The organism is Nocardioides daphniae (assembly GCF_004777465.1).
GTDB lineage: Bacteria > Actinomycetota > Actinomycetes > Propionibacteriales > Nocardioidaceae > Nocardioides > Nocardioides daphniae.
Window position 1 is genome coordinate 555,559 of sequence record NZ_CP038462.1, and the last position, 110,909, is coordinate 666,467.

General features: G+C 70.5%; 112 protein-coding genes and 9 pseudogenes (2 of these 121 only partly in view). 78 read left to right on the top strand and 43 right to left on the bottom strand.

Annotated features, from left to right (window positions below; translation table 11 throughout):
- Nucleotides 1-258: the 5' portion of a sensor histidine kinase gene (locus E2C04_RS02685; protein ID WP_135831438.1), read on the bottom strand. Its footprint begins 1,230 nt before the window's first position; only the first 258 of its 1,488 coding nucleotides appear in the window; its start codon is at nt 256-258; its stop codon lies off the left edge, out of view.
- A gap of 342 nt (nt 259-600) precedes the next feature.
- Between E2C04_RS02685 and E2C04_RS21195 the strand changes: the two genes are divergently transcribed.
- From E2C04_RS21195 to E2C04_RS02700, 4 genes are all read left to right on the top strand, one after another.
- Entirely contained in the window at nt 601-1,203 is a 603-nt protein-coding gene (locus E2C04_RS21195; RefSeq protein WP_338088798.1) for an alpha/beta fold hydrolase, read from the top strand.
- Complete coding sequence (locus E2C04_RS21200) at nt 1,092-1,718, top strand: homoserine O-acetyltransferase family protein (protein WP_338088799.1); 627 nt, start codon at nt 1,092-1,094, stop codon at nt 1,716-1,718. The genes E2C04_RS21195 and E2C04_RS21200 overlap by 112 nt, the downstream gene beginning before the upstream one ends.
- Nucleotides 1,719-2,066: 348 nt before the next feature.
- Nucleotides 2,067-2,429, top strand: coding sequence for a hypothetical protein (locus tag E2C04_RS02695; RefSeq protein WP_135831439.1), 363 nt, complete (start codon nt 2,067-2,069; stop codon nt 2,427-2,429).
- The gene (locus E2C04_RS02700; protein WP_135831440.1) at nt 2,333-3,325 is read left to right on the top strand and encodes a glycerophosphodiester phosphodiesterase; all 993 of its coding nucleotides are present in this window, start codon (nt 2,333-2,335) and stop codon (nt 3,323-3,325) included. Before E2C04_RS02695 ends, E2C04_RS02700 begins: the two co-directional genes overlap by 97 nt.
- 51 nt (nt 3,326-3,376) lie before the next feature.
- On the opposite strand, the gene E2C04_RS17580 is transcribed toward E2C04_RS02700, so the two are convergent.
- Nucleotides 3,377-3,547, bottom strand: a complete 171-nt coding sequence (locus E2C04_RS17580; RefSeq protein ID WP_158630566.1) for a hypothetical protein — start codon at nt 3,545-3,547, stop codon at nt 3,377-3,379.
- A gap of 257 nt (nt 3,548-3,804) precedes the next feature.
- Here E2C04_RS17580 and E2C04_RS02705 point away from each other — a divergent pair, with 257 nt between their 5' ends.
- From E2C04_RS02705 to E2C04_RS19155, 3 genes and pseudogenes are all read left to right on the top strand, one after another.
- Nucleotides 3,805-4,080 (top strand): hypothetical protein, encoded by a 276-nt coding sequence (locus tag E2C04_RS02705; RefSeq protein WP_135831441.1) that lies wholly within the window; start codon nt 3,805-3,807, stop codon nt 4,078-4,080.
- A gap of 482 nt (nt 4,081-4,562) precedes the next feature.
- Nucleotides 4,563-5,102 (top strand): annotated as a pseudogene (locus E2C04_RS21780) (alpha/beta hydrolase); the annotation flags it as partial.
- A gap of 119 nt (nt 5,103-5,221) precedes the next feature.
- Complete coding sequence (locus E2C04_RS19155; RefSeq protein ID WP_238694404.1) at nt 5,222-5,407, top strand: hypothetical protein; 186 nt, start codon at nt 5,222-5,224, stop codon at nt 5,405-5,407.
- A 4-nt stretch (nt 5,408-5,411) separates the two neighbouring features.
- Here E2C04_RS19155 and E2C04_RS19160 read toward each other — a convergent pair whose 3' ends face one another.
- On the bottom strand, nt 5,412-5,942 hold the full coding sequence (locus tag E2C04_RS19160) for a hypothetical protein (RefSeq protein ID WP_188420687.1): 531 nt from the start codon (nt 5,940-5,942) through the stop codon (nt 5,412-5,414).
- 337 nt (nt 5,943-6,279) lie between these two features.
- Nucleotides 6,280-6,795, bottom strand: a complete 516-nt coding sequence (locus E2C04_RS02715) for a hypothetical protein (RefSeq protein WP_135831443.1) — start codon at nt 6,793-6,795, stop codon at nt 6,280-6,282.
- Nucleotides 6,796-6,868: 73 nt separating this feature from the next.
- Here E2C04_RS02715 and E2C04_RS02720 point away from each other — a divergent pair, with 73 nt between their 5' ends.
- Nucleotides 6,869-7,339: a VanZ family protein gene (locus E2C04_RS02720; RefSeq protein WP_158630567.1), complete on the top strand. Its 471-nt coding sequence runs from the start codon at nt 6,869-6,871 to the stop codon at nt 7,337-7,339.
- 235 nt (nt 7,340-7,574) lie between these two features.
- On the opposite strand, the gene E2C04_RS02725 is transcribed toward E2C04_RS02720, so the two are convergent.
- Both E2C04_RS02725 and E2C04_RS02730 read right to left on the bottom strand, forming a co-directional pair.
- Nucleotides 7,575-8,240: a PIG-L deacetylase family protein gene (locus tag E2C04_RS02725; RefSeq protein ID WP_135831445.1), complete on the bottom strand. Its 666-nt coding sequence runs from the start codon at nt 8,238-8,240 to the stop codon at nt 7,575-7,577.
- Entirely contained in the window at nt 8,240-9,229 is a 990-nt protein-coding gene (locus E2C04_RS02730; RefSeq protein ID WP_158630568.1) for a methionyl-tRNA formyltransferase, read from the bottom strand. The genes E2C04_RS02725 and E2C04_RS02730 overlap by 1 nt, the downstream gene beginning before the upstream one ends.
- Nucleotides 9,230-9,303: 74 nt before the next feature.
- Between E2C04_RS02730 and E2C04_RS02735 the strand changes: the two genes are divergently transcribed.
- Genes E2C04_RS02735 through E2C04_RS02770 form a run of 8 tightly spaced genes read left to right on the top strand, consistent with a single transcriptional unit; the run spans nt 9,304 to nt 17,699 of the window.
- Nucleotides 9,304-10,068 (top strand): sugar transferase, encoded by a 765-nt coding sequence (locus E2C04_RS02735; protein ID WP_135831447.1) that lies wholly within the window; start codon nt 9,304-9,306, stop codon nt 10,066-10,068.
- Nucleotides 10,065-12,476, top strand: a complete 2,412-nt coding sequence (locus E2C04_RS20655; protein ID WP_135831448.1) for an aminotransferase class I/II-fold pyridoxal phosphate-dependent enzyme — start codon at nt 10,065-10,067, stop codon at nt 12,474-12,476. The genes E2C04_RS02735 and E2C04_RS20655 overlap by 4 nt, the downstream gene beginning before the upstream one ends.
- Nucleotides 12,473-13,123 carry a GNAT family N-acetyltransferase gene (locus tag E2C04_RS02745; protein ID WP_135831449.1) on the top strand — a complete coding sequence of 217 codons (651 nt, stop codon included), beginning with the start codon at nt 12,473-12,475 and terminating at the stop codon, nt 13,121-13,123. The genes E2C04_RS20655 and E2C04_RS02745 overlap by 4 nt, the downstream gene beginning before the upstream one ends.
- On the top strand, nt 13,120-14,163 hold the full coding sequence (locus E2C04_RS02750; RefSeq protein ID WP_268234011.1) for a polysaccharide biosynthesis protein: 1,044 nt from the start codon (nt 13,120-13,122) through the stop codon (nt 14,161-14,163). Before E2C04_RS02745 ends, E2C04_RS02750 begins: the two co-directional genes overlap by 4 nt.
- Nucleotides 14,160-15,290 carry a polysaccharide biosynthesis C-terminal domain-containing protein gene (locus E2C04_RS02755; protein ID WP_135831450.1) on the top strand — a complete coding sequence of 377 codons (1,131 nt, stop codon included), beginning with the start codon at nt 14,160-14,162 and terminating at the stop codon, nt 15,288-15,290. The genes E2C04_RS02750 and E2C04_RS02755 overlap by 4 nt, the downstream gene beginning before the upstream one ends.
- Nucleotides 15,287-16,408 carry a non-hydrolyzing UDP-N-acetylglucosamine 2-epimerase gene (wecB, locus tag E2C04_RS02760; RefSeq protein ID WP_135831451.1) on the top strand — a complete coding sequence of 374 codons (1,122 nt, stop codon included), beginning with the start codon at nt 15,287-15,289 and terminating at the stop codon, nt 16,406-16,408. The genes E2C04_RS02755 and wecB overlap by 4 nt, the downstream gene beginning before the upstream one ends.
- A complete protein-coding gene (locus E2C04_RS02765) occupies nt 16,387-17,313 on the top strand; it encodes an MATE family efflux transporter (protein ID WP_135831452.1) in 927 nt (308 codons plus the stop codon). Before wecB ends, E2C04_RS02765 begins: the two co-directional genes overlap by 22 nt.
- On the top strand, nt 17,310-17,699 hold the full coding sequence (locus E2C04_RS02770; protein ID WP_135831453.1) for a hypothetical protein: 390 nt from the start codon (nt 17,310-17,312) through the stop codon (nt 17,697-17,699). Before E2C04_RS02765 ends, E2C04_RS02770 begins: the two co-directional genes overlap by 4 nt.
- On the opposite strand, the gene E2C04_RS02775 is transcribed toward E2C04_RS02770, so the two are convergent.
- The 7 genes and pseudogenes from E2C04_RS02775 to cysC all read right to left on the bottom strand — a co-directional run bounded on the left by E2C04_RS02775 (nt 17,671) and on the right by cysC (nt 26,223).
- Nucleotides 17,671-18,654: a glycosyltransferase family 2 protein gene (locus tag E2C04_RS02775; RefSeq protein ID WP_135831454.1), complete on the bottom strand. Its 984-nt coding sequence runs from the start codon at nt 18,652-18,654 to the stop codon at nt 17,671-17,673. The genes E2C04_RS02770 and E2C04_RS02775 overlap by 29 nt on opposite strands.
- A complete protein-coding gene (locus tag E2C04_RS20660; RefSeq protein ID WP_275106552.1) occupies nt 18,651-19,685 on the bottom strand; it encodes an O-antigen ligase family protein in 1,035 nt (344 codons plus the stop codon). The genes E2C04_RS02775 and E2C04_RS20660 overlap by 4 nt, the downstream gene beginning before the upstream one ends.
- 235 nt (nt 19,686-19,920) lie before the next feature.
- Entirely contained in the window at nt 19,921-20,676 is a 756-nt protein-coding gene (locus E2C04_RS02785) for a glycosyltransferase (RefSeq protein ID WP_158630571.1), read from the bottom strand.
- Nucleotides 20,677-20,984: 308 nt separating this feature from the next.
- Nucleotides 20,985-22,282: pseudogene (locus tag E2C04_RS02790) on the bottom strand (sulfate adenylyltransferase subunit 1).
- Nucleotides 22,282-23,195: pseudogene (gene cysD / locus E2C04_RS02795) on the bottom strand (sulfate adenylyltransferase subunit CysD). Before cysD ends, E2C04_RS02790 begins: the two co-directional pseudogenes overlap by 1 nt.
- A 142-nt stretch (nt 23,196-23,337) precedes the next feature.
- Entirely contained in the window at nt 23,338-24,384 is a 1,047-nt protein-coding gene (locus E2C04_RS02800) for a sulfite exporter TauE/SafE family protein (protein ID WP_238694406.1), read from the bottom strand.
- A 6-nt stretch (nt 24,385-24,390) separates the two neighbouring features.
- Nucleotides 24,391-26,223: an adenylyl-sulfate kinase gene (cysC, locus tag E2C04_RS02805; RefSeq protein WP_371870071.1), complete on the bottom strand. Its 1,833-nt coding sequence runs from the start codon at nt 26,221-26,223 to the stop codon at nt 24,391-24,393.
- 151 nt (nt 26,224-26,374) lie between these two features.
- On the opposite strand from cysC, the gene E2C04_RS02810 reads away from it, so the two are divergent.
- The 5 genes from E2C04_RS02810 (at nt 26,375) to E2C04_RS02830 (ending at nt 30,740) form a co-directional block, all read left to right on the top strand.
- Nucleotides 26,375-26,899: a helix-turn-helix domain-containing protein gene (locus tag E2C04_RS02810; RefSeq protein ID WP_135831457.1), complete on the top strand. Its 525-nt coding sequence runs from the start codon at nt 26,375-26,377 to the stop codon at nt 26,897-26,899.
- Nucleotides 26,900-26,961: 62 nt separating this feature from the next.
- Nucleotides 26,962-27,894 carry a hypothetical protein gene (locus E2C04_RS18200; RefSeq protein WP_158630572.1) on the top strand — a complete coding sequence of 311 codons (933 nt, stop codon included), beginning with the start codon at nt 26,962-26,964 and terminating at the stop codon, nt 27,892-27,894.
- A gap of 86 nt (nt 27,895-27,980) precedes the next feature.
- The gene (locus E2C04_RS02820) at nt 27,981-28,265 is read left to right on the top strand and encodes a DUF2516 family protein (RefSeq protein WP_158630573.1); all 285 of its coding nucleotides are present in this window, start codon (nt 27,981-27,983) and stop codon (nt 28,263-28,265) included.
- Between the two features lie 160 nt (nt 28,266-28,425).
- Nucleotides 28,426-30,216 (top strand): polysaccharide biosynthesis protein, encoded by a 1,791-nt coding sequence (locus E2C04_RS02825; RefSeq protein ID WP_158630574.1) that lies wholly within the window; start codon nt 28,426-28,428, stop codon nt 30,214-30,216.
- Between the two features lie 152 nt (nt 30,217-30,368).
- Nucleotides 30,369-30,740, top strand: a complete 372-nt coding sequence (locus E2C04_RS02830) for a phosphomannose isomerase type II C-terminal cupin domain (RefSeq protein ID WP_135831460.1) — start codon at nt 30,369-30,371, stop codon at nt 30,738-30,740.
- A 24-nt stretch (nt 30,741-30,764) separates the two neighbouring features.
- Here E2C04_RS02830 and E2C04_RS02835 read toward each other — a convergent pair whose 3' ends face one another.
- From E2C04_RS02835 to E2C04_RS02845, 3 genes are read right to left on the bottom strand one after another with little or no spacing between them, the layout of a single operon-like run.
- The gene (locus E2C04_RS02835; RefSeq protein WP_135831461.1) at nt 30,765-32,168 is read right to left on the bottom strand and encodes a sugar nucleotide-binding protein; all 1,404 of its coding nucleotides are present in this window, start codon (nt 32,166-32,168) and stop codon (nt 30,765-30,767) included.
- A gap of 9 nt (nt 32,169-32,177) precedes the next feature.
- Complete coding sequence (rfbB, locus tag E2C04_RS02840; protein WP_135831462.1) at nt 32,178-33,191, bottom strand: dTDP-glucose 4,6-dehydratase; 1,014 nt, start codon at nt 33,189-33,191, stop codon at nt 32,178-32,180.
- 44 nt (nt 33,192-33,235) lie between these two features.
- Nucleotides 33,236-35,107 carry a DUF4012 domain-containing protein gene (locus E2C04_RS02845; protein WP_158630575.1) on the bottom strand — a complete coding sequence of 624 codons (1,872 nt, stop codon included), beginning with the start codon at nt 35,105-35,107 and terminating at the stop codon, nt 33,236-33,238.
- A 107-nt stretch (nt 35,108-35,214) separates the two neighbouring features.
- On the opposite strand from E2C04_RS02845, the gene rfbA reads away from it, so the two are divergent.
- The 4 genes and pseudogenes from rfbA (at nt 35,215) to E2C04_RS18420 (ending at nt 37,282) form a co-directional block, all read left to right on the top strand.
- Complete coding sequence (gene rfbA, locus E2C04_RS02850; RefSeq protein WP_135831464.1) at nt 35,215-36,075, top strand: glucose-1-phosphate thymidylyltransferase RfbA; 861 nt, start codon at nt 35,215-35,217, stop codon at nt 36,073-36,075.
- A 38-nt stretch (nt 36,076-36,113) separates the two neighbouring features.
- Nucleotides 36,114-36,365, top strand: a pseudogene (locus E2C04_RS21785) (RNA polymerase sigma factor); the annotation flags it as partial.
- A gap of 133 nt (nt 36,366-36,498) precedes the next feature.
- Nucleotides 36,499-36,573 (top strand): annotated as a pseudogene (locus tag E2C04_RS21790) (hypothetical protein); the annotation flags it as partial.
- A 103-nt stretch (nt 36,574-36,676) separates the two neighbouring features.
- Complete coding sequence (locus E2C04_RS18420) at nt 36,677-37,282, top strand: hypothetical protein (protein ID WP_188420652.1); 606 nt, start codon at nt 36,677-36,679, stop codon at nt 37,280-37,282.
- Nucleotides 37,283-37,295: 13 nt separating this feature from the next.
- Here the strand turns inward: E2C04_RS18420 and E2C04_RS02860 are convergent, their stop codons facing one another.
- Together E2C04_RS02860 and gmd are read right to left on the bottom strand one after the other, a co-directional pair.
- The gene (locus E2C04_RS02860) at nt 37,296-38,240 is read right to left on the bottom strand and encodes a GDP-mannose 4,6-dehydratase (RefSeq protein WP_229721341.1); all 945 of its coding nucleotides are present in this window, start codon (nt 38,238-38,240) and stop codon (nt 37,296-37,298) included.
- Between the two features lies 1 nt (nt 38,241).
- Nucleotides 38,242-39,243: a GDP-mannose 4,6-dehydratase gene (gene gmd / locus E2C04_RS02865; protein ID WP_135831465.1), complete on the bottom strand. Its 1,002-nt coding sequence runs from the start codon at nt 39,241-39,243 to the stop codon at nt 38,242-38,244.
- A gap of 55 nt (nt 39,244-39,298) precedes the next feature.
- Here gmd and galE point away from each other — a divergent pair, with 55 nt between their 5' ends.
- The 8 genes from galE (at nt 39,299) to E2C04_RS02905 (ending at nt 46,116) form a co-directional block, all read left to right on the top strand.
- A complete protein-coding gene (galE, locus tag E2C04_RS02870; protein WP_135831466.1) occupies nt 39,299-40,321 on the top strand; it encodes a UDP-glucose 4-epimerase GalE in 1,023 nt (340 codons plus the stop codon).
- A gap of 192 nt (nt 40,322-40,513) precedes the next feature.
- Nucleotides 40,514-41,374 carry a hypothetical protein gene (locus E2C04_RS02875; RefSeq protein WP_135831467.1) on the top strand — a complete coding sequence of 287 codons (861 nt, stop codon included), beginning with the start codon at nt 40,514-40,516 and terminating at the stop codon, nt 41,372-41,374.
- Nucleotides 41,375-41,600: 226 nt separating this feature from the next.
- Nucleotides 41,601-42,200 (top strand): hypothetical protein, encoded by a 600-nt coding sequence (locus E2C04_RS02880; RefSeq protein WP_135831468.1) that lies wholly within the window; start codon nt 41,601-41,603, stop codon nt 42,198-42,200.
- A 44-nt stretch (nt 42,201-42,244) separates the two neighbouring features.
- Nucleotides 42,245-43,030: an enoyl-CoA hydratase-related protein gene (locus E2C04_RS02885; protein WP_135831469.1), complete on the top strand. Its 786-nt coding sequence runs from the start codon at nt 42,245-42,247 to the stop codon at nt 43,028-43,030.
- Between the two features lie 20 nt (nt 43,031-43,050).
- On the top strand, nt 43,051-43,971 hold the full coding sequence (locus E2C04_RS02890; RefSeq protein WP_135831470.1) for a glucosyl-3-phosphoglycerate synthase: 921 nt from the start codon (nt 43,051-43,053) through the stop codon (nt 43,969-43,971).
- A gap of 53 nt (nt 43,972-44,024) precedes the next feature.
- Nucleotides 44,025-44,888: a dihydropteroate synthase gene (gene folP, locus E2C04_RS02895; RefSeq protein WP_229721340.1), complete on the top strand. Its 864-nt coding sequence runs from the start codon at nt 44,025-44,027 to the stop codon at nt 44,886-44,888.
- Nucleotides 44,885-45,430, top strand: coding sequence for a class III extradiol ring-cleavage dioxygenase family protein (locus E2C04_RS02900; RefSeq protein WP_229721339.1), 546 nt, complete (start codon nt 44,885-44,887; stop codon nt 45,428-45,430). Before folP ends, E2C04_RS02900 begins: the two co-directional genes overlap by 4 nt.
- Nucleotides 45,412-46,116: a dihydrofolate reductase family protein gene (locus E2C04_RS02905; protein ID WP_135831471.1), complete on the top strand. Its 705-nt coding sequence runs from the start codon at nt 45,412-45,414 to the stop codon at nt 46,114-46,116. The genes E2C04_RS02900 and E2C04_RS02905 overlap by 19 nt, the downstream gene beginning before the upstream one ends.
- A gap of 1,783 nt (nt 46,117-47,899) precedes the next feature.
- Here the strand turns inward: E2C04_RS02905 and E2C04_RS02910 are convergent.
- Nucleotides 47,900-49,591 (bottom strand): hypothetical protein, encoded by a 1,692-nt coding sequence (locus tag E2C04_RS02910; protein WP_135831472.1) that lies wholly within the window; start codon nt 49,589-49,591, stop codon nt 47,900-47,902.
- Nucleotides 49,592-49,856: 265 nt separating this feature from the next.
- Between E2C04_RS02910 and E2C04_RS02915 the strand changes: the two genes are divergently transcribed.
- From E2C04_RS02915 to E2C04_RS02930, 4 genes are all read left to right on the top strand, one after another.
- Nucleotides 49,857-50,855: a putative F420-0 ABC transporter substrate-binding protein gene (locus E2C04_RS02915; RefSeq protein WP_135831473.1), complete on the top strand. Its 999-nt coding sequence runs from the start codon at nt 49,857-49,859 to the stop codon at nt 50,853-50,855.
- Between the two features lie 4 nt (nt 50,856-50,859).
- Nucleotides 50,860-51,933 (top strand): putative F420-0 ABC transporter permease subunit, encoded by a 1,074-nt coding sequence (locus tag E2C04_RS02920; protein ID WP_135831474.1) that lies wholly within the window; start codon nt 50,860-50,862, stop codon nt 51,931-51,933.
- Nucleotides 51,930-52,760 (top strand): ABC transporter ATP-binding protein, encoded by an 831-nt coding sequence (locus E2C04_RS02925; protein ID WP_135831475.1) that lies wholly within the window; start codon nt 51,930-51,932, stop codon nt 52,758-52,760. The genes E2C04_RS02920 and E2C04_RS02925 overlap by 4 nt, the downstream gene beginning before the upstream one ends.
- Nucleotides 52,761-52,855: 95 nt before the next feature.
- Nucleotides 52,856-53,845, top strand: coding sequence for a TIGR03557 family F420-dependent LLM class oxidoreductase (locus tag E2C04_RS02930; protein ID WP_135831476.1), 990 nt, complete (start codon nt 52,856-52,858; stop codon nt 53,843-53,845).
- Nucleotides 53,846-53,928: 83 nt separating this feature from the next.
- On the opposite strand, the gene E2C04_RS02935 is transcribed toward E2C04_RS02930, so the two are convergent.
- The 3 genes from E2C04_RS02935 to E2C04_RS02945 are packed head-to-tail and all read right to left on the bottom strand — an operon-like array spanning nt 53,929 to nt 58,815.
- Nucleotides 53,929-56,139, bottom strand: a complete 2,211-nt coding sequence (locus E2C04_RS02935; RefSeq protein ID WP_135831477.1) for a YhgE/Pip domain-containing protein — start codon at nt 56,137-56,139, stop codon at nt 53,929-53,931.
- On the bottom strand, nt 56,136-56,498 hold the full coding sequence (locus tag E2C04_RS02940) for a hypothetical protein (protein WP_135831478.1): 363 nt from the start codon (nt 56,496-56,498) through the stop codon (nt 56,136-56,138). Before E2C04_RS02940 ends, E2C04_RS02935 begins: the two co-directional genes overlap by 4 nt.
- Nucleotides 56,437-58,815, bottom strand: a complete 2,379-nt coding sequence (locus E2C04_RS02945) for an MMPL family transporter (protein ID WP_158630576.1) — start codon at nt 58,813-58,815, stop codon at nt 56,437-56,439. The genes E2C04_RS02940 and E2C04_RS02945 overlap by 62 nt, the downstream gene beginning before the upstream one ends.
- 54 nt (nt 58,816-58,869) lie before the next feature.
- On the opposite strand from E2C04_RS02945, the gene E2C04_RS17595 reads away from it, so the two are divergent.
- Complete coding sequence (locus tag E2C04_RS17595) at nt 58,870-59,526, top strand: TetR/AcrR family transcriptional regulator (RefSeq protein ID WP_158630577.1); 657 nt, start codon at nt 58,870-58,872, stop codon at nt 59,524-59,526.
- 35 nt (nt 59,527-59,561) lie between these two features.
- A complete protein-coding gene (npdG, locus tag E2C04_RS02955; RefSeq protein WP_238694407.1) occupies nt 59,562-60,293 on the top strand; it encodes an NADPH-dependent F420 reductase in 732 nt (243 codons plus the stop codon).
- 64 nt (nt 60,294-60,357) lie between these two features.
- On the opposite strand, the gene fdxA is transcribed toward npdG, so the two are convergent.
- The 4 genes and pseudogenes from fdxA to E2C04_RS02975 form a co-directional block, all read right to left on the bottom strand.
- Nucleotides 60,358-60,681: a ferredoxin gene (gene fdxA, locus E2C04_RS02960; RefSeq protein WP_135831481.1), complete on the bottom strand. Its 324-nt coding sequence runs from the start codon at nt 60,679-60,681 to the stop codon at nt 60,358-60,360.
- Complete coding sequence (locus E2C04_RS02965; protein WP_135831482.1) at nt 60,678-62,141, bottom strand: MFS transporter; 1,464 nt, start codon at nt 62,139-62,141, stop codon at nt 60,678-60,680. The genes fdxA and E2C04_RS02965 overlap by 4 nt, the downstream gene beginning before the upstream one ends.
- Nucleotides 62,134-63,219, bottom strand: coding sequence for a 2-oxoacid:ferredoxin oxidoreductase subunit beta (locus tag E2C04_RS02970; RefSeq protein ID WP_135831483.1), 1,086 nt, complete (start codon nt 63,217-63,219; stop codon nt 62,134-62,136). The genes E2C04_RS02965 and E2C04_RS02970 overlap by 8 nt, the downstream gene beginning before the upstream one ends.
- Nucleotides 63,216-65,167, bottom strand: a pseudogene (locus E2C04_RS02975) (2-oxoacid:acceptor oxidoreductase subunit alpha). Before E2C04_RS02975 ends, E2C04_RS02970 begins: the two are co-directional and overlap by 4 nt.
- 202 nt (nt 65,168-65,369) lie before the next feature.
- Here E2C04_RS02975 and E2C04_RS02980 point away from each other — a divergent pair.
- The 3 genes from E2C04_RS02980 to E2C04_RS02990 all read left to right on the top strand — a co-directional run bounded on the left by E2C04_RS02980 (nt 65,370) and on the right by E2C04_RS02990 (nt 68,849).
- The gene (locus E2C04_RS02980; RefSeq protein WP_135831484.1) at nt 65,370-66,869 is read left to right on the top strand and encodes an aldehyde dehydrogenase family protein; all 1,500 of its coding nucleotides are present in this window, start codon (nt 65,370-65,372) and stop codon (nt 66,867-66,869) included.
- Between the two features lie 46 nt (nt 66,870-66,915).
- Complete coding sequence (locus E2C04_RS02985; protein WP_135831485.1) at nt 66,916-67,743, top strand: SDR family oxidoreductase; 828 nt, start codon at nt 66,916-66,918, stop codon at nt 67,741-67,743.
- Nucleotides 67,744-67,805: 62 nt separating this feature from the next.
- Nucleotides 67,806-68,849, top strand: a complete 1,044-nt coding sequence (locus E2C04_RS02990; RefSeq protein ID WP_135831486.1) for an LLM class flavin-dependent oxidoreductase — start codon at nt 67,806-67,808, stop codon at nt 68,847-68,849.
- Between the two features lie 202 nt (nt 68,850-69,051).
- Here the strand turns inward: E2C04_RS02990 and E2C04_RS19175 are convergent, their stop codons facing one another.
- On the bottom strand, nt 69,052-69,294 hold the full coding sequence (locus E2C04_RS19175; protein WP_135831487.1) for a hypothetical protein: 243 nt from the start codon (nt 69,292-69,294) through the stop codon (nt 69,052-69,054).
- Between E2C04_RS19175 and E2C04_RS21795 the strand changes: the two genes are divergently transcribed.
- On the top strand, nt 69,214-69,492 hold the full coding sequence (locus tag E2C04_RS21795) for a restriction system modified-DNA reader domain-containing protein (protein WP_371870078.1): 279 nt from the start codon (nt 69,214-69,216) through the stop codon (nt 69,490-69,492). The two genes, E2C04_RS19175 and E2C04_RS21795, sit on opposite strands and share 81 nt — an antisense overlap.
- 170 nt (nt 69,493-69,662) lie before the next feature.
- Here E2C04_RS21795 and E2C04_RS03000 read toward each other — a convergent pair.
- The 7 genes from E2C04_RS03000 to E2C04_RS03025 form a co-directional block, all read right to left on the bottom strand.
- Nucleotides 69,663-70,849, bottom strand: a protein-coding gene (locus tag E2C04_RS03000) for an IS3 family transposase (protein ID WP_135831488.1) whose coding sequence is annotated in 2 segments (ribosomal slippage) — nt 69,663-70,553 and nt 70,556-70,849 — 1,185 coding nt in all. Because the reading frame shifts where the segments join, the coding sequence is not laid out codon by codon here.
- A gap of 826 nt (nt 70,850-71,675) precedes the next feature.
- Nucleotides 71,676-71,996: a hypothetical protein gene (locus E2C04_RS03005; RefSeq protein WP_135831489.1), complete on the bottom strand. Its 321-nt coding sequence runs from the start codon at nt 71,994-71,996 to the stop codon at nt 71,676-71,678.
- 269 nt (nt 71,997-72,265) lie between these two features.
- A complete protein-coding gene (locus E2C04_RS03010; RefSeq protein ID WP_135831490.1) occupies nt 72,266-72,727 on the bottom strand; it encodes a MaoC family dehydratase in 462 nt (153 codons plus the stop codon).
- A 50-nt stretch (nt 72,728-72,777) separates the two neighbouring features.
- Complete coding sequence (locus tag E2C04_RS17605; protein ID WP_158630579.1) at nt 72,778-72,921, bottom strand: hypothetical protein; 144 nt, start codon at nt 72,919-72,921, stop codon at nt 72,778-72,780.
- Entirely contained in the window at nt 72,921-74,024 is a 1,104-nt protein-coding gene (locus E2C04_RS03015; RefSeq protein ID WP_135831491.1) for an MFS transporter, read from the bottom strand. The genes E2C04_RS17605 and E2C04_RS03015 overlap by 1 nt, the downstream gene beginning before the upstream one ends.
- Before the next feature lie 5 nt (nt 74,025-74,029).
- The gene (locus tag E2C04_RS03020; RefSeq protein WP_135831492.1) at nt 74,030-75,160 is read right to left on the bottom strand and encodes an NAD(P)/FAD-dependent oxidoreductase; all 1,131 of its coding nucleotides are present in this window, start codon (nt 75,158-75,160) and stop codon (nt 74,030-74,032) included.
- Between the two features lie 63 nt (nt 75,161-75,223).
- The gene (locus E2C04_RS03025; RefSeq protein WP_135831493.1) at nt 75,224-76,498 is read right to left on the bottom strand and encodes a cytochrome P450; all 1,275 of its coding nucleotides are present in this window, start codon (nt 76,496-76,498) and stop codon (nt 75,224-75,226) included.
- A 163-nt stretch (nt 76,499-76,661) separates the two neighbouring features.
- On the opposite strand from E2C04_RS03025, the gene E2C04_RS03030 reads away from it, so the two are divergent.
- Nucleotides 76,662-76,859, top strand: coding sequence for a ferredoxin (locus tag E2C04_RS03030; RefSeq protein ID WP_135831494.1), 198 nt, complete (start codon nt 76,662-76,664; stop codon nt 76,857-76,859).
- 7 nt (nt 76,860-76,866) lie between these two features.
- Nucleotides 76,867-78,126: an MFS transporter gene (locus E2C04_RS03035; RefSeq protein WP_135831495.1), complete on the top strand. Its 1,260-nt coding sequence runs from the start codon at nt 76,867-76,869 to the stop codon at nt 78,124-78,126.
- Here the strand turns inward: E2C04_RS03035 and E2C04_RS20665 are convergent.
- From E2C04_RS20665 to E2C04_RS20675, 3 genes and pseudogenes are all read right to left on the bottom strand, one after another.
- Nucleotides 78,116-78,256 carry an SDR family oxidoreductase gene (locus tag E2C04_RS20665; protein WP_275106553.1) on the bottom strand — a complete coding sequence of 47 codons (141 nt, stop codon included), beginning with the start codon at nt 78,254-78,256 and terminating at the stop codon, nt 78,116-78,118. The genes E2C04_RS03035 and E2C04_RS20665 overlap by 11 nt on opposite strands.
- Nucleotides 78,253-78,780, bottom strand: a pseudogene (locus tag E2C04_RS20670) (SDR family NAD(P)-dependent oxidoreductase); the annotation flags it as partial. The gene E2C04_RS20665 and the pseudogene E2C04_RS20670, both read right to left, overlap by 4 nt.
- A 21-nt stretch (nt 78,781-78,801) precedes the next feature.
- Nucleotides 78,802-78,951, bottom strand: a complete 150-nt coding sequence (locus E2C04_RS20675; protein ID WP_275106554.1) for a hypothetical protein — start codon at nt 78,949-78,951, stop codon at nt 78,802-78,804.
- Nucleotides 78,952-79,202: 251 nt separating this feature from the next.
- Between E2C04_RS20675 and E2C04_RS18425 the strand changes: the two genes are divergently transcribed.
- The 26 genes from E2C04_RS18425 to E2C04_RS03160 all read left to right on the top strand — a co-directional run bounded on the left by E2C04_RS18425 (nt 79,203) and on the right by E2C04_RS03160 (nt 101,768).
- Nucleotides 79,203-79,580 (top strand): acyl-CoA dehydrogenase family protein, encoded by a 378-nt coding sequence (locus tag E2C04_RS18425; RefSeq protein WP_202977866.1) that lies wholly within the window; start codon nt 79,203-79,205, stop codon nt 79,578-79,580.
- Entirely contained in the window at nt 79,577-80,371 is a 795-nt protein-coding gene (locus E2C04_RS03045) for an acyl-CoA dehydrogenase family protein (protein WP_202977867.1), read from the top strand. The genes E2C04_RS18425 and E2C04_RS03045 overlap by 4 nt, the downstream gene beginning before the upstream one ends.
- 10 nt (nt 80,372-80,381) lie before the next feature.
- Nucleotides 80,382-80,882, top strand: coding sequence for a nuclear transport factor 2 family protein (locus E2C04_RS03050; protein ID WP_135831496.1), 501 nt, complete (start codon nt 80,382-80,384; stop codon nt 80,880-80,882).
- 91 nt (nt 80,883-80,973) lie between these two features.
- Nucleotides 80,974-81,576: a nuclear transport factor 2 family protein gene (locus tag E2C04_RS03055; protein ID WP_135831497.1), complete on the top strand. Its 603-nt coding sequence runs from the start codon at nt 80,974-80,976 to the stop codon at nt 81,574-81,576.
- Nucleotides 81,573-83,222, top strand: coding sequence for an FAD-dependent oxidoreductase (locus E2C04_RS03060; protein WP_135831498.1), 1,650 nt, complete (start codon nt 81,573-81,575; stop codon nt 83,220-83,222). Before E2C04_RS03055 ends, E2C04_RS03060 begins: the two co-directional genes overlap by 4 nt.
- 186 nt (nt 83,223-83,408) lie before the next feature.
- Complete coding sequence (locus E2C04_RS03065; protein WP_135831499.1) at nt 83,409-83,813, top strand: nuclear transport factor 2 family protein; 405 nt, start codon at nt 83,409-83,411, stop codon at nt 83,811-83,813.
- Between the two features lie 35 nt (nt 83,814-83,848).
- On the top strand, nt 83,849-85,084 hold the full coding sequence (locus E2C04_RS03070) for an AMP-binding protein (RefSeq protein ID WP_202977868.1): 1,236 nt from the start codon (nt 83,849-83,851) through the stop codon (nt 85,082-85,084).
- Nucleotides 85,015-85,401, top strand: coding sequence for an AMP-binding enzyme (locus E2C04_RS18430; RefSeq protein ID WP_202977869.1), 387 nt, complete (start codon nt 85,015-85,017; stop codon nt 85,399-85,401). The genes E2C04_RS03070 and E2C04_RS18430 overlap by 70 nt, the downstream gene beginning before the upstream one ends.
- Nucleotides 85,394-85,870: a hypothetical protein gene (locus tag E2C04_RS03075; RefSeq protein ID WP_135831500.1), complete on the top strand. Its 477-nt coding sequence runs from the start codon at nt 85,394-85,396 to the stop codon at nt 85,868-85,870. Before E2C04_RS18430 ends, E2C04_RS03075 begins: the two co-directional genes overlap by 8 nt.
- Entirely contained in the window at nt 85,867-86,292 is a 426-nt protein-coding gene (locus E2C04_RS03080) for a MaoC family dehydratase (RefSeq protein ID WP_202977870.1), read from the top strand. Before E2C04_RS03075 ends, E2C04_RS03080 begins: the two co-directional genes overlap by 4 nt.
- A complete protein-coding gene (locus tag E2C04_RS03085; RefSeq protein ID WP_135831501.1) occupies nt 86,289-86,735 on the top strand; it encodes an acyl-CoA thioesterase in 447 nt (148 codons plus the stop codon). Before E2C04_RS03080 ends, E2C04_RS03085 begins: the two co-directional genes overlap by 4 nt.
- 1 nt (nt 86,736) lies before the next feature.
- Nucleotides 86,737-87,252, top strand: a complete 516-nt coding sequence (locus E2C04_RS03090) for a nuclear transport factor 2 family protein (RefSeq protein ID WP_202977871.1) — start codon at nt 86,737-86,739, stop codon at nt 87,250-87,252.
- Between the two features lie 78 nt (nt 87,253-87,330).
- A complete protein-coding gene (locus E2C04_RS03095; RefSeq protein WP_135831503.1) occupies nt 87,331-89,040 on the top strand; it encodes an FAD-dependent oxidoreductase in 1,710 nt (569 codons plus the stop codon).
- A 57-nt stretch (nt 89,041-89,097) separates the two neighbouring features.
- On the top strand, nt 89,098-90,270 hold the full coding sequence (locus E2C04_RS03100; RefSeq protein ID WP_135831504.1) for an ABC transporter substrate-binding protein: 1,173 nt from the start codon (nt 89,098-89,100) through the stop codon (nt 90,268-90,270).
- Between the two features lie 90 nt (nt 90,271-90,360).
- Complete coding sequence (locus E2C04_RS03105; RefSeq protein WP_135831505.1) at nt 90,361-91,245, top strand: branched-chain amino acid ABC transporter permease; 885 nt, start codon at nt 90,361-90,363, stop codon at nt 91,243-91,245.
- Complete coding sequence (locus E2C04_RS03110) at nt 91,242-92,126, top strand: branched-chain amino acid ABC transporter permease (RefSeq protein ID WP_135831506.1); 885 nt, start codon at nt 91,242-91,244, stop codon at nt 92,124-92,126. The genes E2C04_RS03105 and E2C04_RS03110 overlap by 4 nt, the downstream gene beginning before the upstream one ends.
- 5 nt (nt 92,127-92,131) lie before the next feature.
- The gene (locus tag E2C04_RS03115) at nt 92,132-92,887 is read left to right on the top strand and encodes an ABC transporter ATP-binding protein (protein ID WP_135833629.1); all 756 of its coding nucleotides are present in this window, start codon (nt 92,132-92,134) and stop codon (nt 92,885-92,887) included.
- Complete coding sequence (locus tag E2C04_RS03120; RefSeq protein ID WP_135831507.1) at nt 92,880-93,599, top strand: ABC transporter ATP-binding protein; 720 nt, start codon at nt 92,880-92,882, stop codon at nt 93,597-93,599. The genes E2C04_RS03115 and E2C04_RS03120 overlap by 8 nt, the downstream gene beginning before the upstream one ends.
- Nucleotides 93,589-94,104, top strand: coding sequence for a pyridoxamine 5'-phosphate oxidase family protein (locus E2C04_RS03125; RefSeq protein WP_135831508.1), 516 nt, complete (start codon nt 93,589-93,591; stop codon nt 94,102-94,104). The genes E2C04_RS03120 and E2C04_RS03125 overlap by 11 nt, the downstream gene beginning before the upstream one ends.
- A gap of 43 nt (nt 94,105-94,147) precedes the next feature.
- On the top strand, nt 94,148-95,752 hold the full coding sequence (locus E2C04_RS03130; RefSeq protein ID WP_135831509.1) for an AMP-binding protein: 1,605 nt from the start codon (nt 94,148-94,150) through the stop codon (nt 95,750-95,752).
- Nucleotides 95,749-96,561 (top strand): enoyl-CoA hydratase/isomerase family protein, encoded by an 813-nt coding sequence (locus tag E2C04_RS03135; RefSeq protein WP_135831510.1) that lies wholly within the window; start codon nt 95,749-95,751, stop codon nt 96,559-96,561. Before E2C04_RS03130 ends, E2C04_RS03135 begins: the two co-directional genes overlap by 4 nt.
- A gap of 90 nt (nt 96,562-96,651) precedes the next feature.
- A complete protein-coding gene (locus E2C04_RS03140) occupies nt 96,652-97,431 on the top strand; it encodes an enoyl-CoA hydratase/isomerase family protein (RefSeq protein WP_202977872.1) in 780 nt (259 codons plus the stop codon).
- Nucleotides 97,432-97,446: 15 nt separating this feature from the next.
- The gene (locus E2C04_RS03145; RefSeq protein ID WP_135831511.1) at nt 97,447-99,102 is read left to right on the top strand and encodes an AMP-binding protein; all 1,656 of its coding nucleotides are present in this window, start codon (nt 97,447-97,449) and stop codon (nt 99,100-99,102) included.
- Between the two features lie 9 nt (nt 99,103-99,111).
- Nucleotides 99,112-99,996 (top strand): HpcH/HpaI aldolase/citrate lyase family protein, encoded by an 885-nt coding sequence (locus E2C04_RS03150; RefSeq protein WP_135831512.1) that lies wholly within the window; start codon nt 99,112-99,114, stop codon nt 99,994-99,996.
- A 37-nt stretch (nt 99,997-100,033) separates the two neighbouring features.
- On the top strand, nt 100,034-100,369 hold the full coding sequence (locus E2C04_RS03155; protein ID WP_135831513.1) for a YciI family protein: 336 nt from the start codon (nt 100,034-100,036) through the stop codon (nt 100,367-100,369).
- A gap of 133 nt (nt 100,370-100,502) precedes the next feature.
- A complete protein-coding gene (locus tag E2C04_RS03160; RefSeq protein ID WP_158630580.1) occupies nt 100,503-101,768 on the top strand; it encodes an HNH endonuclease signature motif containing protein in 1,266 nt (421 codons plus the stop codon).
- A 13-nt stretch (nt 101,769-101,781) separates the two neighbouring features.
- Here the strand turns inward: E2C04_RS03160 and E2C04_RS03165 are convergent, their stop codons facing one another.
- The 6 genes and pseudogenes from E2C04_RS03165 to E2C04_RS21800 form a co-directional block, all read right to left on the bottom strand.
- Nucleotides 101,782-102,189, bottom strand: a complete 408-nt coding sequence (locus E2C04_RS03165; RefSeq protein ID WP_135831515.1) for a hypothetical protein — start codon at nt 102,187-102,189, stop codon at nt 101,782-101,784.
- A gap of 143 nt (nt 102,190-102,332) precedes the next feature.
- Nucleotides 102,333-103,771 (bottom strand): annotated as a pseudogene (locus E2C04_RS03170) (aldehyde dehydrogenase).
- Entirely contained in the window at nt 103,768-104,241 is a 474-nt protein-coding gene (locus E2C04_RS03175) for a nuclear transport factor 2 family protein (RefSeq protein ID WP_158630581.1), read from the bottom strand. Before E2C04_RS03175 ends, E2C04_RS03170 begins: the two are co-directional and overlap by 4 nt.
- Before the next feature lie 5 nt (nt 104,242-104,246).
- Nucleotides 104,247-105,368 carry an NDMA-dependent alcohol dehydrogenase gene (locus E2C04_RS03180; protein WP_135831517.1) on the bottom strand — a complete coding sequence of 374 codons (1,122 nt, stop codon included), beginning with the start codon at nt 105,366-105,368 and terminating at the stop codon, nt 104,247-104,249.
- Between the two features lie 124 nt (nt 105,369-105,492).
- Nucleotides 105,493-105,984: an acyl-CoA-like ligand-binding transcription factor gene (locus tag E2C04_RS03185; RefSeq protein WP_202977873.1), complete on the bottom strand. Its 492-nt coding sequence runs from the start codon at nt 105,982-105,984 to the stop codon at nt 105,493-105,495.
- A 32-nt stretch (nt 105,985-106,016) separates the two neighbouring features.
- Nucleotides 106,017-106,142: pseudogene (locus E2C04_RS21800) on the bottom strand (hypothetical protein); the annotation flags it as partial.
- Nucleotides 106,143-106,165: 23 nt separating this feature from the next.
- Between E2C04_RS21800 and mftA the strand changes: the two are divergent.
- From mftA to E2C04_RS03220, 7 genes are all read left to right on the top strand, one after another.
- The gene (gene mftA / locus E2C04_RS03190) at nt 106,166-106,270 is read left to right on the top strand and encodes a mycofactocin precursor MftA (RefSeq protein WP_135831518.1); all 105 of its coding nucleotides are present in this window, start codon (nt 106,166-106,168) and stop codon (nt 106,268-106,270) included.
- Nucleotides 106,270-106,545: a mycofactocin biosynthesis chaperone MftB gene (gene mftB / locus E2C04_RS03195; RefSeq protein ID WP_188420628.1), complete on the top strand. Its 276-nt coding sequence runs from the start codon at nt 106,270-106,272 to the stop codon at nt 106,543-106,545. Before mftA ends, mftB begins: the two co-directional genes overlap by 1 nt.
- Nucleotides 106,542-107,789, top strand: coding sequence for a mycofactocin radical SAM maturase (gene mftC, locus E2C04_RS03200; protein WP_135831520.1), 1,248 nt, complete (start codon nt 106,542-106,544; stop codon nt 107,787-107,789). Before mftB ends, mftC begins: the two co-directional genes overlap by 4 nt.
- A gap of 55 nt (nt 107,790-107,844) precedes the next feature.
- Nucleotides 107,845-109,131, top strand: a complete 1,287-nt coding sequence (mftD, locus tag E2C04_RS03205) for a pre-mycofactocin synthase MftD (protein ID WP_135831521.1) — start codon at nt 107,845-107,847, stop codon at nt 109,129-109,131.
- Nucleotides 109,132-109,133: 2 nt separating this feature from the next.
- Entirely contained in the window at nt 109,134-109,823 is a 690-nt protein-coding gene (gene mftE / locus E2C04_RS03210) for a mycofactocin biosynthesis peptidyl-dipeptidase MftE (protein ID WP_135831522.1), read from the top strand.
- On the top strand, nt 109,820-110,584 hold the full coding sequence (locus E2C04_RS03215; RefSeq protein WP_135831523.1) for a mycofactocin-coupled SDR family oxidoreductase: 765 nt from the start codon (nt 109,820-109,822) through the stop codon (nt 110,582-110,584). Before mftE ends, E2C04_RS03215 begins: the two co-directional genes overlap by 4 nt.
- 266 nt (nt 110,585-110,850) lie before the next feature.
- Nucleotides 110,851-110,909: the 5' portion of a glycosyltransferase gene (locus E2C04_RS03220; protein ID WP_202977874.1), read on the top strand. The gene runs 1,057 nt beyond the window's last position; the window shows 59 of its 1,116 coding nt (coding positions 1-59); the start codon lies at nt 110,851-110,853; its stop codon lies beyond the right edge, outside the window.

Genomic DNA, 110,909 nt, shown 5'->3' on the forward strand with positions numbered 1-110,909 from the left:
CCACAACGGCCCCTCGCCCTGCGGGACGACGTCGCCCAGGTAGAGGAGCTGCATCACCGTGACCAGGGCCGCGGAGGCGATGAAGGCACCCGGCCAGCCGAACTCGAAGACCAGCCACAGCAGCGGGAGCACCACCACCAGGGCGGCCGTCGGCAGCACCGGCACGATCTCGGTGCCCATCAGCACCAGGGCGACGAGGGAGACGAGGGGCAGCGAGAGCCGCCAGCGGTGCGACAGCCGGCCGTGTGCACCAGCCACTTGGTGCCCGCCAGCGCGGCGAGCAGCACCAGTCCGGCGGGGGTGCGCCACCCACGCTCGCGGGGTCGTCGAGGAGCAGCACGCCCGAGGCGACCAGCACCGCGATGACCAGGGTCGAGATCGGCCAGACCATGGTGGTGGCGCGGGAGGTGGGTGGCAGGGCCAGCAGGTTGCGGGGAGGCTGGGGGGCAGTGGGGGTCAGGCTCAGCACCTCCTCGGTGTCTGGGGAAGGGCCCGGTCGGTGTCCCAGTGTGTCGTGCCCCACCGACCTGTTCAATCCGCCGGGCCGGAGTGTCCACGCCTGCACCCTGGCGACCGGGCCGAGGGGGCGGACGTGGGACCATGGAGCGTGACCGGCCCCTTGACTACGTCGAGACGCAGCGGGTCGTCCTCTTCTCCGAGTGCGACCCGCTGCGTCTGCGTGGCGGCGGCCGTCTCGACCACGTCGAGGTGGCGTACGAGACCTACGGCGAGCTGTCGCCCGAGCGTGACAACGTCATCTTCGTCTGCCACGCGCTGACCGGTCACGCGCACGCCGCGGGCCTCCACCTCGGCGCCAAGAAGCGCGGCTGGTGGGACAACATCATCGGCCCCGGCAAGCCGCTCGACACCGACCGCTTCTTCGTCGTCGCGCCCAACATCCTGGGTGGCTGCTCCGGCACGACCGGCCCGCTGTCGACCAACCCGGCGACCGGTGAGCCCTACTACCTCGACTTCCCGCTGCTGCACATGAGCGACCTCGTCGCCGTGCACCGGCGGCTGATGGGCCACCTCGGCGTCGAGCGGCTGTACGCCGGTGTCGGCGGCTCGCTGGGCGGCATGCAGATCCTGCAGTGGGTCATCGACGCCCCGACGAGGTCGAGCGGGCTGTGCTGGTCGCGGCCTCCTCGCGGCTCTCCACGGAGAACATCGCCTTCTCGTCGGTCGCCCGCACCGCGATCATGAGCGACCCGGAGTTCCACGACGGTCGCTACGTCGAGCACGGCACGGTCCCGCGGCTGGGCCAGAAGGTCGCCCGGATGATGGCCCACATCACCTACGTCTCCGACCAGTCGCTCGACACGAAGTTCGGCCACCGCCGCGACACCGTCGGCGACGGGATGAAGCTCGAGCCCGACTTCGCCGTCGAGCACTACCTGCAGCACCAGGGCGACGTCTTCCTCGACCGCTTCGACGCGCTCAGCTACCTCTACCTGACGCGCCTGCTCGACTACTTCGACCCGTTCGCGGACAGTTGGACGGCCGAGCGCCTCGCGTCCACGCGTACGCAGTTCCAGGTCACCTCCTTCGACTCCGACTGGCGCTTCGACACCCGGCAGTCGCTGCGGATGGTCGAGCAGCTGGAGGCCTGCGGCGTGAAGGTCGACTTCGCCGAGCTCCCCTCACCCTTCGGGCACGACTCGTTCCTGCTGACGCCTCCGGGCTACCACGACCGGATCGCCGCCTTCCTGAAGGGCTGAGCCCGACACGTTGAGCCCGGCACGCTGGGCCCGGCGGGACCTTCTCGCTGGGACTTCGCGTTCCGCCACGATCGTCGGCGGCCGCTGACACAATCGCGGCTGTCGCGTCGCCGATCCAGGAGTGAGTGTGTCGTCTCGTCGTGTGTTGGCCGTAGGTGTGGCCGTCGGTCTGCTGGCCCCCGTGGCCTCCCTCTCCCGGCGAGCGCGACGGAGGCCGCGGCCCCGAAGCCGCTGACCGCGTCCGTCGGCGCGGCGGTCGCGGGGGAGCGGGTCACCTTCACCGCGAAGCGCCCGACCGCGAAGAAGTTCCGCACGCTCAAGGCCACGCAGCAGCGCAAGGCCACGATCGTGCTGCAGCGCCGTGACGGCGCCACGTGGCGCGCGGTCGGCCGCGTGAAGCTCGGCGCGAAGAAGAAGGTCACCTTCGCCTCGGCCGTGCCCACCAGCGCGAAGGGCAGCGTGCGCTACCGCGTCCGCGCGGTGCTGGGGAAGAAGACGTACGAGGCCGGGGCGCTGACCCTGAAGGTCGTCAGCGCCCCACGCAGCAGCTCACCACGCGCCCGAGCAGCAGCGACGCCGACGTCGCCACGACGTACGCGAGCACCCTCACGCCGGTGCGTGCCGGGCGCAAGCTCACGGTCGAGCGCTACGTCGACGGCACCTGGTCGACGGTCGCGGAGACCTCGGCCAAGGGGGCCAGCGCGGCCCTGACGGTGGCTGCCGCCCGCTTCCCGGCCTGGTACAGGGTGCGCGCCGCCGCCCACAACGGCATCGCCTCGGTCGCCACCGCTCCGGTGCGTACGACGCTGAACCGCCGCCCCGTCGAGATCGCGCACCGCGCCGGTGCAGCGCTGGGCCCGGAGCAGACGCTCGGCGCCATGGAGGCCTCGCTGACCGCCGGCGCGACCGCGATGGAGGTCGACGTGCAGCTGACGAAGGACGCCGTGCCGGTCATCGTGCACGACCAGACCTTCGCCCGCACGACCAACGTCGCGACCGTCTTCCCGGGGCGCGAGGACGACCCGGTCGGCACCTTCACGTGGGCCGAGGTGCAGCAGCTCGACGCCGGCAGCTGGGCGGGCCCGCAGTGGGCCGGCGAGGGCATCCCGAGCCTGGACGAGCTGCTGACCGCGCTCGGCGGCCGCGCCCACCTGGTGCTGGAGGTGAAGTTCTGGCCGTTCAACCAGGGCACGCCCGAGGAGCGTGCCGCACTGCGCGACGTGCTCGACGCCGAGCTGGTCGCGGGAAGGCTGGGCGAGCTGGCCGGGGCCGGCAAGCTGACGGTGTCGTCGTTCAACCACGAGTTCCTGCAGCCGTTCGCCGAGGCGCACCCCGACGTGCCGGTGGGGGCGCTGACCTTCTTCCCGCCGTCGGCGACGCAGGTGGCGCAGTGGGCCACCTGGGCCGAGGAGATCCACGGACAGTTCGCGCTGACCACGTGGCAGGACACCACGGCCGCTCGTGCTGCCGGCCTCACGACGAGCGTGTGGACCCTCGCGACCCCCGATCAGTACCGGGTGGCGCTCGCCTCCGGCGCGGAGGCGCTGATCACGGACAACCCGGGGCTGCTGGCCTCGGTGCTCGAGCCGCCGGCTCCGACCAGCTGAACGCGTTGACGTGAGACGCCCCCGCCGAGGAAGGGTGGGGGCGTCTCTGCGTCACGCCACGACGGTCGCGGCGGCGGTGGTGGGGCAGGGGGTGGCGTCAGCCAGCGCCTCGTCGTCGTAGGCGAAGGCGGGTGCCGTCTTCGCGATCTCGACTGCGGGCGCCGTCCACCCGTCGCTCCCGCAGGCCAGCGTCTGTCGGGTGAGGACCGACGTGGTGTCCATGGGGGCTCCTTCTCTCGGTGACGCGCGATGACCACTCGAGGGATCAGGTCGGCCAGCCGTGCGCGGAGCGGCGCACATCACGTCGCCAGCGCGACGAACGGTAGGTCTGGGACGACGAGCGGTCATTCCGGTCCAGTCCATCCCCGCTGGACGTCCCCAAGGCGCGGCCCTCCACGGCCCGGCCTTCGCGCGCCCCCCACTCGCATCGGTCTGCGCGACGCTGGCCTCCGGCGAGGCAGGCAGGCAGGGGAGGCGTGGTGGAGCGGTTCGAGCTGTGGGAGCGCGCGATGGTCGACACGGCGGCGCGGTGGCGGCACCTGGCGACGCTGCTGGAGGAGTCCCGAGAGTCGACGCGCCGGTGGTCGGGGCCGTTGGCCGTGCTGGGGGCGATCGTCGGTGACGAGCTGGGCGCACGGGCCGCTGCAGCGTCGCGGTGGGAGAGCGGCATGCGGGGGCTGGTCCACGACGTACGCGGTGTGGAGGCGCAGGTCGTCGCCGACCTGTCGCGGTTGGCGCGGCGGGTGCTGCGGTGAGCGCGGAGGCGGCGGCGCTGGCCGCCGAGCTGGCGGCGGCCGGCCACGCGTCGGGCGTGGCCGCGGTGCGGCTGGAGGAGTTTGCCCAGGAGGCGGAGCGGCGGTGGCCGCCGGGGGTGTGGCGGGGGCAGGCCTGGACGACGTACGCCGCGCAGGTCGCGACGGCGGCGAGCGAGACGCGTACGTCGGCGCGACGCTGGCGACGGGTGGCGGAGGAGCTGCTGGTGCTCGCGGAGCGAGTGACGGCCGGCGAGGTGTCGGTGGACGAGGCGGGCGAGCTGGTCGCGGGCCTGGCCGCCGGAGGCTCTTTGTCGACAAAGAGCTCGGGTGGCGGCGAGGAGGTCGACGAGGTCACGCGCCGGGACCGGGCCCACCGGGCCGCGGTCGCCCTCGACGCGGCAGCCGGGCGTACGCGGCGTGCTGACGGCCTGCTCGACCCCGACGAGGAGGTCGTCTGGCGCAACGCCCGTTCGGTCGACCGGATGCTCGACCGGACCCCGGGGGCGACCGTGTGGGCCTACGACCCCGACGCCTTCGACGGCGACGGTGCGGTCGTGGTGGGGGTCGGCGACGTGCGGGAGGCCGACCACCGCGTGGTCCTGGTGCCGGGGGTGGGCACCGACGTACGCGACGTCGGGGTCCAGGTGGAGCGGGTGGAGGCGGTGGTCGCTGCCGCGGAGCAGCACGGCCCGGCGGCCGGGTGGTTCTGGCTGGGGTACGACGCCCCGGACGCCGTGACCGACGAGGCGGCCCGCACGCAGGCCCGCGCGGAGCAGGGTGGGGAGGTGTTGGCGCGCGACGTGGCCGGGTTGCGCGCCGCACTCCCCGACGGGCCCGGCGAGGAGGCCCGGTGGACGACGCTCGGCCACAGCTACGGCGCGACCACGACGTCGTACGCCGCCACCCACGGCGCGCTCGACGCCGATGCGGTCGTCCTGGTGGGCGCGCCCGGGGCGGGGGCGGCCGAGCAGGCCTCCGACCTGGGCGTGGACGAGGTCTACGTGGGGCGTGACAGCCGCGACGTCGTCGCCACCCTCGGTGGGGAGGGGCGGGCCGGGCGTGAGGGGGTCGGCCTGGGCCTCGACCCGGCGTCGGAGCAGTTCGGTGCCGTGCGGTTCCGCGCCGAGCGCCCCGACCGGGGATGGACCCTGGGGGGGGCGAGGCCCACTCCGGCTACTTCACTCCGGGCGGTGAGTCGTTGGGCAACATCGGTGCCGTCGTGGCGGGGGAGGTTGACCGGGTGGAGCTGGCCGCGCCCGCGGGCGACCCCTGGTGGGGTCGCCCGCGGGATCCGGAGTGGCGTCGTGGGGTGGAGGGCTCGCCGTGACCGGTCAGGCCCGCAGCGTCTGCGTGGTGGGGGAGCGGTCGGGAACGGTGAAGGTGGCGGTGATGGTCCCGGTGAAGGAGCCGACGTTGACGGAGTTGTTGCTCCACGTGAGTGTGAAGACGACCGGGAACGCGGCGCCCTGCCCGGCGGCGATCGAGACGTAGCGGGTGTTGGCGGCGGTGTCCTTCGTCCACGAGGCGGTGGTCGGCCAGCCGGTGGCAGAGATGGTCAGGGCCGGCACAGCCTCGGCGCCCATGTTGCCCTGTGTGGGGTGGAAGTACGCCTCGGCCATGCGCAGGACGAGGAGCGACCCGGTCGGTGCCGAGGTGGCCGTCGTCGAGATGGTCATCGTCTTGCCCGACGTCGACACGGAGCCGCTGAGGGTGGGACTGGGGGCCAGGCCGGAGCCGGCGAAGGCCGGAGCTGCGGTGCCGACCACGATGGCCGGGGCGGTCCAGGCGGCGGTCCGCAGGACGGCGCGGCGGCTGGGGATGTACGGGGTGTGGCTCGCCGTACGGGCGCGTGCTGCAAGCATGAATGTTCCTTGAGGGAGAAGAGATGTCGGCCCGATGGGGCCCTGCTGAATGCGCGGTGGGGGTGACCGGTGCGCGCGTGCATTCGAGCAATCGAGGAAGGGGCGTCCAGGCGGAAGTGGCGTGCTTTTACGCGCGGTTGAGTGAGTTACCCAATCCGGCATAAGCAGTTCAGTTTGAACGGATTATGTCCGTCCCCAGCGCAGCATGACCCGTTGGGAGGGGGTGGCTAGACCACGGCAGCTCGGCTCCGGACAGGTCGGAGCCGAGCTGGTGGGTGGTGAGGGGTCAGGCGTTCGACAGCACGATGTTGAGCGTGGCGTCCCGGCGTTTGCCGTATCAGACCGCGTCGAGGGCCTGGGTCTCGCCCCCGTCGGCCAGCGCCGTGGTCGGCGAGAGGGCAGTGAGGCTCGACGCGGCGAGGAGGGCGGCGTACGCGAGGGTGCGGCGAGGTCCGCGGGGGTGGAGCGTTCGCCGGTGACCCGATGTGGTCACGTGCGGTCCTTCGGGTGGCGGGGGAAGGGCGCGCTGGGGGACGCGCCAGCCGTGCAATGTGTGGTCGGCCGGGGCTACGGGACGAGTGTCGACGTAGGTCGTGGTGGTGGACCAACCCGGAGTCCCGACGATGGCCATGGGCGTGGGTGCTGCCGTCGAGTAGCCGTTCGGCAGGCCGATGAGGATCTGCAGTCCGTCGGTGGCGAAGGTGTGGGAGTTGGTGACCGCGAGGGTCCCGGAGAAGTGCTTCGCCGTCGCGCCTTGCGTGATCTCGGTGGTGGGGAGCTTGCTGAAGGTGAACGCCCACGAGAAGACATGCCCAACAAAGCAGAGAGTTGCCGGCTCGTAGGTGCAAAACACTCCGATGCGTCGCTTGTCTCCACCGAGCGGCGTGCATGCTGCGCGACTTGGCCGAGTTGGACACAATCGCCCGATGCAGACTTCCGTGACGACGTACGCGCGCCTCGCGCTGGCCGTCTACGTGCTGGCCCTAGCCGTGGTGTTGTTCCAGCCGACGCCGGAGATTGCCTCGGGCACCGTCCTGAGCTTCGAGGACGTCCTGGTCCGGTTCGGGATCCCCGAGACGCTCGTCGGCTCCGGGCGCGTTGAGTTCGTGCTCAACGCGCTCATGTTCGCCCCGATCCCGTTCCTCGGGGCGTGGGTCTTCCCGTCCCTCCGCTGGACCGACTGGGTGGCCTACACCTTCCTGGCCTCGTCGGCGGTGGAACTCACCCAGGGCGTCCTCCTCAATGCCAGGACGGCCCAGTTCGTCGACATCGTGGCGAACACGCTGGGTGGAGTGCTCGGGGCGGGGGCTGCTGCGGTCTTCGCGACGCTCTTCGTCGGAGCCTCGTGGATGCCCCCATCGAGGGATGGTGCAACCGTTCGGACGTCATCACACTGAGTCCACGAGCGCAGGCTCGAGGGTTTGGAGGGGCCCTGACCACGGAAAGGTGCCCCGATGTCCTCCAGCCCCGCCGCTGCTTGACAGCCCCTGCCCCCAGACGTCGCCGACTGGATGGGCATGTGTGAGTCCTCGGAGCCCGAGGAGCGACCCGGGCTGTTCGTCTTTCCGGCGCAGCGCAGCTGGCGAGAGCGGCTGCGGGAGGCGCTGGACGAGTGATGGATCCCGTCGAGGCTCAGTCGCGCGCGCGCAGCACCACGAAGGGTTCCGCCGCCTCCACGCCGATGTGGCTGCCCCAGAAACGTGCGCGCTCTTCCAGAGCCCTCAACGATCTCGGGTGGGGGTAGTCGCGCAGCTCGGTCTCGTACTGGTCCATCGCCTCGAGCTTGCGTTCCAGGGTCTCGGACACGTCGACGTACCAGTTCGGCTGGAAGCCGCTGTCCGGCAGGGGCCAGGCCCATTCGGTCGATGACGGGGTCTCGAAGGCAAGGATGCGCTTGAGCCATGGCGTCGAGTACGGCCGGCATGCGGTCCAGGTGGCGCGCGACACGATCCCGTGGTCGGTGTTCACGTCGACGGGCGTGTGGGTGTACACGGTCTCGGGCTGGAGGTCGAAGACGAAAGGCTCGAGGGTCTGGGTGACCTCGATCAGCGGCACGGCGTCGAGGCGCTGGTCCGGCATGTCCAGGAGCCGGATCGACGCGAAGCCGATCTTCTCCGCGCTGCGTCGGGCGGAGTCGCGCAGGGTCTGCTCAGCACCCTGCTCGTAGCGCGAGGAGGCGCCCTCTGACATCACCAGCGCGTGAACCTCGTCGCCCCGGGCCACGTGCTTCGCGAGTGTGCCTCCAGCGCCGAGGATTTCGTCGTCGGGGTGGGCGGCGACGACCAGGACTACGGACATCAGCGGGTCTCCTCGGGGCGGGGGCCATGGCCCAGGGACCAGGCGACCCAGGCGTCGGAAGGTTGGTCGAGTCGCGCTCCGACGCTCAGGCCGGCGCGGGCAGCCCACTCGTGGGCGTGGAGATGGGGGTGCACGCTGGTGCCGACCTCGGTGATCAGAATCGTCCCGCTGCCGGTGGCAACGGTGAGCCCGGTACGGTCCACCGCTACGACGGTGCCAGGGGCTGCCGGGGAGTCACTCGACCCAGGCGGAGTCGAGCGCCACAACGTGAGGCGCTCACCCTCTAGATGGGTGAACGCGCCAGGGTAGGGATCCGTCTGGGCGCGGATCCAGTCGTGAATCTCCTGGGCGCTGCGGCGCCAGTCGGTGACACCCATGAGGGGCACCCGCTTGGGCAGCAGGTTCGCCCTCGACTCGTCCTGACGACGGGGCACCACCTCGCCGCGCAGGAGCGGACCGAGGTTGTCGGTCAGCATCGAGGCGCCCAGGGCCGCGACCCGCTCGTAGACAGTCGCGCAGGTGTCCTCGGGGTCGATGGGCGTGCTGCGCTGGTCGACCACACCGCCCGTGTCGACGCCGGAGTTGAGCAGCATCATCGTGTTCCCGGTCTCGCGCTCACCACGGATGATCGCCCAGTTCACCGGTGCCCGGCCGCGGTTGTGCGGCAGGAGGGAGGCGTGGAAGCCGATGCAGCCATGTGTGGGCAGCTCCAGCAGCTCGTCGTGGATCAGACGCGTCCACCCCACAACCGCCACGAGGTCAGGGGCGAGAGCGCGGATCGCCGCCACCGATTGAGGAGCGTTGACGTCCTCGACGAGGACCACAGGGATCTGGTGCTCCGACGCACGTGAGGCGATGTCCACGGTGCCGGACACCTTGGCCCCCGCTTCAGGCGTGAGGGTCACCACCCCGGCGAACTCGCACTCAGGAGAGGCGAGGATGGCATCGAAGGCGGCGAGGCACTCGTGCACCGCACCGATCAGGACCACGCGACCATGTGACACACGCGGAGCCTAGCGTCGGTGAGACCGCGGTTACGTGGTGGCCCGCTGCGTAGTGCACCATGTGTGTCGTGAATCGGCAGGGGAGGCGACACACCGTGGGGGCGTTCGAGCGACTCGTCGCGGGCGCTGGACTCGTCGTGAGTTCCCCCGCAATGGCCCTCAGTGCTGTGGCCATCAAGGCCAGCTCTCCGGGCCCCGTTCTCTTCCGCGCTGAGCGGGTGGGGCACGCCGAGGTCCCCTTCACCATGTACAAGCTGCGCACCATGCACCAGGGGGCGCAGGCTGCCGGTTCCATCACCGGAGGCCGCGATCCCCGCATCTTCCGCGCGGGTCAGGTCCTGCGCTCGCTGAAGCTCGACGAGATCCCGCAGCTGGTCAACGTGGTGCGCGGCGAGATGAGCTTCTTCGGGCCGCGGCCCGAGGCGGTGGACGTCGTCGAGAAGCACTACGCCCCGTGGATGATGGAGTCGCTGGAGGTGCCTCCGGGCATCGTAGGTCCGGGCAGCCTTGGCTACTTCCTCGAGGAGGATCAGCTGCCGGACGATCCGGCCGAGGCCGAGCGTCACTACGCAAGCGTCCTGTTGCCGCGCAAGATCGCTCGTGAGCTGGTCTACGTCCGGCGACGTACGTTGGCCTACCGCCTTGAGCTCCTGCTGCGCACCCTGCTCGGCATCGTGAAGTTGCGAGGCCTCCTCAGCGGTGCCGCCGAGCGCGAGGAGCGCGCGGCAACCGAGATCCTTTGCAGTCTCGGCGAGCTGCCGGCCGAGCCGACCACCCTGCCGGTCTCGGGTGACCGCGGTGGCGACGACCATGACCCGAGGTGAGTGACTCCGTGACCGACTTCCTGCCCTTCGCCCTGCCCGACGTGGGTGAGCCCGAGATCGAGGCGATGGTCGAGGCCGTCAGGTCCGGTTGGGTGTCGTCCGGCCCCAAGGTGAAGGAGTTCGAGGCCGCGTTCGCCGCGGCCATCGGCGACGGTGTCGAAGCGGTGGCCCTCAACTCGGCCACGGCAGGACTCCACCTGGCTCTCGAAGCCATCGGTGTCGGTCCGGGCGACGAGGTGCTCGTCCCCACGTGGACCTTCACGGCCACGGCCGAGGTGGTTCGCTACCTGGGCGCGACCCCCGTGCTCGTCGACGTCGACCCCGTGACCCTCAACATCGACCTCGCCGACGCGGCCACCAAGGTGACTCCCGCGACGCGCGCAGTCATGCCGGTGCACTTCGCCGGTCTCCCGATCGACCACGAGGCGATCACCGACTTCGCAACGACCCACCGCCTGGCCGTGGTCGAGGACGCCGCGCACGCCTTCCCCGCGTCCCACGCAGGCGTCAACGTGGGCGCCGGCCGGAGCGAGGCCACCGTCTACAGCTTCTACGCGACCAAGACGATGACGACGGGAGAGGGCGGGATGCTCGTCACCCGCGACCCGGCGCTCGCCCAACGCGTTCGGGTCATGCGTCTGCACGGGATCAACCGCGACGCGTTCGACCGCTACCGCTCCGACAAGCCGGCATGGCACTACGAGGTGGTCGCACCCGGTTACAAGTACAACCTCACCGATCCCGCGGCGGCGATGGGTCTGGTCCAGCTCGGGCGGGCCGGCCAGATGCGCGACCGTCGTGCCGAGATCGCGTCCCTCTACGACGCTGCCTTCGCCGACCTCGACCTCGAGCTCCCGTCCTGGGGCGGCGAGGGAGTGGGTCACTCCTGGCACCTCTACGTCGTACGCCTGCCGCAGGGGAGCGACCGCGACGCGTTCGTCCGCGCGATGGCCGAGCGCGGAGTCGGGACCTCGGTCCACTTCATCCCTCTGCACCTCCAGCCGTACTGGCGTGACCTCGGCGGCCATGCGCGCGACGACTTCCCCGTGGCCGCACGGGAGTTCGATCGGGTGGTGAGCCTGCCGATCTTCTCGAGCATGACGCCCGAGCAGGTGCAGAAGGTCATCGCGGCCGTGACGGCGACGCTCGGCGGGAGGCGAAGTCGGGTGAAGATCGGCCTGCTGACGCAGTGGTACGACCCCGAGCCCGGGCCTGCCGCGCTCCCGGGAGCGCTGGCGCGTGGGCTCGTCGCTCGCGGCCATGACGTCAAGGTCGTCACGGGCTTCCCTAACTACCCGACCGGTCAGGTCGCCCCCGGCTACCGGATTCGGCCGCGCATGGTCGAGGAGCTCGACGGTGTCGAGGTGACGCGGGTGGCGCTCTACCCGTCGCACGACGACTCCGTGCGCAGCCGGGTCACCAACTACGGCTCCTTCGGGGCGTCCGCGGCGCTCATGGGTGTGCGCAAGGCGTTCGCCGGGATCGACGCGCTGTGGGTCAACTACTCCCCGGTGACCGTCGCCGCGCCCATGCTCGCCCAGTCGTGGTTCCGCCGCACCCCCAGCGTGGTCCACGTCCTGGACCTGTGGCCGGACACGCTCACCGCCACCGGCTTCGCCGGCTCCGGCATCGCCTCGAGGGCAGCGGTCGTCGGTCTCAACGGCCTCTGCAACGCCATGTACCGGGCCGGGTCCAAGGTCGCCTACGTCTCGCCCGGCGTGGGTGAGAGGTTGCGCGAGCGCGGCGTGCCGGAGTCCAAGCTGGCCTACGCGCCGCTCTGGGCCAACGAGTCCCTCTTCACGCCGCGCGAGCGTCAGACCGAGCGAGGATTCGGCGTGACCGAGCATGACCGCGTCCTGCTGTACGCGGGCACCCTCGGCCGCGCCCAGGGTTTGGAGCCGCTGGTGCGTGCCGCTGCGCGGCTGCGTGACGCCGGGCTGGTGTGCCTGGTCGCGGGGTCCGGCACCGAGGAGCAGCGTCTACGTGAGGTGGCCGACGAGATGGGGGCCACCAACGTACGGTTCCTCGGACGTCTCGCACCTGAGGAGATGCCGACGCTGATGGCGGCGGCGGACGTGCACTACGTCTCCCTCAACGACGACCCCCTGGCTCGGATCACGATGCCGAGCAAGCTGCAGGCCACGTTGGCGGCAGGAGGGTCGATCATCGGCATGCTGTCGGGCGACGCGGCTGACGTGGTCGCCGACTCCGGCGCAGGCTGGGTCTGCCGGCCCGACGACGTCGAGGGTCTGGCCCGGGTACTGGCCGAGTTCGTCGCCGAGGAGCCCGCTGCCGTGGCGGCCCGGGGCGTCGCTGGCCGCGCCTATTACGAGGCCCACTTCTCCCTCGCCCGCGGGGTCGAGCGCATCGAGTCTCTGCTGACTGAGGCGGCGGGGGTGGCGTCGTGACCACGTTGCACAGACTCACGGCGGCCGACGTGCCGGCCGCGGCCGAGCTGCACCGCCGCTCCTTCCCCTCCTTCTTCCTGAGCGAGCTGGGGCCTGCCTTCCTGCGTGAGTTCTACCGGGGCTTCCTCGCAGAGGGGGCCGTGACCGTGGTCGCGCGGGACGAGACCGGACGTCTCGTCGGCGTCGTCGTGGGCCACGTCAACCCGTCCGGCTTCTTCCGCCGGCTGCTGGTGAAGCGGTGGTACGCGTTCGCCTTCGCGAGTCTCTCCCTGGTCGTGCGCCGTCCCTCGGTCGTACCGCGCCTGTTCCGGGCCCTGACTTACCGTGGGCAGGGTGGTGAGGAGCAGCCGCGCGGCGCTCTTCTCAGCTCGATCTGCGTCGAACCGGCCATGCAGGGCACCGGAACGGGACGCCTGGTCCTCGAGGCGTGGCTGCGAGAGCTGGAGTCGCAGGGCGAGACCCGTGCCTACCTGACCACCGATGCCGTCGACAATGACAGCGTCAACGCCTTCTACGTCCGATCCGGGTGGCGGCTGTTCTCCAGCTACGAGACACCTGACCAGCGCAGGATGAACTGTTACGTCTGGTCGGCGAACACGTCAGGCGACCAGAGCGATGATCCATGCACAAAGGGGAATGAACAGTGAGTTCGACCACCGAGGGCCCGATCCTCGTCACCGGAGGCACCGGCTCGTTCGGATCCACGATGGTCCGTCGCCTGCTCCAGACCGACGTCGAGGAGATCCGCATCTTCAGCCGCGACGAGGCCAAGCAGGACGCGATGCGTCGCGAGCTGGCTGACAGTCGCGTCCGCTTCTACGTGGGCGACGTCCGCGACTCCCGCGGCGTCGAGGACGCGGTGCACGGGGTGCGCCACATCTTCCACGCAGCGGCCCTCAAGCAGGTCCCGAGCTGCGAGTTCTTCCCGCAGCAGGCCGTGATGACCAACGTCCACGGCAGTGACAACGTCATCCGCGCCGCCGAGCGTGCCGGTGTGAAGTCGGTGGTGTGCCTCAGCACCGACAAGGCCGTCTACCCGGTCAACGCCATGGGCATCAGCAAGGCGATGATGGAGAAGGTCGCCCAGTCCTACGCCCGCAACTGGTCCGACACCGGCACGACCGTCTCCATCACCCGCTACGGCAACGTCATGTACAGCCGCGGTTCGGTGATCCCGGTCTTCGTGCAGCAGCTGCGTGACGGCAAGCCCTTGACGCTGACCGACCCCGACATGACCCGCTTCCTGATGTCGCTCGAGGACTCGGTCGACCTGGTCCAGTACGCCTTCGACAACGCGCGTCCCGGTGACATCTTCGTCAGGAAGGCGCCGGCCTCGACGGTCCGCGACCTGGCGCTGGCGGTGGCCTCGCTCTTCGGCAACGACAACCCGGACATCCGCGTCATCGGCACCCGTCACGGCGAGAAGCTGTACGAGTCGCTGCTGGGTCGCGAGGAGCGCCAGAAGGCGGAGGACCGCGGTGACTACTACGCGGTCCCGCTGGACGCCCGAGGCCTGGAGTACGAGCTCTTCTTCGACGAGGGCGACGCCGACCTTCCCGACGAGGACTACCACTCGCACAACGCCGAGCGCCTCGACGTCGAGGGCGTCAAGCGCCTGCTCCTGACGCTTCCGGAGATCCGGCGCGAGCTCACCGTCGCCGGCATCGACCCGGAGAACGCACTGTGACCGCTGCGCGTCGCATCGCGATCACCGGAGGCTACGGCTTCCTCGGCTGGCACACCGCTTGCCGGCTCCGGGCCCTGCACCAGGTCGAGCCCGTACGTCTGGGGCGCGACGACTTCGCCGACCCGGCCCGCCTCGTCGAGGCGCTGCGCGGCGTCGACGCAGTGATCCACATCGCGGGCGTCAACCGCGCCGACTCCGACGAGGCGGTCGAGCAGGGCAACGTCGATCTGGCGACCACGCTCGCCGCCGCCATGCGTGAGGTCGGCACTCCCTTCGACGTGGTCTTCGCCAACTCGATCCAGGCGCAGTTGGACAACCCCTACGGTCGCGGCAAGGCCGAGGCCGCGCGGATCGTCCAGGAGGCCGCCACCGAGCTGGGCGGCCACTTCGCCGACCTGCTGCTGCCCAACCTCTTCGGCGAGCACGGCCGACCGGGCTACAACTCCTTCGTGGCGACCTTCGCCCACGAGGTGGCGGCCGGCCGGGTGCCCACCGTCACCGGTGACCGCGAGATCGAGCTGCTCCACGCCCAGGACGCGGCCGCCGCGCTGATCGAGGCGCTGGGCAGCGACGTCTCCGAGGTCGTACCGGCCGAGGCCATCGGCATCGGCGAGGTGCTGCGGTTCTTCCTCGAGACGCACGAGCTGTACGCCACGCGCGGCGAGGTGCCTGACATCTCGACGCCGATGCGCCGCAACCTCTTCAACACCTACCGCGCCGCCGCCTTCCCGGACATGTGGCCCATCTCCCCGCAGGTGCACGGTGACAACCGCGGCGACCTCTACGAGACGGTCCGCGCCCACGGCGGCACGGGCATGGCGTTCATGTCGACGACGCTCCCGGGTCAGAAACGGGGTGAGCACTACCACCTGCACAAGGTGGAGCGCTTCATCGTGGTGAAGGGGGAGGCGGAGATCGAGCTGCGTCGCCTGCTGCATGACGACGTGGTGACCTTCCGCCTGAGCGGCGACAAGCCGTCGTTCGTCGACATGCCCGCCCTGTGGGTGCACAACATCCGTAACGTGGGGGACACCGAGTTGGTAACGATGTTCTGGGCAGACCAGCTGCTCGACATGGACAACCCGGACCAGTTCCCCGAGACGATTGCCCAGGAGGCAACCGCATGAAGGTCATGACCGTGGTCGGCACCCGCCCGGAGATCATCCGGCTCGCCGCCGTGATCAAGCGGCTCGACAACACCCCCGGCATCGAGCACGTCCTGGTCCACACGGGTCAGAACTACGACTACTCGCTCAACCAGGTCTTCTTCGACGACCTGGGCCTGCGGGCTCCGGACCACTACATGGGCGTCGACACCTCGAGCCTCGGCAACGTCCTGGGTGGCGTCCTCGTCGGCACCGAGAAAGTGCTGCTCGAGGAGAAGCCCGACGCCATGCTGGTCCTGGGCGACACCAACTCCTGCGTGGCCACGGTGATGGGCAAGCGGATGCGGATCCCGACCTACCACATGGAGGCCGGCAACCGCTGCTTCGACGACAACGTCCCCGAGGAGACCAACCGTCGCCTCGTCGACCACGTCGCCGACTTCAATCTGCCCTACACCGAGCACGCGCGCCGCAACCTGCTCACCGAAGGCCTGCACCCGCGCCAGATCCTGGTGACCGGGTCACCGATGCGTGAGGTGCTGGAGGAATTCCGCGACCAGATCGACGCCTCCGATGCCCTCGACCGCCTTGGTCTGACCTCGGGGGAGTACTTCCTTGTCAGCGCCCACCGGGAGGAGAACGTCGACCTCCCCGAGCGCCTGGAGAAGCTCTTGGAGTGCCTCGTGGCGGTGCGTGACCAGTTCGACAAGCGTGTCGTCGTCTCGACCCACCCCCGCACCCGCAAGAGGCTCGAGGCCCTCGACAGCGAGCTCGACCTGAGCAACATCGACTTCATGGAGCCCTTCGGCTTCCACGACTACAACAAGCTGCAGCTCGAGGCGGCGTGCGTGCTGTCGGACTCCGGCACCATCTCGGAGGAGTCGTCGATCCTGGGCTTCCCGGCCATCACGCTGCGTGACTCGATCGAGCGCCCGGAGGCCCTCGACAGCGGTTCGATCATCATGACCGGCCTGGACCGGGACGACGTCGTACGCGGCGTCGGCATCGCGATGGCCGACGGCACGGTTGTCTCGTCACACCCGGCCGGTTACGAGATCAACGACACGAGCAACCGGGTGGTGCGCTTCATATCGTCGACAGCGGGGCGTCATTCTCAATGGGCGGGGTTGCGGAAATAGCCGAGCACGCAGGAGACGGGCGCAGCGACGCCCGGCGCGTCTCCGTTTCGTTTGCCGCCAAGCTTGGCAGCGCGCCCCTAGTCGCGGGCTGCTGGTTCCTGGCCACCTATTGGGTTCTGGACACGGTGGGTGTGTCAGGGTTCGCAACGTTTTCCATCATCGCCGGTTTGGCAGCTGTGCTCCCGTTCCTCGACCTTGGTCTGGGCGTCGCGGCCATGGACGCCGCCGCGCACCAGCGGCAGGACCTTGACGACGTGGTTGGCACCACGACCGGTCTCCTTGCCAAGGTCGCCGTCGGCGTGCTGGTCGTCGCCACAGTGGGCGGGGCTGCCGGTGCTTTCCCTCCGATTCTAGGAATCGAGGGCTCCGGGTCCACGTCTCTGGCCGTCTGGCTGGCGCTCGTCGCCTTCGCGCTGTCTCTTCCGATGAACGTGGGCCCGCGATTGCTTACTGGACTGGGCCTGAATCACTGGATGGTGGGTTTCCAGACCATCTCGGTCCTCGTCATGCTGGCTCTGGTCTTCTTGGGCAGGACCGTGGGCGGCGGCCTACCGGTCTTCGCGATGGCCCCTTTTGGGGGCGTCCTCATCTCCAACTTGCTGGCCTGCGTGGTGGTCGCACCGCGGATAGGGACGTCCATCCCTGAGGTCGTCCGCAAGGTGGCCACCGGCAACTACCGTAAGGTCGCTGTCGCTGGCGTAGCCGGACCGATGTTCCTGATCACGCTAATCCTTCCGGTCGCCTACCAACTCGATCGGATCATGCTTGCCCACGTCAGTGACTCGGCGAGCGTCGCAGAGTACGGGGTGCTCTATCAGCTCTTCGGTCCAGCGCTGGGGTGGTGGGCACAGCTGCGATGGTCTTGTGGCCAATCTTCGCTGGGGCGAGGGCCTCGGGCAGGATGACATCCACCCGCTGGCAGCGCACCTTCTTCCTGTTCGCGCTGGGCGGCTTGGCCGCCAGCGGTGTCTTCGTCGTCGCCGCGCTCCCGGTCTCCAGCTTGATCTCAGGGGGTCGCGTGGACGTCGGGTGGTCGCTGGCTTGGGCCTTCGCCCTGCTCTTGCTGGTCCAGACGTTGCAGTACCCGGCTGCGATGTTTCTGACCACACCCCAGGGTCTGGTGTTCCAAGCCTGGCTGCACGTGGGCATGGTCGCGGTAAACGTGCCGCTCTCGCTGTACTTGGCTCACGTTTGGGGTGCCTCGGGTCCTGTCTGGGCTTCTGTGTTCACCGTAATACCCATTCTGACTGTCCCGATGACGGTCAGGACCTTGAGGCTTCTGAAGGGTTGAACGCGTAGTTGCGGGGGCGGCGGAAGCCGTCCGCTTCGCGGGGTACGGAACTGAGCAGGTCGCGGCGCCACAAGGTGCGGTGGAGCGCGGCATACATGCGACGCTCCTCGGGGCGGCGTCGCAGGAGCGCACGGATCCACCGCAGCCCGACCCCCAAGCGCTGGACGGCGATCAGGAGGTGACCCGTGCCAGGAAACTCCCTCTCCCAAAGCAGACGCTCGCTGGTCATTGCCTCATCGAGCGTCTGGAAGTCCAAACCGCGAGTCATGACGCCGCCGGCGTGAACGACGCGCGCCTTGAGCGCAAGTCCCACAGAGATGCCCAAGTGGCGGGCGCTTAGGGACAACGCTCGATCCTCCTCGTAAAGGAAGAAGCGCCGGTCGAGTCCGTCGAGTCGGCGCCAAGTCTCCGCGGTCATAGCGATGACGGCACCGCTCCCACCGAACTCGGGCGGGAAGGGCACGAACCGCCCGTCCTGAGCGCTGAGCTGGCTGACGAAATGGGTCTGCCTGCGGAGCCCACGCTTCCATCCCAGCCCGATCCAGCGCGCTAGCAAGGACCGGGGCGAGAAGGTCGTCAGCGCGATGTGCGGTGCTACCGGGCCATGCGGCGTCGTCAACTGCATGGGGTAGACGATGGACTCGTCACGGGCCGCCAGCGCGCTGAGCTCGGCCAGAGAACCCGACTGGTACACGACGTCGCTGTTGGAACAGACGAAGACGAACTGCTCGTCCGGCACGGAATCGAAACCTTGGTGGAGTGCCCAGGCGTAGCCGGCGTTACGAGGGGCCGCAATGTGGATCGCTCCGTGGCGCAGGCAGAGCTCCACGGCGGACTGGCCGGGGGAGGTGTCAACGACTCGGGCCTCGGCAGCGGACTCGCTAGCAATGCTCTTCAGGCATTGGTCAAGGTCGTCCAGACCGCTGTAGAACACCACGGCCACTACGGTCTTCATGACGTCACATCCTTTGACTGACTTCTGCTGGGTATCCCATGGGCCGCGAGCAGCACTGCGAAGAACACCGCCCCCACCGGCGTCTCGATCATGGGTTCGATCATGGAATGGATTGTGATCGCGACCAGCGGAGCAGCCGCCACTGTCCACCGTCGCAGCGGGCGGGGGCACAGGACGACCATCAGCACAAGGGTGCCGACGAGTCCGACCTGGATAAGCCAGGCGAGCACGAAGTTGTGCGGGTAGGCGATTGCCGTCCGTGCCAGCATGTCGCTAGTTCCGCCCCCTGGCCCAAGACCGAAGATGAGGCTGGTCTCCCACTGGTCAACTGCGAACGACCAGAGGTCCGTGCGTCCGGAGGTGTAGTCGGTGTTGACGCCGGGCTGGGTGAAGCGCCGGAACCAAAACCATTGTTGTTCGGCTGCGACGAAGACGAGCACGGTGCCTGCGAGAAGTGCCGCCAGCGGCTTCAGCGCGGCCGCCACCCCACCTTTTCTCTCCAGGAAGAAGAGCAGCGCCAAGGCAGCCACCTCACCAATAAGGGCGCCACGGGAAGCCAGCGCGAACGGGCCGCGAGCAACGGGAGAGACATGAGCAGTAGAAGCCGCGAACGCGCACGCCCGGCGCTGAAAGCGGCGACGCCCGCCGCAGCCGCGAGTCCCGCCGCGTAGTTGCTGGTGCCGATAGCGGACTCGAAGACGCGGGCCCGCGAGTAGCCGGCGGTGTCGGCCAACACGGCACCTAGCGCCTCCATCGCCCCGGGTAGCACGGTCGCGACCAAGCCGGCGGCAGCGAACACCGGTGTTGCCGTGTCGGGCCGGCCCGGCAGCATGCGCAGCAGCAGCAGGTATGCCGGAAGAGTGATAAGCGCGACTGCCGCCACCACGGCTGAGGGCTCCGTAGGCGGGATCGTGAGCCAATATCCCCCCACGAGCGCCGTAACCGTCGCCAAACCGAGGGGGAAAGTCGTCCGTCTGCGAATAGTTAGGTTGGCGAAGAACACGCCGCCCGCGAGTGCCATCCCCGTCCACACGACGCCCGGGACGCCGGCGGTGACTGTGAGGGCCTGAACCGCTGAAGCCGCGACAAAGAAGTATGTAAGGCGATGGCTGCCGGCCGCTGCGCTAAAGAAGGTGGCCAGTGTGACAAAACCCACCACCGCCGCGTCTGGGCCGAAGGAGTCCAGCAGCGGTACGCCTAACAAGAGGGGGATGAGCCCTCGGTGAGGTGAGGTCACAGTCGGTGGAGGAGCCTCGCGTGTCCCGCTCATCGTCGACCTTTTACATCAGAACGCCGCTCCCGCACCAGCTCGTCGGCCCACGTGACGCCCGCTGCAGACCAGTAGTGGTCGGTGTTGGCGCCTATTGCATCCACCGGCAGGGCCATGACCTCACACAGTGTTTCGAGCAGGGCCTCGGCCCCTACCCCACCCGCGACGAACGTGCCAGGGTCGTCGGCGAGCCACTCGGCCATCGCTGTTCGCGGATGGACGACGACCAGGGCACCACACGCGCGGGCCTCGAACGCGGGTAGACCGAAGGACTCGATCGTGCTGGTGATCACCACTGCGTGGGACGAACGGAAGAGCGCGGCCAGTTGCTCGGAGGCGAGCTGCTGGTGACTGAAGGAGTCAGAATCCAGATGGAGCCCGACAACGTGGACCTCAGTGTCGGAAAATTGGCGTCGAGCGGCGTCGACCAGATCCCGCGCAATCTCCGGATGCTTGTGCGCGTTGCTTCCGGTGAGCACGGTGATCCTGCGTTCACGGGGGCCCTCCCCGGGTTGGTGGACGCCGGAGATTCCTTGGGGAATGACGATCGAATCCGCGCCGGTAAGGCCCCTCCACAGTTCGACAGACTCGCGGGAGACGCAGACCGTGGTGTCGGCGAAGCGGTGGGTCGCCCGGATGATCCCGCGCATGACCTTGGCCCGGAAGCCGTGCATCGCGACGCCTTCCGGGTGCAGGTACAGGATGTTCTGGATTACGTTGACGACCCGTGCGCCCCGGCCGGTCCTGCCCACTCGTGCGGCACCACCACCACGTCCGCCTTGGCTCGGCGGCTCCACGAGCGCATGCGCGCGAAGTCGCGCGCCAAGCGGGCGAACCCCACCCGGGGCGCGACTTCGATGAGTCGGGAATGCTCGGGCCACGAAGCCCTGCCGTCCCATCCGGTGGGGACGACCGCCCAGAGGTCCACTCGAGGGTCGTTCTGAAGCGTCTCAACCAAGCCACTCATGAAGGTAGAGCCGCCCCCACTGGCGCGCGCGAAAGATGTGAGGAGCAGAAGGACGCGCGTGGTTGGTGCGACGTCCGGGGTTCTCACTGGTGGTCAGCCAGCGCTGTTGATCATGCCGGCGCCGACGGTCACGCCGGTCGCCTCGTCGATCAGGATGAAGGAGCCGGTGGTGCGGTTCTTCGAGTATTCGTCGACCAGCAGCGGCACGGTGGTGCGCAGCTGGATGCGGCCGATCTCGTTGAGGCCGAGCTCCTTGGTCTCCTGGTCGCGGTGCAGGGTGTTGATGTCCAGGCGGTACTGGATGTCCTTGACCAAGGCGCGGCCCGTGCGGGTGGTGTGCTTGATGGCGAGCTTCTGGCGCGGACGCATGGGCTCGTTGGTCATCCAGCAGACCATCGCGTCGATGTCCTGGCTCGGCTTCGGGGCGTTGTTGACGCGGGCGATCATGTCGCCACGGCTCACGTCGACGTCGTCCTCGAGGCGCACGGTGACCGACATGGGCGGGAATGCCTGGTCGATCTCCTTGTCGAAGAGGTCGATGCCGGCGATCTTCGAGGTCATGCCGCTGGGCAGGACGATGACCTCGTCGCCCTTCTTCAGCACGCCGCCGGCGACCTGGCCGGCGTAGCCGCGGTAGTCGTGGAACTCGTCCGACTTGGGACGCACGACGTACTGCACGGGGAAGCGGACGTCGACGAGGTCGCGGTCGCTGGCCACGTGCACGTGCTCGAGATGATGCATGAGGGTCGGACCCTCGTACCACGGCGTGTTCTCGGAGCGGTTGACGACGTTGTCACCCTGCAGCGCCGAGATCGGGATGACCTCGAGGTCGGGGATGTTGAGCTTCGTCGCGAACTGCTTGAACTCGGTGTGGATCTTGTCGTAGACCTCCTGGTCCCAGTCGACGAGATCCATCTTGTTGATCGCCAGCACCAGGTGCGGCACCCGGAGCAGGCTCAGCAGCACAGCGTGGCGACGCGACTGCTCGGTGAGACCGTTGCGGGCGTCGACCAGCACCAGGCCGAGGTCGGCGGTCGAGGCGCCGGTGACCATGTTGCGCGTGTACTGGATGTGGCCGGGGTGTCGGCGATGATGAACTTGCGCTGCGGCGTCGCGAAGTAGCGGTAGGCCACGTCGATGGTGATGCCCTGCTCGCGCTCCGAGCGGAGGCCGTCGGTCAGCAGCGAGAGGTCGACGTAGTCGTCGCCGCGGTCGGACGACGTCTTCTCCACGGCCTCGAGCTGGTCGGCGAAGATCGACTTGCTGTCGTAGAGCAGGCGACCGATGAGGGTCGACTTGCCGTCGTCCACCGAGCCGGCGGTGGCGAAGCGGAGAAGGTCCATCTGAGGCTTCTCGGTGGTGATCTCCGGGTTGAGTCCAGCGGTGGCCATCAGAAGTAGCCTTCCTTCTTGCGGTCTTCCATGGCAGCTTCGGAGAAGCGGTCGTCACCGCGGGTCGCCCCGCGCTCGGTCAGTCGCGCCACCGAGATCTCCTCGATGATCGCGTCCAGGGTGTCGGCCTCCGACTCCACGCAACCGGTCAGCGTGATGTCGCCGCAGGTGCGGAAGCGGACGGTGCGCTCGGTGACGACCTCCCCGTCGCGCAGCGGGTTGAGCGGGTCTCGCTCATCAGCATGCCGTCGCGCTCGAAGACGCGGCGCTGGTGGGAGAAGTAGATCGAGGGGATCTCGATCTCCTCGCGGCGGATGTAGTCCCAGATGTCCAGCTCGGTCCAGTTGGAGATCGGGAAGATGCGCATGTGCTCACCGGCGTGCAGGCGGCCGTTGTAGAGGCTCCACAGCTCGGGGCGCTGGTTCTTCGGGTCCCACTGGCCGAACTCGTCGCGGTGGGAGTAGACACGCTCCTTGGCGCGGGCCTTCTCCTCGTCGCGGCGACCGCCACCGAAGGCGGCGGTGAAGCCGTTCTCCTCGATCGCGTTGAGCAGCGTCGGGGTCTGCAGGCGGTTGCGCGACGTCTTGCCGTCGTCGATCACGATGCCGCGGGCGATCGCGTCGTCGATCGAGGCCACGACGAGCTTGACGCCCAGGCGCTGGACCCAGCGGTCGCGGGTCTCGCCGACCTCGTCGAAGTCGAGGCCGTTGTCGATCTGGAGGATCGGGAACGGGATCTTGGCCGGGTAGAAGGCCTTCTCCGCCAGGCGGAGCATCACGATGGAGTCCTTGCCACCGGAGAACATCAGGACCGGCTTCTCGAACTCGGCGGCGACCTCACGGAAGATGTGGATCGACTCCGCCTCGAGCTGGTCCAGCTGACTCAGCTGGTAGTCGGCGTGCGTCTGGGTCATGGTGATTCTTCGGGACCTCTCCTTGGGACAGCAGCGGCCATCGTAGCCCTGCCGTTGGATCGAGATGAAACGCGTCTTGGCGCAGGGCTAGGGGTGGTTGCCCGCGTCGCTTCCACCGTCGTGGCCGGGCTCACGGCCGACGTCACGCTGCGGTGCTGCCCCGGCGCCCGCCCCGCGGCCCCGCAGGCTCTCGGGGTGGAACTCCGGGACGTCCAGCTCCTCGACGGTCGGGGCGCCCATCATCGGCAGGCCGACCGAGCGGCGGATCACGCCCCACACCAGCGGCACGAGGACGACCATGGCGATGCCGACGTACGCGACGAGCATCGGGTTGGTCTCGTCGGCGCCGGCGCCGAGGGGAGCCCAGCCCGCCTTGTCGAGCAGCGCGATGCCCGACATCGTCAGCACCACGACGATGCCGCGGCGGGATGAACGACTGGCGGATGCGCGGCGCCAGCTTGGAGCCGAGGATCGTGCCGGGCACCGAGCCGAGCACCAGCGGGACCGTGATGCCCCAGTCGAGGCCGTGGATCGCGATGTTGGAGATGGCGGCGGCCAGGACGAGCGGCACCGCCTGCACCAGGTCGGTGCCGACCAGCTTCACCGCACTCAGGCCGGGGTAGAGCATCAGCAGGCAGATCATGATGACCGAGCCCGAGCCGACGCTGGTGATGCCGACGAGCAGGCCGCCGGCCACGCCGACCAGGAAGGTCGGGAGCGGACGGATCTTCGGGTCGTCGTCGCCCACGAACGTGCCGCGGCGCACGCGCAGCAGGTTGAGGTAGAGGCGGCCGGCGTAGGTCGCGGCAGCGAGCAGCAGCGCGAAGCCGATGCAGAGCTTGAGGGTCTTGTCGAGGTGGTCGGGGGAGTCGGTGAACCACGACACCAGGTAGGGCCCGAGCAGGGCCGTGGGCACCGAGCCGAGGATCAGCCACTTCGCCAACTGCATGTTGGGTGAGCCCTCGCGCTTGTGCACGATGGCGCCGCCGGTCTTGTAGACCGCAGCCGCGGTGAGGTCGGCAGTGACCACCGTGGCGGTGTCACCGACGCCCAGGAAGATCAGGGCGGGCGTCATCAGGGCGCCACCGCCCATGCCGGTGAGGCCGACGACGATGCCGACCACGAAGCCGGCGATCATCACGGAGAAGAACGACCAGGTGATCCAGTCGACGAGGGTGAGCGCGTCCATCGGTCCTCAGTCCCGGGTCAGCGGCGGGATGCCCGCCTGGAGGAGGGACGTGATCCGCTGGGCGGCGACCTGGGCCCGCTCGCGTCCACGCTTGTAGGGGTCTGTGATGTCGTGCTCCGGCGCCCGCGGTACGCGGTACTGCCCGGCCCACTCGATCAGCTCGCGGCCGCGCAGGTCACTGCCCTGCACCGTCTCGGCCCACTGGGCGAGGGTGAAGATCTTGCGGAAGGCGCGGGGGTGCCGCTCCACCAGGTGGTCGGCGTGGCTGGCCTCGGCGGTGAGGATGAGGTCGGCGGCGTCGACCGCGTCCTCGCTCACCGCAGCGGCCCGGAAGTGCCCGTTGGTGACGCCTTGGGGCAGGAACTCCGAGATCACGGCGTCCATCGAGCGCCCCACCTTGGCGTCGGTGCCGATCGAGGCGAACTCCACCGCGTCGCCCACGATCGACTGCGCCGTGAGCTCCATGAAGGGGGAGCGGCAGACGTTGGCGGTGCAGACGAAGATCACCGAGAGCCGGTCGGCTGCGCGGGCACCGCGCCGCGACGGCGTGGGGTCGGCGAAGAGGGACGGGGCAGCCGGTGCCGGGGCGGCAGCGACCGGGAAGGGCTCGACCCGCGACCGGCTACCCGACGTACGCACGTCCAGCAGCCCGCTCTCGGCCAGCGCGTCGATGACGTCGTCGAGGGCGTCCTCGACGGAGCGTCCGGTCGTGTCGACGACGACGCTGGCGTCGTCAGGGGCCTCGTAGGGGGAGGAGATCCCGGTGAACTCCGGGATCTCGCCACGCCGGGCCTTGGCGTAGAGGCCCTTGCGGTCGCGGCGCTCGCACTCCTCGACCGGGGTCGCGACGTGCACCAGGAAGAAGGCGCCGCCGGCCGACTCGACCATCTCGCGCACCTCGGTGCGGGTCTCGGCGAAGGGGGCGATCGGGCTGCAGACCGCCAGCCCGCCGTGGCGGGCGATCTCGGCGGCCACCCAGCCGATGCGGCGGATGTTGGTCTCGCGGTCGGCCTTGCTGAAGGAGAGGCCGGCGGAGAGGTTGCGGCGCACCACGTCGCCGTCGAGCGAGGTGACGGTGCGCTGGCCCTGCTCGAGGATCCGGTCCATCAGGGCGCGGGCCAGGGTCGACTTGCCGCTGCCGGAGAGGCCGGTGAAGAAGAGGACGAGGCCCTGCTCGGCGGGCGCGGGGCGGTCGCGCCGCACCACGGCGGCCACGCCGGCCGGGAAGTCGGTGAGGGTCGGCTCCTCCGCACGGGGCGGGATCGGCCAGACCGCGTCGCCACCGGCGTACGCAGCGACCACGCGCTCACGCAGGCGCGCGTCGGCGGCGGGGTCGCCGTGTGAGGCCAGCGGCACGGCCACCACGACGGCGTCCGGCAGCTCGGCGGCGGCCGCGAGGGTGGCGCGGACCAGGGCGACCGGCGAGAGTCTGGGCGTGCCGGCGCCGGTGAGGGCCAGCAGGACCAGGGCGCCGCGGTGGCGCAGGCGGCCGATCTCCTCGGTGGTCAGGGCGTCGTCGACCGGGATCCAGCTGCGACCCGGGTAGGACGAGCGGGCCTGGGCCGGGCTGAGGTGCAGCCGGCGGAAGGGGCCGTACTGGGCGTGGGTCAGCGCGACCAGGGAGCCGTCGGCCTCGAGCCGCGCCAGCGGCATCCCCTCGGGGTCGACCAGCTCGACGGCGCGGCCCTGCAGCTCCTCGGGGAGGTCGAGGGTGACGAGGGCGTCGGCGTCACGCGGGTCGTCGAAACGCGTACGCGGTGCCAGGGCGCCACTCAGCAGGAGCTCGAGGTCGTCGAGCTCCCTGGGCGACGGGCAGTGCTGCGGAAGAGAGGAGGACACAGGCGCCATCATCGCAAGGTCTAGCAACTCAGTGAAGCAACACCTCTTCCTTGGACGCGTCGCGTGGCTCACGCACGCTCACAGGCCCGGGGTGACCTGTCTCACCCATGAACTGCTTGCAATTGCTAGCACGTGCTAGCACCATGGAGACATGCCCAAGGAGAAGCCTGCCGACAAGCCGGAGAAGACCTCCGTGCTCGGCAAGACCGCAGCGACGGCCAAGGCCGGCGTCGCGGTCGGTGTGGGAGCCGGGGCCCAGGTGGGCGCCGGGGTCAGCAAGGTCGGTGACTTCCTCAAGGAGCAGCGCCAGGCCTCGCGGCTCTCGCTGCGTCAGCTCGCCGACCTGGCCGGGGTCTCCAACCCCTACCTCAGCCAGATCGAGCGGGGCCTGCGCAAGCCGTCGGCCGAGGTGCTCCAGCAACTCGCCAAGGCCCTGCGGATCTCCGCGGAGCAGCTCTACGTGCAGGCCGGCCTGATCACGCCCGACAGTCCGGCCGCCACCCGGACCAGCGTCGAGGTCGCCGTCCTCGCCGACCACCGACTCACCGCCAGCCAGCGCCAGTCGCTGCTGGAGATTCACGCCTCGTTCGTCGCGCTCAACGGCACCGGCGACCTCGCGGATCCCGCCTCGGAGCCCGAGCCTGTGCCCGAGCCTGAGGCCACCCCCGGCGAATGAACGCCACCCCATTCGTACGACCCGCTGGAGGGGCGGGACGTCACCCAAGGAGAGGAACCATCATGGCCACCACGACCAAGATCGACGTCAAGGCCGTCCGCGACGAGGCCGGCCGCGTGTTCTACGCCGGCGTCGGCGTCAACGACCTGGCCGTCGCCACGGTGCTCGACACCGTCAACGACGTGACCAAGAAGGCCACCGACCGCTTCACCGGCGTGCAGGGCGCAGTCGAGACCCGCGTCGCCGCCGCGAAGAAGATCGACCTGGCCCCCAAGGCGCTGTACGCCCAGGCCACCGGCCTCGTCGGCACCGTCACCAAGGACGCCAAGGCAAAGCTCGCCGGTCTCGAGACCGAGGTCAAGGGCGCGCCCACCAAGGCCAAGGGCCTGCTCGACCAGGGCGTCGGGACCTTCACCACCCAGTACGCCGAGCTCGCCAAGCGCGGTGAGGTCGTCGTCGACCGCCTGCGCAAGCAGGAGAAGGTCGCCGGCGCGGTCGGCAAGGTCTCGCTCGTCTCCGAGCGCGTGGAGAAGGTCACCGAGATCGTGACTGACCGCGTCGAGAAGGTCACCGACAGCGTCACCGACGCCGTCGAGATGATCACCGAGTCGGTCACCGAGACCGTCGCCCCCGTGCGCAAGATCGTCCGCCGCAAGGTCGCCGAGGTCGAGGAGACCCTCGAGCTCGTCGTCGACGACGTGGCGACCAACGTGGCCGAGGGTGCTGACGAGGTCAAGGCTGCCGTCACGGAGCCGAAGGCCCCGGCCGCGAAGAAGGCCCCGGTCAAGAAGCCGGTCGCCAAGCCCGCTGCCAAGCCGGCCGCGAAGAAGGCTCCGGCCACGAAGGCGCCCGCCAAGGCGGCACCGGCTGCGCCGGCCGCCACGAAGGCGCCCGCCAAGAAGGCTCCGGCCAAGAAGGCCCCGGCCGCCAAGAAGGCTCCCGCCGCTGCTCCGGCTGCCCCCGCCACCCCGGCGGCGCCGAAGACCGACGCCTGAGTCGTACGCCTGACACGCGAAGCCCCCGGTCCCGGCCGGGGGCTTCGTGCGTTCCGTGGCCGGGCCGGGTCAGTAGGCTGCAGGGCGTGGACATCTTCAGCCTCCAGAGCAACGTGCTCTTCATCGGCTTCCTGATCGTGCTCTGCTTGAAGGGCTTTGCCTTCGTCACCGCGATGACGTTTCCGGCCCCGGCCTACGAGGCGAGCTCGAAGTTCACCAAGGTGGGCTGGGGCATCATCCTCGGGCTCGGCCTCGCCGCCCAGCTGATCATCTGGAACCCGATCGGCATCGTGAACATCCTCTTCCTAGTGGCCGCCTGCGTCTTCCTGGTCGACGTGCGCCCGGCGCTGCGGCAGATCACAGGACGCTGAGAACGAGGGCGTTGACCCCTGCCGTCGGGTAGCCCGCCGCGGCGTCCGGGACTTCTGGACCCCCTCGAACTCCGGCGGTCGGCGTGAGAGGATGCTCCGCGTGCCGGGCCGCCGCACGCGGCCCTCGACAAGGGGGAGTTGGACTCCAGTGAATGACTGGATGTCGCGAATGCAGCGTCACAAGACCTTGGTGGTGACCACGTTCGACGTGGTCGTCTGGATCCTCGCCTACGTGGCGTGGACCGTGATCCGTCTCGAAGGAGAGGTGAGCGGACGCTACTTCGGAGCCGCCCTCGCCCTCGGTGTCACCGCTGCCGCCCTGCACCTCGTGCTCGGATTCCCGCTCCGGCTGCACCAGGGCCGCTCCAAGCTGGCCAGTCTCGAGGAGGCCGTGCGACTCGGCTTCGTCACCACAGCTGTCGGCCTGCTGATCTTCGTGGCCAACTTCGGTCCGCAGTGGGTGCCGAGGTCGATCCCGGCTGGCGCCGGCCTGCTCACCCTCATCACCTGCCTCTTCGGTCGAGCCCTGTGGCGCCGGATGAAGGAGCGGGCCCGCGAGCGCGAGGAGATCGAGGGCACCACCCGCGTCCTCCTCGTCGGGGCGGGGGAGTCGGCGTACGACCTCGTCATCTCGATGCTGCGCGACCCCGCCAAGCTGTGGCGCCCCGTCGGCATGCTCGACGACGACCCCGCCAAGCGCCACTACCGGGTGCGCGGTGTGCAGGTGCTCGGCACGACCGACCAGATCGCCGAGGTGGCCGAGGAGACCGGCGTCGACACCCTGGTCATCGCCATCCCGAGCGCGGACGCCGAGACCGTCGCCCGCTTCAACCTCGCCGGTGTCGAGGCGGGTCTCAACGTCAAGGTGCTGCCCGCGCCGACCGAGATCCTCGGCGAGCACGTCGGCATCCGCGACCTGCGCGACATCGACCTGAGTGACGTGCTGGGCCGCAACCAGCTCGACACCGACATCGAGTCGATTGCCGACTACATCGCCGGCAAGCGCGTGCTGGTCACCGGCGCCGGGGGGTCGATCGGCTCCGAGCTCTGCCGCCAGATCCACCGCTTCAAGCCGGCCGACCTGATGATGCTCGACCGCGACGAGTCGGCGCTGCACGCCGTGCAGCTCTCGATCCACGGCCGTGCCCTGCTCGACTCCGACGACGTGATCCTCAACGACATCCGCGACATCGACGCGCTGCGCGAGATCTTCCAGGCGCGCCGCCCGGAGGTCGTCTTCCACGCCGCGGCGCTGAAGCACCTGCCGATGCTCGAGCAGTTCCCCGCCGAGGCCGTCAAGACCAACGTGATCGGCACCCGCAACGTCCTCCAGGTCTCCCGCGAGGTCGGCGTCGAGCGCTTCGTCAACATCTCCACCGACAAGGCCGCCAACCCCGCCAGCGTGCTGGGCTACTCCAAGCGCGTCGCCGAGAAGATCACCGCCCAGGTTGCCAAGGAAGCGCTCGCCGACGGTGGCGGCGCCTACCTCTCGGTGCGTTTCGGCAACGTGCTCGGCAGCCGTGGCAGCGTACTGACCGCGTTTGCCTCGCAGATCGCTGCGGGAGGGCCCGTCACGGTCACCGACCCCGAGGTCACCCGCTACTTCATGACGATCGTCGAGGCCTGCCAGCTCGTCGTCCAGGCCGCCGCCATCGGCGAGCCCGGCGAGGCCCTGGTGCTCGACATGGGTGAGCCGGTCAAGATCCTCGACGTCGCCCGGCAGCTCATCGAGCAGTCCGGCCAGCCGATCCGCATCGAGTTCACCGGCCTGCGCGAAGGCGAGAAGATGCACGAGGAGCTCTTCGGCGACGACGAGCCGACCGACCAGCGTCCGCGCCACCAGGCCGTCTCGCACGTGCCGGTGCCCGGCGTCGACGACGACGCCGTCGACGCACTGCCGCTGGCCGGGCCTCGCCAGAAGATCATCGACGAGCTCGCCGGTCTCTGCTGACCACCCGCTGCCTCTCCCATGCGGCGGCCAGCATGCGGCCGCCCCTCCGTCGCTGTGCTCCGTAGGGCAGGATGCATCTCGCTGATGCGCCAGTAACACCGAGTTACGCTGTGGGAGTCCGCCTTTCGGGGGCGCAGGTAGAGGGAGCAGAAATGGCACTGGAGTCCGAGCAGCGACCGTGGGGGTCCTGGCACGTCATCGACGACGGCAAGGGCTACAAGGTCAAGCGCATCCACGTGAACCCGGGTGAGCGCCTCTCCTACCAGACCCACGCGCACCGCTCCGAGCACTGGGTCGTCATCTTCGGCATGGCCACCTGCACGGTCGACGGCGAGACGATCGTGGTCGGCCCCGGGCAGTCCGTCGACGTCACCGTCGGCGCCCCGCACCGCATCTCCAACATGCACGCCGAGGAGCTCGTGATCATCGAGGTCCAGCACGGCGCCTACACCGGCGAGGACGACATCTGCCGGCTCGAGGACGACTACGGTCGCGACGAGGCAGCTGCGCAGGCGGCTCGCTGACGTCCTCACAGCGCTGTGCTGCGCTCAGGCAACGGTGAGGTGACGGCGCAACGCCGTCGCCGCGTCCTCGCTGACGAAGCCGGTCGCCGCCAATCGCGACAGGTCGAGCAGGCTGCGCGACGGGCGAGGGGAGAGGTCGGTGCGGTCACCGACGTACGCCTCGGTCGTCGTGGGGGAGATCCGCTCCGGGTCCGCGCCGACGAGCGCGAAGACGTCGCGCGCCACGTCGTACCACGAATGCTGCGGGCCCGAGTTGGTGACGTTGTACGTGCCCCACGGCGCCCCGGACTCGAGCAGGTGGCGTGTCGCACGGGCCAGCTCGCCGGTGAAGGTGAGGCGACCGACCTGGTCGTCGACGACGCTCGGCTCCAGACCCTTCGCCGCCAGGCGGCTCATGGTGGCGACGAAGTTGCTGCCCTCGCCGACTACCCAGGACGTGCGGACGACGAAGTGGTGCGGGGCCGCGGCCACAGCCAGGTCGCCGGCGGCCTTGGACTGGCCGTAGACGCCGAGCGGGGAGAGCGGCGACTCCTCCGTCCAGCCGTCGGCCGGAGCGTCGTCGGCGCCGTCGAAGACGTAGTCGCTCGAGTAGTGCACGAGGGTGAAGCCGTGCTCGCGGGAGAGCTCGGCGAGACGAGCGGGAGCGACAGCGTTGGCCGCCCAGGCCACGCGACGTCCGTCAGGGGTCTCCGCCGCGTCGACGGCCGTGTAGGCCGCTGCGTTGAGCACCACGTCGTACGCCCGCCAGTCCCAGGCCGCCACTGCCTCGGCGTCGGACACGTCGAGCTCGGCACGCGTCACCACCTGGGCGTCCGGGAACTCTGCGGCGAGCGCGCGCCCCAGCTGGCCGGCGCCGCCCAGGACCAGGGTGCGCTGGCGAGGGATCGCGGTCGCCGGGTCGAGGTGTGGGTTGTGCTGGTCCTTCTCGGAGATCTCCGACTCGGAGAGCGGGATCGGCCAGTCGATCGCCACCGTCGGGTCGTCGAGCGCCAGCGCCGGGTAGGCGATGCCCGCGCGCCAGTGCTGGTTGACCAAGTAGGTGTAGGCGGTGCCGTCGGTCAGGGTCTGGTAGGAGTTGCCGACCCCCCGCGGCACGAAGGCCGCCACCGACGGGTCCATCTCGAGGGTGAACGTCGCCCCGAACGAGTCGCCCTCACGCATGTCGACCCAGGCCGCGAAGATCCGGCCGGTGGCCAGCGAGATGAACTTGTCCCACGGCTCGGTGTGGATGCCGCGGGTGACGCCCCGGTCGGTGTTGAAGGAGACGTTGTTCTGCACCGGGCCGAAGTCGGGCAGCCCTGCGGCCACCATCTTCTCGCGCTGCCAGTTCTCCTTGAAGAAGCCGCGGGCGTCGGTGCGCAGGTCGAGGCGGACGACCAGCAGCCCGGGGATCGGGGTGGTCTCGACGGCAGGGAGCGGGGTGCTCATGCGGGTGCCTCAGTGTCCCTTCGCCGCGTACGCAGCCTCGGTCGCCGCCTTCGCCGGGCGCCACCACGCCTCGTGGGCGCGGTACCAGTCGACCGTGCGGGCCAGGCCCTCGGCGAAGTCGGCGTAGCGCGGCGCCCAGCCCAGCTCGGTGCGCAGCTTGGTGGAGTCGATCGCGTAGCGCAGGTCGTGGCCCGCGCGGTCGGTGACGTGGACGAAGTCGTCGGCCGGGCGGCCGAAGGCCTCCAGCAGCATCCGCACCACGGTGAGGTTGTCGTGCTCGCCGTCGGCGCCGATCAGGTAGGTCTCGCCGACCCGGCCGGCGGTGAGGATGCGCAGCACCGCGGCGGAGTGGTCGTCGGCGTGGATCCAGTCGCGCACGTTGGCGCCGCTGCCGTAGAGGCGCGGCTGCCGGCCGTCGATCAGCTCGGTGACCTGGCGCGGAATGAACTTCTCCACGTGCTGCCAGGGGCCGTAGTTGTTGGAGCAGTTGGACAGCGTCGCCTGCACGCCGAAGCTGCGCACCCACGCCCGGACCAAGTGGTCGGAGGCGGCCTTCGACGCCGAGTAGGGGCTCGACGGGTTGTAGGGCGTCGCCTCGGTGAAGCGCTCGGGGTCATCCACGCCGGGATCGACCAGCGGGAGGTCGCCGTAGACCTCGTCGGTCGAGACGTGGTGGAAGCGGGTGCCGTGGCGGCGCACGGCCTCCAGCAGCGTGAACGTGCCGACGATGTTGGTCTGCACGAAGGGGCTCGGATCGTGCAGCGAGTTGTCGTTGTGCGACTCGGCCGCGAAGTGCACGACCGCGTCGTGCTCGGCGACCAAAGGGTCGACCGTGGCGGCGTCGGCGATGTCGCCCACCACCAGGCTCACGCGGTCGGCGGGCAGCCCTTCGATCGAGGCGCGGCTCGCGGCGTAGGTCAGCTTGTCGAGGACCGTCACCGCCACGTCGGTCTCGCGCACGAGGTGGTGCACGAAGTTGGAGCCGATGAATCCGGCGCCGCCGGTGACGAGGACTCGTTCCATGGGGCAGGAGTCTAGGGTGCGACGGCCCGAAGCTCGCCCGTGGCTCAGCGCCGGGCGGTCAGGGTCCAGGAGGTGATGCCCGGCAGTGTGGCGAGCTTCCAGCGCGAGGTGCCCTTGGCGTCCGTCCAGCCGGTCGGGAGTGAGGAGGCAGAGAAGCCCTTCGGCCAGTGCACCGTCACCTGGATGTTCTCCGGACGCACGGTCGGGTGCGGGTCGACGTCGAGGCGGTACCTCATCCGGTCGCCATCGACGACGGCGGCCTGCGGCACGTCGTACGTCAGGCGCAGCGTGACCTTCTCGTCCGAGTCGAGGACCACCTGGTGAGCCACGACGCCACGGCCGAAGTGCTTCTCGGGGTCGGCCTCCACCGACTCCTCGCCCGACGGGTCGACCGCGACGGCGTCGACCAGCTCGGCACCCTTGGGCAGGAAGGAGGCCACGGTCATGTCGAGCGTGGGGTTGGTGTAGGCGTTGTCGTCGCCCGGGGCCTGGGGCGGGTTGAAGTTGTGGACCTCTGCCTCCAGCGTCACGCGCGCCGAGCCGTCCTCGCGCAGGCGGACGTCGGAGCGCAGCGTCTTCTGCTGGAAGTAGTCGGCCTTCGAGCCGACCATGTTCTGCGTGAAGACGCCGACGTAGTCGTGGTCGGTGTCGGAGAGGGCGCCGTCGAATCCGAGCGGCGACATCGCTGCCGCAGCGTCGTCGTCGCGCAGGTAGAACGCCAGGTGGCGCCCCTTCGCCGACTCGTTGAGCGCGCGCATCGTGCCGACGAAGTCGACGCCGGAGAAGATCCGGTCCATGAAGGCGGGGATGAGGGCCTTGTTGAGCCGCTTGCGGCGACGCTGCTCGTCCTGGGCGAAGTTTCCGTAGTCGCCGGCGGTCAGCTCGACCAGGTTGTCGGACGTGACGGTGCCGACATTCTTCACCTCGAGCGGGCCGGTCACAGCGACCATCTGGGCCAGCGCCTGGACGTCGAGCACGACCAGGCCGTCGGAGTCCATCCGCGTGATGATGTCCCAGGCGCGCAGGGTCTCCTCGCCGCCCACCGGCCACGACGGCGCAATGCTGGCGTGGGTGATGCGGCGGGCGCCGTCGGCGGCCAGGGTGTTGCCCTTGACCGGCCTCCAGTGCAGCTGCTTGAAGAGGGGCCGGGCTGACAGTGAGTCGCGGACCCGGCCGCGGACCAGCTTGCCGTCGTCGAGGTCGACGTGGGAGAAGGTGAGCATCGAGCCGCCGGAGTACTTCATCTCGGCGGGGTTCATCATGGCGATCACATAGGTGCGCTTGCCGTCGCCGCCGAGCATGTCGGGCATCTGGGCGAGCAGCGGGTCGAGGCGGTCGAGCCCCTTGACCACCGGCTCGACCTTGGCCAGCGCGGTGTCACGGGCGTCGGCCGTGGTGTCGCCGACGAGGGCGTTGGTGCCCTTCACCTCGTGCAGGTGCTCCTCGGCCGACCGCATCCGGTCGCTGATCCTCTCCATGCTGGTGAGGGCGGTGTCGAGCACCTCGAGGTTGACGCTGCCGCGGTCGAGGAGCTCGGAGTCCTCGCCGGAGACCTGCGGGTAGACCTCCTCGGCCGTCTCCATCGAGGTGGTCAGGTCGTCCATCGCGGAAGCCAGGTGGCGGGCGTCGCGCACCCCCGACCCGACGACCGGCATGACGCTCCAGATCCGCGCGCCGACGCCGTCGGTCGTGTCGGTCACGTCGTCGACGTGGCCCCGGGCCTTGGCGACGTGCTTCCAGCCCTGGTCGGCGTCGCTGGCCTTCAACGCCTCGACGGCACGGGTCAGCTCGTCCTGGGCGGCACGCGCGTCGGTGGGGACGTTGCGCAGCGGCAGGGCCAGGAGGGCGAGGACGACCAGAAGGAACCCGAACGCACCGAGCGAGAACAGCAACCAGCGGCGTCGTACGTAACTCACCGAGCCATGGTGCCAGAGGACCGGTGACATCCCTCCATTCGGAAGACTGGCACAGAAGACTGGCACAGGTGCCCGCGCGTGGCAAGGAACACCCTAGGGTTGCCCTCATGCGTGGAATCATCCTGGCCGGTGGCACCGGCAGCCGACTGCACCCGCTGACGCTCGGGGTGAGCAAGCAGATGATGCCGGTCTACGACAAGCCGATGATCTACTACCCGCTCTCGACGCTGATGCTGGCTGGCATCCGCGAGGTGCTCATCATCACCACCCCGCACGACGCCGAACCGTTCCGGCGCCTCCTCGGCGACGGGTCGCAGTTCGGCGTCGAGATCACCTTCGCCACCCAGCCCAGCCCCGACGGGCTCGCGCAGGCCTTCGTGATCGGCGCCGACCACATCGGCGACGACTCCGTGGCGCTCGTGCTCGGCGACAACATCTTCTACGGCACCGGGCTGGGCACCCAGTTGCGCCGCTTCGACGGCATCGACGGTGCGGCGGTCTTCGGCTACCAGGTCGCCGACCCCACGGCGTACGGGGTCGTGGAGTTCGACGCCGACGGCCGGGCGATCTCGCTCGAGGAGAAGCCGACGCACCCGCGCAGCCGGTACGCCGTCCCCGGCCTCTACTTCTACGGCAACGACGTGGTGTCGTACGCCCGCGACCTCACCCCCAGCGCCCGCGGCGAGCTGGAGATCACCGACCTCAACCGGCGTTACCTCGAGGAGGGGCGGCTCCAGGTCGAGGTGCTGCCGCGCGGCACCGCCTGGCTCGACACCGGCACCTTCGACTCGCTCAACGACGCCAGCAACTTCGTGCGCACCATCGAGGGGCGGCAGGGCTTCAAGATCGGGGCGCCCGAGGAGGTGGCGTGGCGGATGGGCTTCATCGACGACGCCGGGCTGGCGATGCGTGCCGAGCCGCTGCGCAAGTCGGGCTACGGCGAGTACCTGCTCGGGCTGCTGGACTGACCCCGTAACGCTTTCGGGGCCGACGGCGAAGTAGGGGCATGGACACAGAACGCGCACCGACCCGCATCGGCGCAGACCCCGACGCCTTCGAGGCGTTCTACCGGGAGCACCTCGCCTACGTCAGCCGCTACGTCGCGCTGCGGACCACCGACCCGCACACCGCCGCCGACCTGACCGCCGAGATCTTCTCCCGGTCGATCGTCGCCGCGTCGAGCTATCGCCGCAGCAGCGGACCGCCGCGGGCCTGGCTCACCGGCATCGCCCGCAACGTCGTAGCCGACCACGCCCGCTCCGCGGCGCGGGAGAGCGCAGCGTACGGCCGGCTCCAGGGGCGCCGACTCCTCGACGAGGACGCCACCGAACGGATCGTCGACCGGATCAGCGCCCACGCCCGCGGCCGCGAGCTGCTCGCCCGTCGCGACCCTGCCCGCCGGGCAGCGCGACCTCGTCGAGCTCGTCGCCGTCGACCAGCTCCCCCTCGCCGAGGCCGCCCAGGTCCTCGGCATCAGCGCGGGCACCGCCCGCGTCCGCTGGCACCGCGCCCGCCGCGCCCTGCGCGACGCCGTGCCCCCCTTCCTGCTCCCGCCCTGGAGGCGTCGTCATGAACCAGCCCACCGACCGCCCGCTCGACTCCTTCGAGAGCTCACTGCTCACCGAGCTCCGCGCCCAGGTCGCGCTGCACGAGGCCGCCGACCCGTCGCCGTCGCGGCGTACGAAGCGTCGCGTGCTCGGCGTCAGCCTGGGCGGCGTCGTCGCTGCCGGTGTCGCCGCACTCGGCATCTCCACGCTCAGCACGCCGGCCTGGTCGGTCAGCGAGAGCAACGGCGAGCTGACCGTGAAGGTCAACCGGCTCGAGGGTGGGGCCAACCTGGAGCGAGAGCTCGCCAAGCACGGAGTCAGGGCCGACATCAACTTCCTGGAGCCGGGGATGAAGTGCGCCGGGGGGCGCTTCGTGCCGGCGCCTGCACGCAAGGGCACCCAGCTCTCGGTCGGGGGCGAGAAGTTCGAGGTCAAGCTGGATGCCGGCGTCGTCGACAAGGACGAGACCTTCGTGCTCTGGGCCTCGGTCCAGCAGTACGAGAATGGTGAGCGCGCCTCGGTCGAGTTCGACGTCGCGGAGGGAGCGGTCGCGCCGTGCCGCCCGGTGGCTGACTCGCGCTGGGACGACGAGGTCGACCCCGACATGGGGGCGCCGATCCCGGACTGATCCGGGAGAGGAGTCAGCCCAGGTCGGCGGCCACCATCGCCGCCACCACCTGCTCGAACGTGCGCGTCGGCGCCCACCCCAACCCCCGGCGCGCACGGCTCGCGTCACCCACCAGCTCGGTCGCGTCGGTCGGACGGAAGAACGCCGGGTCGACGCGCACGTACTGCTCCCAGGCGTCGACGCCGGCCGCAGCGAAGGCAGCCGCCACGAAGTCGCGCACCGTGTGGCTCACCCCGGTCGCGATGACGTAGTCGTCAGGCGTCTCGGCGTGGGCCGCCCGCAGCAGCGCGTCGGCGTAGTCGGGCGCCCAGCCCCAGTCGCGGCGAGCATCGAGGTTGCCCAGCACCAGCTCGGTCTCCCTGCCCCGGGCGATCGCCGCCACGCCGGCGGTGATCTTGCGGGTCACGAACGCGGGCGGACGCCGCGGCGACTCGTGGTTGTAGAGGATCAGGCTGCTGGCGTGCAGGCCGCGGGCGCGGGCCTCGCCGACGCCCCTGTGCGCGGCCGCCTTCGCCTCGCCGTAGGGGTTGGTCGGTGCCAGCGGCGTCGACTCGTCCTGCGGGCTGACGGCCGGCGACCCGAAGAGCTCGGCGCTGGAGGCCTGCACGAACCGGATCTGGTGACCAGCGTCGGCCATCTCCTCCGCTGCCTCCAGCAGCGCGATCGCCGCCTCCGCGTTGACCGCCCACGACAGCTCGGGCTCCGACCAGCTGCGCGCCACCGAGCTCATCGCCGCCAGGTTGACCACCAGGTCGGGCCCCAGCTCGTGGAGCAGCGTCCGGGTCGACTCGTGGTCGGTGACGTCTCCGGCGTGCAGCACGACGCCGTCCGGCACGTACGCAGTGTCGTCGTCGGGGCGTACGAGCCCGTGCACCTCCACCCCGTCGGCCAGCAGCAGCTCGGCCAGGTAGGTGCCGTCCTGCCCGGCGACGCCGGTGACCAGCGCGCGGGAGATCACGTCACTTCCAGCCGTCGCGCAACGCGGAGATGTCGGCGTCGACCATCATCCGCACCAGCTGCTCGAAGTCGACCTTCGGCTCCCAGCCCAGCACCTGCTTGGCCTTGGAGGCGTCGCCGACGAGCGTGTCGACCTCGGCGGGGCGCAGGAACTTCGGGTCCTGGCGGACGTACTTCTCCCAGTCGGTGACCCCGACCTGGTCGAAGGCGATCGTCACCAGGTCGCGGATCGAGTGACTGACCCCCGTCGCGATCACGTAGTCGTCGGGCTCGTCCTGCTGCAGCATCAGCCACATCGCCTCGACGTAGTCGCCCGCGTAGCCCCAGTCGCGGCGCGCGTCGAGGTTGCCCAGCACCAGCTCGTCGGCCAGCCCGAGGTGGATCTTGGCAACCGTCTTGGCGACCTTGCGGGTCACGAACTCCTCGCCCCGGCGCGGCGACTCGTGGTTGAAGAGGATGCCCGAGCTCGCGTGCATCCCGTAGGACTCGCGGTAGTTGATCGTCATGTAGGCCGAGACCTTGCTGACGCCGTAGGGCGAGCGCGGCCACAGCAGCGTCGTCTCGCGCTGCGGGGTCTCCTGCACCTTGCCGAACATCTCCGAGCTCGACGCCTGGTAGAAGCGCACCCGGCCCAGGTCGTCGCCCGCGTGCAGGCGCAGCGCCTCGAGCATCGTCAGCACGCCCTTGCCGGTGACGTCGGAGGTGAGCGCGGCGTTCTCCCAGGAGTACGCGACGAACGAGATCGCGCCCAGGTTGTAGACCTCGTCGGGCTGCGACACCGACAGCGCCCGCATCAGGCTCGACATGTCGGTCAGGTCACCGTTGTGCAGGTGTACGTCGGGCACCAGCTCGGTGACCAGCTCGCGGCGCGGGTTGTTCTGGCCACGGACGATGCCGTGCACCTCGTAGCCCTTGGCCAGCAGGAGCTCGGCCAGGTAGAGGCCGTCCTGGCCGGTGATCCCGGTGATGAGGGCGCGGGGCTGGGAGGAGGACGAACCAGACATGGGCGCAAGTGTGGCAGGCGCGGCGCGGGGGCCGTCGACAAGTAGGGTCGCCCCCATGAAGATCCTGGTCACCGGCGGCGCCGGCTACATCGGCTCGCACACCGTGCTCACCCTTCTGGAGCAGGGCCACGACGTCGAGGTCGTGGACAACCACGACAACTCCTCGCCCGAGGCGATCCGCCGTGTCGAGCGGCTCGCCGGGCGCCAGGTCACGCTGCACGAGGTGGACCTGCGGGAGGAGGAGCGGCTGACCGCCCTCCTCGCCGACAGCGGCTTCGACGCCGTCATCCACTTCGCCGGGCTGAAGGCCGTGGGGGAGTCGGTCGCGAAGCCGACGCTCTACTACGGGACCAACCTCGAGTCGACCCTGTCGCTGCTGCGCGCGATGGCCGCGTCGACCACCCGCACCATCGTCTTCTCCTCCTCGGCCACCGTCTACGGCGACCAGGCGCCGGTGCCGAACGTGGAGTCGTACGAGCCGTTGGTCGCCACCAACCCCTACGGCCAGACCAAGGTGATGATCGAGCGGATCCTCTCCGACCTCGCCGCCTCCGACGAGTCGTGGCGCGTCGGGCTGCTGCGCTACTACAACCCGGTGGGCGCGCACCCGTCCGGCCAGATCGGTGAGGACCCGGAGGGCATCCCCAACAACCTCACCCCGTTCATCTCGCAGGTGGCGGTGGGGCTGCGGGAGCACCTGACCGTCTTCGGCGACGACTACGACACCCCCGACGGCACCGGGCACCGCGACTACATCCACGTGATGGACCTGGCGGAGGGCCACGTCGCCGCGCTCGACCACCTCGCCGCGACGCCCGGCATCGGCGCGCGCGCCTGGAACCTCGGCACCGGCACCTCCAGCTCGGTGCTCGACGTGGTGGCCGCCTTCGAGCGAGCCAGCGGCGTCGAGATCAAGCGGGTCGTCGGCCCGCGTCGCGGTGGCGACCTGACCTACTCCTACGCCGACGTCTCGCGCGCCGAGGAGGAGCTGGGCTGGAAGGCCACCCGTGGGCTCGAGCAGATGATGGCCGACCTGTGGCGGTGGCAGTCGGAGAATCCGCGGGGGTATCGCGGCTGAGGGTTGTTGGGCTCGCGCTGGGGGCGGAAATTCCTTCTGAAGCGTGGAGCCCTCGACTCGGGCGGAGTTTCCTTCGTTGTCGAGTGAGCGTCAGGCTCAACGAGCCACAGCACGCCCCCAGCTTCCTTCCGGGTCGAGGGTGCTGTGCATGACGGCGTACGCCGGCCCGGCGGAACGGCCACGCTGTGGCTCATGGACGTGGTTGATGCGCTGCGGCAGCTCGGGGGAGTTGCCGTGTACGAGGAGCTGGCCGGCGTGTGCACGGAGTGGCAGGTCAGGCGCGCCGCCACGGACGGACGAATCGTCAGGCTCCGCCGCAACCGGTACGCCCTCGTCGACACCGATGCGCACGTGGCGGCTGCAGTGGCTGCCGGGGGCGTCGTGTCTCACCTGAGTGCTGCTGCTGTGTGGGGATGGAAGCTGAAGCACGAGCCGGTCAGGCCTTGGGTGACGCTGCCGCGCACACGTCGACGACCGATCGACAATCTGGAGATCAGGTGGGCGGACGTACCGGACAGCGACGTCACCCGTCACGTGACACGACCGGCGAGGACGGTCGTCGACTGTGCGAAGGCGCTGCCGTTCGACGAAGCCCTCGCCGTCGCCGACTCCGCCCTGCGCGGCGGCGAGGTGAGCCGTCGAGAGCTGCTCGAGGCGGTGAGGCGCAGCAGTCGGAACCGTCGGACCAAGGCGTTGGAGGTCGTCGAGGCCGCTGACCCCCGCGCCGCCAACCCGTTCGAGTCCGTCGTACGCGCCATCGCCAGGGACGTGAGGGGGCTGACGGTGGTTCCCCAGGTTCAGATCCCTCGAGTGGGCAGGGTCGATCTGTGCGACGAGGAGCTGGGCATCGTGATCGAGGCGGAGTCGCACGAGTTCCACAGCAGTCCGGCCGGGCTGCGCAAGGACGTCAGCCGTTACACCGAGTGTGCTCGCCAAGGACTGGTCGTCGTCCGCTTCGTGTGGGGCCAGGCGATGAACCAGCCAGAACAGGTGCGTGAAGCATTGGTCGAGGTCGTCGCCCGGCGACGTCGTGATCTGGGGTTCGCCGCGTGATCGCCCACGCTCACGATTCGGAAGGCAGCTCGCGGTGCTGCGCGAGCCGTTGCGCCTGGCCACCTCTCGACTCGGGCGGAGTTTCCTTCCGGGGCGCGGCCCAGAGCCCCCGCGCAAGCGGCCTACCCACTATGCGGTAGTCCACCATTCGACCGGCGTTGAGACCTGGGTCACACGTCCCTACTGTGTGGTAACCACAGCCCTCGAGCCCGCGTCAGGACCCGCCATGAGCCTTGCAGACGACCACGCCCGCACCGCACCGCCAAGTCGTCGCGGGGTCCTCCGCGCCGTCGCCTGGACCGCCCCGGCGATCACGCTCGCCGCGGCGTCGCCGGCCTTCGCCGGGTCGGGCACCCAGCCGGTGGTGGCCGCGAAGTCGTCGCTCTTCTGGCGTCCCGAGGGCGCCGAGATTCCGTCCGGCGAGACCTTCTACTGGGGATTCATCCCTGCCGGGTCGCTGATGTGGATCACCCAGCTCACCAACCCCGGCCCGGCCGTGGTCGAGAACGTCCAGCTCAACCTGGCCGTGCCGGCCGACGCCACCGCCAACAAGGAGTTCACGGTCCTCGACGCCAGCAAGCTGGCCGTCTCGCCGGCCGTCTTCGCCACCACCCAGCGCGCCGCCGACGGCCGCCTCGTGGTCACCCTCCCGCAGCTCCCGGCCGGCGCGGCCCACACCGTCACCGTGGCCATCAAGCCGCCGGACTCGGTCCCGCGCGGCTCCACCCCGTCGTGGCCGCTCACCGTCACCCCGCCGGCGGGCGGGACGACGATCTCGGTGCCGATCACGTCGTACGCGCAGTTCATCGCCTCGACCAAGGCGTGAGTCCCGGCGCCGTCGTCGGGAGCGGGCGCTCTAGGCTGACGCCCGTGAGCGACTCCGAACTCCTCGTGACCAGCGCCGACGGCGTCGTCACCGTCGTCTTCAACCGCCCGCAGCGCCACAACGCCTTCACGAAGGCGATGTACGCGGAGATGCGCGCCCTCTTCGAGGACCTGGCGCACCGCCCCGACGTACGCGTCGTGGTGCTGCGTGGCGCCGGCGGCCGTGCCTTCGCCGCGGGCAACGACATCGGTGACTTCCTCGACGAGGCCGACGCGTCGGCGTACGAGGAGTGGATCGGCGAGATGCTCGCCGCACTCTTCGAGCTCCCGCAGGTGACGATCGCGGCCGTCGACGGCGTCTGCGTCGGCGGTGGCCTGGCCGTCGCGACTCACTGCGACATCCGGATCGCCACGCCGGAGTCGCGCTTCGGCTACCCGATCGCCCGCACGCTCGGCAACGCGCTCTCCGCGCCCGTCCTCTACCGCTGCGCCGCCGCCTTCGGCGAGGGCGTCACCCGCACGATGCTGCTGACCGGGCGCCTGGTCGACGCCGAGCGGGCGTACGCCGTGGGCGCGCTCACCGAGGTGACCGAGGACCTCAACGCCGCCATCGACGCCCTGGTCGGTGAGATCACGGCCGCGTCGGCGACCACCCAGCGTGCCTCCAAGCGCCAGCTCAACGCGCAGGTGCGCGCCAACGAGGTGCAGCCCGACTTCGACCGCCCGATGCTGGGCGAGGTCTACTCCGGCGCCGACTTCAAGGAGGGCGTGCGCGCCTTCATGGCGAAGGAGAAGCCGAAGTTCGGCGCCGACGGGCAGCCCGCCTCCTGAGCGCGCCGTACGCTGACCGGGTGAGCGCCGACGACGACTGGTTCGAGCGGCGTACGCACGCCTGGCGCGACTGGAGCCTCGACGAGCTCCACGCCGCCAAGGGGGCGACCCGGGTCAGCCTCGTCGTGCCCGCCCGCAACGAGGCCGCCACCGTCGGCGACGTGGTCACCCGCTGCCGCGAGGTGCTGCTGGAGACCGCCGAACTGGTCGACGAGATCGTCGTCATCGACTCCGACTCCACCGACGCGACCTTCGAGGTGGCCTCCGACGCCGGCGCCGTCGTGCACCGCGCCGCCGAGATCCGCCCCGAGCTCGGCAGCCACCGCGGCAAGGGCGAGGCGATGTGGAAGTCGCTCTTCGTCACCTCCGGCGACGTCACCGTCTTCATGGACGCCGACCTCGTCGACTGGGACACCCACTTCGTGCCCGGCCTGCTCGGCCCGCTGCTCACCGACCCCTCGGTGCAGCTGGTCAAGGGGTTCTACGAGCGGCCCGGTGAGGCGGGGGCGTACGAGGGTGGTCGCGTCACCGAGCTCGTCGCGCGGCCGCTGATCGCGCTGCTCTTCCCGCCGCTGGCCGGGCTCGTGCAGCCGCTGGCCGGGGAGTGGGCGGTGCGCCGCGACCACTTCGCGCAGCTCTCGGTGCCGACCGGGTACGCCGTCGAGCTCGCCGCACTCGTCGACACCTGGCGTACGCGTGGGGTCGACGCGATCGCGCAGGTCGACCTCGGTCGTCGCGCCCACAGCCACCAGCCGCTGCTCGACCTCGGTGCGATGGCCACCCAGATCCTCACCGCCGCGTGGGCGCGCTCGACGCACAGCCACCACGCCGACCAGGTGCCGCTGACGCAGTACCTGCCCGGTTCGGGAGAGGCGGGTGCGACGCCGCACCGGCTCGAGGTCCCGGTGGTCGAGCGGCCTCCGGCCGTCGCCTGGCTGTGACCGTGGCCGTGGGGCGCTGCGGTGTCGTCGGTGCCCTCGCCTAGGGTCGTGCCGTGACCCTGAGACTGCGCGCGCACTCGTTCGCCGACGACGAGACGCTGATGATGGCCATCGTCAACCGCACGCCTGACTCCTTCTACGACAAGGGCGCGACCTGGGCCGAGGACGCCGCGTTCGAGCGCGTCGACCTGGTCGTTGCCCAGGGCGCCGAGATCGTCGACATCGGCGGCATCAAGGCCGCCCCCGGCGTCGAGATCAGCGCCGCGGAGGAGAAGGCCAGGGTCGTCGACTTCGTCGCCCGGGTCCGCGAGACCCACCCCGGCCTGGTCATCTCGGTCGACACCTGGCGGGCCGAGGTCGCCGACGCCGTCTGCGCCGCGGGCGCCGACGTCATCAACGACGCCTGGGGCGGCGCCGACCCGGAGCTGGTCGACGTGGCCGCCGCCCACGACGCCGCGATCATCTGCACCCACACCGGCGGGGTGCAGGTGCGGACCCGACCGCACCGCATCGAGTACGACGACGTGGTCGCCGCCGCGGTCGCCGACACGACGGCGTACGCCGAGCGCGCGCTCGCCGCGGGTGTCGCGCGGGAGTCGATCGTCATCGACCCGGCCCACGACTTCGGCAAGAACACCTTCCACTCGCTCGAGGTGACGCGTCGCCTGGGCGAGCTGGTCGACACCGGCTGGCCGGTGCTGGTCTCGCTGAGCAACAAGGACTTCGTCGGGGAGACCCTCGACAAGCCGGTCGGGCAGCGCCTGACCGGGACCCTGGCCGCCACCAGCGTCTGCGCCCTGGCCGGCGCTCGGGTCTACCGGGTGCACGAGGTCGTCGAGACTCGTGAGACGGTGGACATGGTGTGGAGCATCGCCGGGCGCAGGCGTCCGGCACGAGCGATACGGGGGCTGGCGTGAGCACGGACATCCGCGAGGTCGGCCTGGAGCCGATGCCCGGCACGGGCCGGCGGATCGTCGTGGTGCCCCCGGTCCCGGCGCTGCTGGAGGAGTACGGCTCCTCGACCGACCCGGTCGCCGAGCTGCGCAGCGCCTGCGTCGCCGCGGTGGCGTGGCTCGACAGCCGGGTGCGGATCATCGCCGCCGACGACCTCGCCCGCCGGGTGGGGGAGTCGCTGACCGGCCGTCCCTCCGACGAGGAGGCGACCGACGTCCTGGTGCTCGCCAACGGCAGCGCCCGACGCTCCGAGAAGGCCCCCGGCCACCTCGACGAGCGGGCCGCCGCTTTCGACGCCCACCTGGGCGAGCTGCTGGCCGCGGGCGACGCCGCCGGCCTGGCGGCCGTGGACCACGACCTGGCTGAGGCACTCCTCACGTCGGGGCTGGAAGTGTTTCGTACGTTGTCCGACGAGGGCATCGACGTGCAGAGCGTTCAGATTGATCACGCCGAGGATCCCTTCGGCGTCAGGTACTGGGTGGTGAGGTGGCAGTGCGCGTCCTGATGAGCAACAACGTCCCGGCTGGACCGGACGAGGTCGACGACGAGGCGTTGGTCCGGGCGTACGCCGCGGAGCCGGCCGCCGACGGACTGTGGGTGCGGGTCAACATGGTGGCCAGCGTGGACGGGTCCGCCCAGGGCACCGACGGCGTCACCGACAGCATCAACAACGCCTCCGACAAGCGGGTCTTCGACGCGCTGCGCTCCTACTGCGACGTCGTCGTCGTGGGGGCAGGCACCGCCCGCACCGAGAACTACGGCCCGGCCGGCAAGCCGCTCGTCGTGGTCTCCCGCACCGGCGAGATCAACGACCGCCTGCTGGCCGCGCCGCGTGGCTCGGTCATCCTGGCCACCGTCGAGCACGCCCCCGGCCTCCCGGCCGCGCGTGAGGCGCTGGGCGACGAGAACGTCATGATCCTCGGCAGCTACTCGATCGACTTCACGGCCCTGCGCCGCGAGCTCGCCGCCCGTGGCTGGACCCAGATCCTCGGTGAGGGCGGCCCGCACGTGCTGCGCGACCTCCTGGCCGTGGGCGTGGTGGACGAGCTCTGCCTCACGATCGTGCCGCGCGTCATCGCTGGCCAGCACCTGCGCATCGTCGAGGGCCAGCCCCTCGACGTGGCCCTCGACCCCGTGCTGCTGCTCGAGGAGGACGGCACCCTGATCGGGCGCTGGCTCGTCAAGCGCTGAGGCGGGTCACTCGCGGGAGGCCAGCAGTCGAGGCAGCTCCACGCCGACCAGTCGCGGCTTGCCCGGGCAGGCAGGTGGACCACCTCGGTCATCGTGGCCAAGGAGTAGGGGCCGTCGGGGCCCTCGCCGTCGACCTGGTCCCGGAAGCCGACCCACCCGAGATCGGCTCCAGGCGGGTTCAGGAGCGTCTGGCGCACCGTGGTGGTGGCGACTGCCAGATGGCCGTCCTTCACCTCGATGATGCGCAGACGCTCGTCGGCCCGCGGCCACGGCGTGAACTCGAGCAGCGTCGGCCTGGATTTTCCACCGTAGGTGAACGAGTCGAGGACGGAGCGCACCCGGCGGCTCTCGGCGTCGATGGAGAGCCCCTTGGCCTTGCCCGTCACCCACCAGCGGTGCAGTCGCTCGACGACAGCCTGCACACGGCGTACGACCTTCGGGTCGGTCGTAGGGGACACCGCACCGTCGGCCGGCGACGGCAGGACGGTCGCGGGCAGTGGGATGCCCGCCGAGACCAGCCACGGAGCCGTCGCCGCCGAGCGGGTGAAGAGCACCAGGCTGGTCTCGTACTTGCCCTTCTTCTGCTTCGCGGCGCGGTCCTTGCGACGGTTGCGCGTCGCGTCGGCCGGCATCGGCATCTCGAGTCCGTCGACCTCACCCAACGCCCACATCGGATAGGAGTCGAAGGTCGGCGACCACACCCGCTTCCCCGCAGTGGCCGGCCGGGGTGCGCTGCTGCGCTTGCGCGTGAGACGGTCGTACGTCGTCGCGTAACGCGCGCTCTCCAGCCACGGGCCCTCGACCGCACTCTCCCAGGCATCAAGGTCCGACTTCGGGAAGCGCGAGGCCTGCTCGGCCGTGACCCGTCGGTCGTGGTGGTCGGCGACCACGTCGTCGAGACGGTCCAGGGGGATCGCGGTCTTCTCGGGGGTCTCGACCGCGGCTGTCATCGGCAGGGCGCACCCGCTCAACGACAGCGCACCGACGCAGACCACGGCAGCGAGGCGAGGCATCGGGACGGTGGCCCGGTCGTCGGCTCCGCGTTGCGCGGGGACCTCGATCCGCTCGGAGGGGAGTGCGCCGGCACCGCGCTGGCGTCGCAGGAGCCACCAGCCGACCAGTGCCACCAGACCCACGAGCATCAGCGAGATCGACACCCAGAAGAGCCCGGCCACCCGGAAGCCCAGCGAGAGGGTGGGCACCTGCGTCGCGTCCTGCGTCAGGACTACGACCCCGACCGGGTCGTCGGCGAGCGGGACGACAAGCTGCTGCTCACCCTCACCGCGACTGCGCACCTGCCAGATGTCGAGGTCGGCCAGGTCGGCTGCGCGCAGGGTCTCGCCGTCGTCGTCGACCGCGCCTCCCAGGCCACCCAGGAGGCCGGGCCGCAGGTCCTGGACCTCGTAGTGCGTGGCGGTGGCCGCCATGTCGTCGACGTCGACCCGGTGCGCGGCACCCATGAAGACGTCGCCCTCGGCACGGGCGCGCACGACGAGGTCGACGTTGCGAAAGGCTGAGACCACCGGGTCGGTGGTGACCAGACGCCCCTTGGCCTCGGGGACTGGCTGCGAGACGACGTCGACGGTGTCGTCGGGGCCGGAGAGCGCCGCGCCGGCCGCGCCGACGACGAGGAGGAGCAGACCGAGCGTGAAGAGGACAGGACTGAGTGGACGTCGCATGAATTGAAGACCCCCGAGAAGAGCGACTGGACCTGTGCAACGTAGCGACGCGCGGTGCCCGTCCGTCAGCGTTGTCCACAGGGCCGGACAGGCTCCTCCGAAGATCAGTCGACTGCTACGAGGCTGCTGCCCAGCACCCGCGGGCGGGCGGCCGACGGGAAGTCGACGACGGTGGTCAGCCGGTGCGGCGCAGGGGTCATCACCGTGTGCCGGAGCACCACCAGGTGTCCACCGGACACCTCCACCAGCCGCGCCGTCGCGACGTCGACCGCGGGCAGCACCCAGATCCCCGAGCTCGACACACCCGACTCGAGCAGACGGGCGCGAGCGCGCTTCGTACGGCGGTCGAGGTCGAGCCCCGCGGCGTCGCCGGAGGACCAGAAGGCGCCGACCTTGGCGGCGTACTCGTCGGCGCGCCCCTGCAGGATCGTGTTGGCCGGGATCACGCGCTCGACGGTCGCGGGCAGGTCGCCACGCAGCCGCACGCGCGCCTCGGCCACCCACGGCGACCGGAAGCTCTCCCGGCTCATCAGGCGCACCCGGGTGGGCGACGTCATGCCGACCAGGCTCCACATCGGGTACGACGCGAACTCCGGCGCGAAGGCCGCGCTCGCCTCCGGCACCAGGGTGCGCGCCTCACGGATGGTCATGCCGGTGCGAGTGACCTCCTCGCCCTCGGGCTGCGTGGGCGCCGGGCCCGGCACACCGCACGAGGTGAGAACGAGCGTCACCGGCAGCAGCACCATGACGACGACGATCTTGCGCAGGCTCCACGCCGGCGTCGGGGAGGGCGGGGTCCTGACGGTGGCACGCTCGACCGGCTCGACGACTGCCTCGACCACCGGCTCTACGACCGGTTCCTCGACCGCCGCCAGCGCCGGCGCGGCGAACGACTCGACCTCCGGCGCAGGCGCAGGGGTGCGGACGAGCGTACGCACGGCCGCAGGCAGCGCGGTGCCGCGCAGCGCCAGTGGCTGCTCGGGCGCCGCCCCGGCCTCGGGCCCCGGGTCGCGCACCAGCGCCAACGCGCGCGGACGGTCGACCACGGGCGCGTCGAGCAGGGCGTCGCTGGGGACGAGGTGCAGCGGGGTGGACGTACGGTCGTCGGGATACTTGGGCAGCGCCAACGGGGCCGGGGGCTCGGCAGCGGCGTCGCCCGACGACGGACCGGGGGAGCCGCCGGACGGGGCACCACCCTTGCCGCGCCGCCCGGCGACGCGGCCGAGCAGCCAGGAGCCCACGATCAGCAGCACGCCCACCACGGCGACGGCGACCTGGGTGAGGAAGGCGCCCCCGGCGTGCGCCCCGATCGCGACCGTCACGCGCGCGTTGCCACGCTGCGGCACCGCCACCACGTCGACGGGTCGGCCGTCGAGCTCGACCACCAGCTCGGCGCTCTCGGCGTCGGTGACCTGCTGCTGCCAACCGACGAGGGAGTTCGGGCGCAGGCGCTTGCGGGTCGCGCGCGGGCCGTCGGTGACGACGCCGCCGACGTTGCCCAGCGCCAGCCGGGTCACCTCGAAGTAGCGGGTGCCCGACAGCAGGCTCTCGGTGTCGACCCGGTGGCTGCTGCCGAGGAAGATGCCGCCCTCGGCCTCCGCACGCACCAGCAGGTCGATGTTGACGAAGTCGGTGATCTCCGGGTGGGTCCGCACCGCCACGCCCTTGGCGCGCTCGGGGACCTGCTTCTCGCCGATCATGATCGTGTCGTCGGGGCCGACGAAGGCCGCCGCAGCGGTGCCGAAGACGACGAAGAGGAGTCCGACGCAGACCAGGAGCACGCGCAGGCCGCCCACAGCGCCTCCCTCGGTCGACTGGCTCGGTCGTCAGGGCGACGTCGTACGCCGCCCACGGCAACGTAGCCGATCGGGGATGGCGCGACAGGGATATGAGACGGGCACGTGGCCACGCGCGCCCGACGGTCCCTATACTCCTGACCGCGTGGTCCCTCGGCCGTCATGGCCGAGTGCATCGATCCCGGACTGGGGCGTACGGACCTTCTGCAGCGACTGGCTGCAGATGCCTCGCCCTGCCCTCGTCCACTCCCTCCGGAGGATCTTGATGCGTCGTTCCCGCCCCGCCCTGCTCGCTGCCGTGCTCCCCGCCGCGCTCCTGGGCGCCTCGCTCCTCGCCGGCTGCGGCTCGGAAGAGCCCGCAGCCGACACGGCCGGGTCGGCCAGCGGCTTCCCGGTCACCGTCCGCAACTGCGGCGTCGACGTCACCGTCGACTCAGCGCCCCAGCGGATCGTCACCATCAAGTCGACGACCACCGAGCTCGTGCTCGCGCTCGGCCTCGGCGACAAGCTGGTCGGCACCGCCTTCCTCGACGGCCCGATCCGTGAGGACCTCGCCGCCGCGGCCGACGCCGAGCAGATCTCCGACCAGGCGCCCAGCCAGGAGGCCGTCCTGGAGCGTGAGCCCGACCTGGTCTTCGCCGGCTGGGAGTCCAACCTGGCCGCCGACACCGCCGGTGAGCGCGACACGCTCGCCAAGCTCGGGGTGGCGTCGTACGTCGCTCCCTCGGCCTGCCAGAGCGCCGACGCGCCGGCGAAGATGACCTATGACCTGCTCTTCGAGGAGTTCGAGGAGGCCGGCCGGCTGCTCGGCGCCCCCGGTGCTGCCACCGATCTCGTCGAGTCGCAGCAGGCGGCGCTCGACGAGGTCGGCCGCGTGGCCGACGGCACCACTGCGCTGTGGTGGTCGTCGGGCGTCGACACCCCCTTCGTGGGCGGTGGCACCGGCGCCCCGCAGATGGTGATGGAGCGCGTGGGCCTCACCAACGTCGCCGGCGACGTCGAGAAGACCTGGACCCCGATGGGCTGGGAGGCGATCGTCGACGCCGACCCCGACGTCATCGTGCTGGTCGACGCCGCCTGGAACACCGCCGACCAGAAGGTCAAGGACCTCGAGGCCAACCCGGCCACCGCACAGATGAAGGCGGTCAAGGAGAAGCGCTACCTGGTCATCCCGTTCGCCGCCGGGGAGGCCGGGGTCCGCTCCGTCGACGCGGCCGCCGACCTGGTCGAGCAGGCCCGCGACCTGGGTCTCGCGGTGGAGTGACCCGATGGCCCTGCTCACCCCCACGCCCACGCGGACGTCATCACCTCCGGTCGCCCGGAGGGTCGGCCGCGACGACGTCCGCTTCTGGGCGCTGTGGCTGCCGCTCCTGGTCGTCGCGCTGGTCACCTCGATCGGCGTCGCGGTCACGATCGGCCCGGCCGACCTCGCGGTGGCCGAGGTGTGGCAGGTCGTCGGGGCCAAGGTCGGGCTCGTCGACTCCGACGTCAGCCTGATCCGTACCGGCATCGTGTGGGAGCTGCGGCTGCCACGCGTGCTCACCGCCGCCGCGGTCGGGGGAGGGCTGGCCCTCGCCGGCGCGGTGATGCAGGCGCTGACCCGCAACCCGCTGGCCGACCCCTACCTGCTCGGGCTCTCCTCGGGCGCCTCCACCGGCGCCGTGCTGGTGCTGCTGCTGGGCGTCGCCGCGGCGCTCCCGGTGGCCGCCTTCGCCGGCGCGCTGGCCGCGCTGGTGGTGACGCTGCTGGCCCGCAGCCTCGGCGAGATCACCCCCAGCCGGACCGTGCTCGCCGGATTGGCGGTCTCCTCCTTCGCCGGCGCGGTCACCTCGCTGCTGATCTTCTGGAACGCCCGCGGCGACTCCTTCCGGCAGGTGCTCAACTGGATCCTCGGCTCGCTGGCCGGCGCGGACTGGAGCTCGGTCGCCCTCACCTGGGTGGTGCTCGCGGTCGTCGGGATCCCGCTGGCCCTGCGCGGCCGCGTCCTGGACGCCTTTGCCTTCGGCGACACGGCAGCCGCAGCGCTCGGCGTCGACGTCGGGCGTACGCGGTGGGTGCTGCTGGTGGCCACCGCACTGCTCACCGGGGCGATGGTGGCGGTCAGCGGCTCCATCGGCTTCGTCGGGCTGGTGCTCCCCAACGCCGTACGCCTGGTCGTCGGCTTCGACCACCGCCGGCTGCTGCCGCTCACCGTGCTGCTCGGCGCGGTCTTCATGGTCTGGGTCGACACCGCCGCCCGGACGCTCTTCGACCCGCGCGAGATCCCGGTCGGCATCATCACCGTGCTGGTCGGGGCGCCGGTCTTCGTGCTGGTCCTGCTGCGTCACCGGGGGCGGGCATGAGCCGCCAGCTGGTCGTGGCCGGGCTGTCGCGCCGCGTCGGTGACGCGGTGTTGCTCGACGACGCCGGCTTCACCGTGCCGGCCGGGCAGGTCGTGGCGCTGGTCGGGCCCAACGGGGCCGGCAAGTCGAGCCTGCTGCGCGCGATGACCGGGGTCGCCGACCGCGGCGCTGCCAGTGGTCACTTAATGCTCGACGGGGTCGACCTGCTCGCGCTCAAGCGTCGCGACCGGGCCCGGCGGATGGCGCTGGTCGAGCAGGAGCTGCGCGCCGAGTTCAGCCTCACCGTGCGCCAGGTCGTGGCGCTGGGTCGGATCCCGCACGAGTCCGGGTGGGCGGTCGCTGCCGGTGACCCCGCCCTGACCGACGCGGCGATGGCGCGGGCCGGGGTGGCCGATTGGGGTGACCGGCTGCTCTCCAGCCTCTCCGGGGGTGAGCAGCAGCGGGTGCAGCTGGCGCGGGCGCTGGCCCAGGAGCCGGAGCTGCTGCTGCTCGACGAGCCGACCAACCACCTCGACGTCCGCGCCCAGATGGACACCCTCGGCCTGCTGCGCGAGGTCGCGGCGACCGGCGTGAGCGTGGTGGCCGCGCTGCACGACCTCAACCTGGCGGCGGCCTACTGCGACCACGTCGTGGTGCTCGCCGGCGGCCGGGTGCAGGCGGTGGGCGACGTGCGCCGGGTGCTGACCGCGGAGCTGGTGGAGGCGACGTACGGGGTGGGGGCCGACGTGCTGACCCACCCGCGCACCGGGCGTCCGCTGATCGCCTTCTCGCCGTCGGGGGCCACCCCGGCGGACGTTCTCGGGGCCGACGCCGCCTCGCAGGCGTGAGCCCGCGCCGGTCGCGCCGAACTTCCGCCGTAGTGGCCCCTGTCTCGCCCGCGACCCCGGCCTAGACTGCGGGCACAGCAACGAGGAGGTGCGCCGTGGGGCGCGTGGGTTACGTGGTGCCGGTGGACGCGGTCTCGCCGCGCGAGGCCGTCGACCTGGCCCGCCTCGCCGAGCAGGCCGGCTTCTCCGGCGTGATGGCGGCCGACATCTTCCAGCCCTGGCTGCCGAGCCTCGGCCAGGCCCCCAACGTCTGGCCGTTGCTGGGTGCGCTGGCCGAGCACACCACCGGTGACTTCGGCGCCGGCATGGTCGCCGCCGGTGGGCGCCAGCACCCAGCCGCGATCGCGCAGGCAGCTGCGACCCTGGCGGCGCTGCACCCCGGCCGCCACTGGCTCTCGCTCGGTGGCGGCGAGGCGCTGCACGAGCACGTCACCGGCGGCTACTGGCCGGAGGCGCCCGAGCGGATCGCCCGACTCTTCGAGGCCGTCGACCTGATCAAGCGGCTCTTCGCCGGGTCGCTGGCGGGGCGCGACGTCCGCTACGAGGGGGAGCGGTTCCAGCTGGAGTCGGCCCGCCTGTGGACCATGCCCGAGCGGGCGCCGTCGGTGCTGGTGGCGACGTCGGGCCCGGTCACCGCGCGCCGCGCCGGGCGGCAGGCCGACGGGCTCCTGGCCGTCGCCGTGCAGCCGGCCCAGGCCGCGCAGGTGCTCGAGCGTTTCCGGGAGGGGGCCCGCGAGGTGGGCAAGGACCCGGCCACGATGCCGGCCTGGCTCCACCTCAACGTGAGCTGGGCGGCGACCGACGACGAGGCCGCGGCTGGCGTCGTCGAGCGCTACCCGATGGCGGCGATGCGTTTTGCTCGCGGCGACCTGCGCTCCCCGCACGTGGTCGAGCAGATCGCCAAGCTGGTCCGCCCAGAGGACTTCCCCGGGCGGCTCCCGGTGAGTGCCGACCCGGCCGTGCACCTCGGCGAGATCAAGGCCTACCTCGACCTCGGCTTCGACCGGGTCTTCGTGCACCACGTCGGCGTCAACCAGGTGGCGTTCCTGGAGGCCTTCGGGCGCGACGTGCTGCCGTACGTCTGACTCCGTCGTCCCCGCCAGTGGTCACTTGGTGGCCGTGGCGAGCCGTTGCGCACCCATTAACTGACCACTGGCGGGTCACCGGGTCAGGCCGCCGCCGCGACCTCACGGCGGACGGCAGCCACGGACGTACGCCGGGCGCGGCTCGCCGCGACCGTGCTCAGCGCGACGCCGAAGACGGCCCAGGTCAGCAGCCCAGCGACACCGGCCGCGCTGCCGGAGCCGTTGAGTGCCCAGTCGAAGAGGTCACCGGCCAGCGGCACCGGGAGCACGGCGTGCAGGGTACGCACGACGCCGGGCGCCGCGTCGATCGGCAGGAAGCCCGACGAGGCGACGACCTGGAGTGCGGTCACGGCGACGAGCACGACCCAGCCCGTACGCTCGCCGAACGCCGCCACGCACGCCTGGGTCAGCGCGACGAAGGCGACCACGACGGTCGGCGCGACGAGCAGTGCCAGGGCCCACGGGTGCGCCGGCGCGGAGCCGAGCCACGCGGCGCCGGCCAGCACCAGGGCGGCCTGGACGGCGACGACGACCAGTCCCGCGACGAGCCCTGCCGCCATCACCCGGGTGGCGCGGCCGGCGCGGGCGAGCCGGGTCGGGGAGAGCGCGGGGACGGCCAGGTAGGTGGTGAAGGCGCCCAGCCACAGCACGAGGGCGACCACGACCGGGGCGACGCTGTCGCGGGCCTCGATCGGGGAGGCGTCGTCGACGGCGGCCACCACGGGCTGGGCGATCGCCTCGGCGTCGGACTGCTGCTTCTCGGCGTCGGAGCGCGGCACGGCCTCGGCGCCGTCGCGCAGCCCCTTCGCCAGGTCGCCGATGCCGCCGCGCAGGCGGCTGGCGCCGTCGTCGAGCTGAGCGGTGCCGCCGGCGAGTTCGTCGGCGCCCTCGGCCAGCCGGCCGGAGCCGTCGCTCAGCTCGCGGGCACCGGCGGCGGCCTTGCCGGTCGCGCCGGTCAGCTTCTGCGCGCCACCGGCCAGCTCCGAGGAGCCGGACTTGAGGCGGCGCGACCCGGCGCGGGCCTCGCCCACGCCCTTCGACAGTGAGGCAGCACCTCCGGCGAGCTGGTCAGCACCGTCGGCGAGCTCGTCGGCGCCGGAGGCCAGCGACGTCGCGCCGGCCGAGAGGCGGCCGATGCCGGCGGTGAGCTCGGGGGCGGTGCCGGCGAGCGTACGAGCGCCGTCACGCAGCTGCGCCGAGCCGTCGACCAGCGCGTCGGCGTTCGCGCCGTCGGCGCCGAGGGCAGCCTCGGTCCCGGCGCAGAGTGCCGTGAAGGACGCGGCGGCCGGGGTGGAGCAGACGGTTCCCCAGCCGCGGAGCACCTGGGCCCAGCCGGCGACGCCGGTGGCGACCTGGTCAGCGCCTGCGGCCAGCTGGTCAGCCTGCCCCGGCAGGCCGCTGGTCTGGTCGTCGAGCGTGCTGAGTCCGTCGGCGAGGTCGCCCGCGCCGGTGGCCAGCGTCGAGGCGCCGTCGGCCAGGTCGCGGTTGCCCTGGGCGACCCGGTCGGCCCCGCCGCCGAGCTGGGCCAGTCCGCCGTCGAGCTGGGCTGCGCCCGAGGCGAGCGAGCGGGTGCCCTGGCTGAGGTCGGAGGCGCCCCGGTCGAGCTGTCCGAGCCCGGTGCTGAGCTCGCGCGCGCCACCCGACAGGGTGCCCGCGCCGTCGGCGAGCTCGCCCGCGCCACCGGCCAGGGCGCTGGTGCCGTTGGCCAGCTGGTCGGCGCCGTCGGCGAGCTGGTCGGCGCCGTCGGCGGCCTCGTCGAGGCGTCCGCCGAGCTCGCTGGTCTGGCCGTAGAGGCCGGCCAGGTAGGTGGTGGTGATCTGACGGCCGAGGCGCGCGGCGGCGACCTCGCCGACGTCGCGGCTGATCGCGCCCACGACGGTGCCGTCGGCGCCGTCGGTGCTGACCGTGATTTGGGCCTGCTCGGGCTCGTTGCGGGTCATCCCGGCGAGCGTCGCGGAGAAGTCCTCGGGGATGGTGATGACGGCGTGGTAGGTGCCGTCGGCCAGGCCGTCGGCCGCCGTCTCGGCGGAGGCCAGGCGCCACGCCATGGTGGCGTCGGCGTCCTCGTCGGGGGCGGTCAGACCGGCCGCGAGCAGGCGGCCGCCGGCGATGGTGGTCTTCTCCTCGCCCTTCCCGGTGGTGACGGGGGAGTCGAGGTTGACGACCGCCGCGGGCAGGTCGGTCGCGCCCTCGACCCGGTCGCCGACCGAGGTGAGCGCGACGCCGCCGACCAGCGCCGGCAGCAGCAGAGCGGCGACGAGCGCGCCACGGTTGCGGGGGGTGGGGATGCTCATGCGTGCGCCTTTCGGGGGGCAACGGTCGTGAGGACGAGGTGGCCGTCCGCCGGCACGGTGGGCGGGGCGTCGGAGCCGGCGACGACGGCGGTCCCGGCCTCGGTGAGGGCGGCGAGCTGGGCCCACCGCTCCTCGCGCACCTCGCGGGGGACGGCAGGGTGGTCGACGTCGTCGACGACGACCAGCGGGGTGCCGGCGGGCAGGTCGGCCAGCGTCCGGCTGCCCGGCCAGGCCGGGAAGAACCACGCCTGCGAGCGGACCTGCGCCGACTCCTCGGCAGCAGTCGGTCGAGCACCATCAGGGTGCCGCCGTGGGTGGGCATCCGGCCGGCGAGCGCGGCCAGCAGGGAGCGGCGCCACAGCCGGTCGTCGCCGCGGACGACGTGCAGTGAGCCCGGGCGTACGACCAGGTCGACGGGGGTGCCCAGCTCGCGGTTGTGCTCGTCGGTGATCTTGACGCCGACGGCGCGCACGGCGCCTCGCCGTGGGCGGCGACCCACTCCTCGTGGGCGACGTGGTGGGCCAGGCCCTCACCCTCGACGTCGAGGTGGGGGAGGGTGCGCTCGAGGGTCTTCGGCAGCCACCAGGCCTTGTCGCCGAGCAGCGCCATCACGGCCGGCACGAGCGTCATGCGCACGATGAAGGCGTCGACGAATACGCCGACCGCGAGCCCGACGGCCATCGGCTTGATGACGGAGTCGCCGTGCGGCACGAAGGCCGCGAAGACGGCGATCATGATGATCGCGGCGGCGGTGACGACGCGGGCGCTGGCGGTGAAGCCGGTGGTGATGGCGCGCTGGGCGTCGCCGGTGTGCACGTACTCCTCGCGCATCCGGGAGACCAGGAAGACCTCGTAGTCCATCGCCAGGCCGAAAAGCACGCCCATCAGGATGATCGGCAGGAACGAGATCACCGGGCCGACCTTGGCGACGTTGAGCGCCTCGGCGAACCAGCCGTACTCGAAGATCGCGGCGACGACGCCGAAGGAGGCGAGCACCGACAGCAGGTAGCCGACGGTGGCCTTGACCGGCACGGCGATCGAGCGGAAGACGATGGTCAGCAGGATCATCGACAGGCCGACGACGACCACGCCGAAGGGCAGCAGGGCGGCGCCGAGCTTGTCGGAGACGTCGATGGTGACGGCGGTCTGGCCGGTCACGATCACGTCGGAGACCTCGTACTCGTCCTCGAGCTCGTCGCCGAGGTCGCGCAGCGCGCGGACCAGGTCGGCGGTCGCGGGGTCGGTCTGCCCGGTCTCGGGGACCACCTGGATCACCGCCAGGTCGGCGTTGGGGTTGGGCGTGGCCATCGGCACCGACGCGACGCCGGGGACCTTCTCGATCTCGGCCTTGAGGTCCTCGACGACGCCGATCGGGTCGGTGCTGCGGATGATGTCGCCGGTGACCAGCAGCGGGCCGTTGAAGCCCGGGCCGAAGGCGTCGGCGACGAGGTCGTAGGTGACGCGCGGCGCGGTGCCCGGGTCCTTGGTGCCGTTGTCGGGCAGGCCGAGGGCGAGGTCCTTGGCGGGGATCGCGAGCACGCCCAGCACCAGGACGGTGACCGCGACGGTGAGCGCGGGGACCTTGGTCGCGACGCGCACCCAGCGGGCGCCGAGCGTACGCTGCGTGGCCGGGTCGGCGGTGGCGCGCACGGCCGCGCGGGACCCCGGCTTCGGGCGCATCTTCTCGCCCAGCGCAGCGAGGACCGCGGGCACCAGGGTGATCGCGACGACGACCGCGACGGCGACACCGGCGGCGGCGGCCAGGCCCATCACGGTGAGGAACGGGATACGGGCCACGACCAGACCGCAGAGCGCGATGACGACGGTGGCGCCCGCGAAGATGACGGCGCTGCCGGCGGTGGCGACCGACCGGGCGACCGACTCGCGCACGGCCATGCCCTGGGCGAGCTGGGTGCGGTGACGGTAGACGATGAAGAGGGCGTAGTCGATGCCGACCGCGAGGCCGATCATCAGCGCCAGCGTCGGGGTGGTCGAGGTGATCGTGGTGACCTTGGCGACGGCCAGCAGGCCGGCCATGGTGACGCCCACGCCGACGACGGCGGTGAGGATCGGGAGGCCGGCGGCGAGCATCGAGCCGAAGGTGATGGCCAGGACGACCAGCGCGACGACGATGCCGAGGCCCTCGGTGGGGCTGATCGCGACGGAGGTGGTGGTGAAGACGCCGCCGCCGAGGTGCACGTCGAGCTCGCTGCCCTCGGGCAGGGTCGCGGCCTCCTCGAGCGCGGGCACGGTGTCGGCGTCGAGCTCGTCGAGCTTCACGTCGAGCAGCACCTGGGCGAGGGCGTAGCGGCCGTCCTCGGCGAGGTTGTACTCGTTGCCCTTCGCCAGCGGGTCGACGACCGTGGCGACGTGGTCGACGCCCTCGATGGCGTCGAGCACGCTGCGTACGTCGTCGGCGTGGTCGGCGACCGTCTCGCCCTCGGGCGCGACGAAGAGGAGCTGTCCGCTGGTGCCCGCCAGGAGGGGGAAGCGCTCGTCGAGCTGGTCAATGCCGGTCTGGGCCTCGGTGCCGGGGATGGAGAGGTCCTCCTGCAGCTGGCCGCCGAGGGCGGCGGCAGCGCCGCCGAGGGCGGCGAGGAGCACGACCCAGCCGATGATCACCCAGCGGGCGGAGGCGGCTGCGGCACGACCGAGACGATAGAGGTAGGAAGACACGTTCAATACGTTACTGTATTGGATACAAAAGCGTATCGGTGGGAGGCTGTGACGGTGAGCACTCGTGAGCAGAAGGGGCGTGCGGTCGCACCGTCGCGCGCCCACCGCAGCAGGGAGAATACCCGCGAGCGCCTGCTCGAGGCCGCCGTCGACGTCTTCGTCGAGAAGGGGCTGAAGCGGGTCACCGTCGACGACCTGGTGCAGGCGGCCGGGTTCACCCGCGGCGCCTTCTACTCCAACTTCGACAGCGTCGACGAGGTCTTCTTCGAGGTCTTCCGCCGCCGGGCCACTGCGATGATCGACCACGCGCGCGCCGCCATCGCTGCTGTGCCCGACGAGGAGTTCGACGTCGCCTTCGTCGGTCGGCTGATCGACGAGATGACCGTGCCCGGCGACCCGTGGGTGGTGCTGCACGCGGAGTTCACGCTCTTCGCGGTGCGCAACACCGACGCCCGCGTCGTGCTCGACGCCTACTCCGAGACCATGCGCGCCGAGCTGGCCGACCTGATCGGGGAGGTGCTCCGTCGGCTGGGGCGCCGCCCGGCCGTGCCGCTGCCGCAGCTGGCCCAAGTGGTCTCGGCGCTGCAGATCCACTCGGCACTGCTGGCGCAGACCGGTGATCCGGTGCTGACCGACGGGACGCTGGGGGCGAAGGGCATGAGCGAGGAGCTCGTACGACGTCTGGTGCTGGGGTTCAGCGAGCCGGAGTGAGGCCCGGGGCTGAGCTCGCCCGCACGATTCGAGGGGTGGAGCACGTCACCATCTCGGTCTATGATGATCATCAATTGATCTCGATCGAGAGGGTGCCCATGAACACCGACCTGACCGGCAAGACCATCGCTGTCCTCGGCGGCACCGGACCCCAGGGGCGGGGCCTGGCTCGTCGTTTCGCCACGGCCGGCCTGAGCGTGGTGATCGGCTCGCGCGGCGCGGAGAAGGCGGAGAAGGTCGCGGCCGAGCTGGCCGAGGCGACCGGTGGTGCGGTGACGGGTGCGGCGAACGCTGACGCGGCTGCGGCGGGCGACGTGGTGCTGGTCGTGGTGCCGTGGGACGGTCACAAGGAGCTGCTCACCGAGCTGAAGCCGGTGCTGGAGGGCAAGATCGTGGTTGACTGCGTCAATCCGCTGGGTTTCGACAAGCAGGGTCCGTTCGCCCTGCAGGTCGAGGAGGGCTCGGCGACCCAGCAGGCCGCGGCGATCCTGACCGAGTCGACGGTGGTGGGTGCGTTCCACAACGTGAGTGCGGTGTTGCTGGAGGACCCGGAGGTCGAGTCGATCGACTGCGACGTGCTGGTGCTGGGCGACGAGCGCGAGGCCACCGACCTGGTCCAGGCGCTGGCCGACACGGTCCCGGGGATGCGGGGGGTCTACGGCGGTCGTCGTCGCAACGCGCACCAGGTGGAGGCGTTCACGGCCAACCTGATTGCGATGAACAAGCGCTACAAGGCGCACGCGGGGGTCAGGGTCACCGACGTGTGACCGCTGAGCCGCTGACACGCGTCGGCCCCCTCGCACCCCACGGGCGAGGGGGCCGACGTACGTCTCACGCCTGGTTCTGCGGCGGCAGCTCGGCGATCAGCGGGTGGTCCTTGTCGGTGACGTCGGTCTTCGCCGCGCCGCCGGGGGAGCCGAGGTCGTCGAAGAAGTGCACGTTGACGTCGTAGTACTCCTTCCACTCCTCGGGGGTGTCGTCCTCGTAGAAGATCGCCTCGACGGGGCAGACCGGCTCGCAGGCACCGCAGTCGACGCACTCGTCGGGCTGGATGTAGAGCATCCGCTTGCCCTCGTAGATGCAGTCGACCGGACACTCGTCGACGCAGGCGCGGTCCTTGACGTCGACGCACGGCTGGGCGATCACGTAGGTCATGGGGACTCCTTCTGTTGGGCTGCACGGGTTCGGGAGGGGATGAGGACGATGCTGACCAGGGCGGTGCCGACCCACAGGGCGGCGTTGACCCAGACGGTCAGGCTGAAGGCGTCGGCGTAGTCGACGCGGTCGGCGAAGAGGGCGAGCAGCGAGGTGGCCAGCGAGCTGCCGGCGGCGAAACCGAGGAAGCGCAGCAGCACGTTGAACGACAACGCACTCCCGGTCTCTGCCAGCGGCACGGCGCGCAGCACCAGACCCGGCATGGCGGCGAAGGTGAAGCCGCTGCCGAAGCCGGCGACGGTCATCACGCCGGCGACGGCCCACACGGAGCCGTGGCCGAGGGCGTACGCGGTCACGGCGACGCAGTAGAGCGCCGCACCGCACGGCAGCACCAGGTCGAGGCCGATGCGCCGACCCAGCGTGAGGCTGACCCGGCTGCCGACGAAGCTGAGCACGGCGTACGGCACCAGCACGAGCCCGGCCACCGTGACCGGCTGCCCGAGGCCGAAGCCGGTGGAGGTCGGCAGCTGCACCTGGATCATCACCAGCGCCAGCATCATGTAGACGGCCGTGCCGGCGGTGACGGCGGAGATGTGGGCGGGCAGCGCGGCGCGGTGGGTCGCGAGCCGCAGGTCGACCAGCGGCTGGGGGTGGCGCAGGGTGGCGCGCACCCACGAAGCCAGCACCGCGACGCCGGCGGCGACCATCGCCCACACGGCGATCGAGGTCGCGCCCAGGGGCGGTGCCTGGGTGAGGGCGAGCAGGAGCAGCAGGGTGCCGCCACCGAGCAGCGCGGCGCCGGCCCAGTGCACGGAGTCGCTGCCGGTCGTGGAGGCGTCGGGGAGGGTGCGCCACGCGAGCGCGAACGTGACGACGGTGACGGCGAGGGCGAACCAGTAGGCAGCCGCGATGCCCGCGGACAGCGCGATCCACGCGGAGAGTGGATAGCTGATCCCGGCCCCCACGGTGGCGGTGACCGAGAGCAGGGCGAGGGCGCGCGGCGCCGCCTCGGCCGACAGCGCGTCGCGCGCGGCAGCGAGCGAGAGCGGCAGCAGGCCCATCCCGACGCCCTGGAGCAGGCGGCCGACGACCGTGCCCGCGAATCCGGTCGGCAGGGCGGTGACGACCAGGCCGAGCGCCACGACGCCGAGGCTGACGAGGATGACCGTACGCCGTCGCCCGGTGCCCCCGAGCCGGCCCAGGACGGGCGTCGCCACGGCGCCGACGAGCATGGGGCCGGTCAGGATCCACTGCGCCGAGCCCAGCGAGACCGCGTGCTCGGCGGCCACCATCGGCACCAGCGAGCCGCCGAGGCTGGTGATCACCGACGTGGTCGTCGTCAGCAGCACCAGGCTCGCCAGCAGCAGGGGCGAGGGAGTGTCACGGCGCCGACGGCCACCCCTGGGGGCGGGCCGCGGCGCCGTGGTCACGGGCTGGGGAGTGGGGTCGAGCTCAAGCATCCACGGTCCACACGTCCCCACCGTCGATCAGCGCCTGCAGGTCGCCCGGCTCGCCGGCGGTGACCAGCTGGTCGCGCGCCTGGTCGTCGTACGTCGCTCGCTCGACCTGGCGGAAGATGCCGATGGGCGACTGGTTGAGGTAGCCGGAGTCGGTGAGGCGGCTGATCGCGAAGGCCAGCGTGGGGTCGGGGTTGTGCGCGTCGTGGACGAGGATCTCCTCGGGTGCCGCCTCGGAGACCTCCGCGACCCGGACGCCGCCGCGGGCGTCGCGCACCAGGCACTTGTGGCCGAGCCCGTCGTCGAGGGTGGCGCCGAAGCGGATCTGCTCGCCGTGGACCAGCGGGATGATCGCGTCGGCCTTCGTGTCGGGGTTCTTGATCGCGTCGAAGGCGCCGTCGTTGAAGATCGGGCAGTTCTGGTAGATCTCCACCAACGACGTGCCGCGGTGCGCGGCGGCGGCAGCGAGCACCGAGGTGAGGTGCTTGCGGTCGGAGTCGATCGTGCGCGCGACGAAGGTGGCCTCCGCGCCGAGCGCCAGCGACACCGGGTTGAAGGGGTGGTCGACCGACCCCATCGGCGTCGACTTGGTGACCTTGCCGGTCTCCGAGGTGGGGGAGTACTGGCCCTTCGTCAGGCCGTAGATCCGGTTGTTGAAGAGCAGGATCGTCATGTTGACGTTGCGGCGCAGTGCGTGGATCAGGTGGTTGCCGCCGATGGAGAGCGCGTCGCCGTCTCCGGTGACGACGAAGACCGACAGGTCCTCCCGTGCCGTGGCGATGCCGGTGGCGATGGCGGGCGCACGGCCGTGGATCGAGTGCATCCCGTAGGTGTCCAGGTAGTACGGGAAGCGCGACGAGCAGCCGATGCCGGAGACGAAGACGATGTTTTCCCGGCGCAGGCCGAGCTCGGGCAGGAACGACTGCACGGCCTTGAGCACGGCGTAGTCGCCGCAGCCGGGGCACCAGCGCACCTCCTGGTCGGAGGTGAACTCCTTCGCGGTCTGCTTCTCGCCCTCGGCGATCCGCGGCACGCCCTCGGTGCCGGTGCGGACGGGGAACGGCAGTTCGGTGGTGGTCATCGCAGGGCCTCCTCGGCAACGCGCAGGTCGGTGGGCTCGGCTGACTCGGGGGAGGGGGACTCGGTGATGCCGAGGTCGGCGAGGGCGTCGAGCAGGATGCCCTCCATCTCCTCCGCGCCGAAGGGGGTGCCGCGTACGTTGGTGCGCGACTCCGCGTCGACCAGGAACTTGCCGCGCAGCAGCAGGGCGAGCTGGCCCATGTTCATCTCCGGGACCACGACCTTGTCGTAGCGCCGCAGGATCTCGGCGAGGTTGGCGGGGAAGGGGTTGAGGTGGCGCAGGTGCACCTGCGCGACGTCGAGGCCGCGGTCGCGCACACGTCGTACGCCGGCCCCGATCGGACCGTAGGTCGAGCCCCAGCCGATCACCAGCATCCGGGCCTTGCCTGACGGGTCGTCGACGACCAGGTCGGGCACGACGACGCCGTCGACCTTGGCCTGGCGGGTCTTGACCATGAACTCGTGGTTGGAGGGCTCGTAGGAGATGTTGCCGTGGCCGTCGCCCTTCTCGATGCCGCCGATGCGGTGCTCGAGGCCGGGGGTGCCGGGCACCGCCCAGGGGCGGGCCAGCGTCTCGGGGTCACGGACGTAGGGCCAGAACTCCTGCTTCTCCTCGCCGTCCTTGCCGACGGAGGTGTGGTTGAGCTCGGTCGCGAAGCTCGGCTCGATCGGCTCCAGCGCCGACACGTCAGGCAGCGCCCACGGCTCGGAGCCGTTGGCTAGGTAGCCGTCGGAGAGCAGCATCACGGGGGTGCGGTAGGTGACGGCGATGCGCGCGGCCTCGACCGCGGCGTCGAAGCAGTCGGCGGGCGACTGGGCGGCGACGACAGGCAGCGGCGCCTCGCCGTTGCGGCCGAACATCGCCTGCAGCAGGTCGGCCTGCTCGGTCTTGGTGGGCAGGCCGGTCGAGGGGCCGCCGCGCTGCACGTCGACGACGAGCAGCGGCAGCTCCAGCATCACGGCCAGGCCCATCGCCTCCGACTTCAGCGAGACACCGGGGCCCGAGGTGCTGGTGACGCCGAGGTGGCCGGCGTACGAGGCCCCGAGTGCGGCGCCGATGCCGGCGATCTCGTCCTCGGCCTGGAAGGTCGTCACGCCGAACGACTTGTGCTTGCTCAGCTCGTGCAGGATGTCGCTGGCCGGGTGATCGGGTAGGCGCCGAGGAAGACCGGCAGGCCGCTGAGGCGCCCGGCGGTGACCAGGCCGTACGACAGCGCCAGGTTGCCGGTGATGTTGCGGTAGCGGCCGCGCGCGACCTCCGCAGGCTTCACCTCGTACGAGACGGCGAAGGCCTCGGTCGTCTCGCCGAAGTGGTAGCCGGCCTTGAAGGCGGCGATGTTGGCGTCGCGGATCGCGGGCTTCTTGGCGAACTTGGTGGAGACGTAGTCGATGGTGCCCTCGACGGGGCGGCCGTACATCCACGACAGCAGGCCGAGGGAGTACATGTTCTTGGAGCGGGCGGCGTCCTTGCGGGAGAGGCCGAACTCCTTGACCGCCTCGACCGTCATGCCGGTGAGGTCGAGCGCGTGCACCTGGAAGTCGGCGAGCGAGCCGTCCTCCAGCGGGTCGCTGGTGTAGCCGGCCTTGGTCAGGTTGCGGCTGGTGAAGTCGTGGGTGTCGACGATGACCACGGCGCCGGGGCGCAGGTCGGCGACGTTGGCGCGCAGCGCGGCGGGGTTCATCGCGACGAGCACGTTGGGGTGGTCGCCGGGGGTGAGGATGTCGCGGCTGGCGAAGTGCAGCTGGAAGGACGAGACGCCGGGGATGGTGCCCTGGGGGGCGCGGATCTCGGCGGGGAAGTTGGGGAAGGTGGCCAGGTCGTTGCCGAAGGCCGCGGTCTCCTGCGTGAAGCGATCACCGGTCAGCTGCATCCCGTCGCCGGAGTCACCGGCGAACCGGATGACGACGCGCTCGACCTGCTCGACCTTCTTCTCGGGAGTGACAGTCATGGTGCTCCGATGCTCGAGGAGAATCCCTAATAGTGATAATCAATCTTACGGATGACTGTCCCTGCGTCAAGTGATCCAATGGCCTGGGTCACATCCCCTCCTTCACAACCATGCATATGATTGCTATGGTCATGGTCCGAGAGGTCGTCGTCGCGACGAGCCGACCGAGCCGGGCAATCCGATTCCTGGGTGAGGAGACCTGATGGCAGTGGAGAAGCGGGCGTCGAGCACCTACATCGACTCCACCTGGGTGGACGGCGCCTCGGGCGAGTCCTACGTGTCGATGAACCCGGCGACCGAGGAGCCGCTGGGGGAGACCGTCACCAGCTCGGTCGAGCAGGTCGACGAGGCCGTCGCCTCCGCGAAGCGCGCCTTCCACCCCTCCTCGGAGTGGCGCTCGTGGACCCCGCAGATGCGGGCCGACGCGATCAACCGGTTCGCCGACGTCCTCGAGCGCGAGCTCGAGTCGATGTCGCGCCTCATCGCCTCCGAGGTCGGCACCCCCGTCGCTGCCTGCCGCTCGATGCAGGTGGGCGGCCCGATCGACGTGCTGCGCTGGTATGCCGAGATGGCCATCAAGGGCCCGCGCGGCGGCTACGAGCAGGCGCTGCCGCTCTACGACAAGCCGGTCGCCTCCGGCAGCCTGCTGCACTACGAGCCGGTCGGCGTGGTCGCGGCGCTGTCGGCCTACAACTACCCCCTCAACCTGCTGGTCTGGAAGCTCGGCGGCGCGCTCGCCGCGGGCTGCACGACCGTGGTGCTGCCCTCGCCGCAGGGCCTGTGGAGCACCCTGCGGATCTTCGAGCTGCTCGACGAGGTCGGCCTCCCGCCGGGCGTGGTGAACCTGGTCACCGGTGGCCCCGAGATCGGCGTCCACCTGACCGGGCACCCCGACGTCGACCTGGTCTCCTTCACCGGCTCCGACGCCGTCGGCGCCAAGGTGATGGCCCAGGGCGCGCTCGGCTCGATCAGCAAGGCCGTGCTCGAGCTGGGCGGCAAGAGCCCCAACATCATCCTGCCCTCGGCCGACCTGCCCGCCACGGTGGCCGCCTCGATCCTGCGCTTCGCCCGCAACGCCGGGCAGGGGTGTGCGGCGTGGAGCCGCATCCTGGTGCCCGAGGAGAAGGTCGACGAGTTCTGCCGGCTGGCCGACGAGTTCATCGCCACCATCAAGGTCGGTGACCCGATGGCCGAGGACAGCGTCGTCGGGCCCGTCATCTCCGCCGCCCACCGCGACAAGGTCGAGGGCTGGATCGACGAGCTGATGGAGCGCGGCGCGAGCTGGGGTGCCGGCGGTGGTCGCGTGGAGGGCCTCGACAAGGGCCACTTCATGAAGCCCGGCCTGCTGCGCGACGTCGACCCCGACGACCCGCTGGCCGACACCGAGTTCTTCGCCCCGGTCGGCATGATCTTCGGCTACCGCGACGTCGACCACGCGGTCGAGCTGGCCAACAACACCCGCTACGGGCTGGCCAGCAACGTCTTCGGCCCGCTCGACGAGGCGATGCAGGTCGCCCGCCGGATCCGCGCCGGCACGGTCACGATCAACGGCGGCTCCGGCATGCGCCCCGACGCCCCTTGGGGTGGTCCCGGCCGCAGCGGCGTCGGCCGCGAGCTGGGCGAGGACGGCTTCGCCGAGTTCTTCGAGGTCAAGCACATCCAGTACGCCCTCGCCGGCATCACCCGCCCGCCGGGCACCTGAGCCGGCCATCCCCCAGCAGAGAGACCAGAACGAAGTGGAGAGCAGCATGGGACGTTTCGACGGCAAGACCGCCCTCATCACCGGTGGGGCCCGCGGTCAGGGGAAGTCGCACGCGCTGCGGCTGGCCCGGGAGGGCGCCAACATTGCGATCCTCGACCTGGCCGGCCAGCTCGACTCCGTCTCCTACCCGATGTCGACGGCCGAGGACCTGGCGTCGACCGAGCGCGAGCTCAAGGACCTCGGCGCCGAGGTGCTCGCCATCGCGTGCGACGTACGTGACCAAGAGGCCGTTGAGGCCGCGGTCGCCGCGACCGAGGAGCGTTTCGGCGGCATCGACATCGTCCTGGCCAACGCCGGCATCATGGCCAGCTACGGCGCGAAGAAGCACGACATGGCGGCCTGGCACGACTCGGTCGCGACCATGCTCAACGGCGTCTACTACCTCCTGCGCGCGGTCACCCCGGGCCTGATCGAGCGCGGCCGCGGCGGCGCCATCTGCATCACCGGGTCGACGTCGAGCTATATCGGCGTCGCCTACAAGGAGGAGATGCTCAACCCGGGCCAGATGGGCTACGGCGCCGCCAAGACCGGTGTGCTGTCGCTGATGCGCAACTTCGCGATGGTGCTCGGCAAGCACGGCGTACGCGTCAACACCGTCATCCCGGCCGGCGTGAACACGAAGATGATCAACAACGAGTTCTTCGCGGCCGACCTCGCCGACGACGCCCCGGGCGGCTGGATGGCCAACGTCATGGAGCGCGGCCCGGTGGAGCCCGAGGAGATCACCAACGCGGTCACCTGGCTCTGCTCCGACGAGGCGCGCTTCGTCACCGGCCAGACGCTGGCCGTCGACATGGGCACCTTGCTCCTCTGACTCAGCTCCTCTGACCCCTGGTCCCACACCCTCCCCCCACGCAACCCGGAAAAGAGAACGTCATGGAATTCGGCATCCTGATGGGCGACCAGCCGGTCTCCACCTCGGCCGAGGAACACCTCGACCTCATGCTCCGCAAGGTGGAGGCCGCGCAGAAGGCCGGCTTCACCTACCTCACCATCGGCCAGCACTACCTGTACGACGGCTTCCGCTGGTTCCAGCCGGTGCCGATGCTCGCGCGCCTCGCCGCTGAGCTCGACGACCACGTGAAGATCGGTGCGACGGTGCTCGTCGGCCCGCTGCACCACCCAGTGCAGTTGGCCGAAGACCTGGCGACCCTGGACGTGGTGACCCGCGGCAAGCTGGTCGTCGGCATCGGCACGGGCTACCTGCCGCACGAGTACGAGGTCTTCAACAAGCCCTTCAAGCAGCGCTACTCGCTGCTCGAGGAGCTGATCGAGGTGATGACGAAGGTCTGGACCCAGGACCGCGTCACCCACCACGGCAAGTTCTTCGACATCGAGGACAGGCCCACCCACCTGCACCCGATCCAGAAGCCGCGCCCGCCGATCTGGCTCGGCGCGATGAAGGAGATGGGCGTACGCCGCGCAGCTCGCCACGGTGATGTCTGGACGATCACGCCGCAGCAGACCATCGAGCAGGTGGAGGAGCTGGTCGGGGCCTACCTCGACGAGCGGGCGAAGTACGACCTGCCGCTCACCAAGTTCCCCCTGCGCCGCGAGCTCCACCTGGGCTCCGACCCCGAGGACGCGCTGCACAAGTTTGCCGAGGTCGCCCGGGTCAAGTACGTCTCGTACGCCGACCAGGGCATGCAGCTGCTCGACAAGGAGCGCGTGGAGCGCGAGTTCCTGGACAACGTCAAGGACCACGTCCTTCTCGGCAACGGTGAGCAGGTGCGCGACCAGATCCGCGACATCGCCGGCCGCCTCCCCGTCGGCCCTCTGCTGGTACGCCCGCACTGGCCCGGCATGGACGCCAAGCAGACCGAGGCCTACCTCGAGGAGGTCGGCCGCGAGGTCGTGGAGCCGCTGAAGGACCTGGAGAGCATCGGGTTCGACGAGCTGGCGGTGCCGCAGCCTGCGTGAGGTTGCTGCTGTACGACGTCGAGGGGCCGCCCGGGGGACCGGGCGCCCTCTTTGTTGCGTGTGAGCCCGTGCGTGCATGACATGACGTGATCGGAAGAGATCGAGGGACACCGAGGGGGATCGATTGGTTGGCGCGGTCGACGCCCGGTAGATCGCCGACTGAGGTTCCATCTTCTGGCAAATCTGTGTAATCTGAGATCTGTCAGACTGGAAAGACTGCGCACTCGGAGGTTAAACAATGCCACACCGTATTGAGATCGACGACGAGGTGTACGCCGAGTTGGAGCGGCATGTCCAGGGCTTCGAACAGCCCAACGACGTGCTCCGCCGACTCTTGCTCAGGGGCGCTGGATCGCAAGCTGCGGTGGTTGCCCCAAGCAGGAAGGGCAAGCTCTTGCCGCTGATCCAGGCGGAGCTGGTCGCCGCTGGCGATGTTCTGGTCCATGAGCGAAAGCGGAAGGGTGACAAGTTCGAGGCTGTCGTGACTCAGCAGGGATGGTTGGACATAGGGGGGCGTCCTTATCAGGCGCCGTCACCGGCCCTAGGCGACTTGGTCGGGTCGCAAATCGACGGATGGCGCAACTGGACGCACGTCAAGTCAGGAAAGACACTTCGGGAGTTGCGGACCGAAGCAGGATTCTGACGTCGAAAGGGTCCAGGGCCACCCCACGCGTGGCTTGTTGTTTGCTGTTCCACCCCGTTCAAGCCACCCGCGCGTCGTAGTAGGGGGCCATGGTCCGTTGGATAGTATCGAGATGCTGAGCGGTCCGACGCTGCTCACCCGGGTCTGCTGAACGATCAGGGGACTTCTGATTACGCTGCCTGATCGGCGGCCTTGGTCATGATGAGTTCGAACTCGGCCGGGGTCAACCGTCCGAGGCGTTCTTGGCGTCGTCGGCGGTGATAGGTCCGCTCGATCCAGGTCACGATCGCGATCCGGAGTTCCTCGCGGGTCTCCCAGCGGCGTCGGTTCAAGACGTTCTGTTGCAGCAGCGCGAAGAACGATTCCATCGCGGCGTTGTCACCGGCTGAGCCGACTTGGCCCATCGATCCGACCAGGTGGTGACGCCACAGCGCCTGCTGCAGCTTCCGACTTCGAAATTGCGATCCTCTGTCCGAATGCAGCCGGCACCCGGCCACCGACAGGCCCTCGACGCCGCGTCTGGCGACGGCGTTGTTGAGGGCGTCGACGGCGATCTTGGACTCCATCCGGTCACTGATGGAATAGCCAACGATCCGGTTCGACCAGACGTCCTTGATCGCACAGACGTAGAGCTTGCCTTCGCCTGTGCGGTGCTCGGTCAAGTCCGTGAGCCACAGCTGATTGGGCCCGGCGGCGGTGAAGTCGCGGCGCACGAGGTCGTCGTGCGCGGGCACCCCCGCCTTGCCCTTGGTGCGGCGCTTCTTCTTGCCGAAGACGCTCCACCAGCCGTTGTCGGAGCAGATCCGCCACACGGTGCGCTCCGATACGGCGTGTCCGGCGTCGGTGACCTCGTCGAACAGGAACCAGTATCCGAACTCGGGGTCGTCGTGGTGGGCGTCGAAGATCGCGTTGGCCAGATAGGCCTCACGCAACTCCGAGTCGGTGACTGGAGCGGCCAGCCACCGGTAGTAGGGCGAACGTGCCAGACCGAGGACCTGCAAGGAGACCTCGGCCGGGATCCCGCTCGCCGCGAGGTCTCTCACGAGCGGGTAGAGCCTTCTCCCGGGAGGTGCGCCTGAGACAGATAGGCGGCCGCGCGACGCAAGACCTCGTTCTCCTGCTCCAGGCGCCGGATCCGACGTCGTGCCTCGCGCAACTCGATAGCCTGGTCCTTGGTGACGCCGGGCTTGATCCCGTCCTCGATGTCGGCCTGCTTGAGCCACTTCGACAACGTCACCGGGTGCACACCAAAGTCATGCGCGATCTGCTCGAGAGTCTCGCCCGGACCACGATCCCGGGCCACCCGGATCACGTCTTCCTTGAACTCTTTGGGATACCTGCCAGCCACAGTGGACATCCTTCCAGCCAAGACCCTCGTCCTAGCCGTTCTGGAAGTCCCCTATACGTTCAGCAGACCCACCGCTAGCCAGTGGACTCGTCAATCCCGCCGCTGCCGATAGAACACTCGGCCCGTCAGATTCTCGACCATCTCGTCCAGTTCGTCTGATGAGGGGCGCCTATCCTTCCACGCACGCAGGTCTTGGGGTCGGAGCTTCTCTGCGCGCTTCCGATCAAGTCCGTAGTACTGCACTTTTTCGCTGGTGAGGGGGTCTGGCATGCGGAGGCGCACGTGGTGTGGCTCTGTGGGAACGAGCAGTTTGACCTTTAGGTATTCCAAGGGCTTGACCGCGCGGACATCGAGCGGCGAGAGGCCGTTCCTATTGCACGCGATGACTTGCTCAACCAGATCTCGCAGACGCCAATTCGTCCAAGTTCGCTCGCCTCGCCCCTCGGCGCCTCTCGCGTTGACCGACTTGTTGCTCGGCTTGGAAGACGTCCGCGGCTTTGGCTCGTAACTCATCTCGACAACCCCCAGGTGCCTAACGTGATTGTGTCTGTTCCACATCAATATCATCGGTCGGCGTCCGACCAACACGAAAATTCTGCGCATCACGGCACTTGATGCCACGACGCTTCGCTGCGCGACCCACTCGCGGCGAAGTGACGCACGTCAGCCTCACCTAGCCGCGCAACTGTCCCGCCGGATCTCGATATTCAGTACGCGCGTCTCGGCAGAGAATGTGCTGCGTACTTTTCGAAATAGCACGGTGTTGTCTGGAGTGCGCATCGACGGACGATGGCGCGGGGAGTGCTTCCGTCGCGCGGCGGCGCTCGTTCTGAGTTTACCTCCAGTCGACGTCGCGGTCGGCCGGGGCGAGGGGGTCGAAGACAGAGAAGTCCAAGCCCAGCACCCAATCCTGGACCAGGACTCCGTGAGCTGCCCGAAGGAACTCGGCTGCGGCTACCCAGAAGTCGGTCCAGATGGTTTGGTTCCGATACCGCTCCTCAAGGTTCCGGGGCGACACAAGAACGTAGTCGGCCGTCCTCGCATCATCGTCGACTTGGATGGAGAGGAGATCGTGCGATCTCAACTCTCTCGACGAGAACTCGAACTCTTCCTCCCGATGGCGAGTGATTCGATTCATCACGATCTCGAACGGCACGGATGGCTGGGAGGTTGTCCAATCGCCCAAGCGGTAGCCGACGTCGGCGGAAGGGCAGCCTATGGTCCACGGACCGAGCAGCTGCGTATGGGTCTCGGGAGCTGGCTGCGACAGGCCCTGGAGGCCGGGCAGCACGTGGCTGCCCGCGTCATTGTGGGTGAAGTGACGCTGGTTCGTAGTTGGTCCGGCCGCCACCAGGCCGAGACAGCGCCCACCAACGCCATCGGCCGCCCGGTTCCCCGGGCGGCCGCTGCGCAGCGTACGAAACCTCAGGCGTCGACCGGGCGCTTCAGCATCAGCCCGGCGCGGTGGGCGATGTGCACGACCTCGTCGCGCTGGTTGTAGCCGCGGTGCTCGAAGGTGACGATGCCGGAGTCGGTGCGGCTCTTGGACTCGCGCTTGCCGAGGATGGTGGTCTCGGCGCGCAGGGTGTCGCCGTGGAAGACGGGCTTGGGGAAGTCGAACTTCGTGTAGCCGAGGTTGCCGAGCGTGGTGCCCATGGTGAGGTCGTAGACGATCATCCCGCCGATGAGGCCGGCGGTGTAGAGGCTGTTCATGAGCCGCTGGCCGGTGGGGTGGTTGTGCTTCATGTATTCCGCGTCCAGGTGGAGCGGGGCGGGGTTCATGGTGATCGAGGTGAACAGGACGTTGTCCATCTCGGTGACGGTGCGGGACCAGGGGTGCTTGAACTCCTGGCCCTCCTCGAACTCTTCGAACCACATGCCGGGCATGGGGTGCTCCTCTCGTGCGGGTGGTGCCGGCGGCGCCGGCGGGGGATGGGTCAGGTCTGGTCGTTGAGCGTCGTCACGACGACGGGTCGGGCGGGGTGCATCCCGATGAGCAGCAGCATGCTGAGCGCACTCACCGCGAAGCAGAGGCCGAAGCCGGGCACGAGGCTCCCGGTGAGGTCGGCGAGCGCCCCCATCAGGAACGGGCCCGCGGCGCCGGCGTGAAGGAGAAGAGCATCGACATCGAGCTCAGGCGGGTCGCGTCCTCCGGCGACGTCGCCTCGTCCTGCACCTTCACCAGGGCCAGGCTGCTCGCGCCGCCGATGCCGAAGCCGGCCAGCAGCAGACCGGGCAGCGCCAGGCCGGCCGGCGAGATGGTCAGCAGCAGGGTGCCCAGGGTCGACGTCACCATCACGACCGCGAAGACGCCGCGCCGACCCCGGATCCGGTCGGTCAGCGCCGTCAGCCCCAGGATCGAGATCAGCTGCACGCTCTGGAAGAGCACCAGGTAGAGCGCGGCCGTGTGGGCGTCGATCCCGTGCTCGATGAAGAGGCTCGGCAGCCAGGCGATCACGCCGAAGCCCAGGAACATCGGGACGACGTAGACCGCAGTGACGAACCACGCGCGCCGCTCACGCAACGGCAGGGAGACCCGTTCGGCCGGACCGCTGCGCTCCGGCATCCCGGCGCCTGCGCTGCGTACGGCCGCCAGCCCCAGGACCAGCAGCAGCGCCGCGCCGCCCCACAGGCCCAGCGCCACCCGCCACCCGCCGAGCTGGTCGGTGATCGGCTGCGCCGTGCCGGCCGCCAAACCGACACCGAGCGCCATCGACGTCGAGTAGACGCCGGTCGCCAACCCGCGGAAGCGCGGCAGGTAGTGGGCGATGAAGGCCGGCACCAGCGTCGAGATCGCGCCCAGCGCCCCGCCGATCAGCGCCGCCGAGGCGATCAGCGGCAACGCCGAGTCGATCCACAGGCGCGACAGCTCGGCCACCCCGAGGAAGGCCATCAGCGAGATCATCGACCGGTCCGCGCCCAGCCGGGTGGTGAGCGCGTGGCCCATCGGCGCGCAGACCGCCATCGCCAGGATCGGCACCGAGGTCAGCAGGCTGGCTGCCGTCTTCGTCAACGACAGGTCGTCGCTGATCGCCGGCACCAGGGGAGGGGTCACGCCGAAGACGGCGCGGATGTTGACGCCGATCAGCACGACCAGCGTCAGCGCGAGCCACGTCGAGAGCCGGCGCCCCTGGCTGCTGGCAGGCGCCAGCTCGACGCGGGCGAGCGCGGGCTCGGAGGTCATGGTCGTCAGCCCAACGCTGCGACCGGGCCGCCGATGGCCGTACGAGCCGGGATCAGCTCCTTGCTCAGGTCGACGCCCAGCCACGCGGTCAGCACGCCGTCGCGGCTCCAGGTCGCGCGCAGCAGCGAGCCGTCCTCGGCCTTGTCGATGGCCAGCACGTCGTCCGGGGCGTGCACCCCGACGTACTGGAGCTTGCGACCGAACTGGTCGGACCAGAAGTAGGGCACCGGGTCGTGCTCGGGGCCGGTGCTCCAGTCGAGCAGGCTGGTCGCGGCGGCGGTGGCGACCATGGCGGCCTCGTCCCAGTGCTCGACGAGGCGGTGGGAGTCGCTGTGTGCCGACCAGCGCTGCGCCACGTCGCCCAGCGCCACGACGCCGGGGACGTTCGTACGGCAGCGGGTGTCGGTGAGGACGCCGCGGTCGAGCTCGAGGCCCGAGCCCGACAGCCAGGCCAAGTCGGGGCGTACGCCGATGCCCGTCACGACCACGTCGGCCGGCAACACCGTGCCGTCGTCGAGGTGGACGCCGTCGGCCTCCACCGAGGTGACGCCGGTCGAGGTGCGCAGGTCGATGCCCTCCCACCAGGCGCGGGTGGCGGCGCCGACCTCGTCACCCAGCACGCCGGCCAGCGGCTCCGCGCCGAACTCCACGCAGGAGACCACGCAGCCCGCGGCACGGGCCGCCGTCGCGACCTCCGCGCCGATCCAGCTTGCCCCCACCACGACCACGCGGGCCCCGGGCACGAGCCGCTCGCGGAGGGCGAGCGAGTCGTCGAGCGTACGCAGCGTGAGCTGCGGCCCGTCGCCGGGCAGGCGCAGCGGCGCCGCGCCGGTCGCGATGGCGAGGGCGTCGTACGCGATCGCGTCGGCCTCGTCGCTGCCGGCGTTGACCATGACCGTGCGCGACTCGGTGTCCAGCCCGGTGGCCCGGGTGCCGAGGCGCAGGTCGACGTCGAGCTTCGCGGTGTCGAAGGGGAGCGGGGCGTCGTCGCGCTCGCCGGCCAGCACCTGCTTGGAGAGCGGTGGGCGGTCGTAGGGTGCGACCTCCTCGGCGCTCAGCACCGTGATCGAGCCGCGGAACTTCTTGCGCCGCAGCACCGCGCAGAGCCGGGTGGCGGCGAGCCCGCCGCCGACCACGACGACCCGGCCGTGCTCGAGGTCGAGGGCAGGCGTCGAGCCGGGGTCACGGCGGTCACGAGGTCACGCCTTCTGCTTGGTGTAGTGCTCCGCGAAGAGCGGGGTGTCGCCCAGCAGGCGCTCGCCCGGGGTGAAGGTCACCGGGATCGTGTGGAAGCCGGCGTTGGTGCCCTGGTCGGGGTAGCGCACGACGTTGTCGAGGTCGACCTCGTAGTCGCCCATCCGCGACAGCACCTGGCGGATCATCTCGCGGGCCATCGCCTTGCCCATGTGGGAGCCGGCGCAGCGGTGGATGCCCAGGCCGAAGGCCACGTGGCGGTTGGGCCAACGGGTGATGTCGACCTCGTCGGGGTTCTCGAACTGCTTGGCGTCACGGTTGGCCGAGGCCCACGAGACCAGCGCGCGGTCGCCCTTGCGCACCGGGCAGCCCTGGAACTCGGTGTCCTCCATGATCGTGCGGGCCAGCGCCTGGGTGGGGGAGAAGACCCGCAGGAACTCCTCGACCGCGATGTCGACCATCGACGGGTCGTCGATCAGCCGCTGGCGCTGGTCGGGGTTCTGGTAGAGCCAGACCAGCGACTGGGTGACCAGCGAGGCGGTGGTGCCGACGCCGCCGGAGATCACCAGCTCGAGGATCGAGTAGACCTCGTCGTCGTCCATCCGGCGCCCGTCGACCTCGGACTCGATGAAGTGGGTGGTGGCGTCGTCGCTGGGGTTGGCCCGGCGGTGCGCGATGTGCTCACGCACGGTCTTGCTCACCCACGGCACGGCCACCTCGGCGGCGTGCTGGTACTCCGGCGACCCGGGGGCGGCGGCGACCAGGGTGTGCATGGCGTCGACGTAGTTCTGGTACTGCGAGGGGTCCAGGCCCAGCCAGTCGAGCGTGACCGAGGCCGGCACGCTGGCGACGATCGCCAGGTCGGCCTCACCCTTCTCGATGATCGTGTCAATGAAGCCGGTGACGTAGTGCTTGATCACGGCGTCGAGGTTCTCGACGGCCGCGGGGGCGGTCACCTTGTTGACGGCCTTGCGGTAAGGCCTGAAGTGCGGCGGGTCGAGCTCGATCGGGATGTGGAAGGCGGTGGGCGCCTTCGGGATCGTCACCGAGAGTCCGGGGCCGCCGTACTCGTCGTGGCGGCCGGAGGAGAACAGGTCGTCGTTGCGCGACGCCTCGAAGACGGACTGGTAGTCAGCCAGCACCCAGTAGCCCCCATGGGCCTCCGTCCAGGCCACCGGCGACTCCTCGCGGAGCTTGCGGTAGATCTCCACGTGGTTCTCCGCGTGCTCGGCCGAGTGGTGGTCGAAGTGGGTCACGGGGCAGCGCGGCTGGTCAGACATGTCCGTCATTCCTCCTGGGGGCCAAGGGGTTCCTTGGGTGAGCAGGATCATGATAATAGTTATACCCAGCATGGAGTCAAGGAAGATCGTCGTCAGGAAACCGTCGGTCCTCACCCACACTCCCCAGCCGGCACCGACGGTGCGAAGTTCAGGAGGAGCCACCATGAAGGTCGTCGCAGATCTCGACAAGTGCCAGGGACACGGCCTCTGCCGCATGTCCGCCCCCGACGTCTACGACGTGACCGTCGACGAGGGCCAGGTGATCGTGAAGTTCGACGGGGAGATCCCCGCCGAGCTCGAGGACGCCGCAGCGCTCGGCGTCGACTCCTGCCCCGAGATCGCCCTCACCATCGAGGACTGATCCGCCGGTGACCCGTGACCCCGGCCTCCCACGCGGCGCCGGGGACCGGGACGGAGCCAGGCACGCGGTCGGCCTCTTCGCCTTCGTGCTGCTGGCCACCTCGGTGGCGGTGCCGACCGTCGTCGGGCTGCTCGCCGTCGAGCTCGAGGGAGACCTCGGGCTCGACGACGCACGTCTGGGCCTGGTCGTCTCCGCCTTCTGGGCGGTCACCGCGGTGACCGCGCCGCTCGCCGGCCGCTGGGTCGACCACCGCGGGTGGCGGCTCGGTGCCCTGTGGGGTGCGCTGACGACCGCGACCGGGCTGGTCCTGGCCGTCGCGCTCGTCGACACCTGGACCGAGCTGCTCGCCGTGCTCGCGCTCGCCGGCGTCGGCTATGCCTTCGCCTCGCCCACCAGCAACATCGTGGTGATGTCGCTGGTCGCGCCCGGCCGCCAGGCCTCGGTGCTCGGGCTCAAGCAGACCGCCCCGCCGCTGCTGATGGCCGCCGCCGGTGCCGTGCTGCCGGCGCTCGCGCACGCCCGGGGGTGGCGGACCGCAACGGCCACCGTGCTCGTGCTGCCGGTCGCCGCGCTCCTGCTGGGCTCGCGGCTGCCCCGGCCGCGACCTCCCGCAGCGTCCGCGGTGGGGGCGAGCGGGCTGCGTACGCCGGGGGAGCGCAGGCGCGCACGTCGAGCCCTCGCGCCGCTGGTCGTTGCGGCGGGGCTGGGTACCTTCTCGGTCGCCACCCTGACCGGCTTCGCGGTGGTGACCCTGGTTGCGGCCGGGCACGGTCCGGTCGTGGCGGCAGGCGTGGTCTCGGTGGGCAGCCTCGTCGCCGTGGTGGCCCGCGTCGCCGCGGGGCGCTTCCTCGACGGACGCCCCGCCTCCGACGTGCGCCCTCTGCTGGCGGTGATGGGCGCGGCGGCCGTCGCGCTGCTGCTGGTCGCGCTCGGCAGCTACGGCCTGGGGCGTGCGCCCGGCCCCGGCCCGTGGCAGGTGCTGGTCGTCGTCGGGGTGGTCATCTCGCTGGTGGCCGCCTGGACCTGGCCGGCACTCCTGCTCATCGGCGTGGTGCGCGGCAGCGAAGGAGCCGGCGCCGCCAGCGGACTCATCCAGCTGGGCAGTGGCATCGGCTCGGCCGTCGGGCCTGCCGTCTTCGGCCTGCTCTCGAGCGTGGGCGGCCGGGGGTGGGCGTGGGCAACGATGGGTGTGCTCACCGTCGTCGCCGCGTCGCTCGTACGACGCCCGCCCAGCCCCCGGCCTCCTGGGGGTGGACCTACTTCGTGAAGGCGCCGGCGTCAACGGTCATCGTCGTGCCGGTGACGTAGCGACCGTCGTCGCTGGTCAGGTAGAGGATCGCGTTGGTGATGTCGTCGCACTCGACCCACGGCACGGCGAGCGAGTTGAGCCCGATCATCCCGGACCGCCTTCTCCTCGGTGGGCTCCGTCGTCGGGCACGAACATCGAGTAGGTGCCCGGGTTCTTGACCATGATCGTGGCGACGTTGGTCGGGTGCACCGTGTTGACCCGGATGTCGTAGGGCGCCAGTTCGTTGGACATCGTGCGCATCAGGCCGACGATGCCGTGCTTGGCGCTCACGTAGTGGGCCACGTGCTGGATGCCCTTGAGGCCGCCGATCGAGCTGGTGAAGACCATCGAGCCGCCCTCGCCCTGCTCGATGAGCTTCGGGATGGCGACCTTGGCGGTGTGGAAGACGCCGGTCAGGTTGACGTCGATCATGTCCTTCCACATCTCCGACGACAGCTCCCACGACTTGCCGTAGGTCGCGATGCCGGCGTTGGCCAGGACGATGTCGATGCGTCCGAGCTCGGCGACGCCCTCGTCGAAGGCAGCCTGCAGGCCGTCGAGGTCGCGTACGTCGGCCTTGCGCGCGACGATGCGGCGACCGGTCGCCTCGACCTCCTTGACGGTCTGCTGGAGCTCGTCGTCGGTGGCGAGCGGCTAGAAGGGCGTCACGGTGTCGATCTGCTCGCAGATGTCCACGGCGATGATGTCCGCCCCCTGCTCGGCCATCCGGACGGCGTGGTTGCGTCCCTGGCCGCGGGCGGCGCCGGTGATGAACGCGACCTTGCCTTCGAGTCGACCTGTCATTGGTGGCTCCATTCCATGCGCATGATTGGACCATTGATGATCCACGTCACATCTGGACGGCGTCAACCCTTGCGGGGCGGTAGCGCCTGGGTCCGTCCTGGAGATGGTCGAACGTTCGTTCATTCCGGGAGGCCCCCGGGGGAGGCTCGTCGCCGGAGTGGAGGGGGTGACAGGACTCCATTCTTAGTGATAATAGTGATCACAGTTGTTGGTGACCCCCGCCGCGCTCCCACCCTCCAGGAGGAACCCCCATGGACTTCGACGTCGACGAGACCCACGAGGACATCCGCAAGGGGGTCCGCGCGTTGTGCGCGAAGTTCCCGGACGAGTACTGGATGGAGCAGGACGAGAAGCACGAGTTTCCGTGGGACTTCTTCAACGCGGTCGTCGACGGCGGCTGGCTGGGGCTCACCATCCCCGAGGAGTACGGCGGCGGCGGCATGGGCGTGATGGAGGCCTCGATCGTCGAGCGCGAGATCGCCGCCTCGGGCGCCGGCATGGGCGGCTGCAGCTCGGTGCACATCGGGATCTTCGGCTTCGAGCCGATCCTCCAGCACGGCAGTGAGGACCTGAAAAGCGCTTCCTGCCCCGCGTCTCCACCGGTGACCTGCAGATCTCCTTCGCGGTGACCGAGCCCGACGCCGGCACCGACACCACCAACCTCACCACCTTCGCCAAGAAGGTCGACGGCGGCTGGCTCGTCTCCGGCAAGAAGGTCTGGATCTCCAACGCCAAGCAGGCCGAGCGGATGCTGCTGCTCGCCCGCACCACCCCCAAGGACGAGTGCCAGAAGAGGACCGACGGACTCACCGTCTTCTTCGCCCCGATCGACCGCGACAAGGTGACGATCCGGTCGATCCCCAAGATGGGCCGCAACTCGGTCGACAGCAACGAGCTCTTCATCGACGAGCTCTTCGTGGCCGACGAGGACGTCGTCGGCGAGGTGGGCAAGGGCTTCCGCGTCATCCTCGGCGGCCTCAACGCCGAGCGCGTCGTGGCGGCCAACGCGATGCTGGGCATCGGCGAGGCGGCCCTGCGCCGCGGCACGCAGTACGCCAAGGACCGCGTCGTCTTCGGCCGCCCCATCGGCCAGAACCAGGGTCTGGCCTTCCAGCTCGCCGAGGCCAAGATCCGGATCGAGGCGGCCGACGCCGTGCTGCAGAAGGCGACCTGGATGGTCGACAACAACCACCCGGAGGCGGGCGCGCACGCCAACTACGCCAAGTGGCTCTGCGCCGAGGCCGGGTTCTACGCCGCCGACGTCGCGCTCCAGGTGCACGGCGGCATGGGCTACAGCAAGGAGTTCCACGTCGAGCGCTACTTCCGCGAGGCCCGCCTCATGCGGATCGCCCCGATCAGCCAGGAGATGGTCCTCAACTACGTCGCCGAGCACGTGCTCGGGCTGCCGCGCAGCTACTGAGGTGACGGCCATGACGCAGACGCAGACGAGTCAGTCGCAGGCCCCGTCGCTGGGCGAGCGCGCCCTGCTCCACTTCGCCGCCACCGACCTGCTCAACCGCTACCAGGCGCTCGTCGACGCCAAGGACCTGGCGGGCCTCGCCGACGTCGTCACCGACGACGTCGAGATGGTCCGCGTCCAGGGCTCCGGCCGCGGGCGCGAGGCGTTCCTCGACGTCTACCGGGCCTTCGTGGCCTCCGACGTCGACGTCGCCCAGCACATGGTGAGCAACGTACGCGTGTCCCCGCTCGACGGCGAGGCGCAGCGCGTCGACGCCTGCTTCTGGGTCGTCACGACCCACGAGGCCGGCGGCGCCCGCCAGGTCTGGGGCCGCTACAGCGACGACATGGTGCCCACCGGCGACGGCTGGCGGCTCTCGGCCAAGCGGATCCGGGTGGTCCGCACCGCCGTCGTGCCCGAGGAGGCGTTGATGCCCCTCGACGCGACGTCGTTCGGGCCCCTTCCTGACTGAGCCTGCCTGAGCCTGACTGAGCCCAGCACCTGATCGAGGCCAGCTCGTCCGGGCGTGGCCTGACCGAACGACCCCTGACGCAGGAGAGACAGTGACCACGCAGACGACAGCTTCCGCGACCTCGACCGGCCTCACCCTCGAGGAGCGGGTCCGCCGGCTCGAGGACAAGCAGGCGATCCACGAGCTCGTGCACCTCTACGGGTTCGTCATGGACGAGCGCGACATCCCGGGCCTGTCCAGCCTCTTCACCCATGACGCCCACCTCGGCTCGGCCGACGGGGTCTTCGACGCCGACGGGCTGGAGACGATCGCCCAGACCTACCAAGGCCGCTACGACGCCCTGGGTGCCACGCACCACTTCATCCACTCGGTGCTCACCCGCCTCGACGACGCCGACCCCGACCGGGCCGAGGGCCTGGTCAGCGGCCACGCCGAGGTGGTGCGCAACGGCGAGACGATGGTGGTGGCGCTGCGCTACCACGACGTCTACCGCCGCACCGAGGACGGCTGGCGGATCGCCGACCGCGTCATGGGCTACATGTACTACCTGCCCGTCACCGACTACGTCGAGACGATGAAGAGCGACGACCGCAGCCTCGTCTACGGTGACCCGCGCCCGGCCGACTGGCCGTCGGTGCTGCACGGTCACGACCTCGACTGGCTGCGGGCCTTCTACTCCGGGGGCGAGGGATGAGGACCGGCGGGCTCGGGGACGCCGGGACTCCCCAGGGGCGCGACGACGTGGTCGACGTCGTCGTGCTCGGCAGCGGCTGCGCGGGCATGACCGCCGCGCTGAGCGCTGCCGACCACGGGGCCGAGGTCGCGCTGCTGGAGAAGGCTGACGTGCTGGGTGGGACCACCGCACTCTCCAGCGGCGTGGCCTGGCTCCCCGCCAACCGCCACCAGGCTGCGTACGACGTCGAGGACTCCCGCGACGACGCGCTGGCCTACCTCGAGTCGCTCTCCCACGGCTTCATCCGACCCGAGATGGCCGAGGCGTTCGTCGACACCGTCGACGAGATGCTCGACTGGGCCGAGGAGCGCACGCCGCTGAAGATGCGGCTGGTCGCGGGCTACCCCGACTACCACCCCGAGCACCCCGGCGGGAAGCCCGGCGGTGGCCGCTCGACCGAGCCCGAGCTCTTCTCCTTCCACGAGCTGGGGGAGTGGGCCGACCGCTTCCTCGGCTTCCGGCGCTCGATGTACGTCGGTGAGACGCCCGTCGGTGGCGGCACCGGCTTCCTCGAGCCCGAGGAGGAGCAGCGTCGCGCCGACGAACGCCTCGAGGGCCTGGGGCGCGGCATGCTCGGGGCGCTGCTCAAGGGGCTGCTCGACCGCCGGGTCCAGGTGCACACGGGTGCCGAGGCCACCAGCCTGCTGACCGACAACGGCCGCGTCGTCGGCGTCGAGCTCGCCGACGGCCGGCGGGTCAACGCGCGGCGCGGCGTGGTGCTGGCCACCGGGGGCTTCGAGCGCGAGCCCGACCTCGTTCGCGCGTTCCTGCGCGGCCCGATCAGCCACTCGCCCGGCGCGCCGACCAACACCGGTGACGGGCTGCGGATGGCGATGCGGCTGGGCGCCCAGCTCGACGTGATGCGGGAGGCCTGGTGGGTGCCGGTGGTGACGCTGCCGGGCCACGAGGGGGAGCAGTACTCCGGCCACGGCGTGCAGCTGGTGCAGCGCGAGCGCACCCTGCCACGCACGATCATGGTCAACGCCCAGGGCCGCCGCTTCACCAACGAGGCGGCCAACTACAACGCGCTGGGCGCGGCCTTCCACGTCTTCCACCCGACCCGCTTCGCCTACGAGAACCAGCCCGCCTGGGCGGTCTTCGACCAGGGCTTCGTCGAGGCCTACGGGGGCTACGGCGTCCCGCCCGGTGGTGAGATGCCGGCGTGGATGACCCGCGCCGACACCGTCGCCGGCCTGGCCGAGGCGATCGGCGTGCCCGCCGACGAGCTCGACGCCACCGTGGAGCGCTGGAACGACCTCTGCGCGCAGGGCCGCGACGTCGACCACGGGCGCGGGGAGTCGGCGTACGACGGCTGGTGCGGCGACCGCGCCCACTACCCGGGCGCCGCCGCGACCCTCGGGCCGCTCGACCGTGGTCCGTTCTACGCCGTGCCCGTGCACTCGAGCTCGCTCGGCACGAAGGGTGGCCCGCTGACGACGCCCGACTGCGAGGTCGTCGACGTCGACCGCGAGGTGATCCCCGGCCTCTTCGCCGTCGGCAACGTGATGGCTGCGCCGACCGGGATGGTCTACGGCGGTGCCGGCGGGACGCTCGGCCCGGCGCTGGTCTTCGGGTATCGCTGCGGGCTGGCCGTCGCCAAGGCCTGACGCGCGCCAGTGGTCAGTTAGTGGCCTTCAGGCGCGGGAACACGCCCACCAACTGACCAGTGGCGCAGGCGGGGCGCCGCGGATCGGCAGCCGGATCACTTGATCGTGTGACCTAAACCATATATACAGTGTTCATCAATAGGGGACGCCCCACCCGAGGGTGCGCCCCCGAGCCGAGGAGATCCCATGACTGACCGCTCTGCCGTCGAAGACCTCGCCAACCGTTACTCGCTCGCCTACGACACCGCCGACCTGGACGGCATCGAGGCCGCCTTCACCGAGGACGCGACCTTCTCGATGAAGATCGCCGGCAACGACCCCATGTCGTTCGGCCCGCGCGCCGCGATCATGGACCTGATGCGCAACTCGCTGTCGTCGCAGACCGACCAGCGCCGCCACGTCAACAGCAACCTCATCGTCGAGGGCACCGAGGACGGCGTCACGCGTACGAAGCACTACCTCACCCTCCTGGCGACCGAGGACGGCCAGATCAGCCTCCTCTCCGCAGGGCTCTACTCGGCCGAGATCGTCGAGGAGGGCGGGACGCTGCGCTTCCGCAAGCTCCACCTCGACCTCGACAAGGCCTACTGAGCCGCCACCGCCCCCTTCCATCCCGAGGACCACGCATGAACCAAGGACTCATCCCCGCCAAGTGGGCGCGCCTGACCCCGCGCGGGCAGGCGATCTACGACGCCGCGGACGACCGCCGCGTCACCTGGGGCGACTTCGACGAGCTCGTACGCCGCCTCGCCAACGGCCTCCTCTCGCTCGGCCTCACCAAAGGCGACAAGGTCGCGATGCTCTCGCGCAACTGCGTCGAGTTCCAGGCGCTCTACTTCGCCGCCGGCCGCGTCGGCCTGGTCACCCAGCCGCTCAACTGGCGCCTGGCCACTCCGGCGCTCGTCCAGGTGGTCAAGGACGCCGGCCCCAAGGTGCTGATCACCCAGGGCGAGTTCGCCGAGGTCGCCATCGCCGTCGAGCGCGAGGTCGACCTGGTCGCCTCCCTCTCCTTCGGCGAGGGCTCGACCGGCAGCTTCGACGAGCTGGTCGCCCGCTCCTCCGACCTCGAGCCCGACCAGTCCGACAAGGTGGGGGAGGACGACCCGTTCTTCCTGCTCTACACCGGCGGCACGACCGGCGAGTCGAAGGGCGCGCTGCACACCCACCGCAGCGCCGCGGCCGGCATGCTCAACCAGACCGTGGCCGAGCGCATCGTCCCGACCGACGTCTACATGCTGACCGGGCAGATGTACCACATCCCGATCGTGCTGGCGATGAACTACCTCAAGCACGGCTGCCCGCTGGTGCTGATGAACTTCGCGCCCAAGCTCGCCCTCGACCTGATCGAGAACGAGAAGGTCTCCGCCTTCCTGGGTGTCACGACGATGCTCAACTGGATGATGGCCGAGCCCGACTTCGCGAGCCGCGACCTCTCGAGCCTGCGCAACATCCAGTACGGCGGTGGCCCGATGCCGTCACAGATCGTGCGGCAGGCGCTCGACTCCTTCCCGTGCACGCTGATCCAGGGCTACGGGCAGACCGAGGGCACCACGATGACCTTCCTGTCGCAGGAGGACCACCTCGACGCGATCAACGGCAAGCACCCCGAGCGGCTCAAGTCGTGCGGGCGTGAGGGCTTCGTGACCAGCGTCCGGGTCGTCGACCTCGACGGACGCGACGTGCCGAAGGACAACCGCACTCCCGGCCAGATCATCGTGAAGAGCCCGGCCAACATGGTCGGCTACCTCAACCGCCCCGACCTGACCGCCAACACCCTGCGCGACGGCTGGATGTGGACCGGCGACGTGGCCACCTGGACGAGGACAGCTACGTCTTCATCGTCGACCGGGCCAAGGACATGATCATCTCGGGCGGCGAGAACATCTACTCCGTGCAGGTCGAGGAGGCCATCGCCTCCCACCCGGCCGTGCTCGAGTGCGCCGTGATCGGCGTGCCCGACGACGAGTGGGGCGAGACCGTCAAGGGCTTCGTCGTGCTCAAGCCCGGCATGGAGGCCAGCGAGCAGGAGATCATCGACCAGGCCAAGCAGAGTCTGGCCAGCTACCAGAAGCCGCGCTCGGTCGAGTTCGTCAGCGAGCTGCCCAAGGCGCCCACCGGCAAGATCCTCAAGCGCGACCTGCGCAAGCCGTACTGGGAGGACCAGGAGCGGAATGTCTGACCCCAGCCCGATCGACCCCACCGACACGGACTACGCCGACCGCGTCGGCCGCGAGTTTCCCGGGGGCGAGTACACGCTCGCCCCCTGGCGCACCTGGCTCGTGGCCGACACCCTGCTCGACGACCCCTGGGACGAGGTCCCGCACCCGGTCCTGGCCTGGATGGCCGGGGTCGCCGGGTCGGGCCTCACCTGGGACGACCTCTTCGCCTGGTTCGACGCCAGCGCCGAGGACGGCCCGATGTTCGGCGAGCACGAGACCACCCTGCACCGACCACTCGAGGGCGGGGCGACGTACAAGGTCTCGGGGCGGATCGTCTCCGTCGAGCGCAAGGTCGGGCGCCGCGCCGGCGCCATGGACGTGGTCGGCTACGAGCTCGACCTGCACCTGCCCGGAGCCGGTGGCAACGGCGGTGGCGAGCACGTCGCCCGCTGCTACAACTCGATCGTCTTCCCCAGGAGGTCGGCATGACCACGCTCGCTGACGTGGAGGTGGGCACCGTGATCCCGCCCCTGGAGCTCGTCGTCGACGGGGAGAAGATGAAGGTGATGGCGGCGCTGCTCGCCGACCCCAACCCGATCCACTTCGACACCCGTGCGCTCGCCGCCCTGGGCATGGACGAGCGTCCGGTCAACCAGGGCCCGCTCAACATGGGCTACCTGCAGACCATGCTGGCCCGCTGGGCCGGCGGTCGTGACCGGCTGCTCACCTTCCGGGTGCGCTTCCGCGGCAACGTGCTGGCGGGCGACACCGTACGCGCGCAGGGCACGGTCGCCGAGGTGCGTGACACCCAGCGTGGCCGGGTGGCCACCTGCGACATCAGCCTGGAGGTCGTCGGCGGCGACGTCGCGCTCTCCGGGACCGCCGACGTACTCCTCGAGGAGGCACCGTGACTCTCGTCCACGAACCGTCCGAGGGGCGGCTGCAGTTCCAGCTCGCCTACGGCGACACCGACACCGTCGGCATCGCCTACTTCGGCATCTACTACCGGTGGATGGAGCGCTGCTACTCCACGTGGCTCTACGCGCTGGGCATCCGTAGCGGCCAGATGGCCGAGGACCTGGGCGTCGTCACCGTCGGCATCAGCTCCGGCTGCCGCTACGTCGACACCGTCGAGGTCTTCGACGAGATCACCTGCCAGGCGGTCGCCGAGAAGATCGGCACGAGCTCCTACGCCGTCGGCTTCGAGTTCACCCGCGGCGACCAGCTGGTCACCAAGGGGCAGATGGTCTTCGCGGTGCGTGACCCCGAGACCTTCGGCAAGGCGCCGATCCCCGAGCGGCTGCTCAAGGCGCTCGGCGAGCTGCCGACGCCGCGGTTCGAGATCCAGGTCTGACGTGGTCGCCCCCGACGCGGTTCAGCAGCTGCTGGACCGCGAGCAGCTGCGCGACCTCGTGGCCCGCTACGCGCTGACCGTCGACGACCACGACCTGGTGGGGCTGGAGGCGATGTTCCACCCCGAGGCGGTCTTCGACCGGGACGGAGTGGTGGCCCACGGGTGGCCCGAGATCGCGGCGGTCCTGGGGGCGTCGATGCGCGGCTTCCGCCGGATGCTGCACACCCCGCACGCCGCGGTGGTCGAGCTGACCGGCCCCGACGAGGCGGTGGGTGCCTCCAGTGGCCACGCGGAGCTGGTGACCCGCAGCGGCGTGCTGCTGGCTGCGTACCGCTATGCCGACGCCTTCGTGCGCCACGAGGGGCGCTGGGTCTTCTCGCGGCGGGAGGTGCGCTTCCTGTACGCCGCCTCGGCCGTCGAGTACGCCGCGACGCTGCCGCACGAGGACCGGGTGCGCTTTCCGGGGGAGCCCGCTCGCGAGTCCTATATTCGACCGAATGATACGCAGGGTTATTGACACAACGCTGATCATGATATTCACTCATCTCACGTGATGTGACGCAGGCCACTGGGCTTGGGTGAGAGGAGAAATGTCGTGTCGGAGACCGGTGCTTCCACCCCGTCGTCGTCCCCCGTCCTCGTGGTCGGGGCCGGCCTCTCGGGGCTCTCCACCGCCCTCACCTGCGCGCTCAACGGTCGCCCCGCGATCGTCCTCGAGGCCGCCGAGCTGGTGGGCGGCGCGGCCGCCTATTCCGGCGGCCAGGTCTGGTGCGGCGACAACCACGTCGCCCGCCGCGAGGGCATCGACGGCGACTCCAAGGAGCTCACCGAGACCTACATCCGCGACGTCGCCTCCCACCTCGCCCCCGAGGTCCTCGACGAGCGGGCGCTGCTCCGTTGGATCGAGACCTCGCCGAAGGCGATGGAGTACTTCGAGCAGAACGACGCGATCCGCTGGACCGTCATCCCCGGCCTCGCCGACTACCACAACGAGGCGAAGGGTGCCCTGCCCCAGGGCCGCTACCTGACCAACGAGGTCGTCGACGGCTCGGTGCTGGGGGAGTGGCGCGACAAGCTCCGCTACAGCCCCTACTTCCCGGTGGGCCGCACCTACCGTGAGCTGCTCGAGAAGGGCAGGCGGGCGACGTACGTCGACGAGTCCGGCGACGAGAAGAGCGCGACGAAGCACTCCCACGCCGGCCTGCCCGCCTTCGGCCTCTCCGACGGCACCGAGTTCGAGAAGGTCGCCGACTCCGACCCGCTGACCTACGGCACCGGCGTGGTCGCCGGCTTCCTCAAGAAGGTCGTCGAGCACGAGCTGGTCGAGATCCGCACCGAGCACCGGGTCGTCGAGCTGCTCACCGAGGACGGCGCCGTCGTCGGCCTCAAGGCCGAGACCCCCGACGGTCTGGTCGAGCTGCGCGGACCGGTCGTGCTGGCCACCAGCACCTACGACTGGGACCCCGAGCTGGTCGGCGAGATTCTCGGCCTGACCGAGGAGGACTGGGGCTCGGTCGCCCCCGAGACGCTGCGCGGCGATGGCATCAAGCTGGCCCGCCAGGTCGGCGGCGACATCGCGAAGATCCCGGCCAACGCGACCCCGATCCTGCCCGGCTGGCGCTCGCAGGTCGGCACCGGCTTCGGCTACGGCCCGGAGTACGCGATGCCGCACTCGATGATCGTCGACCGCCACGGCAACCGCTTCTGCAACGACTCCTACTGGGTCGACATCTGCCGCCGGACGCTGGACCCCGACGACACCCACCTGCCCTTCTTCCTGGTCTGGGACGACCAGCACCGGCAGAAGTACGGCCTGGCCGCGACGCCGCCCGGCGGGGAGTACCCCGAGGGCTGGGTGCAGTCGGCCGCCACCCTCGAGCAGCTCGGTGAGCAGCTCGGCATCGACGGCGAGCAGCTGGCCAGGACCGCCGAGCGGTTCAGCGAGCACGCCGAGAAGGGGGAGGACCCCGACTGGGGTCGCGGCACCGTGGACTACGTCAACAAGTTCGCCGGTGACCCCGACAACTCACCCAGCCCCGTGCTGGGACCGATCGTCCAGGCGCCCTTCCACGGCATCCGGCTCCGCTTCGTCGGCACCGGCATCGGAACCTCGGGCGTCCGGATCGACGGGGACGGACACGTCCTCGACGAAGGCGGGAAGCCGGTCCCCGGCCTCTTCGCCGCAGGTTCGGTGGCGGCACTGACCACCACCGGCACCGCCTACAACTCGGGAATCGCGCTCGGGCGCGGACTGACGCTGGCCTACCTGGTCGGTCATGAACTGTCAGGCGCCCCGATCGCCTGACCTTCCGGTCCGCCGACCCGGCGGCCCCGATCCGCACGACACATCTGGAGGAACCCCATGGGGAGTGGAGCGTTGAAGCGCAAGGCGCTGCTGGCTGCTGTGGCCATGACGACGGTGCTCGGCACCGCCGCCTGCGGCAGCGGTGACGGCGGCGGCAGCGACGGCGACGGAGGCATCGCCGACACCATCAAGATCGCCCAGGTCCAGGACCAGACGGGTGCCGTCGCCTACGCCGGACTCGGCGCGTCCGAGGGCGCCGAGCTCGCCATCGACGAGATCGAGGAGCAGGGCTTCCTCGGCGACGGCGTCAAGATCGACCTGGAGAAGTTCGACACCGCCGGCGAGATCGAGCGGGCCTCGAGCGAGATGAGCAAGGCGATGGGCGACCGAGGCATCTCGGCCATCCTCGGCCCGGTCTCCACGCAGCAGGCGGCCACGGTCGCCCCGCTCGTCGGCCGGCAGAAGGTGCCGACCGTCTTCACCCAGGCAGGTGGTGCCGGCGTCGTGATCAACGACTACACCTTCCGCGCCACCCCGCCCATGGAGTCCTACTACGAGTCGGTCATGGACTACCTCGAGGAGAAGGGCGCCAAGAAGATCTCGATCCTCTACAACGCCACCTTCCCGACCTTCGCCCTGCTCGGCGAGGACGACGTGCCCGCGATGGCGAAGGACCGCGGCATGGAGGTCGTCCAGTCGCTGCCCGTGCAGATGACCACGCAGGACTTCACCGGCCAGGCGCAGCAGGTCGCCCGCGAGGGCAGCGACGCCCTGGTGATGCTGCTCATCGCCCCGCAGTCGGTCACCGCGCTGGGCCAGCTCGAGGACGCCGGCTACGACGGCCAGGTCGTCGCCACCTCGGTCCAGGCGGCCGGCAACATCAAGGCGGCCGGCGACTCGGCCGACGGCCTCGTCTACCCGGTCCCGTTCTCGGTGGCCATGGAGGGCGAGTCCTCGCAGGCCTTCACCGAGGCCTTCAAGAAGAAGTTCGACAAGGAGCCCAACCCCTACGCGGCCGACGGCTACGACGCCATGTGGTGGATCGCCCGCGCGATCAAGGCCTCCGGCGACTCCTCGCGCGAAGGCATCCGCAAGGGCCTGGAGCAGGTGGCCGAGGAGGGCTTCACCGGAGCGATGGGCGACCTGACCTTCGACGGCAACGACGCCCGCATCGACGGCGTCCTGGTCCAGTGGAACGGCGGCAAGGAGTCGCTGGCAACCGCTGGGTGACCCTCGGGTGCGGCCCGCGTCGTACGTCGTGCGTCGTGCGCGCGGGCCGCACCTCACCCCCCGCCCCTCCCTCCCGAGAGGAATCCCCCCGTGCAAGATCTGCTGAACGCAGCCACGCTGGGCTCCATCTACCTGCTTTTCGCGCTGGGGATGGCCCTCGTCTGGGGCACCATCGGCATCCTGAACTTCGCCCACGGCGCCACCTTCATGTTCTCGGCCTTCGTCGGCCACCTGGTCTCCCGCGAGACCGAGCTGCCCTTCCTCGGCGTGATCGGAGTCGCCGTGGTCACCGGAGCGGTGATCTCGACGCTCACCCAGCTGCTGGCCTTCCAGCCGATCCTGAAGCGGTCGAAGAGCCAGCACCACGCCGAGATGCGCATCCTGATCGGCGGCATCGGCGTCGCCGCGATCCCGCTCGCCCTGGCGCAGCGCGAGACCCGCTCCAGCCCCTTCGGCTTCACCTCGAGCTACAAGGCCGAGGTCTTCGAGATCCTCGGCCTGCGGCTGACCACCACCTCCGCGGTGATCATCGTCGCCGGCCTGGCGATGGGGATCGGCCTCACCCTGTGGCTGCGCCGCTCCCGCCAGGGCCTGGCGCTGCGGGCGATCGGCGTCGACGCCGAGACCAGCTCCGGGATGGGCGTCAACCGCACCGCCCTCGCGCTGGGCACCATGGCCGTGGCCGGCGCGCTGGCCGGGCTGGCCGGAGCACTGCTCACCTTCCACCTCGGCGCCATCGCCCCCGAGACCGGTGACCAGCTGATCATCAAGGCCTTCGCCGTGATCGTGCTCGGCGGGCTCGGCTCGATGCTCGGCACCGTCATCGGCGCCTACGTCCTGGCCTCGGCCGAGACCTTCGTCCTCTACATGAACTGGGGCACCTGGGTCGACGCCGTCTCCTTCGGACTCATCTTCCTGATCCTGCTCGCCCGCCCCCAGGGGCTCCTCGGACGCAAGGAGGTGCGACGCACATGAGCGACTGGTACTACATGAACGTCGTCCTGATCCAGACGACGCTCACCACCCTCCTGCTGGCCCTCAGCATCCAGGTGCCGCTGCGCTTCGGCGTCTTCTCGTTCGCCGGCATCGGTGCCTTCGGCATCGGCGGCTACGGCGGCGCCATGGCGATGGTCCACCTCGAGTGGTCCACCTGGCCGTCGGTGCTGGTCGGCACCCTCGCCGCGGGCGTCGCGGTCTTCCTGCTGGGACTGGTGGTCCAGCGGCTGACCGGCCTCTACATGGGCATGGCGACCATCGCCTTCACGCTGATCGTCTCGGTCGTCGCGGTCAACGGCGGAGACCTGACCGGCGGGGCCGGCGGCCTCTACGGCGCGCTGGGCGAGATCACCATGACCCACATCGTCGTGGTCGTCGTCGCGGTCATCGCCCTGCTCGCCTTCACCGAGGCCCGAGGCCTGGGTCGCCGCATCGACACCGTCCGCGAGGACCCGGAGCTGGCCAACGCGCTCGGCATCGACGTGGCCAACTACCGCCGTCTCTCGTTCCTCGTCTCGGGCCTGCTCGGAGGCCTGGCCGGCGCCATCACCACCCTGCTCCGGTCGACGATCACCCCCGCCGAGGTCAACTTCCACCTCGTCATCGTGGCGCTGACCGCCATCGTGGTCGGCGGTGCCCGCTCCTGGCTGGGAGCCCTCATCGGAGCCGTCATCTTCGTCTGGCTGCCGACCTGGCTCTCCTTCGTCCAGGAGTGGGAGAAGGTCGCCTACGGCTTCATCGTCGCCGCGGCCGCGATCTACCTGCCCAACGGTGTCCTGGGGGTCGCGAAGGACCTCCTGCACCGCTTCCGAACCCGAGAGGAACGGGCCCGCGTGGCGGCCCTCCAGGAGACAAGGTGAGCGTCATGACAGAGACCGCAGTGAGGCAGCGCACCGCGCTGCTCGAGGTCCAGGACGTCGCGGTCCACTTCGGCGGCGTCAAGGCCGTCGACGGGATCTCGCTGGAGATGCACCCCGGCAAGATCTACGGCGTGCTCGGCCCCAACGGCTCGGGCAAGTCGACCCTGCTCGGCGCGATGACGCGGCTGACGCCGCTCACCCGCGGCCGCTTCGTCCTCGACGGTCACGACTACACGAAGGCCGCGGCGCGCAAGGTGCACCACATGGGCATCGCCCGCACCTTCCAGACGGTCCGCCTGCTCGACGACCGCTCGGTGCGCGACAACATCCTGCTCGGCCAGGACACCCTCCCCAAGGAGCGCCGCAAGGAGGCGACCGCCCGGGTCGAGGAGGTCATGGAGCGCGTCGGCGTACGCGAGGTGGCGCGGATGCGGCCCGACGAGCTGTCCTACGGCATGCAGCGTCGCGTCGAGTTCGCCCGCGCGATCATCGGTCGCCCTCGCCTGCTGCTGCTCGACGAGCCGACCGCCGGCATGAACAACACCGAGCGCGCCGAGATCAGCGAGCTGATGAAGCAGCTCCTCGACGAAGGTGTCACCCAGTTCATCGTCGAGCACGACGTGCAGATGATGGTCGACACCTGCGACCACCTCTTCGCGATGAACTTCGGGAAGCTGATCGCCGAGGGTGACCCCCGCGAGGTGGTGCGGCACCCCGACGTCCAGGAGGCCTACCTCGGGAAGGGAGCGACCCATGCTTGAGGTCACCGACCTGCACGTCAACTACGGCCCCGTGAAGGCGGTGCACGGCGTCTCCTTCTCCGCCACCGCCGGCCGGGTCACCCTGGTGCTGGGCGCCAACGGCGCTGGCAAGTCGACCAGCCTCCGCGCGGTCGCCGGCTTCCACAAGCCCGCGTCGGGCTCGGTGGTCCTCGAGGGCACCGACATCACCGGCACCTCGGCGCACCGCGTCGTACGCCGTGGCATGGTGCTGGTGCCCGAGGGGCGCAAGATCTTCTTCCCGCTCACGGTCGAGGAGAACCTGCGCATCGGCGGGTACGCAGCCCCCCGCGGAAACCTCGACCAGGGCATCGCCGAGGTCTACGAGAAGTTCCCGATCCTCGGCGACCGCTGTCACGCCCAGGCCGGCCTGCTCTCGGGCGGAGAGCAGCAGATGCTCGCCTTCGGACGGGCCCTGATGTCGCGCCCCAAGCTGATGCTGATGGACGAGCCGTCGATGGGGCTGGCGCCGACGATGGTCGAGAAGGTGATGTCGAGCGTGCGGTCGATGGCCGACGCCGGCATCGGCATCCTGATGGTCGAGCAGAACGCCGAGGCCGGCCTGCGGGTCGCCGACGACGTCTTCGTGGTCAGCCGCGGTGAGACCGTGTGGAGCGGCTCGGCCGAGGAGGCCCGGGGCAACAAGGCGATCGTGCACGCGATGCTCGGCGAGGCCGCGCTCGATGCCTCCTGAGACGACCGGCCCCCGGCCGGGCGAGAAGGACATCGAGGACCTGGCGAAGGCCCGGATGACGACCGCCGACCAGGCGGAGCTCTTCGAGGCCCAGACCGAGTGCGTCCTCTCCTTCAACCAGGACGGGCTCCCGACCGCGGTGGTGATGAGCTACCAGGTCGACGAGCAGGGGCACTTCTGGTGCGCGACCGTCGAGGGCCGCCGGCAGGTGCGCGGGGTCGACTCCGACCCGCGCGTCGCGCTGGTCGTCTCGAGCACCGGCAGCGGACTGACCGGGCGTCGGATGGTCGCCGTGCGGGGCACCGCGACGGTGCACCGGGACCGCGAGGTCGTGATGGACTGCGTACGACGCCTCGCCCCGCGGCTGGCGCCGGAGGACCCCGACGCCTTCGTGCGGCTGCTCGACAGCCCGCAGCGCGTGGTGATCGAGGTCGTGCCGACCCGGGTCACCGCGTCGCACGACTCGACCCGCCTGGCTGGCGACGGACGGGGCGGACGCGGCTGAGCTCCGCCCCTTCGACCGGCACGACACGAAACGGAGGAGCCCGGTGGAGCAGAAGAAGGACCTGAGCCTGGGGGACTGGCTGGCCGAGGTCGCGGCCGACCCGCGACGCGGCGCCGCGGAGGTCGTCGTCGAGGACGAGCGGGTCGACGCCCGTGCCCTCGACGCCGACGCGAGCCGGGTGGCCTCTGGCCTGCTGCGCCTGGGGCTGACGCCGGGGGACCGCGTCGCCGTGCTGACCCCGGCCTGCGTCGGCTCCCTGCAGGCCTGGTTCGGGATCGCCCGCGCCGGGCTGGTCGAGGTGCCGCTCAACCCCGCGGCCGGGTCGGTGGCGCTGGCGCACTGCCTGGTCCGCTCGCGCGTGCGGGCGGTCGTCTGCGACGCCGAGCTGGTGCCGCTGCTGCGCAGCGCGCTGGCCGAGGTGGGCCCTGGTGGGGAGCGTGCGGTCGTCGAGCACCTGGTCCTGATGGGGGAGGGCAGCGTCGTCGGAGCGGAGGTTCCGGGGCTGCGTACGCACGCCTTCGCCGACCTGCTCGCCGCGACGCCGGGAGAGGTGGCGGGCGAGCTGCCCGTCGTCGACCCCGGCAGCACCGCCGTGGTGCTCTACACCTCCGGCACGACTGGGCCGCCGAAGGGCGTACGCCTGACCCACCGCGCCAACGTCAACCTGGCCCGGCACACCGTCGAGCTGATGGGCTACACCGCCGCCGACCGGCTCTACAGCGTCTTCCCGCTCTACCACTCCAACGCGCGCTACTGCTCGGTGATGGCAGGGCTCGAGGCCGGCGCGGGGGTGCTGCTCCACCGCCGCTTCACCGCGTCGGGCTTCTGGCAGATCTGCCGGCGCGAGGGGATCACGGCCTTCAACTACCAGGGCGCGATGATGAGCATCCTGGAGAAGCAGCCGCGGTGGGACGACGACTGTGACAACCCGGTGCGGGTCGCCTTCGGGGCGCCCTGCCCGGCCGAGATCTTCGAGGTCTTCGAGGAGCGCTTCGACGTTCGGCTCACCGAGATCTACGGCAGCACCGAGGTCTCGCTGGTCTGCGAGATGCCGCCGCAACGGCGCCGCGTCGGCACCGCCGGCCAGGAGTCGCCGCTCTACCGGGTGGCCGTGGTCGACGAGCTCGACCAGCCCGTGCCCACCGGCACCCCCGGTGAGATCGTCGCGCGGCCGAAGGCGCCGGGTTGGATGTTCTCCGGCTACGAGGGCGACCCGGCCGCGACCGTCGAGGCGTGGCGCAACCTCTGGTTCCACACCGGTGACCGCGGGGTGCTGGACGAGGACGGCTTCCTCACCTTCCTCGACCGGGTCAAGGACACCGTGCGTCGACGCGGCGAGAACGTCTCGACCTGGGAGGTCGAGCGGGTGATCGCCGAGCACGACGGCGTCGCGCAGGTCGCTGCGTACGGCGTGACGTCAGAACTGTCGGAGGAGGACGTCATGGTGGCTGTCGTGCCGGCGCCCGGCGTCGAGCTGGATCCGGCGGCACTGGTGGAGCACTGCGACGGTCGTCTGACGGCCTTCGCGGTGCCCCGCTACGTACGCCTGGTCGAGGAGCTGCCACTGACTCCGAGCCAGCGGGTGGAGAAGTACAAGCTGAAGGCCGAGGGAGTCGTCCCCGGCACCTGGGACCGGGAGGCGCGATGAGCACGGATCGAAGCAGCAGCCGCGGCGCGGCGTTGCCGGCGCACCTCGAGGGCTACGAGCGGTTCCGGTTCGAGTCGCTCGCCTCCGGCGTGCTGGTCGTGACGATGTGCCGGCCCGAGAAGCTCAACGCGATGGACCAGCAGTGGTTCGCCGAGCTGACCCGACTGATGCGCAGCCTCGGCAAGGACGACGACACCCATCGGGCCGTGGTGCTGACGGGGGAGGGGCGCGCCTTCTCGGCGGGCGGCGACATCGACATGTTCCACGCGCTCGACGGTGACGTGCACCGCGTACGCCCGCACCTGCTGCGGGTCTACGAGGCCTTCCACGCCGTCGAGAAGTGCGCGATCCCGGTGGTCGGCGCGGTCAACGGCATCGCCTTCGGCGGCGGCACCGAGCTCACCCTGGCCTGCGACGTCGCGTACGCCGCGACCTCGGCCCGCTTCTCCTTCAAGGAGGCGTCGGTCGGGCTGATGCCCGGCTACGGGATCGTGCGCGGGCCGGACGTGATCGGGCGCCACCGTACTCGGCTGCTCGCCCTGAGCGGTCGGACGGTCGACGCCGCCGAGGCCGAGTCGATGGGGCTGGTGGCCCGGGTGCTGCCGGACGACGAGCTGGTCGAGGCGGCGGTCGGGCTGGCCGAGGAGATCGCGGCCAACTCACCGTTGGCGGTGCAGGTGGGCAAGGCGTTCCTCAACCGCGGCACCGAGGTCGGCTACCCGGAGTCGGTCGAGGCGATCGCGCTGCTCTTCTCCACGCCGGAGCATCGGACGGCCGTGGAGGCCTTCCGCGCGCGTCGTTCTTCCTGACGGCTTCTCGTGGGAGCGTTGCCAGTAACCCCCGTCACCGGTATTGTTGATCATGAACCACATCAATAGGTCGTAGGAAGAGGAGCTCACGTGGGCAGCATCGAGGTGGCCGAGCGCCGCGACGTCGTGTGGATCACGATCAATGCTCCTGAGCGGCGCAACGCCTACGACCTGGACATGGCCCGGGCCATGATCGACGCCGTCGAGGAGGCGGCCGAGGCGCGCGCGGTGGTCATCACCGGCGCCGGCGGCAGCTTCTGCGCCGGAGGAGCCCTCACCCAGCTGGGTGAGCCCGACCCGGTCCAGCTGCGACGGCTCTTCACCACCTCGCTCAAGCTGCTCGATGCGATCCGCGCCTGCCCGCGCCCGGTGATCGCCGCCGTCGACGGCGCTGCCGCGGGTGGCGGCAACGAGCTCGTGGTCGCCTGCGACTTCGCGATCGCCACCGAGCGGTCGACCTTCGGGCAGACCGGACCCAAGGTCGGCTCCGCGCCGGTCCTGGGCGCCACGAACCTGATGGCCGTGCAGATCGGCGAGCGTCGCGCGAAGGAGATGGCGATGCTGTGCCGTCGCTACTCCGCGCTGCAGGCGCTCGAGTGGGGCCTGGTCAACGAGGTCGTGGCCGACGAGGGGCTCGACGCCGCCGTCGACCGGTGGCTCGACGAGATCGACGCCCTCAGCCCGCGCTACCTGGAGATCGCCAAGACCAGCAGCAACCAGTGGTGGAACCTGTCCAAGGACAACATGGCCGCCAACCTCGGCGCGCTGATCCAGGCGATCGGCAGCGACGACATGCTCGAGGGGGCGCGTGCCTTCCTCGAGAAGCGCAAGCCCGACTTCCGCGGTGCCCGCCGGGCCCGGAACTCCTGACGAAGGATTGACCCAGTGACCTTCCGCTACTACCGCGACCTCACCCCCACCTTCTCCGACCGGTCGCAGTGGGCCCTGCCCACCGTGCTGCGCCACCACGCCGCCGAGCGCCCGGACGCCGTCTGGCTCGACGCTCCCGAGGAGTCGGCCACCTGGACCTACGCCGAGATGCTCGCCTCTGCCGAGCGGGTCGGGCGCAACCTCCTCGACCAGGGCGCCGAGAAGGGTGACCGCGTCGTGCTGGTCGCCCAGAACTCGTCGCGCTTCGTGCGTACGTGGGTGGGCAGCGCCGTCGCCGGCCTCGTCGAGGTGCCGATCAACACGGCGTACGAGCACGACTTCCTGGCCCACCAGGTGCGCACCGTGGAAGCGAAGCTGGCCGTCGTCGACGACGTCTTCGCCGAGCGGTTCGTCGCGGTCAAGGAGGCAGCTTCGGACATCACCAAGTTCTGGGTGATCGACACCGGCCAGCAGGACAAGGCGATCGAGATCCTGCGCGAGGCCGGCTGGGACGCCGCGCCGTGGGACGAGCTGGAGGCCGAGCTGCCCGCCGGGCGCAGCGTCGAGCTGCCCGACGTGCAGCCGCAGGACCTGGCCTCGGTGCTCTTCACCTCCGGCACGACCGGCCCCTCCAAGGGTGTGGCGATGCCGCACGCGCAGATGTACTTCTTCGCCGACGAGTGCGTCTCGCTGGTGCGGCTGACCCCGGACGACGCCTGGATGACGGTGACGCCGCTCTTCCACGGCAACGCGCAGTTCATGGCGGCGTACCCGACGATGGTCGCGGGCGCGCGCTGCGTGATCCGCTCGAAGTTCTCCGCGAGCCGCTGGGTCGACCAGATCCGCGAGAGCCGGGTGAGCGTCACCAACTTCATCGGCGTCATGATGGACTTCATCTGGAAGCAGGACCGGCGCTCCGACGACGCCGACAACCCGCTGCGCGTGGTCTTCGCTGCGCCCACGGCGGCGACGTTGGTGGAGCCGATGAAGGAGCGCTACGGCATCGAGGCGTTCGTCGAGGTCTTCGGCCTGACGGAGACGTCGGCACCGATCATCTCGCCCTACGGCGAGTCCCGGCCCGCGGGCGCGGCAGGCCTGGCGGCCGACGAGTGGTTCGACGTCGCGCTGGTCGACCCGGAGACCGACGAGGAGGTCGCGGTCGGCGAGATCGGCGAGCTGGTGATCCGCCCGAAGGTGCCCTTCATCTGCTCGATGGGCTACTACAACATGCCCGAGAAGACCGTCGAGGCGTGGCGCAACCTGTGGTTCCACACCGGTGACGCGCTGCGACGCGACGAGGACGGCTGGTTCTACTTCGTCGACCGCTTCAAGGACGCCCTGCGCCGCCGCGGCGAGAACATCTCCTCGTACGAGATCGAGACCTCGATCCTGTCCCACCCGGCCGTCGTCGAGACCGCGGTGATCGCTGTGCCCGCGTCGACCGAGGCGGGGGAGGACGAGGTGATGGCCTACGTGATCACGCAGAGCGAGGTGACGGCCGAGGAGCTGTGGGAGCACTGCGACGGCCGGATCCCGTCGTTCGCCGTGCCGCGCTACCTGCGCTTCGTCGACGAGCTGCCCAAGACCCCGTCGCAGCGGGTGCAGAAGGCCAAGCTGCGCGAGCTGGGCGTCACCGACGACACCCACGACCGTACGCCCGAGACCCGCTGAGGAGCCCCCGTGCACCCCTACCGCTCGATCCTGTTCGTCCCGGCGCACAAGCCCGCGTGGGCCCACAAGGCGCTCGCGTCGGGGGCGGACTGCATCGTCATCGACCTCGAGGACTCGGTCCCGGCCGACCTCAAGGAGTCGGCGCGGGCGACCGCGCGGGAGACGTTGGCGGCGCTGCGGCAGGAGTCGTCGCGCGTGGGCCTCTTCGTGCGTCCGAACGCGCTCGACACGAAGATGGCCGGGGCTGATCTGGAGGCCGTCGTCGGGCCCGACCTGACGGGGCTCTTCACGCCGAAGATCCGCAACGCCACCGACGTGGTGCGGTGGGAGACGCTCATCGACTGGTTCGAGGCCCGCAACGGCGCCGATGGCCTGGAGATGATCGTGCCGGTGGAGATGGTCGACGCGATCAACAACGCGATCGAGATCGCCGGGGCGTCCCCGCGGGTGGGCGCGATGATCGGCCCGACGTCGGAGCACGCCGACATCGCGCGCGCCGTCGGCTACCGCCAGTCGCGCGAGGGCAGCGAGACGCTCTACCTGCGCAGCCGCATCCTGCTGGCGTGCCGCCAGTTCGGCCTGCACCCGCTGACCGGCCTGTGGGAGGACCTCGAGGACCTCGACGGCCTGGCGAAGTTCGCCGACTACGGCCTGCAGCTCGGCTTCCGCGGCCAGATCCTCATCCACCCCTCCCACGTCCCGGTCGTGCACGACGTCTACACGCCGTCGGACGACGAGGTCGCCTACCACGAGGAGCTCGTCGAGACCGTCGAGAAGGCGATTGCCGACGGCCACGGCGCCGTGCGCTTCCGCGGCACCCACGTCGACATCGCGCACATGGAGAAGGCGAAGGAGTGGCTCGCGCACGCACGGCTCGTACGCGGTGAGGGGTGAGGCGGCCGGCACCGGCCGGATCGCCTAGCGTGCACCCATGGGCACGTACCTGGCGATCTACCTCGGCGCCGCCGAGACCGGCTCGGGCGATGAGATCAGTGCAGAGCGGCAGTCTGAGTTCATGGCTGCGTGGGCCGCGTGGGCCCAGGCGCACGTCGATGCGTTGATCGATCCCGGCGCGCCGCTCTTCAGGAAGAAGGTCGTGACGTCGACGGGTGCCCGGGAGTTCACCGATGCCAAGGTCGGTTATGCCCTCGTCGAGGCCCCGTCGCACGACGAGGCCGTCCGGATCTTCTCGGAGCACCCGCATCTCACGCTCCACGACGGCAACTCGATCGAGGTCCTGGAGTGTCCTGCGATCGAGCCTGGATGAGGGGCGGTTCCCTCGGCTCCGCCTCGCACATGTCCGTGCGAGCGTGCTGAATACCCAACGTGGGGCTGTGCATTCGAAAGTATGTTCGAAAGAATGAGTGCATTGGCAGACACCAGGGGGCCCGATGCATCTCATGACCGACACAGCAGTCGCGGTCAAGGAGATGCTCAAAGCTGTCGCAGACGTGAACCCGACCTTCATGCCGGCCGACGAGAAGGCCGCCACCCTCCTGGCGTGGCTCGAGATCGAGTCGCAGGTCGCTGAGCTACGACTCCGCGTGATGTCGGCCGCGGGCGACGTGGCTGAGTCCGAGGGGTTCCACTCCACCGGCACGTGGCTCGCCCACCACGGACGGGTGCGACGTGCCGACGCCATGGCAGACCTTCGCCTGGCGGAGGCGCTCGATCGCGGCCTCCCGGTGCTGGCGAGGGCCCTGCGTGAGGGAGCCGTGAACCTCGCGCAGGCTCGCGTGGTCGCAGGCGCCGTGGGGGAGCTGCCCGACCGTGTGGGTCAGGACGTCGTCGCGCTCGCGGAGGCTGAGCTCGTCCGCCTCGCCGCCGACCACGACCCCAAGGAGCTGGCAGTCCTGGGCCGTCGCATCCTCGAGGTCGTCGATCCCGAGCGCTTCGAGGACGAGGAGCGCCGGCGTCTCGACGACGCCGAGAAGCGCGCCCAGGAGAAGCAGCGTCTTCGGATCCGCGCCGTCGGCGACGGGACGACGCGGATCTCGGGCGTCGTGCCCGACGCGGTCGCCGCGCGACTTGCCACCTACCTGCACGCCTTCACCAACCCGCGGCTCGCCGACGGCGCAGTCCGCAGGACGAGCGACGAGCAGTCCGACGTCGAGAAGAACGGGTTCGGTCACGGGGTGAACAGGCCGCGTCAGCTGGCCGAGGCCTTCGCCCAGCTCCTCGAGACCGTCGACCCGAAGCGACTCCCGATCCACGGCGGAGACGCCACCAACGTCACCGTGACCATCTCCCTGGAGGCGCTGACCTCCGGCCTCGGCGTGGCCGCCCTGGACAACGGTGTCCCCGGAGACGGGTTCGACCGCATCACCGCCCGCGAAGCCCGGCGCCTCGCCTGCAACGCCCAGATCATCCCCGCCGTGCTCGGCAAGGACTCCGAGATCCTCGACCTCGGCCGTTCAACCCCGCTCTTCTCCAAAGCACAGCGCCGCGCGCTGCTCCTGCGAGACCAGACCTGCCGCGCCGAAGGATGCTCGATCCCCGGCACCTGGGCCGAAGCCCACCATCTGGTCCCGTGGTCACAGGGAGGCGACTCCGACCGACACAACGCCGTCCTCCTCTGCAGCCGTCACCACCACCGGGCGCACGACGCTGCGTACGACATGACGCGGTTGGCCAGTGGGGACTACCGCTTCGCCCGGCGGACGTAAGCCGTCCGCGGCTTCACCTGCGCTGACGCCACTGCTTGAGCATGAACCCTGCGGCGAGCGCTGCAGCGCTGCCGGCTGCCATCGCGACAGTGCGGGCCGTCGTGGAACTGGCCGTAGGCGCGGGCTCCTCCGCCTCGACCGAGGGCGGTGCCGCGCGCGGTGCCTCGGCCGGTGCCTCGGGTGCACGATGCTCCCCGCCGTGAGCTCGGCGCGTCTCCATGTTTCCCCGCAGCACAGCCAGTACGGCCTCGCGCGGCGTCATGCCCTGGTAGACGATCAGCATCGTCTCGGGGCGTAGGACCGAGGTCCACGATCCGCGCTGCAGGGGCGAGCGGCTCAGGTACTGCTGGTAGCGCTCGGCCTCGAGCTGGGCCTTCCCGGCCTCGCGGTCGAGCCACTCCAGGAAGATCGGATCCTCCATGGCGTCCATCCACCCACTGAACTGCGGCCGTCCGCCGGGCGCAAGGGGTGGAGCCACCACAGACAACAAACCGAAGGGCCGCCTGAACATGTCAGGCGACCCCCGGGTCACGGTGCTGCAGCCGCCTCAGCGACCGCGTCGGCTCAGGCGTACTGGATGAGCTTGGTCTCCAGGAAGGCGCTCAGGCCCTCCACGTTGCCCTCACGGCCGAGGCCGGACTGCTTGTAGCCGCCGAAGGGCTGCACGACGCACATGCCCCACGTGTTGACCGAGATCTGACCCGTCCTGACCTGGCGGGCGATCTTCTCCGCGAGCTCGACGTCCGAGGCGTACACCGCACCGGAGAGGCCGTAGTCGGAGTCGTTGGCGATCTGGATTGCCTCCTCGACGGTGTCGAGGGGATCACGCAGACGACCGGTCCGAAGATCTCCTCCTGCGCGATCCGCATGTCGTTGCGGACGTCGGCGAAGATCGTCGGCGGGACGTACCAGCCCTTCTCCAGGTCCTTCGGGCGCTCACCACCCGTCACCAGTCGCGCGCCCTCCTCGACGCCCAGCTTGATGTAGCCCTCGACGCGCTCGCGCTGACGCTCAGCGGCCAGCGGGCCGATCACCGTGTCGGGCTCGCGCGGGTCACCCACCTTGACGCTCTCGAAGATCCCCTTCAGCGCCTCGACCACCTCGTCCTGGCGGTGGCGCGGCACCACGATGCGGGTGATTGCGGCACAGACCTGGCCCGAGCTGCCGATGCCGGCGAAGGCCAGCGTCGGGAGCACCTGGTCGAGCGGGATGTCGTCGGCGATGATGCCTGCCGACTTGCCGCCCAGCTCCAGCGTCACGCGGGCGATGCGCTCACCGGCGAGGCTCATGATCCGGCGCCCGGCAACGGTGCTGCCGGTGAACGAGATCTTGTCGACGTCCTTGTGCTTCACCAGGTGCTCGCCGACCTCGCGGCCACCAGGCAGCAGGCTGATGACACCCTCGGGCAGACCCGCCGCCTCGAGCGCCTCGGCCAGGATCATCGTGCTGACCGGGCCCTCGGGCGCCGGCTTCAGCACCACGGTGCAACCAGCCGCCAGCGCCGGGCCGATCTTGAGCGACGCCGTGGCGACGGGGCCGTTCCAGGGGATGATCACCGCGACGACGCCGATCGGCTCACGGACGAGCTTGCCGCGGCCGTCGGCCCAGGTGCGCTCCTCCTCGAACTCGAAACGCTCGTGCAGCGTCGAGGCGTCGCCCCACATCTTGATCGCGTTGTCGTGGAACGCCTCGCTGACCGCGGCGGGGGCGCCGATCTCGGCGGTGAAGGCCTCGATCATCTCCGGCAGGCGGCTCTCGACCTCCTTGCCGACGCGGGCCAGGATCTCGGCGCGCTCGGCCGGCGACATGTGGGGCCACGGGCCCTCGTCGAACGCCTTGCGGGCGGCCGCGACGGCCTTGTCGATGTCGGCCTCGCTGGCCTCGGGGACGGTCGCGATGACCTCCTCGGTGATCGGCGAGACGACGTCGATCTTCCGGTCGGTCGCCGGCTCGACCCACTGGCCGCCGATGAAGAGCTTGTCGAAGCTACGGATCTTGCTCATGAGGTACTCCCGATCTCTGCTGACTGGGGCTGCGCTGACTGGCTCGCGGGCGAGCCGGGCGGCAGGACCTTGCCGCCCAAGGCCTCGACCAACCGGATGGGATCGAAGAACTCGGTGAGCTCGGCGATCTTGCCGTCGGTCACGGTCACGGTGGTGATGTACGTGTTGCGGTAGCTCGCACCGGTGGCGCGCATGGTGGCGTCGGAGGTGTAGCGGACGACGTACTCCCCGGGGACCTCGGTCGCCCGGATCCGGTAGCCCGAGAAGTTGAGCGCCCCGACCATCTGCGGCAGCGCCGAGAAGTAGTCGTGGATGGCCGTGCGACCGGCCACCTCCTCGGGGACGCCCGCGGGGGCGTACGGCAGGACGAGCCGCCCCTCCTCGTGGAAGAGGGGCGCCACGTCGTCGACCGCCAGGGTGCCCACGGCGTCGAGGTACGCCGTGATGACCTGCTTGTCGTCAGTCGTCACGGTGATCAGTCGTCGTAGACGATGACGCCGCGGACGTTCTTGCCGTCACGGAGGTCCTGGAAGGCCTGGTTGATGTCCTCCAGCCTGTACTCCTGGGTGATCAGCTCGTCGAGCTTGTGCTCACCTCGGCGGTACAGGTCCGCGATCAGGGGGATGTCGTTCTGGGCGTTGGTCGTGCCGTAGAGCGTGCCCTGGATCCGCTTGCCCGACATCGCGAAGGTGTAGAGGTCGAGCTGGATGTCGCGCTGGTTGACCGGCGCCGCGGAGGTCAGCACGAGCGTGCCGCCACGGTGCGTCATTTCCTGCGCGGGCTGGATGAACTCCGGCGTCAGCACGCCGACGGTGATGATCACGACGTCCGCGCCCTGGCCGTTGGTCAGGTGGGCCACGATCTCCTTGGCCTCGTCGAGGCCGGCGGCGGTGTGGGTGGCGCCGAGCTGCTTGGCGAGGTCGCGCTTGTGCTCGGTCGGCTCGACGGCGATCAGGTTCTTCGCGCCCTTCTGCCGGGCGCCCTGCACGGCGTTCATGCCGACGCCACCGGTGCCGATCACGACCACGGTGTCACCGAGGGTGACCTCGCCGGCGTAGACCGCCGAGCCCCAGCCGGTCGGGACGCCGCAGCCGATGAGCGCGGCGCTCTTGAGCGGGATGTCCTTGTCGATCTTGACCAGGGCGTTGGTCGGGACCGTGACGTAGGGGGCGAACGTGCCCAGGTAGGACATCGCGCCGACGCCCTGGCCGCGGGCGTGGATGCGGTGCGTGCCGTCGGGGGAGGTGCCTGCGAGGACGCCGGCGCCGAGGTCGCACATGTTGGCGCGGCCGCTCACGCACATCTTGCACTTGCCGCAGCTGGGCAGGAAGGAGAGGACGACGTGGTCGCCGACCTCGAGGTGGTCGACACCCTCGCCGACCTCGGTGACGACGCCGGCGCCCTCGTGGCCGCCCAGGATCGGTGCCCATCCGAGCGGGATGTCACCGGTGTCCAGGTGGTCGTCGCTGTGGCAGATGCCGGAGGCCGCCAGCTTCACGGTGGCTTCGCCCCGCTTCGGCGGGTCGAGCTCGATCTCCTCGACGGTCCACCCCGAGTTGGTGCCGGGCTCCCACAGCAGTGCGCCGGGAATCTTCATGGTGCTGTCCCCTCAATACGTCGATCAAACGAACTGTTCGATTGATGAGTATGATTTTTGACACAGCGCCAAAGTAAAAGCAAGGGGTGATTGAGACCTGTTCCCGAAGAGTGGATGCCCCCCGTCAGGAACGCGCGGATTCCTCGTCCGGTCGTCCCGGAGGGTGGACGTCGAGCTCGCGGAGGGCTCCGACGGAGGCCTCGATGACGGCGGTGAGCTGCTGCTCCGGGTCGGCGAGCCAGGTCTCGTACGCTGCCAGCGCGACGCCGAGGCCGACGTACCCCAGGAGGCGGGGAGCGACGTCGTCCGGGCTGCCGCCGAGTCGCCGAGCGGCGTACTCGGCAATGACGCGACGCCACTCCGCGTAGCGCAGCGCCGAGTGCGCCTGGAGTGCGGGTGTCTCGAGGATCAGGCGCATCCGCTCCTCGTGCGAGGGGGAGGCGTCGTCGGGGAACCGGTTGAACTCGACGATCGCCCGGCCGATCGCCGCGCGCAGGTCCAGATCGGGCGGCGTCGCGCGGAAGATCTCGCGGAAGGCCTCCAGGGAGCGGTCGAACTGGCCCCACGGGATGTCGTTCTTCGAGCGGTAGTAGCGGAAGAGCGTGCGTCGGCCCACCCCACCTCCGCGGCGATCGCCTCCAGGGTCGTGGCGTCGAAGCCGCGCTCCCGGAACAGGGTGAACGCCGCCTGCTCGATCGCGGCATGGCTCGTGACTTCTGGTCGTCCCACCCTTCCATTATGGCCACGAGTGCACTTATGGTGTGGACCAATCACATTTTCTTCTGGAAGGAGTGCAGATGAACCCGGAGAACACCACGGCCCAGGCCGCGGAGCAGGCCGAGCTGACCGCGGAGAGCCTGATCGAAGAGGTCTCCATCGACGGCATGTGCGGCGTGTACTGATGCTCGACGAGGCCTGGACCCTGTCCCCGGCGGTGGCGCTGCGACCGGAACCCTTCGGCGCGCTCGCCTACCACTTCGGCAACCGCAAGCTGACGTTCCTCAAGCGGCCTGAGCTGGTGACGGTGGTCCGGGCCCTCGGCGAGGCGCCCGACGTGCGCTCGGCCCTCGTCGCCGCCGGCATCCCCGAGCAGCAGCACCTCGTCTACGCCGAGGCCCTCGCCGGCCTGGCCCGCACCGACATGATCCGTCCTCGCCCGGAAGGAGCGGCCGCATGACGCTGGCACCTGAACGACCCCTCGGTGGCACGCTCGTGGAGCAGTTCGAGCTCGGCCTCGACGCCCCGATCTGCCTCACCTGGGAGCTGACCTACGCCTGCAACCTGGAGTGCGCGCACTGCCTCTCCAGCAGCGGCCGCCGCGACCCCCGCGAGCTCACCACCGAGCAGTGCGAGGCGGTCATCGACGAGCTGCAGCGGATGCAGGTCTTCTACGTCAACATCGGCGGTGGCGAGCCCACCATCCGCCCCGACTTCTGGCACCTGCTGCAGTACGCGGTGGACCACCAGGTCGGCGTGAAGTTCTCGACCAACGGCGTACGCCTCACCCCCGAGCGCGCCGCCTTCCTGGCCTCCCCGGCCTGCAACGGCTACGTCGACGTGCAGATCTCGCTCGACGGCGCGACCGCCGAGGTCAACGACTACGTCCGCGGTCCCGGCTCCTACGACACCGCGCTGACCGCGCTGCAGAACCTGCAGGACGCCGGCTTCTCCGACGCCAAGATCAGCGTCGTCTGCACCCGGCAGAACATCGGCCAGCTCGACGAGTTCAAGGCGCTCGCGGACCGTTTCGGCGCCACCCTGCGCCTGACCCGGCTGCGTCCCAGCGGCCGCGGCGCCGACGTGTGGGACGAGCTGCACCCGCTGCCCGAGCAGCAGCGCGAGCTCTACGACTGGCTGATGGCACACGGCGAGAACGTCCTCACCGGCGACTCCTTCTTCCACCTCGCCGCCTTCGGCGAGGCGCTGCCCGGCCTCAACCTCTGCGGCGCCGGTCGCGTCGTCTGCCTGATCGACCCGATCGGCGACGTGTACGCCTGCCCCTTCGCCATCCACGACAACTTCCTGGCCGGCAACCTGCTCGCCGAGGGCGGCTTCCAGACGGTGTGGCAGACCTCCGAGCTCTTCACCGAGCTCCGCTCGCCGCAGACCGGTGGCGCCTGCTCGTCGTGCACCTTCTTCGACGCCTGTCGCGGTGGCTGCATGGCCGCGAAGTTCTTCACCGGCCTCCCGCTCGACGGCCCCGACCCCGAGTGCGTCCAGGGCTACGGCGAGACAGCGCTCGCGGGCGAGCGCACCATCCCGGCCGCCAGCCAGGACCACTCGAAGGCCAACCCCACCCGCAACCAGCCGGTGATGCTCACCCTGAGCCGCCGGCCCGAGACGCTCACCCTGCCGAGCGCCCCGCCCGTCTCGGCCTGCGCCGAGAACCCGTTGGCCGGCTTCACGCCGCCCACCACCTGACCTGACCCGCCCTGAATCCGGCCCCAAATCCGGCCCTGATCCCCAGGAGACCCCCATGTCCAACAAGCCCGAGTGGCTGAAGAACCCGTGGAAGCAGAACCCGTGGTTCGAGTCCGTCGCCGTCGCCCAGGAGCGCGCCCGCAAGCGGCTGCCCGCCCCCGTCTACGGCGCCCTGGTCGCCGGCTCCGAGCGCGGCCAGACCGTCGGTGACAACCAGGCCGCCTTCGCCGAGATCGGCATGGCGCCCCACGTCGCCGGCCAGCAGGCCGAGCGCTCCACGGCGACGCGCGTGCTGGGCCACGACGTCTCGCTGCCCGTGCTGATCAGCCCCACCGGCGTCCAGGCCGTGCACCCCGACGGTGAGGTCGCCGTGGCTCGGGCCGCCGCCTCCCGCAGCACGATCATGGGGCTCTCCAACTTCGCCTCGAAGTCGGTCGAGGAGGTCGTCGCCACCGGCGCCACCACCTTCTTCCAGATGTACTGGACCGGCAACCGCGACGTCGTCGTGCAGCGGATGCAGCGCGCCCAGGACGCGGGCGCCGTCGGCCTGATCGCCACCCTCGACTGGTCCTTCTCGATGGGCCGCGACTGGGGCAGCCCCGAGATCCCCGAGAAGGTCGACCTCGCCACGATGGTGCGGATGGCGCCGCAGGTGGTCACGAAGCCGCGCTGGCTGTGGGAGTTCGGCCGGACCGGCCAGATCCCCGACCTCACCGCCCCCAACCTCGCCCCGCCCGGCGGGGAGGCGCCGACCTTCTTCGGCGCCTACTACGAGTGGATGACCACGCCGCCCCCGTCGTGGGACGACGTGGCCTGGATGCGCGAGCAGTGGGCGCAGATCAGCGGCGGCAAGCCCTTCATGCTCAAGGGCGTCTGCCGCGTCGACGACGCGCTGATGGCCCGTGACATCGGCGTCGACGCGATCTCGGTCTCCAACCACGGCGGCAACAACATCGACGGCACCCCGGCCGCGATCCGGGTGCTCAAGCCGATCTGCGACCACGTCGGCTCCGACATCGAGGTCGTCATGGACGGCGGCATCCGCCGCGGCTCCGACGTCGTGAAGGCGGTCGCCCTCGGCGCCCGCGCGGTGATGATCGGTCGCGCCTACCTCTGGGGCCTCGCGGCCAACGGCGAGCAGGGTGTCGGCAACGTGCTCGACGTGCTGCGCTCCGGCATCGACTCGGCCCTCATGGGCCTGGGCGTCTCCTCGATCCACGAGGTGACCCCCGAGCACCTGCTGGTGCCCGAGGGCTTCCACGTCGCGGCCGGCGTGCCGACGGGCGGGAGCCACGTGGCCCGGAAGCCGGAGGCCTCGCAGCCGGTCGCCGTCGGCGGCTGACCATGCTCTCCAGTGCGACCTCGCCGGAGACGGCCAGCGCGAGGCTCGTCCTCGTGCCGGTCGGCTCCACCGAGCAGCACGGCCCCCACCTCCCGCTCGAGACCGACACCCTGATTGCGACCGCGGTCGCCCGGGGCCTGGCCGAGCGGCTGGGCGGCACGGACTCCGGCGTCTGGGTGGCGCCTCCCGTGGCCTACGGCTCCAGCGGCGAGCACCAGTCCTTCCCCGGCACTGTCTCGATTGGCACCGAGGCGCTGCGCCTGGTGGTGGTCGAGCTGGTGCGCTCGCTGCGTACGTGGGTGCCGAAGGTCGTGCTCGTCAACGCGCACGGCGGCAACCTGATGGCGTTGCGGGCGGCGGTCGACCAGCTGGTCGCCGAGGGCCACGACGTCGCCTGGATGGCCTGCGCGACCGAGGACGTCGACCTGCACGCCGGACGTACGGAGACCTCGTTGCTGCTGCACCTCGCCCCCGACCTCGTACGCAGCGAGCTCGCCGAAGCGGGCGACTGCCGGCCGCTGGGCGAGATCCTGCCCGCGCTGATCAGCGGGGGAGTGGCCGCCGTGTCGCCCAACGGCGTGCTCGGCGACCCGGCCGGCGCCACCGCGGACGAGGGGCGGGCGGTGCTCGAGACGATGGTCGCCGACCTGGCGGGACGCCTGACTGAACGCCTGGCCGAGGTGGCTGGATGAGTCGCACGGCCCTGGTCACCGGCGCCGCCCGCGGGATCGGGGCGGCCACGGTCGCCCGCCTGGTCGCCGACGGCTACCGGGTGATGGCGCTCGACTCCTGCGCCGGCCACCCGATGGCCACCCCTGAGGACCTCGACACAGTGGTCGCGGCCCACGGCGACCGGGTGCTGGGGCGGGTGGTCGACGTCCGCGACCGCGCAGCGTTGCACGGAGCGGTCGACGAGGTCGTGGCGACCTGGGGCCAGCTCGACGCGGTGGTCGCCGCCGCCGGGATCATCCACGGCGGCCAGCCGCTGTGGGAGACCCCCGACACCGTGCTCCAGGACCTGTGGGACGTGGTCGCCAAGGGCGTCTGGAACACCGCGGCCGCCGCGGTGCCGGCGATGCTGGCCGGGCCTGACCCGCGGCAGTGCCGCTTCGTCGCCGTCGCCTCCGCGGCCGGCACCCACGGCCTCTTCCACCTGGCGGCCTACAACGCCACCAAGCACGCGGTGGTCGGCATCGTGAAGGGGTTGGCCGCCGACCTGGCCGGCACCGGGATGACTGCGAGCGCGGTCTCGCCCGGCTCGACCGACACCCCGATGCTCACGGCGACCGCGGCGCTCTACGACGTGCCGACCGACGAGCTGGTGCGCCACCAGCTGATCCGGCGGGTGATCGACCCGAGCGAGGTGGCCGAGGCCATCGCCTTCTGCGCCTCGCCCGCGGGAGGCGTGGTCAACGGCACCGTGGTGCACGCCGACGGAGGGTTCAGCGCGTGACCGACGGAACGGCCGGCGCGGTTGCCGTCGGGCTTCACCGTCGAGCTCGACCCCTCGGTGCGACAGCTCGACGAGGGTCGACTCCTGGTCGGCGGGTCGCCCCTGACCGCCATGCGCCTCTCGCCGACCGCCCACGCGATGCTGCGTGGGCGCCGACTCACCGTCTCCGACGACGGGTCGGCCCGCGTGGCCGACCGGCTGCTCGCCGGCAACCTGGCCCAACCCGTGGCGGGCCCTGTTGCTGACCCGTCGAGCTCACCGTCGTCGTGCCGGTCCTTGACCGCGCCGAGCAGCTCGACCGCTGCCTGGCCGCCCTGCACCCGTT

Bases quoted from the DNA above. Each gene is read 5' to 3' on its own strand.
- E2C04_RS21195 (WP_338088798.1), top strand. From the start codon at position 601: ATGGAGCGTGACCGGCCCCTTGACTACGTCGAGACGCAGCGGGTCGTC.
- E2C04_RS17580 (WP_158630566.1), bottom strand. From the start codon at position 3,547: ATGGACACCACGTCGGTCCTCACCCGACAGACGCTGGCCTGCGGGAGC.
- E2C04_RS19155 (WP_238694404.1), top strand. From the start codon at position 5,222: ATGGACCCTGGGGGGGGCGAGGCCCACTCCGGCTACTTCACTCCGGGC.
- E2C04_RS19160 (WP_188420687.1), bottom strand. From the start codon at position 5,942: ATGCTTGCAGCACGCGCCCGTACGGCGAGCCACACCCCGTACATCCCC.
- E2C04_RS02720 (WP_158630567.1), top strand. From the start codon at position 6,869: ATGCAGACTTCCGTGACGACGTACGCGCGCCTCGCGCTGGCCGTCTAC.
- E2C04_RS02725 (WP_135831445.1), bottom strand. From the start codon at position 8,240: ATGTCCGTAGTCCTGGTCGTCGCCGCCCACCCCGACGACGAAATCCTC.
- E2C04_RS02735 (WP_135831447.1), top strand. From the start codon at position 9,304: ATGTGTGTCGTGAATCGGCAGGGGAGGCGACACACCGTGGGGGCGTTC.
- wecB (WP_135831451.1), top strand. From the start codon at position 15,287: ATGAAGGTCATGACCGTGGTCGGCACCCGCCCGGAGATCATCCGGCTC.
- E2C04_RS02765 (WP_135831452.1), top strand. From the start codon at position 16,387: ATGGGCGGGGTTGCGGAAATAGCCGAGCACGCAGGAGACGGGCGCAGC.
- E2C04_RS02770 (WP_135831453.1), top strand. From the start codon at position 17,310: ATGACATCCACCCGCTGGCAGCGCACCTTCTTCCTGTTCGCGCTGGGC.
- E2C04_RS02775 (WP_135831454.1), bottom strand. From the start codon at position 18,654: ATGAAGACCGTAGTGGCCGTGGTGTTCTACAGCGGTCTGGACGACCTT.
- E2C04_RS02800 (WP_238694406.1), bottom strand. From the start codon at position 24,384: ATGGACGCGCTCACCCTCGTCGACTGGATCACCTGGTCGTTCTTCTCC.
- E2C04_RS02810 (WP_135831457.1), top strand. From the start codon at position 26,375: ATGCCCAAGGAGAAGCCTGCCGACAAGCCGGAGAAGACCTCCGTGCTC.
- E2C04_RS18200 (WP_158630572.1), top strand. From the start codon at position 26,962: ATGGCCACCACGACCAAGATCGACGTCAAGGCCGTCCGCGACGAGGCC.
- E2C04_RS02825 (WP_158630574.1), top strand. From the start codon at position 28,426: ATGTCGCGAATGCAGCGTCACAAGACCTTGGTGGTGACCACGTTCGAC.
- E2C04_RS02830 (WP_135831460.1), top strand. From the start codon at position 30,369: ATGGCACTGGAGTCCGAGCAGCGACCGTGGGGGTCCTGGCACGTCATC.
- E2C04_RS02835 (WP_135831461.1), bottom strand. From the start codon at position 32,168: ATGAGCACCCCGCTCCCTGCCGTCGAGACCACCCCGATCCCCGGGCTG.
- rfbB (WP_135831462.1), bottom strand. From the start codon at position 33,191: ATGGAACGAGTCCTCGTCACCGGCGGCGCCGGATTCATCGGCTCCAAC.
- rfbA (WP_135831464.1), top strand. From the start codon at position 35,215: ATGCGTGGAATCATCCTGGCCGGTGGCACCGGCAGCCGACTGCACCCG.
- E2C04_RS18420 (WP_188420652.1), top strand. From the start codon at position 36,677: ATGAACCAGCCCACCGACCGCCCGCTCGACTCCTTCGAGAGCTCACTG.
- gmd (WP_135831465.1), bottom strand. From the start codon at position 39,243: ATGTCTGGTTCGTCCTCCTCCCAGCCCCGCGCCCTCATCACCGGGATC.
- galE (WP_135831466.1), top strand. From the start codon at position 39,299: ATGAAGATCCTGGTCACCGGCGGCGCCGGCTACATCGGCTCGCACACC.
- E2C04_RS02875 (WP_135831467.1), top strand. From the start codon at position 40,514: ATGGACGTGGTTGATGCGCTGCGGCAGCTCGGGGGAGTTGCCGTGTAC.
- E2C04_RS02880 (WP_135831468.1), top strand. From the start codon at position 41,601: ATGAGCCTTGCAGACGACCACGCCCGCACCGCACCGCCAAGTCGTCGC.
- E2C04_RS02915 (WP_135831473.1), top strand. From the start codon at position 49,857: ATGCGTCGTTCCCGCCCCGCCCTGCTCGCTGCCGTGCTCCCCGCCGCG.
- E2C04_RS02920 (WP_135831474.1), top strand. From the start codon at position 50,860: ATGGCCCTGCTCACCCCCACGCCCACGCGGACGTCATCACCTCCGGTC.
- E2C04_RS02925 (WP_135831475.1), top strand. From the start codon at position 51,930: ATGAGCCGCCAGCTGGTCGTGGCCGGGCTGTCGCGCCGCGTCGGTGAC.
- E2C04_RS02935 (WP_135831477.1), bottom strand. From the start codon at position 56,139: ATGAGCATCCCCACCCCCCGCAACCGTGGCGCGCTCGTCGCCGCTCTG.
- fdxA (WP_135831481.1), bottom strand. From the start codon at position 60,681: ATGACCTACGTGATCGCCCAGCCGTGCGTCGACGTCAAGGACCGCGCC.
- E2C04_RS02965 (WP_135831482.1), bottom strand. From the start codon at position 62,141: ATGCTTGAGCTCGACCCCACTCCCCAGCCCGTGACCACGGCGCCGCGG.
- E2C04_RS02970 (WP_135831483.1), bottom strand. From the start codon at position 63,219: ATGACCACCACCGAACTGCCGTTCCCCGTCCGCACCGGCACCGAGGGC.
- E2C04_RS02980 (WP_135831484.1), top strand. From the start codon at position 65,370: ATGGCAGTGGAGAAGCGGGCGTCGAGCACCTACATCGACTCCACCTGG.
- E2C04_RS02985 (WP_135831485.1), top strand. From the start codon at position 66,916: ATGGGACGTTTCGACGGCAAGACCGCCCTCATCACCGGTGGGGCCCGC.
- E2C04_RS02990 (WP_135831486.1), top strand. From the start codon at position 67,806: ATGGAATTCGGCATCCTGATGGGCGACCAGCCGGTCTCCACCTCGGCC.
- E2C04_RS19175 (WP_135831487.1), bottom strand. From the start codon at position 69,294: ATGGACCAGAACATCGCCAGCGGCGACCAGCTCCGCCTGGATCAGCGG.
- E2C04_RS03010 (WP_135831490.1), bottom strand. From the start codon at position 72,727: ATGCCCGGCATGTGGTTCGAAGAGTTCGAGGAGGGCCAGGAGTTCAAG.
- E2C04_RS17605 (WP_158630579.1), bottom strand. From the start codon at position 72,921: ATGGGGGCGCTCGCCGACCTCACCGGGAGCCTCGTGCCCGGCTTCGGC.
- E2C04_RS03015 (WP_135831491.1), bottom strand. From the start codon at position 74,024: ATGACCTCCGAGCCCGCGCTCGCCCGCGTCGAGCTGGCGCCTGCCAGC.
- E2C04_RS03025 (WP_135831493.1), bottom strand. From the start codon at position 76,498: ATGTCTGACCAGCCGCGCTGCCCCGTGACCCACTTCGACCACCACTCG.
- E2C04_RS03030 (WP_135831494.1), top strand. From the start codon at position 76,662: ATGAAGGTCGTCGCAGATCTCGACAAGTGCCAGGGACACGGCCTCTGC.
- E2C04_RS20665 (WP_275106553.1), bottom strand. From the start codon at position 78,256: ATGATCGGGCTCAACTCGCTCGCCGTGCCGTGGGTCGAGTGCGACGAC.
- E2C04_RS20675 (WP_275106554.1), bottom strand. From the start codon at position 78,951: ATGACAGGTCGACTCGAAGGCAAGGTCGCGTTCATCACCGGCGCCGCC.
- E2C04_RS18425 (WP_202977866.1), top strand. From the start codon at position 79,203: ATGGACTTCGACGTCGACGAGACCCACGAGGACATCCGCAAGGGGGTC.
- E2C04_RS03050 (WP_135831496.1), top strand. From the start codon at position 80,382: ATGACGCAGACGCAGACGAGTCAGTCGCAGGCCCCGTCGCTGGGCGAG.
- E2C04_RS03060 (WP_135831498.1), top strand. From the start codon at position 81,573: ATGAGGACCGGCGGGCTCGGGGACGCCGGGACTCCCCAGGGGCGCGAC.
- E2C04_RS03065 (WP_135831499.1), top strand. From the start codon at position 83,409: ATGACTGACCGCTCTGCCGTCGAAGACCTCGCCAACCGTTACTCGCTC.
- E2C04_RS03070 (WP_202977868.1), top strand. From the start codon at position 83,849: ATGAACCAAGGACTCATCCCCGCCAAGTGGGCGCGCCTGACCCCGCGC.
- E2C04_RS03075 (WP_135831500.1), top strand. From the start codon at position 85,394: ATGTCTGACCCCAGCCCGATCGACCCCACCGACACGGACTACGCCGAC.
- E2C04_RS03080 (WP_202977870.1), top strand. From the start codon at position 85,867: ATGACCACGCTCGCTGACGTGGAGGTGGGCACCGTGATCCCGCCCCTG.
- E2C04_RS03100 (WP_135831504.1), top strand. From the start codon at position 89,098: ATGGGGAGTGGAGCGTTGAAGCGCAAGGCGCTGCTGGCTGCTGTGGCC.
- E2C04_RS03110 (WP_135831506.1), top strand. From the start codon at position 91,242: ATGAGCGACTGGTACTACATGAACGTCGTCCTGATCCAGACGACGCTC.
- E2C04_RS03115 (WP_135833629.1), top strand. From the start codon at position 92,132: ATGACAGAGACCGCAGTGAGGCAGCGCACCGCGCTGCTCGAGGTCCAG.
- E2C04_RS03120 (WP_135831507.1), top strand. From the start codon at position 92,880: ATGCTTGAGGTCACCGACCTGCACGTCAACTACGGCCCCGTGAAGGCG.
- E2C04_RS03125 (WP_135831508.1), top strand. From the start codon at position 93,589: ATGCCTCCTGAGACGACCGGCCCCCGGCCGGGCGAGAAGGACATCGAG.
- E2C04_RS03135 (WP_135831510.1), top strand. From the start codon at position 95,749: ATGAGCACGGATCGAAGCAGCAGCCGCGGCGCGGCGTTGCCGGCGCAC.
- E2C04_RS03155 (WP_135831513.1), top strand. From the start codon at position 100,034: ATGGGCACGTACCTGGCGATCTACCTCGGCGCCGCCGAGACCGGCTCG.
- E2C04_RS03160 (WP_158630580.1), top strand. From the start codon at position 100,503: ATGACCGACACAGCAGTCGCGGTCAAGGAGATGCTCAAAGCTGTCGCA.
- E2C04_RS03165 (WP_135831515.1), bottom strand. From the start codon at position 102,189: ATGGAGGATCCGATCTTCCTGGAGTGGCTCGACCGCGAGGCCGGGAAG.
- E2C04_RS03180 (WP_135831517.1), bottom strand. From the start codon at position 105,368: ATGAAGATTCCCGGCGCACTGCTGTGGGAGCCCGGCACCAACTCGGGG.
- mftA (WP_135831518.1), top strand. From the start codon at position 106,166: ATGAACCCGGAGAACACCACGGCCCAGGCCGCGGAGCAGGCCGAGCTG.
- mftB (WP_188420628.1), top strand. From the start codon at position 106,270: ATGCTCGACGAGGCCTGGACCCTGTCCCCGGCGGTGGCGCTGCGACCG.
- mftC (WP_135831520.1), top strand. From the start codon at position 106,542: ATGACGCTGGCACCTGAACGACCCCTCGGTGGCACGCTCGTGGAGCAG.
- mftD (WP_135831521.1), top strand. From the start codon at position 107,845: ATGTCCAACAAGCCCGAGTGGCTGAAGAACCCGTGGAAGCAGAACCCG.
- mftE (WP_135831522.1), top strand. From the start codon at position 109,134: ATGCTCTCCAGTGCGACCTCGCCGGAGACGGCCAGCGCGAGGCTCGTC.
- E2C04_RS03215 (WP_135831523.1), top strand. From the start codon at position 109,820: ATGAGTCGCACGGCCCTGGTCACCGGCGCCGCCCGCGGGATCGGGGCG.